The organism is Glycomyces sp. NPDC049804, assembly GCF_040674615.1.
Lineage (GTDB): Bacteria > Actinomycetota > Actinomycetes > Mycobacteriales > Micromonosporaceae > Glycomyces > Glycomyces niveus.
On record NZ_JBFAMQ010000013.1, the window covers coordinates 1 to 112,835 of the forward strand.

Annotated in this window: 103 protein-coding genes, 3 tRNA genes and 1 pseudogene (1 of these 107 running past the window's edge); 56 read left to right on the forward strand and 51 right to left on the reverse strand. The window is 70.5% G+C overall.

All coding sequences use genetic code 11. The features are described from left to right. Positions 1–817 precede the first annotated feature (817 nt). From AB0K52_RS19180 to AB0K52_RS19200, 5 genes are all read right to left on the reverse strand, one after another. The gene (locus AB0K52_RS19180; RefSeq protein ID WP_363533938.1) at positions 818–1,723 is read right to left on the reverse strand and encodes a hydroxymethylglutaryl-CoA lyase; all 906 of its coding nucleotides are present in this window, start codon (positions 1,721–1,723) and stop codon (positions 818–820) included. Between the two features lie 303 nt (positions 1,724–2,026). Beyond that, positions 2,027–2,614, reverse strand: a complete 588-nt coding sequence (locus AB0K52_RS19185; protein WP_208498005.1) for a TetR/AcrR family transcriptional regulator — start codon at positions 2,612–2,614, stop codon at positions 2,027–2,029. Positions 2,615–2,865: 251 nt separating this feature from the next. Then, the gene (locus tag AB0K52_RS19190; protein ID WP_363533941.1) at positions 2,866–3,741 is read right to left on the reverse strand and encodes a hypothetical protein; all 876 of its coding nucleotides are present in this window, start codon (positions 3,739–3,741) and stop codon (positions 2,866–2,868) included. A gap of 99 nt (positions 3,742–3,840) precedes the next feature. Further along, positions 3,841–4,416: a dCTP deaminase gene (gene dcd / locus AB0K52_RS19195; protein ID WP_363533944.1), complete on the reverse strand. Its 576-nt coding sequence runs from the start codon at positions 4,414–4,416 to the stop codon at positions 3,841–3,843. A 61-nt stretch (positions 4,417–4,477) separates the two neighbouring features. After that, positions 4,478–6,625 (reverse strand): hypothetical protein, encoded by a 2,148-nt coding sequence (locus AB0K52_RS19200; RefSeq protein ID WP_363533947.1) that lies wholly within the window; start codon positions 6,623–6,625, stop codon positions 4,478–4,480. Positions 6,626–6,720: 95 nt separating this feature from the next. Here AB0K52_RS19200 and AB0K52_RS19205 point away from each other — a divergent pair, with 95 nt between their 5' ends. Next, positions 6,721–7,416, forward strand: a complete 696-nt coding sequence (locus AB0K52_RS19205) for a glycosyltransferase family 2 protein (RefSeq protein ID WP_363533950.1) — start codon at positions 6,721–6,723, stop codon at positions 7,414–7,416. Between the two features lie 12 nt (positions 7,417–7,428). Here the strand turns inward: AB0K52_RS19205 and AB0K52_RS19210 are convergent, their stop codons facing one another. The 5 genes from AB0K52_RS19210 to AB0K52_RS19230 all read right to left on the reverse strand — a co-directional run bounded on the left by AB0K52_RS19210 (position 7,429) and on the right by AB0K52_RS19230 (position 12,726). After that, complete coding sequence (locus AB0K52_RS19210) at positions 7,429–9,081, reverse strand: protein kinase (protein WP_363533953.1); 1,653 nt, start codon at positions 9,079–9,081, stop codon at positions 7,429–7,431. Between the two features lie 76 nt (positions 9,082–9,157). Beyond that, positions 9,158–9,748, reverse strand: coding sequence for an LUD domain-containing protein (locus AB0K52_RS19215; protein ID WP_363533956.1), 591 nt, complete (start codon positions 9,746–9,748; stop codon positions 9,158–9,160). After that, entirely contained in the window at positions 9,745–11,172 is a 1,428-nt protein-coding gene (locus tag AB0K52_RS19220) for a LutB/LldF family L-lactate oxidation iron-sulfur protein (protein WP_363533959.1), read from the reverse strand. The genes AB0K52_RS19215 and AB0K52_RS19220 overlap by 4 nt, the downstream gene beginning before the upstream one ends. Further along, complete coding sequence (locus tag AB0K52_RS19225) at positions 11,169–11,864, reverse strand: (Fe-S)-binding protein (protein ID WP_363533962.1); 696 nt, start codon at positions 11,862–11,864, stop codon at positions 11,169–11,171. The genes AB0K52_RS19220 and AB0K52_RS19225 overlap by 4 nt, the downstream gene beginning before the upstream one ends. 52 nt (positions 11,865–11,916) lie before the next feature. Beyond that, the gene (locus tag AB0K52_RS19230) at positions 11,917–12,726 is read right to left on the reverse strand and encodes a GntR family transcriptional regulator (RefSeq protein WP_363533965.1); all 810 of its coding nucleotides are present in this window, start codon (positions 12,724–12,726) and stop codon (positions 11,917–11,919) included. An 87-nt stretch (positions 12,727–12,813) separates the two neighbouring features. Here AB0K52_RS19230 and AB0K52_RS19235 point away from each other — a divergent pair, with 87 nt between their 5' ends. The 6 genes from AB0K52_RS19235 to AB0K52_RS19260 all read left to right on the forward strand — a co-directional run bounded on the left by AB0K52_RS19235 (position 12,814) and on the right by AB0K52_RS19260 (position 18,254). Further along, complete coding sequence (locus tag AB0K52_RS19235) at positions 12,814–13,803, forward strand: aldo/keto reductase (RefSeq protein ID WP_363533968.1); 990 nt, start codon at positions 12,814–12,816, stop codon at positions 13,801–13,803. Next, positions 13,800–14,651: an amidohydrolase family protein gene (locus AB0K52_RS19240; protein ID WP_363533971.1), complete on the forward strand. Its 852-nt coding sequence runs from the start codon at positions 13,800–13,802 to the stop codon at positions 14,649–14,651. Before AB0K52_RS19235 ends, AB0K52_RS19240 begins: the two co-directional genes overlap by 4 nt. Continuing rightward, positions 14,648–15,478 (forward strand): fumarylacetoacetate hydrolase family protein, encoded by an 831-nt coding sequence (locus AB0K52_RS19245; RefSeq protein WP_363533974.1) that lies wholly within the window; start codon positions 14,648–14,650, stop codon positions 15,476–15,478. The genes AB0K52_RS19240 and AB0K52_RS19245 overlap by 4 nt, the downstream gene beginning before the upstream one ends. An 82-nt stretch (positions 15,479–15,560) precedes the next feature. Continuing rightward, positions 15,561–16,835, forward strand: a complete 1,275-nt coding sequence (locus AB0K52_RS19250; RefSeq protein WP_363533977.1) for an enolase C-terminal domain-like protein — start codon at positions 15,561–15,563, stop codon at positions 16,833–16,835. Continuing rightward, a complete protein-coding gene (locus tag AB0K52_RS19255; RefSeq protein WP_363533980.1) occupies positions 16,835–17,572 on the forward strand; it encodes an SDR family oxidoreductase in 738 nt (245 codons plus the stop codon). Before AB0K52_RS19250 ends, AB0K52_RS19255 begins: the two co-directional genes overlap by 1 nt. Positions 17,573–17,801: 229 nt before the next feature. After that, on the forward strand, positions 17,802–18,254 hold the full coding sequence (locus AB0K52_RS19260; protein WP_363533983.1) for a peptidase inhibitor family I36 protein: 453 nt from the start codon (positions 17,802–17,804) through the stop codon (positions 18,252–18,254). A 74-nt stretch (positions 18,255–18,328) separates the two neighbouring features. Here AB0K52_RS19260 and AB0K52_RS19265 read toward each other — a convergent pair whose 3' ends face one another. After that, complete coding sequence (locus AB0K52_RS19265) at positions 18,329–18,706, reverse strand: low affinity iron permease family protein (RefSeq protein ID WP_363533985.1); 378 nt, start codon at positions 18,704–18,706, stop codon at positions 18,329–18,331. A 100-nt stretch (positions 18,707–18,806) separates the two neighbouring features. Beyond that, positions 18,807–19,799, reverse strand: coding sequence for an SMI1/KNR4 family protein (locus AB0K52_RS19270; RefSeq protein ID WP_363533988.1), 993 nt, complete (start codon positions 19,797–19,799; stop codon positions 18,807–18,809). 281 nt (positions 19,800–20,080) lie between these two features. Here AB0K52_RS19270 and AB0K52_RS19275 point away from each other — a divergent pair, with 281 nt between their 5' ends. Next, the gene (locus AB0K52_RS19275) at positions 20,081–20,674 is read left to right on the forward strand and encodes a class I SAM-dependent methyltransferase (RefSeq protein WP_363533990.1); all 594 of its coding nucleotides are present in this window, start codon (positions 20,081–20,083) and stop codon (positions 20,672–20,674) included. Positions 20,675–20,696: 22 nt separating this feature from the next. After that, positions 20,697–21,185 carry an AAA family ATPase gene (locus AB0K52_RS19280; protein WP_363533993.1) on the forward strand — a complete coding sequence of 163 codons (489 nt, stop codon included), beginning with the start codon at positions 20,697–20,699 and terminating at the stop codon, positions 21,183–21,185. A 174-nt stretch (positions 21,186–21,359) separates the two neighbouring features. On the opposite strand, the gene AB0K52_RS19285 is transcribed toward AB0K52_RS19280, so the two are convergent. Continuing rightward, positions 21,360–21,884, reverse strand: a complete 525-nt coding sequence (locus AB0K52_RS19285; RefSeq protein WP_363533996.1) for a hypothetical protein — start codon at positions 21,882–21,884, stop codon at positions 21,360–21,362. 102 nt (positions 21,885–21,986) lie between these two features. Here AB0K52_RS19285 and AB0K52_RS19290 point away from each other — a divergent pair, with 102 nt between their 5' ends. Together AB0K52_RS19290 and AB0K52_RS19295 are read left to right on the forward strand one after the other, a co-directional pair. Then, complete coding sequence (locus AB0K52_RS19290; RefSeq protein WP_363533999.1) at positions 21,987–22,787, forward strand: nuclear transport factor 2 family protein; 801 nt, start codon at positions 21,987–21,989, stop codon at positions 22,785–22,787. Then, positions 22,751–23,326 (forward strand): maleylpyruvate isomerase family mycothiol-dependent enzyme, encoded by a 576-nt coding sequence (locus tag AB0K52_RS19295; RefSeq protein WP_208497784.1) that lies wholly within the window; start codon positions 22,751–22,753, stop codon positions 23,324–23,326. The genes AB0K52_RS19290 and AB0K52_RS19295 overlap by 37 nt, the downstream gene beginning before the upstream one ends. A gap of 91 nt (positions 23,327–23,417) precedes the next feature. On the opposite strand, the gene AB0K52_RS19300 is transcribed toward AB0K52_RS19295, so the two are convergent. After that, positions 23,418–23,783 carry a MerR family transcriptional regulator gene (locus tag AB0K52_RS19300; protein ID WP_363534002.1) on the reverse strand — a complete coding sequence of 122 codons (366 nt, stop codon included), beginning with the start codon at positions 23,781–23,783 and terminating at the stop codon, positions 23,418–23,420. 56 nt (positions 23,784–23,839) lie between these two features. On the opposite strand from AB0K52_RS19300, the gene AB0K52_RS19305 reads away from it, so the two are divergent. Beyond that, positions 23,840–24,991 carry an alkene reductase gene (locus AB0K52_RS19305; protein ID WP_363534005.1) on the forward strand — a complete coding sequence of 384 codons (1,152 nt, stop codon included), beginning with the start codon at positions 23,840–23,842 and terminating at the stop codon, positions 24,989–24,991. A gap of 255 nt (positions 24,992–25,246) precedes the next feature. Continuing rightward, positions 25,247–26,299, forward strand: coding sequence for a phosphatase PAP2 family protein (locus AB0K52_RS19310; RefSeq protein ID WP_363534008.1), 1,053 nt, complete (start codon positions 25,247–25,249; stop codon positions 26,297–26,299). On the opposite strand, the gene purM is transcribed toward AB0K52_RS19310, so the two are convergent. From purM to AB0K52_RS19325, 3 genes are all read right to left on the reverse strand, one after another. Beyond that, positions 26,265–27,344, reverse strand: coding sequence for a phosphoribosylformylglycinamidine cyclo-ligase (gene purM / locus AB0K52_RS19315; RefSeq protein ID WP_363534011.1), 1,080 nt, complete (start codon positions 27,342–27,344; stop codon positions 26,265–26,267). The two genes, AB0K52_RS19310 and purM, sit on opposite strands and share 35 nt — an antisense overlap. Next, positions 27,341–28,858, reverse strand: a complete 1,518-nt coding sequence (purF, locus tag AB0K52_RS19320; protein WP_363534014.1) for an amidophosphoribosyltransferase — start codon at positions 28,856–28,858, stop codon at positions 27,341–27,343. Before purF ends, purM begins: the two co-directional genes overlap by 4 nt. Positions 28,859–29,693: 835 nt before the next feature. Next, entirely contained in the window at positions 29,694–31,574 is a 1,881-nt protein-coding gene (locus AB0K52_RS19325; RefSeq protein ID WP_363534017.1) for a carboxypeptidase regulatory-like domain-containing protein, read from the reverse strand. A gap of 390 nt (positions 31,575–31,964) precedes the next feature. On the opposite strand from AB0K52_RS19325, the gene AB0K52_RS19330 reads away from it, so the two are divergent. Continuing rightward, positions 31,965–32,306, forward strand: a complete 342-nt coding sequence (locus tag AB0K52_RS19330; RefSeq protein ID WP_363534294.1) for a sterol carrier family protein — start codon at positions 31,965–31,967, stop codon at positions 32,304–32,306. Between the two features lie 131 nt (positions 32,307–32,437). Here AB0K52_RS19330 and purL read toward each other — a convergent pair whose 3' ends face one another. The 4 genes from purL to purB form a co-directional block, all read right to left on the reverse strand. Further along, entirely contained in the window at positions 32,438–34,714 is a 2,277-nt protein-coding gene (purL, locus tag AB0K52_RS19335) for a phosphoribosylformylglycinamidine synthase subunit PurL (RefSeq protein ID WP_363534020.1), read from the reverse strand. Next, complete coding sequence (purQ, locus tag AB0K52_RS19340) at positions 34,711–35,409, reverse strand: phosphoribosylformylglycinamidine synthase subunit PurQ (protein WP_363534023.1); 699 nt, start codon at positions 35,407–35,409, stop codon at positions 34,711–34,713. Before purQ ends, purL begins: the two co-directional genes overlap by 4 nt. After that, the gene (gene purS / locus AB0K52_RS19345) at positions 35,406–35,666 is read right to left on the reverse strand and encodes a phosphoribosylformylglycinamidine synthase subunit PurS (protein WP_208497774.1); all 261 of its coding nucleotides are present in this window, start codon (positions 35,664–35,666) and stop codon (positions 35,406–35,408) included. Before purS ends, purQ begins: the two co-directional genes overlap by 4 nt. 107 nt (positions 35,667–35,773) lie before the next feature. After that, positions 35,774–37,192: an adenylosuccinate lyase gene (gene purB / locus AB0K52_RS19350; RefSeq protein WP_363534026.1), complete on the reverse strand. Its 1,419-nt coding sequence runs from the start codon at positions 37,190–37,192 to the stop codon at positions 35,774–35,776. 324 nt (positions 37,193–37,516) lie between these two features. Here purB and purD point away from each other — a divergent pair, with 324 nt between their 5' ends. After that, positions 37,517–38,737, forward strand: a complete 1,221-nt coding sequence (gene purD, locus AB0K52_RS19355) for a phosphoribosylamine--glycine ligase (protein WP_363534029.1) — start codon at positions 37,517–37,519, stop codon at positions 38,735–38,737. A gap of 53 nt (positions 38,738–38,790) precedes the next feature. On the opposite strand, the gene AB0K52_RS19360 is transcribed toward purD, so the two are convergent. From AB0K52_RS19360 to AB0K52_RS19380, 5 genes are all read right to left on the reverse strand, one after another. Continuing rightward, on the reverse strand, positions 38,791–39,459 hold the full coding sequence (locus AB0K52_RS19360; RefSeq protein ID WP_363534032.1) for an ABC transporter ATP-binding protein: 669 nt from the start codon (positions 39,457–39,459) through the stop codon (positions 38,791–38,793). A gap of 4 nt (positions 39,460–39,463) precedes the next feature. Next, positions 39,464–41,530, reverse strand: coding sequence for a hypothetical protein (locus tag AB0K52_RS19365; RefSeq protein WP_363534035.1), 2,067 nt, complete (start codon positions 41,528–41,530; stop codon positions 39,464–39,466). Positions 41,531–41,619: 89 nt separating this feature from the next. Further along, the gene (locus AB0K52_RS19370; protein ID WP_363534038.1) at positions 41,620–41,901 is read right to left on the reverse strand and encodes a lactococcin 972 family bacteriocin; all 282 of its coding nucleotides are present in this window, start codon (positions 41,899–41,901) and stop codon (positions 41,620–41,622) included. Between the two features lie 229 nt (positions 41,902–42,130). After that, the gene (locus AB0K52_RS19375; protein ID WP_363534041.1) at positions 42,131–42,451 is read right to left on the reverse strand and encodes a helix-turn-helix transcriptional regulator; all 321 of its coding nucleotides are present in this window, start codon (positions 42,449–42,451) and stop codon (positions 42,131–42,133) included. A 224-nt stretch (positions 42,452–42,675) separates the two neighbouring features. Beyond that, positions 42,676–43,896 (reverse strand): arginine deiminase, encoded by a 1,221-nt coding sequence (locus tag AB0K52_RS19380; RefSeq protein ID WP_363534044.1) that lies wholly within the window; start codon positions 43,894–43,896, stop codon positions 42,676–42,678. A gap of 93 nt (positions 43,897–43,989) precedes the next feature. On the opposite strand from AB0K52_RS19380, the gene AB0K52_RS19385 reads away from it, so the two are divergent. Beyond that, positions 43,990–44,451, forward strand: a complete 462-nt coding sequence (locus AB0K52_RS19385; RefSeq protein WP_363534047.1) for a hypothetical protein — start codon at positions 43,990–43,992, stop codon at positions 44,449–44,451. A gap of 45 nt (positions 44,452–44,496) precedes the next feature. Here the strand turns inward: AB0K52_RS19385 and AB0K52_RS19390 are convergent, their stop codons facing one another. The 3 genes from AB0K52_RS19390 to AB0K52_RS19400 all read right to left on the reverse strand — a co-directional run bounded on the left by AB0K52_RS19390 (position 44,497) and on the right by AB0K52_RS19400 (position 47,501). Then, positions 44,497–44,916, reverse strand: a complete 420-nt coding sequence (locus tag AB0K52_RS19390; RefSeq protein ID WP_363534050.1) for an RNHCP domain-containing protein — start codon at positions 44,914–44,916, stop codon at positions 44,497–44,499. Positions 44,917–44,927: 11 nt separating this feature from the next. After that, positions 44,928–45,287: an RNHCP domain-containing protein gene (locus AB0K52_RS19395; RefSeq protein WP_363534054.1), complete on the reverse strand. Its 360-nt coding sequence runs from the start codon at positions 45,285–45,287 to the stop codon at positions 44,928–44,930. 318 nt (positions 45,288–45,605) lie between these two features. Next, positions 45,606–47,501 carry a hypothetical protein gene (locus AB0K52_RS19400; RefSeq protein WP_363534057.1) on the reverse strand — a complete coding sequence of 632 codons (1,896 nt, stop codon included), beginning with the start codon at positions 47,499–47,501 and terminating at the stop codon, positions 45,606–45,608. 222 nt (positions 47,502–47,723) lie between these two features. Here AB0K52_RS19400 and AB0K52_RS19405 point away from each other — a divergent pair, with 222 nt between their 5' ends. The 3 genes from AB0K52_RS19405 (at position 47,724) to AB0K52_RS19415 (ending at position 51,913) form a co-directional block, all read left to right on the forward strand. Beyond that, a complete protein-coding gene (locus AB0K52_RS19405) occupies positions 47,724–48,647 on the forward strand; it encodes a hypothetical protein (protein ID WP_363534060.1) in 924 nt (307 codons plus the stop codon). A gap of 565 nt (positions 48,648–49,212) precedes the next feature. Further along, positions 49,213–50,184, forward strand: coding sequence for a hypothetical protein (locus AB0K52_RS19410; RefSeq protein WP_363534063.1), 972 nt, complete (start codon positions 49,213–49,215; stop codon positions 50,182–50,184). Between the two features lie 367 nt (positions 50,185–50,551). Then, positions 50,552–51,913: an FAD-linked oxidase C-terminal domain-containing protein gene (locus AB0K52_RS19415; RefSeq protein ID WP_363534066.1), complete on the forward strand. Its 1,362-nt coding sequence runs from the start codon at positions 50,552–50,554 to the stop codon at positions 51,911–51,913. Positions 51,914–52,233: 320 nt separating this feature from the next. Here AB0K52_RS19415 and AB0K52_RS19420 read toward each other — a convergent pair whose 3' ends face one another. Beyond that, the gene (locus AB0K52_RS19420; protein ID WP_363534069.1) at positions 52,234–53,088 is read right to left on the reverse strand and encodes an aminotransferase class IV; all 855 of its coding nucleotides are present in this window, start codon (positions 53,086–53,088) and stop codon (positions 52,234–52,236) included. 204 nt (positions 53,089–53,292) lie between these two features. Here AB0K52_RS19420 and AB0K52_RS19425 point away from each other — a divergent pair, with 204 nt between their 5' ends. The 6 genes from AB0K52_RS19425 (at position 53,293) to AB0K52_RS19450 (ending at position 57,682) form a co-directional block, all read left to right on the forward strand. Beyond that, positions 53,293–53,733 carry a transcriptional repressor gene (locus tag AB0K52_RS19425; RefSeq protein WP_208497759.1) on the forward strand — a complete coding sequence of 147 codons (441 nt, stop codon included), beginning with the start codon at positions 53,293–53,295 and terminating at the stop codon, positions 53,731–53,733. Then, positions 53,730–54,800 (forward strand): folate-binding protein, encoded by a 1,071-nt coding sequence (locus AB0K52_RS19430; RefSeq protein WP_363534072.1) that lies wholly within the window; start codon positions 53,730–53,732, stop codon positions 54,798–54,800. Before AB0K52_RS19425 ends, AB0K52_RS19430 begins: the two co-directional genes overlap by 4 nt. Before the next feature lie 21 nt (positions 54,801–54,821). Then, entirely contained in the window at positions 54,822–55,799 is a 978-nt protein-coding gene (locus AB0K52_RS19435) for an asparaginase (RefSeq protein ID WP_363534075.1), read from the forward strand. A gap of 129 nt (positions 55,800–55,928) precedes the next feature. Beyond that, positions 55,929–56,011, forward strand: a tRNA-Leu gene (locus AB0K52_RS19440). A 200-nt stretch (positions 56,012–56,211) separates the two neighbouring features. Then, positions 56,212–56,829: a bacterial proteasome activator family protein gene (locus AB0K52_RS19445; protein WP_363534078.1), complete on the forward strand. Its 618-nt coding sequence runs from the start codon at positions 56,212–56,214 to the stop codon at positions 56,827–56,829. A 169-nt stretch (positions 56,830–56,998) separates the two neighbouring features. Continuing rightward, a complete protein-coding gene (locus tag AB0K52_RS19450; protein ID WP_208497755.1) occupies positions 56,999–57,682 on the forward strand; it encodes a lysophospholipid acyltransferase family protein in 684 nt (227 codons plus the stop codon). Here the strand turns inward: AB0K52_RS19450 and AB0K52_RS19455 are convergent. The 4 genes from AB0K52_RS19455 to AB0K52_RS19470 form a co-directional block, all read right to left on the reverse strand. After that, a complete protein-coding gene (locus AB0K52_RS19455) occupies positions 57,679–58,671 on the reverse strand; it encodes a peptidylprolyl isomerase (protein WP_363534082.1) in 993 nt (330 codons plus the stop codon). The genes AB0K52_RS19450 and AB0K52_RS19455 overlap by 4 nt on opposite strands. Beyond that, positions 58,626–59,975: an MFS transporter gene (locus tag AB0K52_RS19460; protein WP_363534085.1), complete on the reverse strand. Its 1,350-nt coding sequence runs from the start codon at positions 59,973–59,975 to the stop codon at positions 58,626–58,628. The genes AB0K52_RS19455 and AB0K52_RS19460 overlap by 46 nt, the downstream gene beginning before the upstream one ends. Positions 59,976–60,066: 91 nt before the next feature. Continuing rightward, positions 60,067–61,137, reverse strand: a complete 1,071-nt coding sequence (locus AB0K52_RS19465; RefSeq protein ID WP_363534088.1) for an inositol-3-phosphate synthase — start codon at positions 61,135–61,137, stop codon at positions 60,067–60,069. Continuing rightward, entirely contained in the window at positions 61,130–61,813 is a 684-nt protein-coding gene (locus AB0K52_RS19470) for a PadR family transcriptional regulator (RefSeq protein ID WP_208497751.1), read from the reverse strand. Before AB0K52_RS19470 ends, AB0K52_RS19465 begins: the two co-directional genes overlap by 8 nt. 344 nt (positions 61,814–62,157) lie before the next feature. On the opposite strand from AB0K52_RS19470, the gene AB0K52_RS19475 reads away from it, so the two are divergent. After that, positions 62,158–65,478 carry a transglycosylase domain-containing protein gene (locus AB0K52_RS19475; protein WP_363534092.1) on the forward strand — a complete coding sequence of 1,107 codons (3,321 nt, stop codon included), beginning with the start codon at positions 62,158–62,160 and terminating at the stop codon, positions 65,476–65,478. Between the two features lie 66 nt (positions 65,479–65,544). Then, a complete protein-coding gene (locus AB0K52_RS19480) occupies positions 65,545–67,116 on the forward strand; it encodes a glycosyltransferase 87 family protein (protein WP_363534095.1) in 1,572 nt (523 codons plus the stop codon). On the opposite strand, the gene AB0K52_RS19485 is transcribed toward AB0K52_RS19480, so the two are convergent. Further along, on the reverse strand, positions 67,007–68,431 hold the full coding sequence (locus tag AB0K52_RS19485) for a CCA tRNA nucleotidyltransferase (RefSeq protein ID WP_363534098.1): 1,425 nt from the start codon (positions 68,429–68,431) through the stop codon (positions 67,007–67,009). The genes AB0K52_RS19480 and AB0K52_RS19485 overlap by 110 nt on opposite strands. Positions 68,432–68,461: 30 nt before the next feature. Here AB0K52_RS19485 and murJ point away from each other — a divergent pair, with 30 nt between their 5' ends. The 6 genes from murJ to trxA all read left to right on the forward strand — a co-directional run bounded on the left by murJ (position 68,462) and on the right by trxA (position 74,981). Further along, a complete protein-coding gene (gene murJ / locus AB0K52_RS19490; RefSeq protein ID WP_363534101.1) occupies positions 68,462–70,297 on the forward strand; it encodes a murein biosynthesis integral membrane protein MurJ in 1,836 nt (611 codons plus the stop codon). Positions 70,298–70,442: 145 nt separating this feature from the next. Next, entirely contained in the window at positions 70,443–71,957 is a 1,515-nt protein-coding gene (locus AB0K52_RS19495) for a protein kinase family protein (protein ID WP_363534104.1), read from the forward strand. Positions 71,958–71,964: 7 nt separating this feature from the next. Beyond that, the gene (gene sigM, locus AB0K52_RS19500; protein ID WP_363534107.1) at positions 71,965–72,723 is read left to right on the forward strand and encodes an RNA polymerase sigma factor SigM; all 759 of its coding nucleotides are present in this window, start codon (positions 71,965–71,967) and stop codon (positions 72,721–72,723) included. Continuing rightward, complete coding sequence (locus AB0K52_RS19505; protein WP_363534110.1) at positions 72,720–73,505, forward strand: hypothetical protein; 786 nt, start codon at positions 72,720–72,722, stop codon at positions 73,503–73,505. Before sigM ends, AB0K52_RS19505 begins: the two co-directional genes overlap by 4 nt. A gap of 191 nt (positions 73,506–73,696) precedes the next feature. Continuing rightward, positions 73,697–74,629, forward strand: coding sequence for a thioredoxin-disulfide reductase (trxB, locus tag AB0K52_RS19510; protein WP_363534113.1), 933 nt, complete (start codon positions 73,697–73,699; stop codon positions 74,627–74,629). 34 nt (positions 74,630–74,663) lie between these two features. After that, positions 74,664–74,981 carry a thioredoxin gene (gene trxA, locus AB0K52_RS19515; RefSeq protein ID WP_205324616.1) on the forward strand — a complete coding sequence of 106 codons (318 nt, stop codon included), beginning with the start codon at positions 74,664–74,666 and terminating at the stop codon, positions 74,979–74,981. Between the two features lie 173 nt (positions 74,982–75,154). Here the strand turns inward: trxA and AB0K52_RS19520 are convergent, their stop codons facing one another. Continuing rightward, entirely contained in the window at positions 75,155–75,856 is a 702-nt protein-coding gene (locus tag AB0K52_RS19520) for a GNAT family N-acetyltransferase (protein ID WP_363534117.1), read from the reverse strand. Between the two features lie 347 nt (positions 75,857–76,203). Between AB0K52_RS19520 and AB0K52_RS19525 the strand changes: the two genes are divergently transcribed. Both AB0K52_RS19525 and AB0K52_RS19530 read left to right on the forward strand, forming a co-directional pair. Next, positions 76,204–77,451: a PLP-dependent aminotransferase family protein gene (locus tag AB0K52_RS19525; protein WP_363534119.1), complete on the forward strand. Its 1,248-nt coding sequence runs from the start codon at positions 76,204–76,206 to the stop codon at positions 77,449–77,451. Next, positions 77,448–78,413, forward strand: a complete 966-nt coding sequence (locus AB0K52_RS19530) for a D-alanine--D-alanine ligase (RefSeq protein WP_363534122.1) — start codon at positions 77,448–77,450, stop codon at positions 78,411–78,413. Before AB0K52_RS19525 ends, AB0K52_RS19530 begins: the two co-directional genes overlap by 4 nt. A gap of 66 nt (positions 78,414–78,479) precedes the next feature. On the opposite strand, the gene AB0K52_RS19535 is transcribed toward AB0K52_RS19530, so the two are convergent. Continuing rightward, positions 78,480–79,040 (reverse strand): hypothetical protein, encoded by a 561-nt coding sequence (locus tag AB0K52_RS19535; RefSeq protein WP_363534125.1) that lies wholly within the window; start codon positions 79,038–79,040, stop codon positions 78,480–78,482. 334 nt (positions 79,041–79,374) lie between these two features. On the opposite strand from AB0K52_RS19535, the gene AB0K52_RS19540 reads away from it, so the two are divergent. Next, positions 79,375–79,950 (forward strand): GNAT family N-acetyltransferase, encoded by a 576-nt coding sequence (locus tag AB0K52_RS19540; RefSeq protein WP_208497738.1) that lies wholly within the window; start codon positions 79,375–79,377, stop codon positions 79,948–79,950. A gap of 100 nt (positions 79,951–80,050) precedes the next feature. Here the strand turns inward: AB0K52_RS19540 and AB0K52_RS19545 are convergent, their stop codons facing one another. The 8 genes from AB0K52_RS19545 to rpmH all read right to left on the reverse strand — a co-directional run bounded on the left by AB0K52_RS19545 (position 80,051) and on the right by rpmH (position 85,968). Continuing rightward, positions 80,051–81,133: a ParB/RepB/Spo0J family partition protein gene (locus AB0K52_RS19545; protein ID WP_363534128.1), complete on the reverse strand. Its 1,083-nt coding sequence runs from the start codon at positions 81,131–81,133 to the stop codon at positions 80,051–80,053. Positions 81,134–81,136: 3 nt separating this feature from the next. After that, on the reverse strand, positions 81,137–82,132 hold the full coding sequence (locus AB0K52_RS19550; protein ID WP_363534131.1) for a ParA family protein: 996 nt from the start codon (positions 82,130–82,132) through the stop codon (positions 81,137–81,139). A 502-nt stretch (positions 82,133–82,634) separates the two neighbouring features. Then, positions 82,635–83,252 (reverse strand): 16S rRNA (guanine(527)-N(7))-methyltransferase RsmG, encoded by a 618-nt coding sequence (gene rsmG / locus AB0K52_RS19555; RefSeq protein ID WP_363534134.1) that lies wholly within the window; start codon positions 83,250–83,252, stop codon positions 82,635–82,637. Positions 83,253–83,330: 78 nt separating this feature from the next. Continuing rightward, entirely contained in the window at positions 83,331–83,825 is a 495-nt protein-coding gene (locus AB0K52_RS19560) for a R3H domain-containing nucleic acid-binding protein (protein ID WP_208497734.1), read from the reverse strand. Positions 83,826–83,915: 90 nt separating this feature from the next. Continuing rightward, entirely contained in the window at positions 83,916–85,016 is a 1,101-nt protein-coding gene (gene yidC / locus AB0K52_RS19565) for a membrane protein insertase YidC (protein WP_363534138.1), read from the reverse strand. Next, positions 85,016–85,270 carry a membrane protein insertion efficiency factor YidD gene (gene yidD, locus AB0K52_RS19570; protein WP_363534297.1) on the reverse strand — a complete coding sequence of 85 codons (255 nt, stop codon included), beginning with the start codon at positions 85,268–85,270 and terminating at the stop codon, positions 85,016–85,018. The genes yidC and yidD overlap by 1 nt, the downstream gene beginning before the upstream one ends. Before the next feature lie 74 nt (positions 85,271–85,344). Then, complete coding sequence (rnpA, locus tag AB0K52_RS19575) at positions 85,345–85,773, reverse strand: ribonuclease P protein component (RefSeq protein WP_363534141.1); 429 nt, start codon at positions 85,771–85,773, stop codon at positions 85,345–85,347. Positions 85,774–85,830: 57 nt separating this feature from the next. Next, positions 85,831–85,968 carry a 50S ribosomal protein L34 gene (gene rpmH, locus AB0K52_RS19580; protein ID WP_091053947.1) on the reverse strand — a complete coding sequence of 46 codons (138 nt, stop codon included), beginning with the start codon at positions 85,966–85,968 and terminating at the stop codon, positions 85,831–85,833. Between the two features lie 599 nt (positions 85,969–86,567). Here rpmH and dnaA point away from each other — a divergent pair. From dnaA to AB0K52_RS19645, 13 genes and pseudogenes are all read left to right on the forward strand, one after another. Then, entirely contained in the window at positions 86,568–88,379 is a 1,812-nt protein-coding gene (gene dnaA, locus AB0K52_RS19585; protein ID WP_363534144.1) for a chromosomal replication initiator protein DnaA, read from the forward strand. A gap of 392 nt (positions 88,380–88,771) precedes the next feature. Continuing rightward, positions 88,772–89,920, forward strand: a complete 1,149-nt coding sequence (dnaN, locus tag AB0K52_RS19590; protein ID WP_208497730.1) for a DNA polymerase III subunit beta — start codon at positions 88,772–88,774, stop codon at positions 89,918–89,920. 76 nt (positions 89,921–89,996) lie between these two features. Beyond that, the gene (gnd, locus tag AB0K52_RS19595) at positions 89,997–90,872 is read left to right on the forward strand and encodes a phosphogluconate dehydrogenase (NAD(+)-dependent, decarboxylating) (RefSeq protein WP_363534148.1); all 876 of its coding nucleotides are present in this window, start codon (positions 89,997–89,999) and stop codon (positions 90,870–90,872) included. Positions 90,873–91,067: 195 nt separating this feature from the next. Next, positions 91,068–92,204: a DNA replication/repair protein RecF gene (gene recF, locus AB0K52_RS19600; protein WP_363534151.1), complete on the forward strand. Its 1,137-nt coding sequence runs from the start codon at positions 91,068–91,070 to the stop codon at positions 92,202–92,204. Beyond that, positions 92,194–92,658, forward strand: a complete 465-nt coding sequence (locus tag AB0K52_RS19605) for a DciA family protein (RefSeq protein ID WP_208497727.1) — start codon at positions 92,194–92,196, stop codon at positions 92,656–92,658. The genes recF and AB0K52_RS19605 overlap by 11 nt, the downstream gene beginning before the upstream one ends. 286 nt (positions 92,659–92,944) lie before the next feature. Then, entirely contained in the window at positions 92,945–94,909 is a 1,965-nt protein-coding gene (gyrB, locus tag AB0K52_RS19610) for a DNA topoisomerase (ATP-hydrolyzing) subunit B (protein ID WP_363534154.1), read from the forward strand. A gap of 45 nt (positions 94,910–94,954) precedes the next feature. Continuing rightward, entirely contained in the window at positions 94,955–97,459 is a 2,505-nt protein-coding gene (gene gyrA, locus AB0K52_RS19615) for a DNA gyrase subunit A (RefSeq protein WP_363534157.1), read from the forward strand. Between the two features lie 249 nt (positions 97,460–97,708). Next, positions 97,709–98,161, forward strand: a pseudogene (locus AB0K52_RS19620) (DUF3566 domain-containing protein); the annotation flags it as partial. A gap of 159 nt (positions 98,162–98,320) precedes the next feature. Continuing rightward, positions 98,321–98,397: transfer RNA gene (locus AB0K52_RS19625), tRNA-Ile, on the forward strand. A 136-nt stretch (positions 98,398–98,533) separates the two neighbouring features. Then, positions 98,534–99,115 (forward strand): NAD(P)H-dependent oxidoreductase, encoded by a 582-nt coding sequence (locus AB0K52_RS19630; RefSeq protein ID WP_363534160.1) that lies wholly within the window; start codon positions 98,534–98,536, stop codon positions 99,113–99,115. Positions 99,116–99,230: 115 nt separating this feature from the next. Next, positions 99,231–99,362 (forward strand): DLW-39 family protein, encoded by a 132-nt coding sequence (locus tag AB0K52_RS19635; RefSeq protein WP_218125197.1) that lies wholly within the window; start codon positions 99,231–99,233, stop codon positions 99,360–99,362. A 113-nt stretch (positions 99,363–99,475) separates the two neighbouring features. Beyond that, positions 99,476–99,548 (forward strand) — tRNA-Ala (locus AB0K52_RS19640). Between the two features lie 87 nt (positions 99,549–99,635). After that, entirely contained in the window at positions 99,636–100,397 is a 762-nt protein-coding gene (locus AB0K52_RS19645; RefSeq protein ID WP_363534163.1) for a DinB family protein, read from the forward strand. Between the two features lie 275 nt (positions 100,398–100,672). Here the strand turns inward: AB0K52_RS19645 and AB0K52_RS19650 are convergent, their stop codons facing one another. Together AB0K52_RS19650 and AB0K52_RS19655 are read right to left on the reverse strand one after the other, a co-directional pair. Continuing rightward, on the reverse strand, positions 100,673–100,924 hold the full coding sequence (locus AB0K52_RS19650; RefSeq protein ID WP_363534166.1) for a hypothetical protein: 252 nt from the start codon (positions 100,922–100,924) through the stop codon (positions 100,673–100,675). Then, complete coding sequence (locus tag AB0K52_RS19655) at positions 100,914–101,465, reverse strand: RNA polymerase sigma factor (protein ID WP_363534168.1); 552 nt, start codon at positions 101,463–101,465, stop codon at positions 100,914–100,916. The genes AB0K52_RS19650 and AB0K52_RS19655 overlap by 11 nt, the downstream gene beginning before the upstream one ends. 244 nt (positions 101,466–101,709) lie before the next feature. On the opposite strand from AB0K52_RS19655, the gene AB0K52_RS19660 reads away from it, so the two are divergent. Next, a complete protein-coding gene (locus AB0K52_RS19660) occupies positions 101,710–104,823 on the forward strand; it encodes a BTAD domain-containing putative transcriptional regulator (RefSeq protein WP_363534171.1) in 3,114 nt (1,037 codons plus the stop codon). A 287-nt stretch (positions 104,824–105,110) separates the two neighbouring features. Here AB0K52_RS19660 and AB0K52_RS19665 read toward each other — a convergent pair whose 3' ends face one another. Then, positions 105,111–105,941: a DUF4097 family beta strand repeat-containing protein gene (locus AB0K52_RS19665; RefSeq protein ID WP_363534174.1), complete on the reverse strand. Its 831-nt coding sequence runs from the start codon at positions 105,939–105,941 to the stop codon at positions 105,111–105,113. A gap of 125 nt (positions 105,942–106,066) precedes the next feature. Then, positions 106,067–106,840 carry an NAD(P)-binding domain-containing protein gene (locus AB0K52_RS19670; protein WP_363534177.1) on the reverse strand — a complete coding sequence of 258 codons (774 nt, stop codon included), beginning with the start codon at positions 106,838–106,840 and terminating at the stop codon, positions 106,067–106,069. A 199-nt stretch (positions 106,841–107,039) separates the two neighbouring features. On the opposite strand from AB0K52_RS19670, the gene AB0K52_RS19675 reads away from it, so the two are divergent. Continuing rightward, positions 107,040–108,317, forward strand: a complete 1,278-nt coding sequence (locus AB0K52_RS19675) for a glycoside hydrolase family 30 beta sandwich domain-containing protein (RefSeq protein ID WP_363534180.1) — start codon at positions 107,040–107,042, stop codon at positions 108,315–108,317. Positions 108,318–108,399: 82 nt separating this feature from the next. Further along, entirely contained in the window at positions 108,400–108,756 is a 357-nt protein-coding gene (locus AB0K52_RS19680) for a GNAT family N-acetyltransferase (RefSeq protein WP_363534183.1), read from the forward strand. 22 nt (positions 108,757–108,778) lie between these two features. Here AB0K52_RS19680 and AB0K52_RS19685 read toward each other — a convergent pair whose 3' ends face one another. After that, a complete protein-coding gene (locus tag AB0K52_RS19685; protein ID WP_363534186.1) occupies positions 108,779–110,104 on the reverse strand; it encodes a replication-associated recombination protein A in 1,326 nt (441 codons plus the stop codon). A gap of 78 nt (positions 110,105–110,182) precedes the next feature. Here AB0K52_RS19685 and cutA point away from each other — a divergent pair, with 78 nt between their 5' ends. Further along, on the forward strand, positions 110,183–110,512 hold the full coding sequence (cutA, locus tag AB0K52_RS19690) for a divalent-cation tolerance protein CutA (RefSeq protein ID WP_363534189.1): 330 nt from the start codon (positions 110,183–110,185) through the stop codon (positions 110,510–110,512). 39 nt (positions 110,513–110,551) lie between these two features. On the opposite strand, the gene AB0K52_RS19695 is transcribed toward cutA, so the two are convergent. After that, positions 110,552–110,950 carry a nuclear transport factor 2 family protein gene (locus AB0K52_RS19695; protein ID WP_363534192.1) on the reverse strand — a complete coding sequence of 133 codons (399 nt, stop codon included), beginning with the start codon at positions 110,948–110,950 and terminating at the stop codon, positions 110,552–110,554. 123 nt (positions 110,951–111,073) lie between these two features. On the opposite strand from AB0K52_RS19695, the gene AB0K52_RS19700 reads away from it, so the two are divergent. The 3 genes from AB0K52_RS19700 to AB0K52_RS19710 all read left to right on the forward strand — a co-directional run. Then, positions 111,074–111,442 carry a helix-turn-helix domain-containing protein gene (locus tag AB0K52_RS19700; RefSeq protein ID WP_363534195.1) on the forward strand — a complete coding sequence of 123 codons (369 nt, stop codon included), beginning with the start codon at positions 111,074–111,076 and terminating at the stop codon, positions 111,440–111,442. Between the two features lie 233 nt (positions 111,443–111,675). Further along, positions 111,676–112,260, forward strand: coding sequence for an AAA family ATPase (locus AB0K52_RS19705; protein WP_363534198.1), 585 nt, complete (start codon positions 111,676–111,678; stop codon positions 112,258–112,260). A 118-nt stretch (positions 112,261–112,378) separates the two neighbouring features. Further along, positions 112,379–112,835: the 5' portion of a haloacid dehalogenase type II gene (locus tag AB0K52_RS19710; RefSeq protein ID WP_363534201.1), read on the forward strand. It continues 230 nt past the right edge of the window; only the first 457 of its 687 coding nucleotides appear in the window; its start codon is at positions 112,379–112,381; its stop codon lies off the right edge, out of view.

The following is a 112,835-nucleotide window of genomic DNA, read 5'->3' on the forward strand; positions in this document are numbered from 1 at the left end:
CCACCCCAAGACACGACAACCCGCGCTTGACAAACATAGAAACGTCCTGAACCGCGCGCATCACCAGACCGGGCAGTCGATGGCCCGCCCCGAGACGCTCAGGCCTCGTTGTCGCTGCCCGCTCGAACCGCAATCCATTCCCGGCGGGGAGCCGAGGTCCGGCCGAAGCGCCATGGGACCTCGTTGCCGTTGCCCGCTTGAACTGCAATCGGACCCAGCCTGGGAGCCGAGGTCCGGCCCGAGCGCCATGGGACCTCGTTGTCGCCGCCCGCCTGAACCGCAGGCACCGCCCCACCAGGCAGCCGATGGTCCTCCCCGAAAACGCTCAGGTCCCTTTGTCGCTGCCCGCTTGAACCACAACCTGATCGAACCGCAAGGCAGCAGGTGACCTCAGCCCTGCCCCACCTCACCATCGCTGCCAGGTTGAACCCCAGCCCGACCACACCGCGAAGTCACATAGGGACCCCGCCCCACACCCGCCCTGTTGTCGCCGCCCGATCGAACCCCCACTGACACGAACCGCAGGCCGCACAGCGGCCCCAGCCTGACCAGGCCTCGTTGTCGCTGCCCGATTGAACGCCGACCCGACCAGACCGGGAAGCCAAGGATGACCCGATCCCCGCTCCAGCCGGAGAGCCGAGGAAGCCGAGGAAACAGCGGCCGGATCTACGCCCGCGCCGAGCGTGGACTGCACTTGAACCGGTGTGCGAGACGCGCAGGCTCGCAGGCGAAAGCGTCTTCCAGCGGCAAGTTCTCGATGCCGCTGACACCGAGGACCGCCCCGAGCGAGAGGGGACCGGCACTCACGGCTTGCGGCTCACGGCTTCGGGCTCAGGGTGGTTCGGGGTCCGGCGCGGAGGACGCCGGACTCGAGTGGACGGCCCACGATCTCCTGGGCGAGTTCGGCAGTGCGGATGAGGGCCTCGAGGTCCACGCCGGTCTCCACACCCATGTCGTGGAGCATGTGGACCACTTCCTCGGTCGCCACATTGCCGGAGGCGCCCGGAGCGAACGGGCATCCGCCGATCCCGCCCACGCTGGCGTCGAACTCTGTGACGCCGCGATCGAGCGCAGTGAGGAGGTTGGCCAGAGCGGTCCCGCGGGTGTCGTGGAAGTGCATCAGCATCGGCAGCGCGGTGTCGACCGCGTCGAGCAGTTCCGTGACGCGGCGAGGGGTCCCCATGCCGGTGGTGTCGCCGAACGCGACTCGGCCGGCCCCTGCGGCCTCGGCCGCCTCCACGATCCGGGCGACCTTCGCGGGCGCGATGTCGCCTTCGAAGGGGCAGCCGAAGCTCGTGGCGATGATGACCTCGACCGAGGCCAGGTGCTCGCGCGCCAGGCCGCAGATGTCGGGCAGCTCGGCGAGCGACTCGGCCACGCTGCGCCCGATGTTGGCGCGGTTGTGGGTCTCCGAGGCGGAGACGACCACCTCGACGGCGGAGAACCCCGCGCTGAGGGCGCGCTCCACCCCGCGGCGGTTGGGGGCGAGGGCGCTGTAGCGGATGCCGGAGTGCTTCTCGACGGCCTCCCACACCTCGGCGGCGTCGGCCATCTGGGGCACGGCCTTCGGGCTGACGAAGCTGACCGCCTCGATGCGCGCCAGGCCCGTGCGCGACAGCGCATCGATCAGCCGGATCTTGTCGGCGGTCGGTACGGGAGGCTCGTTCTGCAGGCCGTCGCGAGGGGCCACCTCGCGCAGTGAGACCCGATCGGGCTGGTGCATGCTCCGCCTCCCCGGACCGCGACCCGTTGCGGCCCATCAGCCCATGCTAACCCCGATCCCGCAATGCGGGACGGTCGCCAACACGAAAGGAGGTCAGAGCGGTGCTCGCGCCGGAGCTCGCCGCAGCAACCCGTTACCCGGGGCCGGGGGCTCGGAGGGCCGCTGCTTGGAGGAGAGCTGCCGTTTCGTCCGAAAGCGGCGCTCGCCGCAGCAATCCGCTGGCCGGGGTCGAGAGCTCGGACGGCCGCCGCTCGGAAGAGGGCCGCCGTTTCGTCCGAAAGCGGCGCTCGCCGCAGCAACCCGTTACCCGGGGTCGAGAGCACGGAGGGCCGCCGCTCGGAGGAGAGCTGCCGTTTCGTCGGCGCTGACCTCTTCGCCGAGGGAGAGGTACGGGGTCGAGTTCATGAGGCCGAAGGCGCCGTGGGCGAGGACGCGCGCCTGTTCGGGCTGGAGGCCGGGACGGAGGCGGCACAGGACGCCGACCCACTCCTCGACGTAGACGCGCTGGAGCTTGCGCACCTGCCGGCGCGGCTCCTCCGGGAGCCGGTCGAGCTCGTGGAGGTGCAGGATGACGATCTCCGGCGAGTCGATGACGACCTCGAGGTGGAAGTCCACGAGCGCCTCGAGCGCGGCCTGCGGGTCCTCGGAGTGCAGCGACGCCCAGTGCCGCCCGCCCGCCAGGAGCCTCTCCGAGACCGGGATGAGGGCGTCGGCGAGCATCTGCTCCTTGCCGCCCTTGAAGTGGTGGTACAGCGCGGGCCCGGTGATGGAGGCGGCCGCGCCGATGTCGTCCATCGATACGCCGTGGTACCCGTGCTTGGCAAGCAGTCTGACGGCCACGTCGAGGATCTCGCGGCGGCGCTTCGAACCGCCTCGGCTATCGGCATTCATCTCCACCTCGATGAGGCTACTCGCGCGTACACCCCCGAGCAGGGAGCAAAAGCCCACTTTTACACACGGCGCAAGTAGTGAATCGAGCCGGGACGCGGGCCGGCCGCACCCCGTCTCCGGAGTGCGGCCGGCGTGTCGAGCAGTGCCCGCCGGGGCCTCCCCCGCCGGGGACCCCGATTCGCGGCGTGTCACCTTGCCGCGCTTGCGGAACCGCTACGGGAGGCCAGACACATCGCCTCCCGGTGCGGCGCCTAAGGCTCGTTCGGCGGCATCGGGCGCTCGGTCTCGAGGCCCGCGCCCGCGCTCGTCCCGCGCGGCCGCGCGCCCTCGGGCATCGCGCCGCCCGTCTCACCCGCTCCGCCCATGGCGCCCGCCGCCGGGGCCTGGGTGTCGGTGGTAGTCCCGTACCGCTCGGAGCGGTACTTCCTCGACATCGACGACGTGGCGTCACCGCGCATGCCGCCGCTCTCGGTCATCTTCGACGCCTCGTGCTCGGCGCTGTCGAGCATCCGCTCCCAGCGGGCCCGCATCGGGCCGACGAGTCCGCCGCCGACGCCGACGATGACGACGCCCGCGACCATCGCGAGCACGGCCCACATGATCGGCGTGGTCACGGTCGTGGCGATGCCGACCTGCCCGAGCGCGGCGACCGCGCCGAAGAAGACGATCGCGACCTGGCAGATCCGCGCCACGACGTTGCCGTAGCTCGTCTCGTTCAGGGTGCCGCTCACGAGGCCGTGCACGGCGTTGGCGATCGCGAACGCGACCACGACGATGACGAGCGCGACGAACAGCTGCGGCAGCCAGCCCACCAGCTGGTTGAGCAGGGTCGACACCGGGTTGTTCCCGAACGCCCCGAACGCGAGCTGCAGTGTGAACAGCAGCAACGCGAAGTACACGAGTTTGCCGAGCAGGTCGCTCAGCTCGAATTTGCCGGTGAACCGGCGCAGACCGGAGCGGTCGCCGACCTTGTCGAGTCCGACCTTGTGGAGCAGCTTGCCGACGAGTCTGCCGATCCATTTGCTGACGATCCAACCGACGATGAGGATCGCCAGGAATGCCAGCGCGCGCGGCAGGAACGCTACGACGCTGTCCATCATGTTCTGGAAGCTCTGCGTGAAGTCCATCTCCGCAGGCTAGGCCGGTTAACAACCGCATTCGGGCGGTTTGCGCGAGAAAGACCCGACACCGGTGTAACTCGAATCGGGCGCCGCGGACATCGGGGGCTAGGTGGGCCAAGTGCGCCAGTGCATCCACGACTTCGAGGGGGTCGGGCCGCGCTGGTCCTGGTAGCGGGAGAAGTTCGCGCCGGCGCCGTACGGGTTCTCGGCGGGGCTGGTGAGCCGGAAGACGCACAGCTGGCCGATCTTCATGCCCGGCCACAGGGTGATGGGCAGGTTGGCGACGTTGGAGAGCTCGAGGGTGACGTGCCCGGAGAAGCCGGGGTCGATGAACCCGGCGGTGGAGTGGGTGAGCAGGCCGAGGCGGCCGAGGCTCGACTTGCCTTCGAGGCGGGCGGCGAGGTCGGCGGGGAGGGTGATGACCTCGAGGGTGGAGGCGAGCACGAATTCGCCGGGGTGGAGGACGAAGGGCTCGTCGTCGGCGACCTCGACGGCGGAGGTGAGGTCGTCCTGCTGCTTCGACGGGTCGATGTGGGTGTACTTCTGGTTGTTGAAGACCCGGAAGCGCCGGTCGAGGCGGACGTCGATGCTGGAGGGCTGCACGAGTTCGTCGTCGAACGGCTGGATGCCGAGGCGGTCGTTCTTGACGGCATCGAGGATGTCGCGGTCGCTAAGCAGCATGGCCCCAGCCTACGGACAGCCCGTCTAGGCAGGTCAAGGGGTCCTGGCGTGTGTGTCGTGTTCACGATCCGGCGGGCGGGATCGCGTATGCGACGGTGCCGAGTTCGTGGTACTCCCAGTCGTCGGGGACGAGCATCCGGCATTCGTCGAGGTCTTCGGCGCAGACGATGGCGTCCATGGTCGCGGGGTCGGGCGGGGTCTGGCCGGGGACGATCGACTGGAGCGCGAAGATCTCGGTGTCGGCCGGGAGGAGGATCCACCACGGGTACTCCCACGAGTCGTTGCCCTGGACGAGGCCCACGCGGTCGGGGTCGGTCGCGGCGACGGCCGCGGCGGCCTCCTCATATTGGGGCATCCACTCGCGGCGGCGCATGAACCGCTCTTCGATGTCGGTGACGCTGAAGACGCTCCAGGTCCCGGCGAGGCGCCGCGGGTACCCGTACGCGACGGTGAGGAACCCGGCGAGGGAGGCGACGACGGCGATCACGGTGACGAGGGCGCATGCGGCGCGGCGGCGGCCCCGTTCGCGGGCGGTCTTGACGAAGCCTTTCGCGATCCCGGCGGCGAGGAGGCCCGCGGCGGGAGCGCCGAGGACGACGAGGAAGACGACGAGCCGGTTCACCCAGGGCTGCCAGGAGACGGTGCAGGCGACGCCGATGAAGGCGGCGGCGAGGACGGCGGCGTAGGCGCGGCGCAGGCGGGGGCCTTTGACCGCGAACCAGACGAGCCCGGCGAGGGCGGCGACGCCGGTGACGGGGAACGCGGCGCGGTCCTCGTCCGGGTACCAGGCGGGCACCGGGAAGCGGGTGGAGCCGAAGGTGATGCGGGGGTCGTTGGGGTCGACGCCCATGAGGTTCGCGAGGCCGTTGACCGCGGCGGCGAACGCGTCGGAGAGGAAGAACAGGGGCGTGTCGAGGTTGGTCTGGGCGATGCGCAGGCCGTTGACGAGGAGCAGGCGCGGGTCGGCGGTCTGGACGCCGATGGAATCGCGCAGCACGTCGGGGCCGAGCGGGTGCCCGAAGGCCTGCTGCATGCGGAGCAGGAAGGGCCCCACCAGGATCAGGGCGATGGCGAGGATGGCGAGGGACGCGGCGACGGTGGCGGCGCGGGCGGTCGCGGCGCGCGAGGCGTCGGCGCGGGAGCACCGCTGGGGGCTGCGGCCGCACAGGCAGGGGCGGCGGCGGTGGCCGTCGCGCACGAGCCGTCCGACGCCCCACACGAGCAGGAGCGGCGCGGCGGCGAGGAGCCCGGTGCTCTTGGTGACGGCGATGAGCCCGAGGGCGAGCCCGAGGTAGAGCGCGTCGGAGCGGGGCGCGGTGATCCGCAGCAGCGCACCGTCCCCGGGCCGGGTGAATTCGTCGAGGACGATCGTGGCGAGGCACGCGACCCAGGCAGCGGCGACGAGGTCGACCTGGGTGCTGGAGGCCTGGAGCAGGATCTCGGGGGTGGTGGCGAGGAGGAAGACGGTGGCGAGCTGGGCGACGGGGCCGCCGCCGAGCTGCGCGGCGATCCGGGAGGCGGCGAGGGCCGCGCCGATTCCGGCGAGGAACTGCAGGAGGTTGTACGCGGCATCGCCGCCGGAGAGGATCCGCAGGTGGGTGAGGAGGTATTCGGAGCCGGGACCGATGTCGACCTGCCGGTGGATGTCCGTGGGGTAGACGGCGACGCTGGCGTTCTGGACCCAGTGCTCGATGCGCGGCAGGTGGTAGGTCTGGGAGTCGAAGTTGTTGGGGGACGAGGCGATCGCGAGCACGGCGACGCTGATCGCGAGGATCGCGATGACGCACCCGAGCGCCCACTGCCAGGCGGGGGCGGCCGCGGCGGCGGACTTGGTGCGCCGCCACGTGCGGCGGGTGGCGCCGCGGCGGGAGCGCAGTTCCTCGCGGAGGGCGTCGAGGGGCTGGCCGCGGCCGGTGAGGCGCGCGAGCGGCCCGCCGCCGCCGTCATCAGGGGCCACGTCTCGCACGGAGCGCACGAGCACGGCCGCGATCACCGCGGCGGTCGCGGCGAGCCACGCGGTGAGGACCGCCGGCGCGGTGAGCGCGGTGAACGCGGAGGCGACTTCGACCACGCCGATCGCATACGCCCCCAAGAGGACCGATGCCCGCACGACGGCGAGCCGGGCGGGGGCGAGGACGGCCCCGTCGCCGGGGCGGACGGCGTAGGCGAGCGCCGGAAGCAGGAGCAGTAGCCACAGGACGAGCAGCACGGCTTCATTCAACACGACCCGTCCGGCCGATGCCGTCCTGGCATGAGCGCGTTATGGTTGTGCAATCTTGTTCGATCCGCGGGGATGGAGCAGCAATGCTGTTGTCGATTCTCGTTCCGGTCTTCAACGAGGAACGCCTCGCTGCCGGAACGCTGAAAGAGCTGCTCGCAGTGGAGTTCCCCTGCGAGACCGAGATCGTTGCCGTCGACGACGGCTCCCGCGATCGCTCCTGGGAGGTCCTGCAGACCTTTGAGGACAATCCACGGGTGCGGTTGATCCGCCACGACCGCAACAAGGGCAAGGGCGCGGCGATCCGCACGGCCGCCAAGTCCGCGGTCGGCGACCACGTCGTCGTGTTCGACGCGGACGGCGAGTACGACGCCGCCGACCTGCCCCGGCTCCTCACCCCGGTCCTCGACGGCAAGGCCGAGGTCGTGTACGGGTCGCGCTCGTTCGGCTCCCACTCGGCGTACTCGTTCTGGTACGTCATGGGCAACAAGGGCATCACCCTCGCCGCGAACATCCTCTTCAACTCCTACATCTCGGACCTGGAGACCTGCTACAAGCTGCTCCCGCGCCAGATGTACCTGGACTTGAACATCCGCTCCGGCGGCTTCGGCATGGAGGCCGAGCTGACCGCGAAGCTCCTCAAACGCGGCATCCGCCCCTATGAGGTGCCGATCTCCTACACCGCGCGCAGCCGCGAAGAGGGCAAGAAGATCACCTGGACCGACGGGGTCCAGGCGCTCTGGCTGCTCGGCCGCGAGCGCGTGCGCCGCACCCGCCGCTAGCCGCGCCGGCCCTCAGAGGGCGGCGGTCCTCCACTGCTGCCCTGTGTCGTCCGAGGTGCACGGGTTGAGGACCGGGAAGGCGAAGCCGTCGTCGTTCGCCTCGTCGGAGACGTCCAGGCAGTAGTTGCCGTCGCCCGCGGCCCGGATCTGCCAGAAGTCGGCGTCCTCGGCCTCATCGGTGCTCAGGTGGGTGAACTGCCAGGCCATCACGTCGCAATGCTCGTCGAAACCGAGTTCGGCGCCGTCCCACCACATGCAGCGCGTCGTGGGACCCCCGCCGGTCTCGGACCGGTGGGTGATCCGCACGTCGCTCGCGGCGTCGGACTCGTACCCGAACTCGTAGTCGCCCGCGCTGCCGTCGTGGCAGGCGTCCAGCCACGTGGTCGAGGCCTCGTCGGTGCTGTCGTACTCGCCGATCAGGCACTCGCCGGTCTCGGCGTTCACCAGGACGGAGAGTTCCGGCAGCGGAGGTGCGTCGTCCTCGGGCGGTTCCGCCGAGGCCGTCTCGGTCGCGGCGTCGGCGCTCTCGGCCGTCGCGTCGGCGGCGGTCGGGCCGCCGCTCGGGTCCTCGCCGGCGCTGCGCCCGTCCGGCTCGTCCTCGTCGAGGAACTGCATGACGCCGATGGTCAGGCCGACGGCGCCGACCACGGCCGCGAGGCCGAGCAGCACGCCGCGGCCGCGTTTCCGGCTGGGCCGCTCCGCATTCGCGGCGCCGTGCACGGCCCCGGGCGGCATGGCGCCCGCCGCCCCCGCCGCCGACGGCGGCGGGGGCGACGACGACACCAGCAGGTCCACTGTGGTCCGGTTGGGTTCGCGGACGACCGGCCTCGCCTGGGCCACCGCCACCCGGCACTCCCGCGCGAACATCCCCGCCGAGGCCGGGCGGTCCGCCGGGTCCTTCGCCATCGCCCAGTCCACCAGATCGGCCGCCGCCTGCGGCACGCTCGGCGGCAGCGGCGGCGGCGTCTCGTGCAGGTGCCCGGTGATCACGGCCGCCGGCGAGTTCCGGTCGAACGGGATCGCGCCGCTGAGGCACTCGTACGCGATGACCCCGAGCGAGTACAGGTCCGAGGCCCCGGTCAGCTCCTCGCCGCGCAGCTGCTCGGGCGAGGCGTACCCGACGGTGCCCAGCACCGTGCCCGTGGCGGTCAGCGCGGTCTGGTCGCGCCGGAGCGCGATCCCGAAGTCCAGGATCGTCGGCAGTCCTTTGGCGTCCACCATGATGTTGGCGGGCTTGATGTCCCGGTGCACGATCCCGGCCGAGTGCGCCGCCTCCAACGCGTCCGCGATCTGCGCGAGCAGCGGCAGCACCCGCTGCGCGGGCAGCGGCGCCTGCCGGTCGACGACCTCGTGCAGCGAGCGGCCTTCCAGGAACTGCATGACCAGGTAGGTCATGACCTCGCCGCTCTCGTCGCGCTCGGCGCGGATGTCGTAGATCTCGACCACGCCGCGCGCACGGAGGGCCGCCACGGTGCGGGCCTCTTCGACGAAGCGCCGCCGGAAGCCCTCGTCGTCGGAGAGGGAGGGGTGCAGGACCTTCAGGGCGACAGGCCGGCGCAGCATCGTGTCTTCCGCCCGCCACACCTCCCCCATGCCGCCCGAACCGATCCGTTGATGGAGGAGGTAGCGACTGCCCAGCAGCACACCGGGTCTCGTGAGGAGCATGACGGCGATTATGACCGGGTGCGACCACTACGGGGCGTTCGCTCCGTATGAGCAGAGGGTGGCCGACCAGGCCGGTTCAGAGGAGCACGACCTCGAGGCGCCGCGGTCCGTGCACGCCTTCGACGCGCTGCAGCTCGATGTCGCTCGTCGCCGACGGACCCGAGATCCACGTCTGCGGGGCCGTCCGGTCGAGCATCGGCAGCGCCTGGGCCAGATGCCCCACTATCTGCTCGGCGCGCACGACCACCACATGGTGGTCCGGCACCAGCGTGATCGCCCGCCTGCCCTGGGCCGCACCGGTGTCGAGCATGATCGTGCCCGAGACCGCCACGGCCGCCGCGCAACCGGTGAGCACCGCGTCCATCCCGTCGAGTTCCGCCGTCGAAAGGCCCTCGTCCGCCACGAACTCGGCACCGCCCAGCCGCCACTCCGACGGCAGGTCGGCGGGCACCACGACGCGCTTCGCGCCCGCGAGGGCCGCGGGGATCGAGGCCAGGCCGTGGTGCACGTTCGCCTTGTAGTCCACGAGCCGGTCGATGAGCATCGCCGTGATGTCAACGCCCGCATCCAGAGCGCGGCGGTACTCGCGCGGCGGCACCGGCGCCTCGCCGGCGCCTTCCAGCGCGCGGCGCATCCGCGCCAGGATCTCTTCGCGCGCACCGCTCATCGCTGCCGCTCCTTCCACCAGTCCCGGAAGTCCTCCTTCGGCGGCACCGGCAGGTCCCGGCTCACCGTCCACCGGCTGCCCGGCCACGGCAGTCGCCGCAGGAACCCCTTGCGGCGCCACGGCATCGAGCCGAACCTCGCCGCCTTGAGGGCTGCCCGCCAGAGCCGCGGCCTCGCCATCACGGCCTTCGCCGCGCTCATGGCGGCCCGCTCCCCCGCCTCGTGCGGGCCCTGCTGGCGCAGGTGGACGAGCACTTCGGGGATGTCGATCTTGACCGGGCAGACCTCGTAGCAGGCCCCGCACAGGCTCGAGGCGTACGGCAGGTCGTCGTGGCGGCCCGGCTCCAGCTGCGGCGCGAGGATCGCGCCGATCGGGCCCGGGTAGACGTGGCCGTACGCGTGCCCGCCCGTCCGCTCGTACACCGGGCACACGTTCAGGCAGGCCGAGCAGCGGATGCATGAGAGCGCCTGGCGCCCCACCTCGTCGGCGAGGACGCCGGTGCGGCCGTTGTCGAGCAGGATCACGTGCACGTCCTGCGGCCCGTCGCCCTCGCGGGACCCCGTCCACACGGAGGTGTACGGGTTCATCCGCTCCCCAGTGGACGACCGGGGCAGCAGCTGCATGAAGACCTCGAGGTCGCTGAAGCTCGGCAGCAGCTTCTCGATGCCGACGACGCTGATGAGCGTCTCGGGCATCGTGAGGCACATGCGGCCGTTGCCCTCCGACTCGACCACGACCAGCGATCCGGTCTCGGCCACCGCGAAGTTCGCGCCCGAGACCGCGACCTTCGCCGAGAGGAACCGCCGCCGCAGGTGCAGCCGCGCGGCCTCCGCCAGTGCGGCCGGCTCGTCCGTCAACCCGGCGGGCGCATCGCCCATGCTCTGGTTGAAGATGTCCCGGATCTGGTTGCGGTTGTAGTGGATCGCGGGCACGAGGATGTGGCTCGGCCTGTCCTCGGCGAGCTGCACGATGAGCTCGGCCAGGTCGGTCTCGAAGGCCTTGAGCCCGTTGGCCTCGAAGTGCTCGTTGAGCTCGATCTCCTGGGTGGCCATGGACTTGACCTTGACGACCTCGCCGGCCCCGGCCTCGCGCACGATCCGGGCGGCGATCTCGTTGGCCTCCTTGGCGTCCCGCGCCCAGTGCACGCTCGCGCCGGCGGCGGTCGCGTTGCGTTCGAACTCGATCGCGAGCTCGGGGAGGCGGTGCTGCACGTCGGCCTTGACGGCGGCCGCGGTGTCGCGCAGCCGCTCCCAGTCGTCGAGCTCCCCGGCGACGTTGGCGCGCTTGGCGCGGATGGTGCCGGTGGCGTGGGCGAGGTTCTTGCGCAGTTGCGGCATGCCGAGGGCGACCTTGGCGGCCTTGGGGAACGGCGCGTCGGCGGGGATGAGCGAGGCGGCCGGGACCAGCGGTGCGTCGGTGCTCATGCTCTGCTCGCAAGGATCTCGGCGTAGTGGATCGGGCGGGGGCCGCCGGAACGGGAGATGCCGCCGCCGATGTGGGTGAGGCAGGAGTTGTCGGCGGCCGCGAGGTATTCGGCGCCGGTGCCGGCGGCGTGGCGGCACTTGTCGGCGAGCATCGCGGAGGAGACCTCGCTGTTCTTCAGGGCGAAGGTGCCGCCGAAGCCGCAGCACTGGTCGGCGGCGGGGAGGTCGACGAGGTCGATGTCGCGCACGGCGCGCAGGAGGCGGAGGGGCTTGTCGCCCAGGCCGAGTGCGCGGGTGCCGTGGCAGGTGGGGTGGTAGGTGACGGTGTGTGGGAAGCGGGCGCCGACGTCTTCGACGCCGGCGACGTCGATGAGGAACTCGGAGAGCTCGTAGACGCGCCGGCCGATGGTGCTGCCGGTGAGGTGGGGGTACTGGTCGCGGGTCATGGCGGCGCAGGAGCCGGAGGGGGTGACGACGGCGTCGTAGGGCTCGAAGACCCGTTCGAAGGCGCGGGCGAGCCGGGTCGCGTCGGCTCTGTAGCCGGAGTTGGCGTGCATCTGGCCGCAGCAGGTCTGGGCGGCGGGGAAGTCGACCTCGTAGCCGAGGCGTTCGAGGACGGTGACGACGGCTTTGGGGGTCTCGGGGAAGAGCGCGTCGTTGACGCAGGTGATGAACAGTCCTACGCGGGGCATGGCGGTCGCACCTCTGCTTCCGGGTGGAGCGGGCCGGTGGCCTGGGAGTGATTCATCGGGTCGCCTTGGCGCGCCTGGGTTTCGAGGTCGGCTGGGTGGTGCGGGCCGCTTCGAAGGCGGCGCGGTGCCGGATTCGGGAGCGTTCGAGGTGGCGGCGCATGGCCTCCTCGGCGGCAAGCGGTTGCTGAGCAATGATAGCGTCCGCGACCGCGAGGTGCTCCACCTCGGTCTCCCCGATCGAGTCGGGCTCGATGTAGGCGCGGTGGAGGTGCAGGTGCGCGTCGAGGCGGCGGATGGCCTTGGCGAGCTGGGCGCTGCCGCTCAGTTCGGCGACGGAGTTGTGGAAGCGCGCGTCGGCCTCGGTGAACACCAGCTTGTCGGCCCCGGCGTCAGGCGTGCGCGCGCAGGCGAGCAGCGCATCCGCCTGGGCCGCGGTGAGTCCCTCGATCGAGGCGGGGCCCGGGGAGGCCGCGCCGGCGCGGCCGGACTCCGGGTCGCCCGCCGCGAGCCCGGTCGCCGTTCCGGCCCCCGCGAGGTCGCGAGCGCCGCGCTCGGCGGCCCTTCTCGCCGCCCTCGGCTCGAGCATCATGCGGATCTCGAAGAGATCGTCGAACTCGGCGGCGGAGAGCAGGGGCTCGACGGTGTAGCCGCTCAACGGGCGCCGCGCCAGCAGGCCTTCGGACTCCAGGCGCGCCAAGGCCTCCCGGATCGGCGTCTGCGAGAACGCGAGCTGCTTCGCCAGGCCGTCGATGCTCAGCTTCGCCCCCGGGACCAGGGCCGAGCGCATGATCCGGGACTTGAGCTCGATGTAGGCCTCGTCCGCGAGCGTGCGCCTCTCCGGGGTCGCTGATGTAGCCGTCATGCGCACAATCCTATAGGATAATGTCGCGACGGCGCGGCTAGCTCGATTCGGGCCGCCGCAGCGCCCCTGCTCCCATTGGAGGCTCCCGTGGTCGGAGACCGGCAACCACTCCCCTCTCGCACCCTCGGCGACACCGACGTGTCCGTGAGCGCCGTCGGGCTCGGCTGCGCGCCGCTCGCCGGACTCTTCGAGCCCGTCGATCCGGCCGTCGCCGCCGCCACGGTCGACGCCGCCTGGGAAGGCGGCATCCGGCACTTCGACACCGCCCCGCATTACGGCGCCGGGCTCTCCGAAGAGCGGCTCGGGAGCGCGCTCGCCGACCGGCCGCGCGGCGAGTTCACCCTGTCCACCAAGATGGGCCGCGTCCTGGTCGACCACGAAGGCCCCTGGGACATCTGGGGCGAGCCCAACGGCAAGGCCGCCGTCTTCGACTTCTCCTACCGCGGCGCGCACGAGGCCTACCACGGCAGCCTCGAACGCCTCGGCACCGACCGCGTCGAGATCGGCCTCATCCACGACGCCGACGACCACCAGGCCGACGCCCTCGCCGGGACCCACCGGGCCCTCGCCGAGCTCAAGGCCGCCGGGCGCGTCGGCGCCATCGGCGTCGGCATGAACTCGACCGAGGCCGCCGCCGACATGCTCGCGAGCGCCGACTTCGACGTGGCCCTCATCGCGGGCCGCTACACCCTCCTCGACCAGTCCGCCCTGGACCGGCTCTACCCCCTCTGCCTCGCGCGCGGCGTCTCCGTGATCGCCGCCGGCGTCTTCAACTCCGGCATCCTCGCGGACCCCAAGCCCGGAGCGCACTTCAACTACGCGGAGGCGGACCGGCGACTCCTCGCCCGAGCGCAGGCCATCGCCGCGATCTGCGAGCGGTACGACACGCCCCTGCGGGCGGCCGCGCTGCAGTTCCCCGCCGCCCACCCCGCCGTCGCGTCGATCCTCGTCGGCGCGCGCACCCCCGCCGAGGTCGACGACGCCCTCGCCATGTACGCCCACCCCATCCCCGGCGCGCTGTGGCACGACCTCAAGAGCGCCGGGCTGCTGGCCGAGGAGGCTCCCGTCCCGTCATGACCGCACCGCCTGTGATCGACGCCCATCACCACCTCTGGACCGCCGACTACCCTTGGCTCGCCAGCGAACCCGAGCTCGAGCCGATCCGCCGCGACTACGGCGTGGACGACCTCCGCGCGAACCTCAAGGCCGCCGGGGTCGACAAGACGGTCCTGGTCGAGGCCGACTGGGGCCACCCCTCCGAGACCGTCGAGTTCCTGCACCTCGCCGGGGCCGTGGACGAGATCGCCGGGGTCGTCGGCTTCATCGACCTCCTCGACCCGCAGCTGGCGAACACGCTGTCGCGCTACGCGAACCACCCCCGCGCCCGCTACCTCGTGGGCCTGCGCGACCAGGTGCAGGGCCGTCCCGAAGCGGACTTCCTGGCCCGGCCCGAGGTCGTCTCGGCACTCAAGGCCATCGCGGGCGCCGTGCCGACCTACGACCTGATCGTGCGCGTCGACCAGCTCCCTGCCGCCGCGAAGGCCGCCGCCGCCGTGCCCGAACTCGTGTTCGTCCTCGACCACCTCGGCAAGCCCCAGGTCCGGGACGGCGAAGCGGGACTCAAGGCCTGGCGCGAAGCGGTCACGCCGCTCGCCAAGCAGCCCAACGTGACCGCGAAGCTCTCCGGCCTCGTCACCGAAGCCGACTGGCGGCACTGGACCCCCGCCGACCTGCGGCCCTTCGTCCAGACCGCCCTCGAGCTGTTCGGCCCCGACCGCCTCATGTTCGGCTCCGACTGGCCCGTCTGCGAACTCGCCTCGACCTACACCCGCGTCAAGGACGCCCTCACCGAGATCCTCGGCCGCACCGACCCCGACGTCTTCGGCGGCACCGCCGCCCGGACCTACCAGCTAGGAGAGCAATGAAGTACCTGCGCATCGGCCGACCCGGCTTCGAGACCCCCGTGGCGCTCGCGGACGGCAAGTACTACGACCTCTCGGGACCGATCGGCGACATCGACGGCGAGTTCCTGCAGCGCGGCGGCATCGCCACCACCGCGGGCTTCCCCGAGATCGACATCGCGGGCCAGCGCATCGCCCCGCCGATCGCCAAGCCCTCCGCGATCGTGTGCATCGGCATGAACTACGCCGCGCACTGCGCCGAGTCCGGCGCCGAGCCGCCCGTCGAGCCCGTGGTGTTCTACAAGCACCCCAACACGATCGTCGGCCCGAACGACGAGGTCGAGATCCCCCGGGCCTCGACCCGCACCGACTGGGAGGTGGAGCTCGGCGTCGTCTTCAAGAAGCGGGCGTCCTATCTGGAGTCCGAGGAGGCCGCGCTCGACTGCGTCGCCGGCTTCCTCGTCGCCAACGACCTCTCCGAGCGCGAGTTCCAGATCGAGCGCTCCGGCGGCCAGTTCTCCAAGGGCAAGGCCTGCCCCACCTTCACCCCGCTCGGCCCCTACCTCGTCACCCCCGACGAGATCGCGGACGTGCAGGGACTGCGCATGTGGTCCAAGGTGAACGGCGAGATCCGCCAGGACTCGAACACCAAGGACATGATCTTCCCGGTGGCGCGCATCATCCACCACATGTCCCAGTTCATGGCCTTCGACCCGGGCGACCTGCTGCTCACCGGCACCCCCGAGGGCGTCGCGCTCTCCGGCCGCTTCCCCTACCTCAAGGCCGGTGACACGGTCGAGGTCGGCGCCGACGGCCTGGGGCACACCTCGAACCCGACGGTGCAGGCGTGAGCCGCATCCGTCGCCCCGCCCGTCCGGCTCGCTTCGCTCGCCTTTCCCCGAACCGGAGTGAACACTGAGCATCATCACCGCAGTGGACGTCACCGACGTCCGCTTCCCGACCTCGCGCAGCCTCGACGGCTCCGACGCGATGAACCCCGACCCGGACTACTCCGCCGCCTATGTCGTGCTCCATGCCGACGACGGCCGCGAGGGGCACGGGTTCACGTTCACCATCGGGCGCGGCAACGACATCTGCTGCGCCGCCGTCGAGACCCTCGCGGACTACGTGATCGGGACCGATGTGGACGGTCCGGCGGCGCTGGGCGAGCTGTACAAGCGGCTCACGCACGACTCGCAGATCCGCTGGCTCGGCCCCGAGAAGGGCGTCATGCACCTCGCGGCCGCCGCCCTCGTCAACGCCGCGTGGGACCTCGCCGCCCGCCGCGCCGGGCTGCCGCTGTGGCGGTACCTCTCGCAGCTCACCCCTGAGGAGGTCGTCGGCTGCATCGACTGGCGGTACCTCACCGACGCCCTCACTCCCGAAGAGGCCCTTGCGATCCTTCGCGAGGCCGAGACGGGCAAGACCGAGCGGACGGCCGCGATCGAGCGCGACGGCTACCCCGCCTACACGACCTCGCCCGGCTGGCTCGGGTACGACGACGAGAAGGTCGTGCGCCTCGCCCGCGAGGCCGTCGCGGCGGGCTACACGCAGATCAAGCTGAAGGTCGGCGCCGACCTCGAGGACGACCGCCGCCGCTTCGCCGCCGCGCGCTCGGCCGTCGGGCCGGGCGTCCGCATCGCGATCGACGCGAACCAGCGCTGGGACGTCGACCAGGCGGTCGAGTGGACCAAGGCCCTCGCCGAGTTCGACCCGTGGTGGATCGAGGAGCCCACGAGCCCCGACGACGTGCTCGGCCACGCCGCGATCCGCAGGAGACTGGCCCCCATCAAGGTCGCCACCGGCGAGCACGTCCAGAACCGGATCGTGTTCAAGCAGCTCCTGCAGGCCGGCGCGATCGACTTCCTGCAGCTGGACGCCGCGCGCGTCGCGGGCGTCAACGAGAACCTGGCGATCCTCTTGCTGGCGAAGAAGTTCGGGGTGCCGGTCTGCCCGCACGCGGGCGGCGTCGGCCTCTGCGAGCTCGTCTGCCACCTCTCCATGTTCGACTACACCTCGGTGAGCGCGACCATGGAGGACCGCGTGATCGAGTACGTCGACCACCTCCACGAGCACTTCACCGCCCCTACAGTGATCAAGGACGGCCGCTACCAGGCCCCGACCGCACCGGGCTTCTCCGCGGAGATCAAGCGCGACAGCCTGGTCCGGTACTCCTACCCGCACGGTCCCGAATGGAGAAGCAACTGATGACCGGTTTCGCAGGCCTCACCGCCGTGGTCTCCGGCGGCGCCTCAGGGATAGGCGCCGCCGCCGCCGACGCCTTCGCCGCCCGCGGCGCGAACGTCGCCGTGCTCGACCTCAACGCGAGCGAGCGGCACTGGTCCCACAAGTGCGACGTCGCCGACGACAACCAGGTGCGCCTGGCCGTCGCCGCCGCGAAGGAGCGGTTCGGGGGCATCGACATCGTCGTCAACAACGCCGGTATCGGCGCGGTCGGCACCGTCGAGGAGAACTCCGACAAGCAGTGGTTCCGCGTCCTCGACGTCAACCTCCTCGGCATGGTCCGCCTCTCCCGGGCGTGCCTGCCGCACCTGCGCGAGTCCGCGGCCCCCGCGATCGTGAACACCACCTCGATCGCGGCCCTCACCGGGCTGGTCAACCGGGCCCTGTACTCGGCGTCGAAGGGCGCGGTCCACTCGCTCACCCTCGCCATGGCCGCCGACCATGTGGCCGAAGGCATCCGCGTCAACTGCGTCAGCCCCGGCACCGCCGACACCCCGTGGGTGCAGCGCCTCCTCGAGCAGGCCGAAGACCCGGCCGCCGAACGCGCCCGCCTCGAGCAGCGCCAGCCGACCGGCCGCCTCGTCAGTCCCGAGGAGGTCGCGGCCGCGATCGTCTACCTCGCCGACCCGGCCAACAAGTCCCTCACCGGCACCAGCCTCGCGGTGGACGGCGGCCTCTCGGGCCTGCGGATCGTCCGCTAGCCTTTCGCTCAGGAGCCTCCCCAGTTCGATTGCGGCGCAGGGTAATGCATGTCCCGTCGCGCCGCAATCGGTTGTCCGCGAGGGCGAAAAGGGAGCATTTTCACCGCCGACATCCGACGCCCCGCCGCTGCGCGTCTTCTCTGTGCACGGATCGCGGCAAACCAGTTGCAACCGTGCCGAACATGCGAGATCGCGGCGCAACGGGCGCCGCTCGGCGAAAGGTGCTCACATGGGCAGCGAGAAGATCGAATCGATGCAGCGCCGTCTGAAGGGTCGCATCAAGGCCGGCGCGGCCATGGCGGGCGTCGCGGTGGTCGCGGGCCTGACCCTGACCGCCGGTTCGGCGCAGGCCGAGACGAACACCGACGCCGAGATCCTGGCGGGCGGCTGCGCCTCCGGCTACGTCTGCGGCTGGGAGAACGCCGGCTACAGCGGCGACAAGTGGGTCAACTGGCGCGTGGGCGGCGTCGGTTCCACCTACGAGATCGACTGGTGGAACGGCGACAACGAGATCTCCTCGATCTCGAACGAGTCGAACAAGATCCTCCGGCTCTACGCGAACGACGGCGCGACCGGCGCCTACTTCTGCCTCGGCCCGGGCGTCGACATCCGCAACCTGAGCGACCTCGAACCCGACCGCAACGACTGGATCGAGAGCATCCGCGTCGTCTCGGCCTGCTAAGACCCGCGCAGACCCCGATCCCCCTGAGCTGAACCGGCCGGGTCGCCGCGGCAAGGCGCCGCCGCGGCCCGGTCTCACGCGCTCTCCTCGTCCTCGAGGCCCACCGCCTTGCGCAGCTGGCGGACCTCCTCCTTCATCTCCTCGGACTCGCTGTGCGAGGCCTCCATGAGCCCGGCCAGCGCGTCGGCGATCGCGTTGAGCTTCTGCTGCACCGCGTCGTTCGCGCGGGTCTCGGTGTTCTGCAGCAGCGCGACCAGCAGGAACGTCACGATCGTGGTGGCCGTGTTGATGATGAGCTGCCAGGTCGACAGGTCGAACAGCACGATCGAGGGCGCCCAGATGATGACGACCCCGACGCAGATGCTGAAGAACCACGCGCGGGCGGTGAATCCGGCCACGCGCGACGCCATGCGGTCGAAGAACCCCACATGGGCGGTGACGTCATTCGGCATCGTGGCGTCATCGCGCCTGGCTTTCTCCGCTTTCGAACTCATGCCCGAGCGTTACCCGCTCACCGCCGGCGGTAAACGCTGACCAGGATGAATCCCCAGGTCAGCTCCAGATTCGCGTCAGTGCTCTGTAGATTGCCCCGACCCGGGCCGGGTCGTGGCCGTAGCCCGAGACGCCGGCGGCGAGCAGCGACCGGGGCACGGCGTCCGCGGCGAGCAGCGCCTCCCACTCGTCGGGCCCGATCTCCAGGTATTCGAGGCCTTTCAGGCAGCCGATGACGCCCGGGTCGGCGATCTTGCCCGGATGCGCGATCAAGGTGCGCAGGCGCGGCAGACCCACGAGCGGGGTGAGGTCGGACGGCTCCGCGTCCCAGACGCCGATCCGCAGCACCTCGAGCTCGGCGGTCGCGACCGCGGCGACGCAGTGGCCCTGCTTGCTGTCGACCATGACCGCGTAGGGCGGCGCTTCGCCCGGGTTGTCCTCGTAGTCCTCGATGCCGCCGTCGAGGACGAGCGCGGTGAAGGACTCGGCGAGCAGCTGGGCCCCGATCTCCTCTTCATGCGAGACGACCACCAGCTGTCCGACGTGGCCGGCCGGACCCGGCATCAGGTCGACCGCGACCCAGTCGCCGCTGCCGCCGCCGTGGTCGCCGACGACGATCCAGCAGGGCGGGTCGACGAGGCCTTGGACGGCGGCGTCGGGTCCGGTCACCGCTGCCTTCGCCGCGAGGAAGGGGAACGGGATGCCTTTGCGCACATCAGCTTCGGAGGCCCGCTCGATCCCGTCGAGCCCGAAGAGCTCGACGCCGCCGAGGGCTTCGATGTCGCGCTGCTCGCTCCACTCGGCGCGCGTGACCCGGAGGACGGCCCGGAGCTCGGCGGGCAGCGGCACGCCGAGCCGGGCCTCGACCGCGGCAAGCTCGTCCTCGCCGGCGCCCACGGCGTTCGGCATCCGCTCGCGCAGGACCCGTTCCAGCCGTTCGGGATCGGCCGAGGGCGCGAGCCCCCGGCCCGGGTACGTCCGCGGCTCGCGCCTGGCGGGCTCGGGCACGGCTCCGGCGACCAGGACCAGCGGTTCGGTGACGTTCGAGGGCATGGGGTTCCTCCTCAGGGGTGTGCTGGGCGCTGCTGCTCTGCCCTCTCACCGCGGGACTTCCGGGGCGGTGAGGGCGCGACGATCATGAGTCTGGCCTAGGCGGCTCAGGTGACCGGTGCCGCCTCAGTCACGGGGCTTTCGGACCCGCGCAGATTCGGGGCATGAGCGAGCTGTACGACCCGGCCGTAGCGATCGGCCGGAGGGCGGCCGCGTCGCACCGCGGCCTCCACCCTCACGGGACCGGCCTCTAGCCTGGGTGCTCGACCCGAAAGGCGGCGCCGATGTCCTTCAAGGGAACCGAAAGCTACGCGGGCGCGCGCGACCTCCCCGCGATCGTCTCGGCCGCAGTCGCACTCGCCGAGGAGCTCGGCTTCCCTTCCTCTTGCCGTCTGGAGCAGGGCCGCCTCCTGCACGCGCTCGCGGCGGGCGCAGGCCTCATCGGCGAGACCGGCACCGGCTGCGGTGTGGGACTCGCCTGGCTCGTCGCCGGGCGGCGCGCGGGCGTGCCGGTGGTCAGTGTGGAACATGACGCGGAGCGGGCCGCGCGCGTCGCGGAACTGTTCGCCGCCGTCCCCGATGTCGAGATCCTGCAAGGCGATTGGACGCTCATCAACGACCGGGGCCCGTTCGACCTGCTCGTGGTCGACGGCGGCGGCAACGGCAAGCGCGGCGCGGCCGTCGACCCCGAACGGCTGCTCCGACCGGGCGGTGCGCTCGTCATCGACGACTTCACGCCGATGACCGCATGGCCGCCCGTGCACGACGGCCGGCCCGACAGCGCCCGGCTCGACTGGCTCGAACATCCGGCGCTGCTGGGCGCCGAAGTGCGGCTCGCGCCCGACCTCGCCACGATCGTGGCGACCCGCCGCCCGTAGCGGCACCCGATAGCCTGCAAGGATGCTGCGCGTACTGCTCACCGGCGTCTCCGGTGTCGGCAAGTCCACGGTCGTCGCCCGCCTCGCCGGCCTCGGCCACCGGGCCGTCGACACCGACTACGACGGCTGGTGCGCGCCCGAGCCCGACATGGTGCCGCCCAAGCCCACGGCCGAACCCGACTGGGTCTGGCGCGAGGACCGAATGCGCCGCCTCCTCGACACCGCCGAATCGCACGCGCTCTTCGTCAGCGGCTGCGTCCCCAACCAGTGGAAGTTCTACCGCGACTTCGACCATGTCATCCTGCTCAGCGCGCCGCTCGAGGTGATCCGCCGGCGCTTGGAGTCCCGCACCGGCAACACCTACGGCAAGACCCCTGCCGAAATGGCCGCCGCCCTGACGGACTGGAAGGAGATCGAGCCGCTCCTCCGCGCCGGCGCCACTGCCGAGATCGACACGACCCCGCCTCTCGACGAGGTCATGGAACGGCTCCTCGCGCACGTCGGCCTCTAGGGTCTTCGACGATCAGACACGCCAGCCGGAGACGGGCGCGCGAGGTCAGGGCCGCGTTGGCGTGGGACTCCTGGTCGTGAAGCAGTGCATTCGCCAGCTCCACTTCACAACCGGAGGCTCCACCTGTCAGACGAATCCGCTACAACCACGGAACAACCTCCCCGAACATCACACCTAGACCCTCTCGGACCCGCTGCGACCATCGGCCGCCGCCGGCGCGGTATCCCTCGGAGCGGTGTCCTTGGCCGCGATGGCGGCCTCGACTCCCGTTATGGCACTGCGGATCAGGTCGCCGTACGGCCCCTCGGGAAGGGCCGGGGCGGCCTGTTCCGCCTGTCGCACATGGTCTTCGGCCGCGTCGTAGGAGCCGAGGCGGCGGTAGTCGTCGGAGAGGTTGAGGTGGAGCGACGGGTAGAAGCCCGCGAGCTCAAGCCCCGCGTGGTGGGCCCGCACGCGTTCGTCGGTCGCCGCATCGGCGGCGTCGAGGGCGCGCACATCCCAGGCGAGGGCTTGCGCGGCGTCGTCGTAGAGGTCGGCCATCGAATGGGCGAGGGTGCAGCGGTGCAGGGGGTCGCCGGTGACGCCGAGGCGGGTCCAAAGGTCGAGCAGTGCCGTTCGGGCGGCGGCGGTGTCGCCGTTCTGGCCCTGCATCACGGCTCGGCCGATCGCTTCCATGATCGGATCGGGTGTGTCGGTCATGGCGACCATCTTCCGTGACGGCTGCGACAGTTTCCTCCCATCGGTCACACTTCGCGCTCCTATTCCGTCTGGGAGGTAGCACCACGAGGAAGGAACCGCGAAATGACCGACTTCCAAGCGATCGCCGACCGCGTCGAGATCGAGGCGCTGCGCGCCGAGTTCTCCGACTGCGCGATGATGCGCGACTATCCGCGCCTCGCCTCGCTGTTCGCCGAGGACGGCGCACTGCGAATGCCGAACATCCCCGTGAGACTGGAAGGCCGCGAGCAGATCCGCGCGTGGGGGCTGCGGGCACCGGCCATGTGGCGCTATTTCATCCAGACCTCGCACCCGGGCGTGATCGTGCTCGAAGGCGACACCGCGACCGGGCGCGCCTACATGCAGGAGCTCATCGAGCTCAACAACGGGAGCTCGCACCAGAACATCGCGATCTACCACGACGAATACGTGCGCACCGCGGACGGATGGAAGTTCCGCGAGCGCGTATACGAAGTCCGCTACGAGGACTCGGCGCCGGTCACCGGCAAGGGCGCCATCGTTCCCGTTCCTGCGCAACCGGGCTCGCATCGAGAGGAGGGCGCCTCTGGCCGGTTATCGATGCAGGTCAATGCGCCGGGGTGTCGGTCGCGCCCCGCCGCGCAACTCCGGATCCGCTCCGATCCCCGCTGGCGGGGAAGTCGGACGGGACCTGGAGGGAGCGCCGCGTCACAGTCGCGGATAGGCTGGGGAGCATGGATGCTGCGTCGTTTCTCCGCCATTTCCGGCGCGAGCTCGACGCGTTCGGCGCCTGCCTGGCCGGCGGTGACCTGGACGCGCCGATCGAGCACGGAGACGAGGTCCGGACCCTCGCCGAACTCGCCGCGCATGTGGGCACCGCGAACCTGTTCGCCGCCGCCGCGGTGACGGACTGGGACGGTCAGGCCGAGCCTCCCGACGGGACCCCGCCGAAGGTCCCGGAGGACCGGTACGAGCTCACCCGCTGGGTGGACGGCACCGGCGAGGTCCTGCTCATGGCGCTCGACATCGACCCCGAGGCGCCCGCGTGGGGCTACTACACGCCGCCGACCGCGGGCTACTGGCAGCGCTCGCGCGCGGTGTCGATGATGCTGCACCGCTGGGATGCCGAACGGGCCGTCGGCGAGGCGGGTCCGCTCGACGGCGAGCTGGCCTGCGAGGGCATCTCCGAGGTCTTCGACGTGCTGGCCCCTAGGCAGATCGGCCGCGGCAAGGCCTGGCCGCCGGATGTGTGCATCCGCTTGCGCGCCACCGACTCCGACGACTGGTGGGTCTTCGGCCCCGGCGAACCGGTGGCCGACATCGAAGGCACCGCGGGCGACCTCCTGCTCCTGCTGCGCGGCAGGCGGACTCCGGCGGACGACGTCTTCCGCTGGTCCGGCGACAGGAACGCAGCACTCGCGGTCCTCAAGGGCCCCTTGACGTGACAGGCAACCTGGGAGCCTGGCGCCGACGACGACCGGGCGGCTGGGCGCGAAGGCCGCACGCGCGGGCGGAGCGGCGGCTCGTTCGTCGCGGCTAGGCCTTGGTGAGGGCCGCTGCGTCGATGACCTCGTCGAGGATTTCGCGGGTGCGCTGGAGGTCGGCGATGGCGCGGTCGATGCGTTCGCGTTCGGCCGTGAGGTCGGCGGCGAGGGCGGCGGTGGCCGCTTCGTTCGGGCCGCCGTCGTGGTCGCGCATGCAGGGGAGGATGCTGTCGATGGTGCGGCTGTTGAGCCCGGCCGCGTAGAGCACCTGGATCCGGATCACCCGGTCGACCGCGCGCTCGGGGTACTCTCGGTGGCCGCCCGGGGTGCGGTCGGAGTGCAGGAGGCCCTGCTGCTCGTAGTAGCGCAGGGACCGCACGCTCACGCCCGTCCTGCGGGCGAGTTCACCGATTCGCATGGCGTGCCTCACATTCCCTTGAACCTGACATTGGTGTCAGGTTCTACGGTACCGGCATGACGAACGAAACCGCGACCTCCGCGTCCGAAAACCCTGTTCAGCGCCTATTCGAACCCGCCCGGCTGGGTTCACTCGACCTGCCGAACCGCTTGGTCATGCCCCCCATGAGCCGCAACCGCGCGGCCGCCGGCGGCGTGCCCACGCCGCTCATGGCCGAGTACTACGCCCAGCGCGCCTCCGCCGGGCTCATCGTCGCCGAAGCCAGCTCTCCCAACCAGGTCGGCTACACCTACCCCGACATCCCCGGCCTCTTCACCGACTCCCAAGTGGACGGTTGGAGGCTGGTCGCCGACGCCGTGCACGCCGCCGGCGGCCGGATCTTCCTCCAGGTCGAGCACGGCGGCCGCATCGGCCACCCCGACACGAGCGGGCTGATCCCTCTGGCGCCCTCCGCGATCCCGCTCCCCGGCTACATCCACACCCCGAACGGGCACGGCACGCCGCCGGTCCCGCGCGAGATGACCGCCGCCGACCTGCGGGACACCCGCGAGGACTTCATCGCCGCCGCCCGCAACGCCATCCGGGCCGGAGCCGACGGCGTCGAAGTGCACGCCGCCAACGGCTACCTGCTCAACCAGTTCCTCGCCACCAGCACCAACCACCGCGCCGACGAGTACGGAGGCTCGGTCGCCGGGCGCATCAAGTTCGTCGTCGAAGTCGTGCGGGCCGTGGCCGCCGAGATCGGCCCCGAGCGCACCGGCCTGCGGATCTCACCCGGCAACCCGCACAACGGGATCGAGGTCGCCGACGCCGACGAGCTGTTCCCGGCCCTGCTCGACGCGCTCGCGCCGCTCGGCCTCGCCTACCTGCACCTCGCCTACGCCTCCCCCACGCCGCTCTTCGCTGCACTGCGGCGGCGCTGGGACGGCGTGCTCATCGCCAACCCCTCGAATCCCGAGGCGCCCGAAGCGGATCCGATCCCCGCCGACGGCGGGCTCGCCGCCGCCGCGCGCATCCTCGACGCGGGCGCGGACCTGGTCGCGATCGGCCGCCCGTTCATCGCCAACCCGGACCTGCCCGAGCGGCTGCGCACCGGCGCGCCCCTCAATCCACTCCGCACGGACCTGCCGCTCTACGGCGGCGGCGCGGCAGGCTACACCGACTACCCGGTGATCGGCGCCTCCGACACGCAGCCCGTGCCGGCCTGAGCCGCAGGCGATGCCGGTCACGTCCGCGGTCTCGCCGGGGTCTCGGTGGAACGTGACCGGTATCGCGGAGTATCGGCGCAGCTCAATCCTGCTGCGTCCCAAACCACACCATATATACCGACCTGATAACAAATTCGGTCCAGTTCGGGTGTGGCGGCATCAAAATTCACTTTCGCAGGCGAACATCCATCTATGCCTTCTGAATCGAACCGGTCGACGACCGCGCGCAGGAGCGCGGGGATCACGGACCGAGGTGTGACTGTCCGTGACGACGCGTTCGTCGGTCAGATCATCACGCCGCTGCGCCGCTACATCCCCGTGGGCTGGTTCGACTGGGAACCGTACGGGAAGCGCCCCAAGAGCTGGTGGCCCGACCTCTTCATGTTCCTGGGGTTCCTCGCCCTCGCGTTCTTCGTGAGCTACCCGTCGTGGCTCGTGCGCCTCGACATCGAGGTGCGCCTGTGGGCCGTGGACGCGAACGACGTGGAGTGGCTGGCGAACATCGCGAGGGGCGGGGCCGAGTTCGGCCAGGCCCGCACGGTCGCGTCGGTCACGCTGCTCATCGCGATCTGGTGCGCGCTCCGCTCGCGGTCGATCCGGCCGCTGCTGATGTACGTCATCTCGTTCATCACGCTCGCGAGCATCCTCGGCATGAAGCACCTGCTGGGCCGCCCGCTCTCGCAGCACCCGTTCGCGCTGTTCAAGGTCTCCCCGGAAGGGCCGCTGCTCTTCACGTACCACCCTGAAGGCGGCGGCCCCAACATCGTCGACGCCACGGCGTTCCCCTCCGGGCACGCCGTGAACTCGATCCTGCTGTTCGGCCTCATCGTGATGCTCATCGGCCACGTGATCCCCGCGTGGGCGCGCTGGGCGCTGCTCATCGCCCCGCCGGTGATCGTGTTCTGCTCGCAGGTGTTCCTCGGCCAGCACTGGCTCTCCGACGAGCCCGCCGGGTTCCTGCTGGGCCTCATCATCATCCGCATGGCCAAGCGCGTGCCGTGGCACACGATCCCGCTCGGCCCGCTCTCGGTGTTCGACCCCGCGACGCGGCGCACGATCCTGATCTCGGTGCTGCTCATCCTCGGCGTCATGCTCACGCCGACCCTGCACCTGGTGCCGGCGCTCATCGCCGCCGCGGTGCTGCCCACGCTCGGCCTGATCTGGCTGTGGCTCAGCACGAAGGCGAAGCAGCACCGGGACGCGCTCGAAGCGGCCGAGGCGGAGGCCGCCGGCCTGGACGGGCGGGAGGCCGGGTCCGAGGACCCGGGGATCCCTAGCCAGCCGTCAGATACTCACCCGCGAGCGTGACGCCGCCGGCGCCTGCGGTGACCTCGCCGATGGTCCAGGCCTCGACGTGGCGGGCGGTGAGCACCGCCAGCGAGCGGTCCACCTGGTCGGGCGCGACGATGGCGACCATGCCGACGCCCATGTTGAAGGTGCGCTCCATCTCCTCGCCGCCGATGCCGCCGACGCGCTGCACGACGTCGAACACCGGGTTCGGCGTCCACGTGCCGCGGTCGACCTCGATCTGGAGGCCTTCGGGGACGGACCGGATGAGGTTGCCGGCGAGCCCGCCGCCGGTGATGTGCGCGAAGGCGTGCACGTCGCACTCCTTGGCGAGCTCGAGGCAGTCCTTGGCGTAGATGTGGGTCGGGGTCAGCAGTTCCTCGCCGAGGGTCCGCTGGTTGCCGAACTCGGGCACGACCGTGTCGAGCTCCATCTTGCCCACGCCGAACAGGGCCTCGCGCACGAGCGAGAAGCCGTTGGAGTGGACGCCGGAGGCGCGCATGGCGATCGCGACGTCGCCGGGCTTGACACGCTCGGGGCCGAGCAGCTGGTCGGCCTCGACGACGCCCACGCCGGTGGCGGAGATGTCGTAGTCGTCGGGCTTCATGACGCCCGGGTGCTCGGCGATCTCGCCGCCGATGAGCGCGCAGCCGGCCCAGCGGCAGCCGTCGGCGATGCCGCCGCCGATCGCGGCGATCTTCTCCGGCACGACCTGGCCGGTGGCGATGTAGTCGAGGAGGAACAGCGGCTCGGCGCCGCACACGACGAGGTCGTCGACGACCATCGCGACGAGGTCGATGCCGACCGTGTCGTGGATGTCCATCTTCTGGGCGATGACGAGCTTGGTGCCCACGCCGTCGGTCGAGGAGGCCAGCAGCGGCTTCTTGTACTTCTCGGTGTCGAGCGCGAACAGCCCGGCGAACCCGCCGATCCCGCCGACCACCTCGGGCCGGACGGTCTTCTTGATCAGGGGCTTCAGGGCGTCGACCGCCCGGTCGCCGGCGTCGATGTCGACACCCGCGGACTGGTAGGAGATGGTCCTCGGAGTGGTGGTGCCGCTGCTCACGCTGTGGTCCCTTCCCGCACTTGCGTGCTCGCTTCGGTCGATCGCTGGACGCCGGGCTTCGATGCCTGGGGCGCTTCCATGAGGTGCTTGCCGATCAGATCGGAAGCGGGCAGTTCGATGGGGTACTGGCCGTCGAAGCAGGCCATGCAGAGCCGGGACGCGGGCTGCTCGGTGGCGCGCACGAGGCCTTCCATCGAGACGTAGCCGAGGGAGTCCGCGCCGATCTGGGCGCGGATGCCGTCGGTGTCGAGCGATCCGGCGATGAGCTCGGCGCGGGTGGCGAAGTCGATGCCGTAGAAGCACGGCCACTTCACCGGCGGCGCGGAGATGCGGATGTGGACCTCGACCGCGCCCGCTTCGCGGAGCATCCGGACGAGGGCGCGCTGGGTGTTGCCGCGCACGATCGTGTCGTCGACGATCACGAGGCGCTTGCCCTTGATCTGGTCGACGAGCGGGTTGAGCTTCAGGCGGATGCCCAGCTGCCGCAGCGACTGCGAGGGCTGGATGAAGGTCCGGCCGACGTACTGGTTCTTGGTGAAGCCCTGGCCGTAGGGGATCCCGGACTCTTCGGCGAAGCCGATCGCGGCCGGGATGCCCGACTCGGGCACGCCGATGACGAGGTCGGCGTCGGCCGGGTACTCGCGGGCGAGGGTGCGGCCGACCTCGACGCGGGTGGCGTAGACGTTGCGCCCGGCCAGCTTCGTGTCGGGGCGGGCGAGGTAGACGTACTCGAACAGGCAGCCCTTGGGCTCGGGGTTCGCGAAGCGGGTCGAGCGCAGGCCGTGCTCGTCGATGGTGAGCAGCTCGCCCGGCTCGACCTCGCGCACGAAATGCGCGCCGATCGTGTCGAGCGCGGCGGTCTCGGACGCGACGGCCCAGCCGGAGGCGAGGCGGCCGAGGACGAGCGGGTGCACGCCCTGCGGGTCGCGGGCGGCGTACAGCGTGTTCTCGTCCATGAAGACGAGGCAGAACGCACCGCGCAGCTGCGGGAGCACGCGCTCGGCGGCGGCCTCGACGGACTCGTCCGGGTGCGCGGCCAGGAGCGCGGTGATGAGGTGCGTGTCGGAGGTGGTGGTGCCCATGTCGATGCCGAGGCGGTCGACCTCCTTGAGGAGGTCGGCGGTGTTCACCAGGTTGCCGTTGTGCGCCAAGGCGATCGCGGTGCCCGTCGAGGTCGACCGGATGGTCGGCTGGGCGTTCTCCCAGGTGGAGGCGCCGGTGGTGGAGTAGCGGGCGTGGCCGATGGCCAAGTGGCCCTGGAGGGGCGCGAGGGTGGACTCGTCGAAGACCTGGGCGACGAGGCCGAGGTCCTTGTAGACGACGGTGCGCGCGCCGTCCGAGACGGCGATGCCCGCGGCTTCCTGGCCGCGGTGCTGCAGCGCGTAGAGCCCGAAGTAAGTGAGTTTCGAGACCTCTTCCCCGGGGGCCCAGATGCCGACGACGCCGCAGGCGTCGCGGGGGCCGGGACTGTCGGGATCGAGTTCCGTGGTGAGTCGACCGTCACCTCGGGCCACTGCAACTCCTCAGTTTGCTGGGCTGAGTCGATGGCTCACGAGCCCCGCCGCGGCATCCATCGATGCTGCACGCGAGCTTCGCCATCTGGCGGAACCGCCATTCACAGTCTATCGGACCTGCGGGAAGTCGCCACCGTCCAACAACGGCCGTTGTGGGCCGGACCCCTCGCTGAAGAGGTGAAACTCATCGCATAACGGCCTACGGGGGCCGGTTTCACCCGTCCGTGAAAGCGATCACGCCGGGCAGCGCTCGCAGCGCCGGCCCCACCGGAGGCCGGCCACCGCCGCTTCGAACACCTCGATGTCGCACCCGCATGCCACCCTCGGTATCGGGGGCGCTTCGGAACGCGCACCCTAGAGATGCGGCGCGCCCGAAATCCGCCCGCACCAGCCGCGGATCAGGCGCTGTCACACCCGCATGCCACCCTCGGTATCAGGGGCGCTTCGGAACGCGCACCCTAGAGATGCGGCGCGCCCGCGAACCGCCCGCACCAGCCGCGGATCACGAGCTGTCACACCCGCATGCCACCCTCGGTATCAGGGGCGCTTCGGAACGCGCACCCTAGAGATGCGGCGCGCCCGCGAACCGCCCGCACCGGCCGCGGATCACGAGCTGTCACACCCGCATGCCACCCTCGGTATCAGGGGCGCTTCGGAATCCGCACCCTAGAGATGCGGCGCGCCCGCGAACCGCCGCCTCCGCCCGCCGCCGGTATTCGAACACCGGAATGTCGTACCCCGATGCGACTCTTGAACCAGCCGCCAGACCACCCCTCGAAGGGAAACGCCGTGCCGGGCATTGCCCGGCACGGCGTTTCAGTAGTCGCTGCGGCCGCTACCAGGAGCGGGGGCGGTCGTCCCACTCACCCCAGTTGCGGCGCTCGCCGCGCTGGTCCTGGTCGTCGCCCTCGCGGTTCGGCTCGCCGCCGTAGGGCGCGGCCGGAGGCTGGGGCTGGTCGCCGTACTGCGGCATGGGCCGGGTCGCCCCGAAGTCACCTGCGGGCGGCTGTTCTTGCGGCGCATAGGGATCGCGGCGCGGCGCGCTCGAGTACGAGTCGCCGCGCGGCGCGCTCGGCGCGCCGTAGCCCTGCTGGCCGCCCTGGGCGCCGTAGGCCTGCGAGCCCGGACCGTACTGGGGCGCGCTCGGCGAGCCCTGCGGGCCGTAGCTCTGGTCGCGGGGCGCGCTCGGCGCGCCGTAACCGGAGTCCTGCGGGGCGCTCGGCGCGCTGTAACCCGAGTCGCGGGGCGCGCTGCCCGGCTGCTGCGGGTCGAACATCGAACCGGTCGCGGGCGGCGGCGTGGGCGCCGGGTGCGGGCGGGTCGAACCAAGGTCGCCGTACGGGCTCGGCGAGCCGGCCGGCGACGGCCCCGGGTGCGGCCGGGTCGCGCCCGGGTCGGAGAAGGCGCTCGGCGGGGCCGAGTGGCGCGCGTCGCCGTACGGGCTCGGCGGTGCGGCCGGCGGCTGCGACAGGTTGGCCTGCGGCATGATCTGCGTCGCGTCGGAGGCGCCGGGCCCGCCCGGCGTCTTGACGACCGGGAGGATCGTGGTCCCGTCGGGGCCGACCTGGCCGCCCGGCATGCCCGGCGCGGCGCCGAAGCCGCCCTGCGGCATGACCTGCGTCGAGTCCGAGCCGCCGCCGTAGGCGGGGCCGAACTGGGTCGGCGCGGCGCCCGCCCCGTCGACGAGGCCGCCGGGGTGGATCATCGTCGGCGCGTCAGAACCGGGCGCGGGCCCGGCCTGGTACACGCCGGGCGTCCCGACCTGGGCCGCGGTCGGCGTGTGGTCCGGCGGGGTGTCGGGCGCGAAGCTCTCCCCGTCGTCGTCCTTGTCGTCCTTGCCGCCGCGCAGCAGGAAGAAGATGCCGACGATGCCGCCGACGACCAGGAGCGCGCCGATGATGATGAGGAAGACGAGGGTCCCGGACATGCCGCCCTCATCGGCGGGAGGCGGCGGCGAGGACTCCTCGCTCGTCTCCACGACCGGCGACTCCGCTGCGGCCGTGGTCTCCTCCGCCGTCGCGGAGAGCGTGATGTTCAGCGTGTACTCGTTGTTGCCTTCGCGGACGGTGAGGTCTTCCTCTTTGTCCTCGAACCCTTCCGCGGTGATCTTCAGCGTCATCTCGCCGGGCGCGATCGGGTTCGACGAGTCGCCGGTGAACTCGTACATGCCGTCGTCGTCGGTGGTGGTCTCGTGCGTCTCGCCCTCGCCGTCGGTGAGCTCGAGCTCCGCGTCAGGCACCGGTTCGGCGTTCGAGGTGACCTCGCCCTTGATCGACGAGACGTTGGCGACCGTGGCGGTGCCGACGATGCTGAGGCCGCTCGACTGGGTCTGGCCCTCGAAATTGACCGTGAAGTTCCCCGAGACCTGCTCGCCGCTCGGCAGGTCCGACTCGGTCGCGGTGATCACCGAGAACGAGACGGTCCGCTGCCCGCCCGGCTCGACCGCCGCGCACTTGACCTTGTCGGCGTCCTCGCGGATGCAGGCGCCCCCGCCGCCGTCGTTGTCGACCGCGGAGACGTAGTCGTTCAACCCGTCGAGGCTCGCCTTCAGGGTGATGTCCTTGGGCTGCACCGGGTTGTTGTTCATGACCGTGAAGGTGACGACCGCGGCCTGGCCGCCGATCGAGACCGGGTTCGGGTTGAACGCCCCGTTGAACCATCCGGCGACGTCCTGCGCGGCCGCCGCCTGCGGGAACGCCAGGATGCCGAGGAGCACACCGCCCGCCGCGGCGAGGCCGGCCAGGCGCGCGCGCAGGCCACCCCGTCTTCCGCGCCGGGACCGCGGGACGTTAGTCTGGGTCCCGCTCGGTTCGGCCGCTACGGTCATCTACATCCCCTCCTGGGCATGTGCCATCCAGCGCCACTCGCGGCGATCTGCCACGGGCAGGCACGACGAACCCACGGAAGCGGGCCGTCGTCGCCACTATGCCTGGTCTCATTTCGGTCACGGGACCGGGGTGCAGGCACGGCGGCGTTCATTCGACACTCACAAGTCGAGTGCTGTTCACCAACGGCACGATATGAAAAGCACGCCCGTTCGGCGACGTGCCGTAACGGCAGTCTAACGTGGTTCGGAGGTCTCCCCGTGGACGCTGTGGTCGATGCCATGGCCGCGATCGACAACGACGAAGCGCCCGAGCGCGAGACGCTCAAGGGCGCGGTGCGGGAGCTGCTGCAGGCGCTCGCCGCCAAAGCCCCAGGTCATTCCGTGGAAGTGCGGGTCCCCCCGTACGGCGCGGTGCAGTGCGTCGAGGGCCCCCGGCACCGCCGCGGCACGCCCCCGAACGTCGTGGAATGCCAACCCCTCGTGTTCCTGCTCCTCGCCACCGGCCGCACCGGATGGCAGGAGGCGCTCGCCTCCGGCAAGGTCTCGGCCTCGGGCCAGCGCGCCGACCTCAGCGACCTGCTGCCGCTCGCGGCCCCCACCGGCGAGCCGCTCGACGGCTAGGCGCCTTACATGCCGACCTCAGCGACCTGCTGCCGCTCGCGGCCCCCACCGGCGAGCCGCTCCACGGCTAGGCGCCTTATATACAGTGAACCGCCCCGGGGCCGAAAGCCCCGGGGCGGTTCGTGTACCGCCTACTCGCCGAGGACGGCGCCGATGCGGCCCTTCCAGGACGCTTCGAGCTCGGCGAGGCTGATGTCGAACAGGTCCCGCAGGTGCAGGCCGTCGGTGTTCGCGTCGGTCACGCCCAGCGGGGTGATCGGCAGGCTCCGCTGCTCGCACGCGGTGCGCACGGCCAGCTCCTGGCCGCGCGGGATCACCACGAGCACCCGCCCGGACGACTCCGAGAACAGGTACGTGAACGGGTCCGCGCCCTCCGGCAGGAGGATCTGCGCGCCGAGCCCGGTGTGGCAGATCGCCTCAACGAGCGCCTGCGCGAGCCCGCCCTCGGAGAGGTCGTGCGCGGCGGCCAGCTGCTCGGTCTCGGCCAGGCGCGAGAGGAGCTCGGCGAGCTTCATCTCGTGGTCGAGGTCGACGACCGGCGGGACCCCGCCGAGGTGGCCGTGCTTCACCGAGGCCCACTCCGAGCCAGAGAGCTCTTCGCGGGTCTCGCCGATGAGCGCGATCGTGTCGCCGGTCTTGCCCAGGCCGAGCGGGATGCGGCGGTGCACGTCGTCGAGCAGGCCGAGCACGCCGATGACGGGCGTCGGGTGGATCGCGTCGCGGCCGGTCTGGTTGTAGAACGAGACGTTGCCGCCGGTGACCGGGATGCCGAGCTTCTGGCAGCCGTCGGCGATGCCGGTGACGGCCCGCTCGAACTGCCACATGACGTGCGGGTCCTCCGGCGAGCCGAAGTTGAGGCAGTCGGAGACGGCGATCGGGGTCGCGCCGGTGACGGCGACGTTCCGGTAGGCCTCGGCGAGCGCCAGCTGCGCGCCCGTGTACGGGTCGAGCCGCGCGAAGCGGCCGTTGCCGTCCAGGGAGATCGCGATGCCCACGCCGGTGCGCTCGTCCAGGCGGACCACGCCGGCGTCGTGCGGGGTGCCGAGGACGGTGTTGCCGAAGACCGACGAGTCGTACTGCTCGGTGATCCAGGACTTGTCGCACAGGTTGGGGCTGGCGGCCATGTCGAGGACGGTCTGGCGGATCTCCTCGGGGGTCGTCGGCCGCGGCAGCGTCTCGGCCCGGTCGACCGCGATGAGCTGCAGGTCGTTCGGCTCGGCGAGCGGCCGGTTGTAGACCGGGCCCTCGTCGGCGAGCGACTTCGGCGGGACGTCGACGACGGTCTGGCCGTGGAAGTCGATGACCAGGCGGCCCGAGTCGGTGACGGTGCCGATCTCGGTGGCGAGCAGGCCCCAGCGGCGCGAGCGGGCGAGGACTTCCTCGGCCTTGGCGGGGTCGACGATGAGGAGCATCCGCTCCTGCGACTCCGAGGCGAGGATGTCCTGCGGCTCCATACCCTTGGCGCGCAAGGGGACCAGCTCGAGGTCGACGTGCATGCCGCCGTCGCCGGCGGCCGCGGTCTCGCTCAGGGCGCAGGTCAGGCCCGCGCCGCCCAGGTCCTGGACGCCCACGACGAGCCCGGCGTCGAACAGCTCCAGGCACACCTCGATGAGCAGCTTCTCGGTGAACGGGTCGCCGACCTGCACGCTCGGGCGCGCGTCGTCCTCGCCGGACTCCGAGAAGGTCGCCGAGGCGAGCACGGACACGCCGCCGATGCCGTCGCGGCCGGTCTTCGCGCCGAGCAGGATCACCGTGTTGCCCACGCCGCTGGCCTGCATCGACTGCAGGCGCGAGCGGGGCAGGACGCCGACGCTGAGCGCGTTGACGAGCGGGTTGCCCTGGTAGCACGGGTCGAAGTAGGTCTCGCCGCCGATGTTCGGCAGGCCCACGCAGTTGCCGTAGTGGCCGACGCCGTCGACGACGCCCGGGAGGACCCGGGCGGTGTCGGGGTGGTCGATGGCGCCGAAGCGGAGCGAGTCCATGACCGCGATCGGGCGGGCGCCCATCGCGATGATGTCGCGGATGATGCCGCCGACGCCGGTCGCCGCGCCCTGCTTGGGCTCGACGTACGACGGGTGGTTGTGGGACTCGACCTTGAAGGTCACCGCCAGGTTCTCGTCGATCGCGACGACGCCGGCGTTCTCCCCGATGCCCGCGAGCAGGCGCGGGGTCTTCGGGTTCTTCTGCCCGAACTGGCGCAGGTGCACCTTGCTCGACTTGTACGAGCAGTGCTCCGACCACATGATCGAGTACATGGCGAGCTCGGACTGGGTGGGGCGGCGGCCCAGGATCTCGCGGATCCGCTGGTACTCGTCCTCTTTGAGGCCCAGTTCGGCCCACGGCTGCTTCTCGTCGGGAGTCGCGTCGGCGACGCCGACGGTGTCGACCGCGACGTTGAGGTGGCTCATCGGCTGACTCCACTGGTGTCGGCGGCCCCGGTGAGGTGGGCCAGGACGGAGGCGACGATCCCGAGGCCGTCGTTCGACGGGCCGGTGAGCTCGTCGACGGCGTGCTCGGGGTGGGGCATGAGGCCCACGACGTTCCCGGCCTCGTTCGTGACGCCGGCAATGTCGCGCATCGACCCGTTCGGGTTGTCGAGGTACCGGAAGACCACGCGGCCCTCCGCCTCGAGCCGGTCGAGGACGGCCTCGTCGGCGACGTACCGGCCCTCGCCGTGCTTGGCGGGGAAGACCACTTCGGCGCCCGGCTCGTAGAGGCGGGTCCACGCGGTGCGGGAGGTCTCGACGCGCAGGCGCGCGGGACGGTTGCGGTAGCGCAGGTGGGCGTTGCGCACGAGCGCGCCGGGCAGCAGGTGCGACTCGCACAGCACCTGGAAGCCGTTGCACACCCCGAGGACGGGCATCCCCTGGGCGGCGGCGGCCTTCACGGTGTCCATCACCTGCGAGAAGCGGGCGATCGCGCCGCAGCGCAGCGCGTCCCCGTAGGAGAACCCGCCCGGCAGGAACACGGCGTCGACCTGCCCGAGGGCGGCGTCGTCGTGCCACAGGCCCACCGCTTCGCCCCCGGCCAGGCGCACCGCGCGGGCGGCGTCCCGGTCGTCGAGCGAGCCGGGGAAGGTCACGACCCCGACGCGCGCGCTCATGCGCCCTCGATCGGGCTGCGCTCTACGGTCACCGAGAAGTTCTCGATGACCGGGTTGGCCAGGAGCTGGTCGGCGATCACGCGCGACTGCTCCTCGACGTTCTGGGCGTTCTCGTCGAACTCGATCTCGACGCGCTTGCCGATCCGCACCGACGACACGTCGTTCACGCCGAGGCGCGGCAGCGCCCCGAGGACGGCCTCGCCCTGGGGGTCGAGGATTTCGGACTTCAGCATCACGTCGACCACTACACGGGCCACGGGCGCACTCCTGTCGGTCACATGGACGGGACAACAGGGCAAGCATATTCACCGGCCCTGACCAGGGCCAGCGCCGAGCTACGAGGACGGTGCCAGGTCACAGCGAGTCATAGGATGTTTCCCGGCCGGTAGGACGCGGCCTCAGGGTGCGATTTCGCCGCCAAAGCCACCCTTTCGGCGACGCGGTCCACCTGATCGCCTGCGGCGCCGATGAATTCACCCGGATTCGCGACGAGCGCGTCGAGCCCGGCCCGGTCGAGGGGCAGACGCGGGTCGGCGGCGAGCCGGTCGAACAGGTCGTTCTCGCGCTGGCCGGACTCGCGCATGGCGCGGGCGACGGCGACGGCGTGCTCTTTGATGGCCTCGTGCGCGTCTTCGCGGCCCCCGCCCTGCTTGACGGCCGCCATGAGGACCTTTGTGGACGTCAGGAAGGGCAGGTAGCGGTCGAGTTCGGCGCCGATGACGGCCGGGTACGCCCCGAAGTTGTCGAGGATCGTGAGGAAGGTCTCAAACAATCCGTCGACGGCGTAGAAGAGGTCGGGGAGGGCGACGCGCCTCACCACCGAGCAGGAGACGTCCCCTTCGTTCCACTGGTCGCCGGCGAGCTCGCCGAGCATCGCGGCGTACCCGCGCACGACCACGGCGAGGCCGTTGACGCGCTCGGAGGAGCGGGTGTTCATCTTGTGCGGCATCGCGGACGAGCCGACCTGGCCGGGCATGAACCCCTCGGTGGCGAGCTCGGCCCCGGCCATGAGCCGGATGGTGAGCGCGGCGGAGGAGGGGCCGGCCACGGCCTGGACGAGCGCGGAGCCGACCTCGTAGTCGAGCGAGCGCGGGTAGACCTGGCCGACTGAGTCCATGACGCGCTCGAACCCGAGGTGGGCGGCGACGCGGGTCTCGAGCTCGGCGAGTTTCGCGGTGTCGCCGTCGAAGAGGTCCAGCATGTCCTGCGCGGTGCCCACGGGGCCCTTGATGCCGCGCAGGGGGTAGCGCTTGAGCAGGTCCTCGATGCGGTCGAGCGCGGCGAGGAGCTCTTCGGCCCAGGTCGCGAACCGCTTCCCGAGGGTGGTGGCCTGGGCGGGCACGTTGTGGCTGCGCCCGGCCATGACGAGATCGCGGTGCTGCGCGGCGCGGGCGGCGAGGCGCACGAGCGCGGCCACGAGCCGGTCGCGCACGAGTTCGAGCGACTGGCGGACCTGCATCTGCTCGACGTTCTCGGTGAGGTCGCGGCTGGTCATGCCCTTGTGGATGTGCTGGTGCCCTGCGAGGTCGGAGAACTCCTCGATGCGGGCCTTCACGTCGTGCTTGGTGACGCGCTCGCGGTCGGCGATCGAGGCGAGGTCGACCTGGTCGAGGACGCGCTCGTAGGCGGCGACCACGCCGTCGGGGACGGTCACGCCGAGGTCGTGCTGGGCCTGGAGGACGGCCAGCCACAGGCGCCGCTCGGCCTTGATCTTGCCGACGGGGTCCCAGATATCGCGCATCGGGGCGGAGGCATAACGCTCGGCGAGCACATTCGCAGTCACGCGCCCATCATGGCATTGCGCGCGCCTGCGCGCCCACGACCGGCGGCGGGGCGTGACCCGCACGGCGCGGCGGCGGCCGCTGCGCACTACCCGCCCGGTACGGGTGGGTCACTGTCAGCGCCCATCCCGAACCCCCACCCACCCAGGGGACCGTAGTGCCGACATTGCCCCGCGGGTACGACAAGAACCGGCCTCCCGGGCGCCCGTGTCACCCGAAAGAGACCGCGCTCGCGGGCGCGTCGGCCGCGCCCGGCCGGTCCCGAGTTGCGGGAACCACTCGGCGTGGCGGTTAACCTGCACGTATCCGCCACGTAAACTGGGCTTGTGCGAGTACTCCTGATCGGCTCCGGCGGCCGCGAGCACGCCCTCGCGGCGTCGCTGGCCGAGGACGAATCCGTCACCAAGCTCATCTGCGCCCCCGGGAACCCCGGCATGGCCGCCCTCGGCGACTGCGTGCCGGTGAACCAGACCGACCCGGCCGCCGTGGCCTCCCTGGCGGTGACCTCCGCGGCCGACCTCGTCATCGTCGGCCCCGAGGCCCCGCTGGTCGCGGGCGTCGCCGACGCGGTCCGCGCGAAGGGCATCCCGGTCTACGGACCCAGCGGCGAGGCCGCCCTCATCGAGGGCTCGAAGGCCTTCGCGAAGGAGGTCATGGCCGCCGCCGGCGTCCCGACCGCCGCCGCGCGCGTCTGCAAGACCCGTGAGGAGGCCGAGGCCGCGCTCGACGAGTTCGGCGCGCCCTACGTCGTCAAGGACGACGGCCTCGCCGCCGGCAAGGGCGTCGTCGTCACCGACGACCGCGCCCAGGCCCTCGCCCACGCCCTCGAATGCGAGCGCGTGGTCATCGAGGAGTACCTGGACGGCCCCGAGGTCTCCCTCTTCGTCGTCAGCGACGGCACGCACGCCAAGGCGCTGCTGCCCGCGCAGGACTTCAAGCGCATCGGCGACGGCGGCACCGGCCCCAACACCGGCGGCATGGGCGCGTACACGCCGCTGCCGTGGGCCCCTGACGACCTCGTGGCCGAGATCATGGAGCGCGTCGCCGAGCCGACCCTGGCCGAGCTCGCCGGGCGCGGCATCCCGTTCGTCGGCACCCTCTACTGCGGTCTGGCCCTGACCTCGAAGGGCCTCAAGGTCGTCGAGTTCAACGCCCGCTTCGGCGACCCGGAGATCCAGGCGGTCCTCGCCCTCCTGGAGTCCCCCCTCGGCAAGCTGCTGCACGCGGCGGCCACCGGCAGGCTCGATGACTTCGGCAGCCTGTGGTGGCGCGAAGGCGCGGCCGTGTGCGTCGTCGTCTCCAACGAGGGCTACCCCGGCACCACGGTGACGGGCCGCCCGCTCTACGGCGCCGACGAGGCGGGCGTCTTCCACGCCGGCACCGCGCTCGACGCCTCCGGGCAGCTCATCGCCACCGGCGGCCGCGTCCTCAACTGCGTCGGCACGGGCGCCTCGGTCGCCCAGGCCCGCCAGGAGGCCTACGCCCTCGCCGAGGGCGTCAAGCTCGAGGGCGGCTACTACCGCAAGGACATCGCCGCGAACATCTAGCGCGGCAAGCAGAACGGAGGGCCGGACGCATCGCGTCCGGCCCTCCGCGCCGTTCAGCCCGTGTAAGCGTCCACGGCGACGACCTCGTCGCACTGGTCGCGCACCCAGTCGTCGTGGGTGGCGATCACGACGCACGCTCCGTCGTCGGCCATCTCGCGAAGCAGCCGCACCACGGTCTCGGTGTTGCCGTGGTCCAGAGCCCCGGTCGGCTCATCGGCGAGCACCAGCTTGGGCCGCTTAACCAGCAGGCGGGCCAAGGCCACCCGCTGCTGCTCGCCGCCGGACAGCCGGCTCACCCGCTCGCCGCCGCGCCCCGCCAGCCCCACTCGTTCGAGCGCATCGGCGGCGACGCTCCGCGCCTTGCCGCCTCGCACTCGGCGGACGCGGAGCGCCACGTCGAGGTTCTGTGCGATGGTCGCGTTCTCGACCAGTGCGTAGTTCTGGAACAGGTAGCCGAGGACGTCGCGCCGGAACCGCCGCGTCGCGCCCGGGCCGAGCCGGGTGAGGTCCCGTTCGCCGTAGCGGATCTCGCCGCCGGTCGGCTTCTCGAGCAGGCCGAAGCAGTTCAGCAGCGTGGACTTCCCCGACCCGCTGGGGCCGGTCAGCGCGGTCATCCGCGCCGGTTTCAGGTGCAGGTCGAGGCCGCTCCAGAGCTTTCGCTCACCGAAGGCCATCTCCAGGGTCCGTGTCTCCAGCACTGCGGTGCCTCCATCGGTAGTCATGCTGCTATGCCTCGCTCGCGCCGTCGCGGACCACGCGGCGATGGGTGAACGCCAATGCGGCGATCACGCCGCCGACCGCCACGAGCCCGAGCAGGCCCATCGACGTCCACTCGGGGACGCCGAGCGTCGGCGTCGCGAACGGGGGCCGCTCGCCGTACATCCGGTGGATCTCGCGGTTCTGCGACCAGACCTGGTACGGCAGCCAGGCGAGCAGCACCAGGAGGACGCCGAGTTCGAAGGACATGAGCAGTCGGTGCACCGCCGTGTACCGCCAGCCGTTGACATGGCGGGCGAAGATCCACTGCGCGTGCTGCCGGGTGTGCACGAGCACGGTCCCGATGCCGGTGACGACCAGCACGAGGGCCGCCGCGAAGGCGCTGAACAGATTGAGTCTGAACTCGCGCAGCAGGTCCTGGTGTTCGGCCGCGACGCCCGCGGCCACCGGTGTCGCCGACATGATGAACCTGGCGAGTTCCGGGTCCTGCTCCAGCGCCGCCTCGACGGCCGCGGGGTCCGGGAAGAGCGCGCTCCTGCCGGTGGCGAACTGCAGGTACCCGTCGTCGTTGAGCAGGCCGGACGCCGCCGGGACGACGACGATCACGGGATCGGTCGCGTACGTCTCGTCCTGCTGGAGCTGCCCGTGGGCACGCCCTGCGCCGCCCGTCGTGTTGTAGGTGAAGACCGCTTGGCCGCCTCGGGTCTGCACGGGCCGCACCGCGGCCAGCGTGTCCGGATCGGACCAGATGACGTCCGCGGCCAGGGCTCCGACGACCTCGTCGCCCCGGTCCCAGAGCCCGGCGGGCACGAGCACGCGGGGCGTCGCGCCGCCGGGGGCGGCGGTGCCGCCGTCGGCCAGCTCGATCCGCTGCTCCTCGAGGAACAGGTCGTTGACGTAGAGGACCGGCTGCGCCGCCAGAGCGGGATCGGCGGACGGCAGCACCCGCTCACCGGCGAGGAGCAGGCGCCCCGCCTGGTCCTCCCTCCGCAGCCAGGAGCCGACGACGCGCACCATCGCCTCCTCTTCCTCGATCGACCCCAGCCCGACGGTGATCGAGGCCGTGTCCCCCAGTCGCGCGTAGTCGTCGAAGACGCGGTCGCGTTGCGCGAGATCGCTTCCGAGGGCGAACGCCTGGGAGACCAGGGCGAGCGCGATCACGACGGTGACCAGGCGCAGCGTGTACGCGACGCCGGCGGCGGTCCTGCCGGGGAGTTCCCCTTTGACGGAGGCCAGGATCCGCACCTGCATCGTCAGCAGCAGCATCACCGCGTGCGCGGCGACGGCCGCCGACGTCAGCACGAGGACGAGGCACAGGACCACGGCGACATACCGGCCGATGCCGACGAGCCCGTTGTAGAAGGCCAGCGCGGCGAGTGCGGTCGCGAGGGTCGCGGCCCCCGCCGTCACCCACACCTTCGCCACTCGGCGCAGGTCGCCGAGCAGCAGGCTCCCGAACGGCAGCCCTTGCAGGCGGCCGATGCCGTAGGCGCGGGTCCCCAGCAGGACGCCCGCGCCGACGATCGCGGCGGCGACCAGGAGCATCATCGACAGCGCTGAGCTCATCGAGCGGTCGACCAGTTCGAGCACCGTTTCCCAAGCGGTCGTTTCGAACCGATCGGTCCGCAGTCCCTGGGATTCCAGGAAGTCGGCCAGCTCGCGGGCCTTCTCCGGCGCTCCGAAAACAGCGTAGTTCCCGGCCGCGTCGCCGTCCAGGGCGTCGTACGGCCGCACCTGCGTGTCGACGGACCGCGAGAAGTCGTCGAAACCGCCGGCGAGCCAGTCGGCGCCGGGAACGGCCGGGTCGCCGTCGACGAGGTAGAGGACCCTGCCGCCCTGCCAGTCGTCGAAATCGCGCCGCTCTTCGGCGAAGGTGATCTGATGCTCGAGGGCGAATGCGGCGATCGCCGGCCGAAGGGACTCCGACGGCTCCGTCGATTCCCCTTCGGAGACCGTTATTCCGGAAGCGACCGTGAGCGGAACCTGTTCGTCCCAATGAATCGTGAACAGGAAACCGAGAATCGCGGCGAACGCCCAATTGGCCGCGTGGACGAATCCGATGCTTCGGTGTGCCAAGCTTCGTTGCCTTTGCCGATAGGAGCCGTGGAGGGACGGCGGGGCCGCCCCTCCACAGCTAGGTGCTCACAGGTCTCTTGTGGACCGGATCAGCAGCGGTTGTTCCAGTACGCCTCGTCGACCCAGATGGTGTCCGGGGCGTCGGCCCGCGCCCAGATGCCGGCGTTGGCGGTGGCCCGCTCGAAGTAGGCGCCGTTCACGCTGGCCGTGTGGCAGCTGGAACCGTGGTAGTAGTCCGACCAGACCTCGCCGCCGCCGACACCGTGGTACCAGGTGCCGCCGCCGACGCTCTCGGCCAATGCGGGCGCCGCCGCACCGATGACGAAGGTGGCCGCAACGGCCCCGGTGGTGAGAATTCGCTTGAGCTTCAAGGCTCTTGCTCCGTTTCTGTTTCGGAGCAGCACGACAGCGTCTATCGCTCTGATATCTTTGTCGCGGCAGCTCCGTATTGCGGTTGGTTGCCTCGGCTTGGCGTGACGGTTGGGAAGCTGCTGCGCCAAGCCTCGTCCATATGAATCCCGGACTGGCTCCAGTCTTTCAGGTGCATTCGCGAGTGGCAAGTGCGCCAAGGCATGTTGGCGGTGCACCGCCAGTCTCACATCACCGTTGCCGATCGGTGCGTCTCTTTGCGCCTCCGGCGCAGTCGCAATGCTCGTCATTCTTGTGCGATTCGGCATGGACTTGCAAATCCTCGCTGGTGATCACGCGGCGGTCGAAGGCGAGCAGGAGCATCACCTCGCGGTTCTTCGCCTTCAATGCCCTGCGCGCGCTCGCGATCTCGCGCTCGACCGAGCGCTGCGAGAGGTGGAGGCGTGCCGCGATCTCCGAATTGGTCATCCCTTTCGCGATGCAGACCAGTACCTGGCGTTGCCTCTCGGTGAGGCGGTCAGCTTGATGCAGTCCGGGGTCAGACTTACTCATGTGCCCTTCCGCGTTGCCGGCTCCCCCGAGGGGAGGAAGAAGCGTTCAGCGACTCAGCGTAACAGCATCCGCCTTCGCGATTGGTACACAATATTCGCAAGCCACATGAAAGGGCTGCGCCTCAAGGGGACTGACACGGCGGCCGGGGCGGCCCCGGCAGCGGCCGCGCAAGCGAGACGGAGGGCCGGACGCATCGCGTCCGGCCCTCCGCTGCGTCCAGACGCCTACGCGCCCAGGGGGTCCCGGGAGACCGGGCAGGACATGCAGCGCGGGCCGCCGCGGCCCGAGCCGAGTTCGGAGCCGGCGATGGTCATGACCTTGATGTCGGCGCGTTCGAGACGCGCGTTCGTGACCGTGTTGCGCTCGTAGGCGACCGCGAGGCCGGGTGCGAGGGCGAGGGTGTTGTTCCCGTCATCCCACTGCTCCCGCTCGGCGGTGACCACGTCGCGCGCGCCGGTGTGGATGATCTCGATCCGGTCGACGCCGATGGCCTCGGCCGCCGCGTCCAGGAACCGCTTCGGGCCCTGGATGTCCAGGGTCTCACCGCCGTCGGCGCTGGTGAGCGTGTACGCCTCCAGGCGCTGCTCGGCCGGGGCGTACATGACCATGCGGTCGCGGTCGACCATGGTGCACACCGTGTCGAGGTGCATCGTGGCGCGGCGCTGCGCGATCGGGACGACCAGCACCGTGCGGATGCGGCCGTGCGCGAACGCCTTGCGCGCCAGGCGCTCCGCGCCCGCCGGGGTGGTGCGCTCGCCGACGCCGACGGCCAGGACGCCCGGCGCGAGGGCGAGTACGTCGCCGCCTTCCAGGTGCTCCAGCGACGGGTCGTACAGCTTCGGCACCGCGGCGAAGCGCGGGTGGTGGTGGTAGATCAGGCCGGTCAGGGTGGTCTCGCGCCGCCGCGCGGGCATCGCGAGGCTGGTCACGGCCACCGCGTCGCCGATCCAGACGGCCGAGTCCCGCGTGAACATCATGTTCGGCAGCGGGTCGATCACGAACTCGGTGGGCCGCATCATCTTGTGCCGCAGCGAGGTCGAGGAGCCGAACTCCTCCTTCGTCAAGCCCTCCACGAGGACCGCCGCGAGCCGTTCGGGCTCGAGGTCGGCCAGGTACGCCGCGAGCTCGCGCCCGAGCGTCTGCCCCAGTCGCGGGTCGGCGGTGACCGACACGCTCACGGCCGCGCGGGCCTCGGGGATCTCGAGGCTCTCGGCGAGCAGCGCGCCGATGTACAGGACCTCGACGCCGTGCTCGAGGAGCGTCCCGGCGAACCGGTCGTGCTCGGCCTGGGCCCGTTCGACCCAGGGGATCCCGTCGAACAGCAGCGCGCCGTTGTTGCGGGGGGTCAAGCGGCGCAGTTCGCCTCCGGGGCGGTGGAGCACGACACTGCGAAGGCGCCCCACCTCGGAATCGACACCGAAAGCGGGCGCGTCATCAGCACTCATGATCTGAGGGTAGACGCGCGGGGGACGAAGATCAACTTATCTCTGTTAACGTGGACAGACTGAGCGTTACGAACTACCCCCGGGACGCCCACATTGACACAACTCGAACTCGTCATCCCGCTGCGGCACTCCGGTCCCGGACCCGACGGCAGGAGGCTCGACCCGGCCCTGGCCACCTGGCGCACCGCCGTGGCCGCCAGCGCCGACGCCTGCCTGCTCCTCGCGGCCGACACCCGGATCGTCGCCACCTCCCGGGCCGCCCGCCGAGTGCTCGGCTTCGGCCCCGAGGTCGACGTCGAGATGCCGCGCTTCCTGGACGCCGGCATCAGGTTCCTCGACTTCACGGCCGGCGCCCACCCGCTCGTCGACGCCGAGCTCGCCCGCCTCGCGCCGGTCCAGACCCTCCAGACCGACGCGCTCGAACGCAGCCTCATGCGCATCGAGCAGCGCGGCGTGCACCGCACCTTCGACGTCACCTCGTCGCCGCTGCACTCGCCGCCGCGCCTCGACGCGGTCGGCTCTCTGACGTTCCTCACCCCGATGGGGCCGTCGTAGGCCGCCGCGCAACGCGAAGCGCCACGCGGCGGCCGGATCGGGCGTTCAGAGGGCGAGCAGCGTCCGGCTCGCCCGCTCGGTGTCCTGCAGCGGCTTGAGCGCCAACCGCATCAAGGCCACGACACTGTCGTCGCCCGCGATGCGGTTCGTGCTCAGCTCGCCGCACGAGCGGCACTGGTGGACGATCATCCACTCGCCGTCGGGGCGGGCGAAGATCGCCACCGCCTCCATCCGCCCGCGGCACGCCGCGTCCCGGTCGCCCGGGATGCGGCGGTCCACGTGCAGACTCGCCAGGCAGTTCGGGCAGTGGTTGCGGTGCGCGGTCCCCGGGGCGACCACCGGAACGGTCAGACGGCAACCGACGCAGCGGAAATCGTTCGCCCGGTGGCCGCCGCCGGCGTGCAGGACCTCCTTGTGGCGCTGCCGCCGCTGCGCGTCGTCGCGCGGCCTGGTGCGTCGTGGCATCGTCGCACCTCCTACAGGCTGCCGAGCGCTTCGAGCGGGAACGGGGGCTGCGCGAGCGGTCGCACCGCCATGCGCATGAGCATGAGCTGGTTGTCGTCCGCGCACACGGGATTGGAGGTGAGCTCGTCGCACCGCACGCAGCGGTGGACGAGCATCCAGTCGCCGGTCCGCAGGACGGCGATGGCGATCGGGGTCATCCGGCCCTCGCAGTCGCTCGGCCCGCCCTCGACGTGGTCGGTGACGTGCCGCGAGTGCAGGCAGGACGGACAGTGGTTGCGCACCGAATCGTCGGCGGCGCTCCTGGTGACGGTGAGACCGCACCAAGCGCAGGTGAACGTGTGGATCTTGAGCGTGTTGCCGGTGTTCGACACCTCGGGGCTCCTTGCTGGAGGAAATCGGGAATGACAGCAAGAGAGGCCGAGCGGCCTTCGGTGGGCGCGCGCGTCCGGCGCCTGCGGCGCAGGCGTTCACGGAGCGAGGCGACGCTGCGGCACCGCGCCCGGTCACCGCACCGGAGATGCGGCGGACAGGGTCTTACGCGGTGCGGGGAGGCGCACTCGGCGCATACCGGGACATCAACACTGCTTTCTAGGGCCGCAAGGGACCCGAACACCGGTCCGCGAACTGCGGATCCGCGATCACGGTAGGACGGACGCGAAAACCCTGTCAACGGGTTTTCGCGCCGGCGGTCAGTCGGCGTTGAGGTCGTAGATCACGGCGGTCTCCGTGCGCTCCACCTCGACCCCGTACGGGTCGATGGCCGTGTCGAGGCCGTCCCAGTCGCTGCCCGGGAGCGAGCCCGGCACGACCACGACGGTCTCGATCCCCGCCTCGCGCAGGGACGTGATCGCGTCCTCCCCCGGGAAGCCCGTCGACATCGACTTGAGGCCCGCCTGCTCGTCCGGCGTGAACGCCGCGACCCCGTTGGCGACCTCCGGGAAGCCGTCGATCGACCAGTACTGGACCTTCGTGTCGCCCCCGCCCGCGGGCAGGAACAGCACGGGCCCTTCGAGTTCGGACATGTCGACCGGCGCCTGCGGCACCTCGGTGTACGGCGCCACCGTCATCCCCTCCCACAGGACGAGGAAGGCCGGCAGGAACAGCAGCGCGTGGATCCGCTTGGGCGCCTTCACCTTCAGGCGCTTGTCGATACGGGCGCGGTGCGCCAGCTCGTCGGCGTCGTCGGCGATGCGCGTGAGCGTCCCCGCCGCCAGCACCGCCAGGATCAGCGTCAGGTAGATCGCCAGCCGGCCCGGCGTGCGGATCGCGTCCCAGCCCGGCGCGTACTCGTACAGCAGCACCCACGCCCATGACCCGTCGTCGAGGAAGTTGGGGCCCATGGCGATCGCGAACACGACCGCGCCGCCCAGGGCGAGCCACACCCGCTGCCGGCCCGTCCAGCACGACCACACCAGGCCCGCCATCGCCAGCGCGAACAGCGTGAAGCCCACCAAAAGCGCCTGCTCGGGCGCCCACGTCAGCTCGGCGCGGGCGGCCTCGTGCGCCTCGCCCCACACGCGGGACTCCTGGGGCGCGATGATGAAGCTCTGCCAGGTGGGGGCGAACCACTTGATGTAGGCGATGTCGCGGATCGCCTCGGGGTAGTTCTCGGCGACCACGGCGTGCTTGTCGGCGATCCACAGCACGCCGAGGCTGAACACGGAGCCGCCGACGCCGTTGGCGGCCAGGGTCTGCCAGCGCAGGCGCGGGCGCTTGGCGAGCCAGTGGAGGCCGACGACGACGCCGATGCCGAGGAGCAGGTAGACGAAGGGGATGCCGAGTCCGGCGCCGATCGCGAACTGCCACAGGGCGGTGAGCCACCCGGCGATGATCCAGCCGGGCCGCTGCCGCTCAGGCTTGAAGCCTCCTCTGAGGGAGTAGCCGTGGCCGCGGGCGAGCATGGCGAGGGCGAGGGCGATGCCGCCGCTGGAGAGGACCTGGAGGTGCCCGGCCTGTCCGAGTTTCCAAGGGGCGTAGGCGAAGGCCGCGGCGGCGACGGCGGAGCCGGCGACGCGGGCGCCGAGCTGGCGCAGGAGGGCGTACGCGCCGAGGAACGCGAGGGCGAACGTGCCGATGTAGAGGAGGTTGTAGACGACGAGCGCGCTGGTGGGGCTGGTGATGAAGAGCGCGGCGGGCGCGTAGCCCATGAGGGTGTCGGTGAAGAGGTAGGCGTCGTCGAGGGGCCAGAAGCTGTTGGTGTCCCAGATCCCTGCGGGGTTCTCGCGGAGGGCGTGGCCGACCCAGCCGAGGATGTAGGTGAGCAGCAGCGGGTCGCCGGTGTCGTGGGGGATGCGGTCGGTGAGGTGCCGGGCGAGGGGCCAGGTCATGGCGAGGGCGAGGAGGACGCTGCAGAGTCCGGCGAGGGTCCATTCGCTGCGGGCGGCGCGGCGCAGGGCGCGGCCGAAGGCCCGCCAGCGGCCGGGCCGGAGCGTCTCGGGCGGGTGCTCGCCGCCGGCGAAGCGCTGCCAGCGCTCGGATTCGTGGATGGTGGTGTCGCCGGTGCCGGTCCGGGGGCCTTCGCCGGGGGGCGTGGGCTCGGGCTCGCGGGTCGCGGCGGGCTCGGTGTCGGGCGCAGGTGTGGCCATGGGGTTCTCGCGGTCCCTCGCTCGGTGCTGTCACGGACATCCTACGGACGGGTGCGCCGCTCGATACGGGCGCATGAGGACGGATCGCGGCGGGCGCGGCGGATTCGGGGGGAGCGCGGCCGTCACCTTTCGCGCGCCCGCTCGTTGAACGCTCTTGAGACCTGATTCCCGCTAACGATCAGGTCGTGATCCGGTCGAAGACGCAGTTGGAGAGCCGCAGGTATGGGAAGTCACACCACGAAGCCCGGTAAGCAGTCCCGGGCCCAGACGCGTCCTCCGCTGCCGTACCCGGTGAACGACGGCCGGGTCGCGCCCGCGATCCAGGAGGCCATGGACCGGCGCGCGCACCGGCGGAAGTCGCGCCTGGCGGCGATCTCGGCCGCCTCGATGCTGGCGATCGGCGGTGCGGCCGGGGTGAGCATCGCGACCGCGGACGAGCCGGAGTCGGGCAGCGGCAGCGAGGTCGTGTTCAGCGGCGACTGCGGCACGCTCGGCCTGGTGTCGGCGACCTCCTCCCCCGACGCGTCGGAGCTGACGGTGGAGCAGGGCTCGCAGGTGCGGTACAGCAACGACCTGGGCACCGACGCGAAGCTGCACGTGGGCGACGAAGTGTACGACATCGGCTCGGGGGCGAGCCAGGTGTTCGAGATGAACCGCTCGGCCGAGGTGGCGATGGTCCCGAACTGCCACGGTCTGTTCGCCGAGTACGAGTCGGCGCAGGTCCGCGTGGTCGAGGCGCAGGCCGATGAGCAGCCGAACGAGGACGAGGCGGGCGAGGACATCGCGCTGCCGCCGACGGACGGCGGCGATGACGATGCGCCCGAAGACGACTCGCAGGGCGAGGGCGACGCGGCCGCGGACGGCGGCGAGGCCCAGCAGGGCGAGGTCGCCGAGGACCCGGCCGCCGCGGAAGAGGAGCCCGCGGTGGAGGACGAAGAGGTCAACGCGTTCGGCCCGCCGCCTTCGGCGCAGGACTCCGGCGCGGGCGGCGACAGCCCGGCCGTCGATGTCGAGGTCGTCGCGGTCGACCCGAAGGCCGTGGCCGACGGCGCGAACGGCCTCTTGGCGCTGGTCGCGATCATCTGCCTGGTCGGCATGGCCGCCGCGGTGACGCGCACCCTTCTCAAGCAGCGGGCGGCGGCGTGACGCCGGTGCCCGTCCCGAGCCCGGCGCCGCAGGCCGCCGCGACCGCTCCCGTTCCCGCCTCCCCGACCGTCGGCGCGCAGCCCGCGCCGCGGGCGCACTCGCACGGCGCGCAGGCGTCGGCGTGGGTGCCGGGGGGCAGGGTGCGGAACCGGCGCGACCGGCAGCGCGCGGCCCGGTGCCTCACCGGCCCCGACCAGGCCCGCGCTTCGCGGGCCTCCCGGTTGCGGCGCGGTGCGGTGGAGTCTCCGTGAGGCACTGCGGTTCGGGCGGTCGTTGATGGTCATTTCCTCCCCAGGTCCCATTTCGAGCGCCCGTCCCAGTGCCTCACGGCCCGCCGATACAGAGCTTTGAGCGAAGCGCCCGCCCTCGGCGGGCGCTTCGGCGTTCCGGGGCCGCCGGCAGGCGGGCGACCGCGGCGAGAGCGGGATCACCAGGGTGATCCAGGCGGTGTTGCGCAACCGTTACGGAACTCTCAATCACCCCTGCTTGTGGTCGCTTCGATGACTGCTTTAGCGTGGGCCGCAGCATTTCGTTCGCGCCCCCGCACTGAAGCAAGGTTCCTGTTGTGACCTCCCCGCCCAAGCACGCCCCATCGCGACGGCTCTGGCCCTTCCTGGTCGTCCCTGCCATCGCCGTGCTCATCGCGGCCGTGATCTACGTCGTGGACCTCTCCGGCGACGACGGCGGTGCCGGCGGCTCGGCGGCCGGGACCCTGCCCGGCTCCCAGCAGTCCGCCGACGAGGACTCCACGCTGCAGCCCTCGGAGGAGGAGCTGCGCCTGGCCGCGCAGAGCCGCCTGCAGGACGACCTCGACGCCGCCGTCGGCGAGTACGTGGCGGGGCTCGAGGACGAGAACTTCTACGCCTCGGTCGCGGTGGACGACGCGGAGTTCCAGCTCGCGTACGAGGGCGACGTGCAGCACGACACGGCGTCGATCGTGAAGGTCGAGATCCTGACGATGGTGCTGGAGGCGTACGGGACGCTCGACGAGGTGCCGGACTGGCTGCTGGCGGCGGCAGAGTCGATGATCAAGGACTCGAGCAACGACGCCACGAACCAGATGCTGTACGGCGGCACGTTCGACGACGGGCACGACGCGATCCGGCAGGCGCACATCGACTACGGGCTCGCGAACACGAACCCGAACGAGACCGAGCAGTGGGGCAAGACGCAGACGACCGCGGTGGACCAGCTGCGGATGCTGGAACTGGCGCTGTACGAGGGCGTGCTCGACGCCGAGCAGGTGGACTACGCGCGTTCGCTCATGGGCGACCTGGCGGACTCGCAGCAGTGGGGCGTCTCGGCCGCGGCGGCCGAGGACGAGACCGTGTGGATGAAGAACGGCTGGGACACGCGCGACGCGATGGGCGGCGAGTGGGTGGTGAACTCGATCGGCGTGATCGAGGGCGAGTCCGAGGCGCCGATCAAGATCGCGATCCTCACCGGCGGCTCGGCCACCGACGACGAGGGCATCGAGCGGGTCGAGGCGCTCGCGGAGATCATCCGCGAGGTCGTCGACACCGACCCGTACGCCTAGGCGGTAGACCGCCCTTCCCGCTGCGCCGAGGGCATCGGCCGCCGCGCGTGGCCGGCTCGCCGTCTCGTAGCCGCCGTGACTCGATCGCACTCCGCGCGTGGGCGCTCGTTCGAGTCGCCGTCGTGTGGTCGCCATGACTCGATCGCACTACGCGCGTAGGCGCTCTTTCGAGTCGCCGTCGGGTGGTCGCCATGACTCGATCGCGCTCCGCGCGTAGTCACTCTTTCGGGTGACATTGCCGCCGCCAGTGGCGTTTTCGGCGGTTTCCTGTCGGACCCGGGCTGGAGGCTTGCGGCGGACCCTTCTTTCCCCTCGAGTGGTGGGTGGGGGTTGGTGGACGGCCGATCGCGGGCTCTACCCTCGCGGGATGAGCGATCTGATCTCCGCGCTGCGCGGGGCCGGGCTGTCGCCCGTGACCGATGCCGATGTCCTGGCCGCGCATTCGGTGGACCACGCCGGGCTCGTGCCGCCCGGCCGGGCGGCGGCGCTCGTCCGTGCGGCGTCGACGGCGGAGGTCAGCGCCACCCTGCAGGTCGCCGCCGAACTCGGGGTTCCCGTGGTGCCGCAAGGGGCCCGCACCGGTCTCGCCGGAGCGGCGACCGCGGTGGACGGGGCGGTCCTCCTCGACGTCTCCCCCATGGACGAGATCCTCTCGATCGACCCGGTCAACCGCCTCGCGGTGGTGCAGCCCGGCGTGCTCAACGCCGCGATCAGCAGCGCCGCAAGCGAACACGGGCTGCGCTACAGCCCCGACCCGGGCTCGTGGCAGATCTCCACGATCGGCGGGAACATCGCCACCGCGGCGGGCGGCATGTGCTGCGTCAAGTACGGGACCACCCCGGAGTACGTGCTGGGCCTCGAGGTCGTGCTCGCCTCGGGCGAGGTCATGCGCTGCGGCCGCGAGACCGCGAAGGGCGTCGCCGGGTACGACCTGGTGCGGCTGTTCTGCGGATCCGAAGGGACCCTGGGGGTCATCACCGAGGCCACCGTGAAGCTCTCGCCGATCCCGGCCGGGCGGCTCACCCTCGCGGCGGTCTTCGGCACCACCGCTGACGCCGGGCGCGCCGTCACCGCGATCATGGCCGCGGGCGCGCAGCCGAGCCTGCTCGAGCTCATCGACAACGTGCACCTGCGGGCGCTGGAAGCCCTGCGCCCCATGGGGTTGCCGGTCGAGGCCGCCGCGATGCTGCTCGTGGCCGCCGACGCGAATCCGGCCGAGGAGCTGGCGGCGATCGAAGCGCTCTGCACCGAGGCCGGCGCCTCAGAGGTCTACCGCGCCACCGACGCCGAGGAGGCCGACGCGCTCCTCGAATCGCGGCGCAGCGCCTACCACGCGATGGAGCGGTTGGGCACGGTCCTGGTCGACGACATCGCGGTGCCGCGCTCGCGCCTGGCCGAAGCGCTCGACGGCGTGCAGGCCGCGGCCGCGAAGCACGGCGTGGTCATCGGCGTCATCGCCCATGCGGGGGACGGGAACCTGCACCCGAACATCATCGTGCACCCGGAGGAGCCGGGCTCGCTCGAAGCCGGGCGGGCCGCGTTCGACGAGATCCTGGAGATGGCACTCGCCATGGGCGGCACCATCACCGGTGAGCACGGCGTGGGAATGCTCAAACGCGATTGGCTCGCAAAGGAACTCGACCCGGTGAATCTGGCAGTGCAGCGGCGGATCAAAAACGCGCTCGACCCGCTCGGCATCCTCAACCCCGGCAAAGTCCTCGCAGGTTGAGTGCCGCGGACTCACGGTTTCGATGCGGCCGAGATGGTTTCGTGTCGTTCCTGTTACACGTTAATGGGGCCGCAGCGCTTGCCCATTCGCTGCGGCCCCGATAAAGTGGAGGAGCTCCACTTTTCATTGGCACCAGTAGGGCTGTGCCCGATTGCCCTTACTGGTTTTGTGCCCCCGGATTGTTCCGTGCCTCCCGGAAGACTGCCCATGTCCGTCCGTTTGGCTTGTCGGCGTGACCGGAACACTCATTACTATGAGGACCGTCTCTGGGCGTGGCCTGTGCTGAGCCTGAGAAGAACCTGGGAAACGATGTCAAACCGTTACTCGGGAACCTCGAAGCCCGCGAGTTTGTCCAGCTCAGCCGTGATGTCAGGGCGCAGCTCCACCGGCACGTCATCGATCTGGGTGATGAAGGCCACACCGCGCACGGAGGAGCTCAGCCACGCCGCCTCGGCGTTCTTCAAGTCCTCCACCGAGATCAGCTTCTCCGCGGTCTTCAAGCCCGCCTTAGGGGCCTGCTCCAGCAGGTACGCACTCGTCGTGCCCGGCAGGATGCCCGTCGAGGTCGGCGTGGTGCAGAGGGTCTCGCCCTCGAGCCACAGCAGCGACGAGGTCGGGCCCTCCAGGGCGAAGCCGTCGGCCGAGACCCACAGGGCGTCGTCCGCGCCCTGCGTCTTCGCCCAGCGGGTCACCGCCATCATCGTCGCGTACGACAGGGCTTTGACGCCGCCTAGAAGCCACGGGGCTTCACCCCGCGCATCGGCATTCACCCCCAAGGTCGCCGTGGCGATCTTCAGGCCGTCCCGGCGCGGCAGGATGCGCTCGCGCGGCACCGGGTCGACGGTGGCGTAGACCGTGGGCGGCCCGCCGTGCTCGCGGCCGCGGGTGGCGACCAGGCGCAGCGCGCCCTCGCCCTCGGCCCGCTCGCGCCAAGCGGCGAGCGCCTGCTCGGCGAGCTCGGCCATGTCCGCCTTCGCGGGCAGCTCGAACTCCATGCGGCGCGCGGAGTTCGCCATGCGGTCGAGGTGCTCCGAGAGCAGGAAGGCCTGCCCGGCGCGGACGTTGATGGTCTCGAAGACGCCGTCGCCCCGAAGGACTCCGAGGTCGTCGGCGCACAGGAGCGGCGCGTCGGAGTCGACGACGCCGCGGTGCAGTACTGCGGTCACTAGTGCCATGTGCTCATTCTGCCCCCGGTCACCGCCCGCAGCACCCCACCCACCACCCCCCGCCCACCACTGGAGGGGAGAATACTGTGCCAGCGTGGCCGAGGGGTACGACAAGAACCGGCCCCCGCGCCCCCCATGTCACCCGAACGAGTGAGCCCCGGGGCGGCGGCAGCGCAGGCGTCCGCTCGGCGGCCGGCGCAGTACGATGCACGTATGCCCACCGAAGCCGAGGCCGAGACCGAACTGGCGGCGGTGCTGCGCTCCAAGGGACTGCGCATGACCGCGCAGCGCCAGCTCGTCCTGGAAGCCGTCCGCGCGCTCGGACACGCGACCCCCGAGCAGATCCACGAGCGCATCCGCGGCCAGGTCGAAGGCGTGAACATCACCACTGTCTACCGCACCCTCGACCTGCTCGAAGAGCTCCAGCTCGTCTCGCACACCCACCTCTCCCACGGCGCCCCGACGTACCATCTGTCAGGCGACCGCGGCCACGCGCACCTCGTGTGCCACCGCTGCGGCCGGATCACCGAGGTCGACCCCTCCCTGTTCGCGAACGCGCGGGAGGAAGTCGCCGACACCTGCGGGTTCGTCATGGACATCGGCCACGTCGCCGTGTTCGGGACCTGCGCCGAATGCCTGGAGAAGCACGCATGAACACCTCGTTCAGCAACACCGCCGCGCCCTCGCCGCTCCTGAACCTGCCCGGCGCCGTCGCCACCGACGCCGGCCGCACCGCCTGGCACTACGGCGGCCCGCTCACCGAGCAGCGCAAGGCGATGGAGACCGGCGCGCTGTTCGACCGCTCCGACCGCGACCTCGTCTCCGTCACCGGCCCGGCCCGCCTCGAATGGCTGCACTCGCTCACCACCCAGCACCTGACGAGCCTCAAGCCGCACGAAGGCACCGAAGCGCTCGTCCTCTCCCCCACCGGCCGCGTCGAGCACCACATGAACGTCTTCGACGACGGCACCACCACCTGGCTCGACACCGAGCCCGGCCGCGGCGAAGCGCTCCTGAAGTACCTGGAGCTCATGAAGTTCCGCACCGAGGTCGACATCCGCGACGAGAACGCCGCGTGGGCGCTGTTCACCTACACGTTCAAGGACGCCGACGAGGCCGCGCCGACCGTGCAGCCCGTCCCCGCCGCGAAGTTCGTGCAGCGCGACATCCCCCTGAACCCCACCGCGGTCTACCCCGGCGACGCGCTCGACTCCGCCGACGGCTGGATCCGCCGCACCGACGCGCTCGGCGTCCCCACCTTCGACCTGTGCGTCCGTCGCGCGGACGTCGAGACGTTCCTGCTCGGCGGCGACGCGGTCCCCGCCGGCACCTGGGCCTGGGACGCCGTCCGCGTCGCCGCGGGCCTGCCCGCCTTCGGGACCGACACCGACGAGAAGACCGTCCCGCACGAGGTCCCGCGCTGGATCGAACGCGCCGTCCACTTCAACAAGGGCTGCTACCGCGGCCAGGAGACCGTCGCGAAGGTCCACCACCTGGGCCAGCCGCCGCGCCGACTCGTCATGCTCCACCTCGACGGCACGAGCGAGCAGCCGCCCGCCAACGGCACCCCGATCCTCATGGGCGACAAGCAGATCGGCCTCATCGGCACCGCCGTGCAGCATTACGAGCTGGGCCAGATCGCGCTCGCCCTCGTGAAACGCGCCGTTGCCGCCGACTCGGACGTGCGTCTCATCGTGGGCGATCAGGCAGCGAGTCTCTAGCCGCGCGACTAGCCTCGCGGTATGAGTGCTACCTACCGCGGCGGTGAACCCGTCGCCGAGATCGTCCGGTCCGGATTCGCCGAGAGCCTCCACCGGGGCAGCGTCGCCGTCATCGACCCCTCCGGGAACCTCCTCGCCTCGATCGGCGACACCGGCTCCCCCGTCTTCCCCCGTTCCTCCAACAAGCCCATGCAGGCCCTCGCCATGCTCCGCGCCGGCTGGACGCCCGGCACCGAGGCCGACCTCGCCATCGCCTCCGCGAGCCACCGCGGCGAGCCGTTCCACCTCGCCCAGGTCGCCTCCGTGCTCGGCGGCGCCGGACTCGGCGAGGCCGACCTCCAGTGCCCGCCCGACCTGCCCAGCGACCCCACCGCCCGCAACGCGGTGGTCGCCGCGGGCATTGGCGCCCGCCGCGTCTACATGAACTGCTCCGGCAAGCACGCCGGGATGCTCGCGGCCTGCGCCGCGAACGGCTGGGACCTCGCGACCTACCGCGACCCCGAGCACCCGTTCCAGCGGCTCGTGATCGCCACCGTCGAAGAGCTCACCGGCGACGCCGTCGAAGCCATCGGCGTCGACGGCTGCGGCGCTCCCGTCCTGGCCGTCACCCTCGCCGGGCTCGCCCGCGCCTTCGCGCGCCTCGTCGAGGCACCGGCCGGCTCGAACGAGCGCCGCGTCGCGGACGCCATGCGCGCCAACGCGAAGCTCATCGACGGAACCCGCGGCCCCGACCACCGCATGATGACCGCCCTGCCCGGCCTCCTCGCCAAGGGCGGCGCCGAAGGCGTCCACGTGCTCGCCGCCCCCGGCGTCGGCGCGGTCGCCGTCAAGATCGACGACGGCGCGGGCCGGGCCTCCACGCCCGTCGCCCTGCGCGCGCTCACCAAGCTCGCCGGCTACGAGGTCCCCGCGGACGCCAAGCCCGAGGTCGACTCGCTCACATGGCCGGAAGTCACCGGCGGCGAGCAGCAGGTCGGGCGGCTCCGGCCGCTCCTGTGAGTGGCCCGCGACTCAACCAAGGCAATACCCGGTGGTGACCTGAAGCGAGCGCAGGATAGTATCGTTCCCGTCGGCTTCGCCGACAACTCACGCGAGTGGCGACTGTGCTTTGGATTCCGCCACTCGCTGGCGCGAGTGGCGGAATGGCAGACGCGCTGGCTTCAGGTGCCAGTGTCCGTAAGGACGTGGGGGTTCAAGTCCCCCCTCGCGCACGGATAGAGCCCGATGGTTTCGACCATCGGGCTTTTTCGCGCCTTCAGCACGCGACCGACGGCCCGGGTTCCGGGGCCGCAGCCAAGTGTCGCCGAGTCCTCGGGCCGCTCCAGCGCACCGCCTACGGGAACACCCCGCGGACCTTCCGCGTTAGGCTCGGGAAGGAACGGACACCGAGACGAGTGGGGCCACACCGACCATGACTGAAGCGAACAGCAAGCCGGAGCAGGGCGGCTACGAGGAGCGCGGGTCGGAGGACCAGCCGCTCATCGTCGACGCCGACGGCAACCCCGTGACCGCCGAGGCTGAGGCGAAGGACGTCGACGCCGAGGACCGGTACGAGTCGGACCCGACCAAGCTCGTCCCCGAACCGGCCAAGGTCATGCGCGTCGGCTCGATGATCAAGCAGCTCCTCGAGGAGGTGCGCGCCGCCGACCTCGACGACAAGGGCCGCCAGCGCCTGCGCGATATCCACGCCCGGTCGATCGCCGAGCTCGAGTCCGGGCTGGCCCCGGAGCTGCGGGACGAGCTGGAGCGGCTGTCGCTGCCGTTCAGCGCCGACGAGATCCCGACCGAGGCGGAGCTGCGGATCGCTCAGGCCCAGCTCGTGGGCTGGTTGGAAGGGCTGTTCCATGGCATCCAGGCGGCGCTGGTGGCGCAGCAGATGGCGGCCCGCCTGCAGCTGGACCAGATGCGCTCGGGCGAGTTGAAGGCCCTGCCGGCGGGTGAGGACGTTCCGCCGCAGCTCCGGGCCGTGATGGCCGAGCGGGCGGCGCGCGGTGACGATCGCGACCACCATCCCGGGCAGTACCTGTAGGGCTGTCACATGCCTTAGACTTTGGCCTGCCTTCCCGGCGGGGCCCGGCCGCGCCCGCGGCGGGGGCCAGAGTGGCTCGAGGGTGTCGCCCGGTGCGGTCCGCGAGCCATAATTGGTCCCACCCGACCTTTCCCGCAGCCGGGGTGAGACCACTGGAGAGCTGAACACGGTGCTGTACAAGACGTTGCAATGGACGGCCGCGCCGACCATCAAGCTCATCTACAGGCCTTGGATCGACGGGAAAGAGAACATCCCGGAGGACGGGCCGGTCATCCTGGCGTCGAACCACCTCTCCGTGGCCGACCACTACTTCCTGGGTCTGACGACCAAGCGCCACATCGCGACGATGGCGAAGATCGAGTACTTCACCGGCGCGGGCCTGAAGGGGAAGATCATCTCCTCGACGGTGAAGGCGCTGGGGCAGGTCGCGGTGGACCGCTCGGGCGGGCGCAAGAGCGCCGCGTCGCTGGAGCCGTCGCTGGAGGTGCTTGAGGAGGGCCGCGTGTTCGCGATCTTCCCGGAGGGCACGCGCTCCCCCGACGGCCGCCTGTACCGGGGCAAGCCGGGTGTGGCGCGGTTGGCGCTCACGTCGGGTGCGCCGGTGATCCCGGTGGGGTTGATCGGGACGGAGAAGGTGCTGCCGATCGGCGAGTCGCGGCCGCGTGTGGCGCCGGTGGGCGTGCGGGTGGGCAAGCCGCTCGATTTCACGCGGTACAAGGGCATGGAGAACGACCGGGTGGTGATCCGGGCGGTCACCGACGAGGTGATGGACGCGATCCGGCGCCTCACGGGCCAGGAGTACGTGGACAAGTACGCGAAGCGCAACGGCTCCGGTTCCGAGAGCTCGGATTAGCGGGTCGTGCTGGTGGCGGCGCCGGTGGGCGTCGCCGTTCCCGTCGGGGTGGCGGTGCCGGTCGGCGTTCCGGCGGGCGCCGTGGGCGTGGCGGTGCCCGACGGGGTGAGGCCGCCGAGCGGCGGGGTCGCGGTGCCGGTGGGCAGCGGGGGCGTCCCGGTGCCGAGTCCGGGCTGGGACTGCATGCCGTCGACGGGGCTGATGACGACGCCCCAGATCTCGACGGGCACCGGCGGCGCGCCGTCGTATTCGACGGTCTCGGTGAGGGCCGCGATCTGGTCGAGCACTTCGTAGCCGTCGACGATGCCGCCGATGACGCTGACGCCGGCGGTGGGGACGGCCGCGCCGCGGATGAGCGCGAAGGCGCTGCCCGCGCGGCCCTTGTCGTCGGTGATGAGGGCGAGCACGTCGGCGACGTCGTTGCCGGCCATGCCGGTCTCGGCCTGGAAGCGCCAGCCGGGGCCGTACGTGTCCTCGGTGTCCTCTTCGGCGGCGCCGGCGAGGCCGGGGCTGCCGCAGCGGAGGATCGCGGTCGGGTCGACGGCCTGCGTGGTGAGCCGGTCGCATTCGTGCGAGGCGTAGAACGGGGTCTGCGCGAGGTGTGTGAAGGCCTCGACGCCGCAGGGGGCGAGGTCGCCCCACAGGAGCACGACGATCTCGCCGTAGCTGGTCTGGATCGTGGCGAGGGAGCGTTCTTCGGGGGCGCCGGGCTGCATGGGGTCGGCGCCGTTCCCGGTGTCGTCCGCTTCGGTGACGGTGCACTGCTCGGTGATGACCTCGCCGGCCTCTTCGGCGGCTTCGCCGTCGTCGCGGAAGGCGAGCCAGGCGACCGCGGCGATCGAGCCGGCGGTGAGGAGGACCGCGCCGAGCCCGGCGAGTCCGCGCTTCAAGCTGCCGGTGCCCTCGCGCTGCCAGGGGGCCGTCCCGCGGAAGGGGTTCGACGCTACGGGCTCGTGGTCGGTCTCGCTTCGGTCGTGGCGGGGCTCCATGTCTGTGCATCGTACGGGGCCTCGTCTCGGGCGAGGTAGGCGTATCCGACGCAGATCAGACCGTAGGCGAGGGCGACGCCGACGAGGGTGCCGGGCGCGTAGCCGTTCTCGGGGACGACGAACGCGGCCGCGAAGAGCCCGGCGAGGTAGCCGACGTTGTAGACGGTGTCGTTGACGCTGAAGACGCGGCCGCGGTAGGCGTCCTCGACGCCCCGCTGGATGCTCGTGTCCACAGTGATCTTGAGGCCTTGGGAGGCGATGTTCACCAGGAGGACCGCGACGGCGAACATGACCGGCAGCAGCACTCCCGAGAGCGTCCCGGCGACGACCGCGCACAGCGCCATGAGGGCCACGATCCAGTTCTTCGGCCCCCACACGCGGGTCGCGCGCGGGGTGGCGATGGCCGCGGCCAGCACGCCGACGTTGCCGAGGACGGCGAGCACCAGCAGCCACGCGATCGTGGTCTTGCGGGTCGGATCGGACTCGATGTCCCAGAAGAACCCCATGAACAGGGCGATCGAGATGATGAACACGATCCCGTACAGGAACCGGTGCAGCCCCTGCACGGCCATGACCAGGGCCGGGCCCTTGCGGCGGCCGAGGTGCTTGAACCCCTCCCACATGCCCGAGCTGGTCTGCGCGATCCCGCGCCACAGCCCGCTCGGCGCCTCTTCGTCCGCCTCCGGGCCGAGGTCGTGGCGGCGGAACGACATCCCCACGATGCACGCCGACGCGAGGTAGCCGCAGCCCGCCGCGAGCGCGAGCATCGAGTACGACACCCCCGAGTCCATGAGCTTCGCGATGCCGGTGGTGGCCAGGCCGAGCCCGTACGCGAGCGCGCCGAGCGTCGACGCGAGCGAGTTCGCGGTCACGAGGTCCTTCGCGGGCACCACCTGCGGGTGCGCGGCCCCGAGGCCGGCGAGCACGAACCGGTTGGCGGCCAGCACGATCATGGCGCACAGCACCCACGACCAGTTGAACCCGCCGGGCAGCGTCAGGCAGATGACGATCATCAGCGCCGCCCGCCCCAGGTTCGCCCCGCCGATGAGGTTGCGGCGGCTGAACCGGTCGAGCACCGTGCCCACATACGGCCCGAGCAGGGAGTACGGGCCGAGGAGGATCGCGACGGCGGCGGCGTACCGGAACGGGTCGCTCGCCTCGCCCAGCGCGGGGTTGAAGAACACCGAGAGCGCCAGCGAGGCCTGGAACATGCCGTCGGCGGCCTGGGACGTCAGCCGCACCGCCAGCAGGTGCCTGAATCGGCGGTTGCTCGCGAGGTTCCGAACGTGGCCGTCGGTGCGCATTGTCCGAGGATAACTCCGGTGAAAGCCAAGGGGGACCCCTCTTCGAAGCTCGCGCTCCGGAACGGGGTCCCCCTGTGGAAGAACGGTCGGGCTACCGGCCCGCGATGAAGTCCTCGACGGAGATGCGAGCCTCTTCGTCGGAGAACTGCTTGGCCGGCGACTTCATGAAGTACGAGGAGGCCGACTCGACCGGGCCGCCGTGGCCGCGGTCCAGGGCGATCTTCGCCGCGCGCACCGCGTCGATGATGACGCCCGCGGAGTTCGGCGAGTCCCACACCTCGAGCTTCAGCTCCGCGTTCAGCGGCACGTCGCCGAAGGTGGTGCCCTCCAGGCGGATGTACGCCCACTTGCGGTCGGTCAGCCACGGCACGTGGTCCGACGGGCCGATGTGAACGTCCGCGCCCTGCATCTCGTGCGGGATCTGCGAGGTCACGGCCTGGGTCTTGGAGATCTTCTTGCTCTTGAGGCGCGAGCGCTCGAGCATGTTCATGAAGTCCATGTTGCCGCCGAAGTTCAGCTGGTACGTGCGGTCCAGGCGCACGCCGCGGTCTTCGAACAGCTTCGCCAGCACGCGGTGCACGATGGTGGCGCCGACCTGCGACTTGATGTCGTCGCCCACGATCGGAATGCCCGCGTCGGTGAACTTCTTGGCCCATTCGGGGTCGGAGGCGATGAACACGGGGAGGGCGTTCACGAACGCGGCGCCCGCGTCGATCGCGGCCTGCGCGTAGAACTTCGCGGCCTTCTCGGAACCGACCGGCAGGTAGCACACGACGACGTCGGTCTTCGCGGCCTTGAGGGCGGCGACCACGTCGACGGGCTCTTCAGAGGACTCGGTGACCATCTCGGTGTAGTACTCGCCCAGGCCGTCGTGGGTCGGGCCGCGCAGCACCGGGACCCCGGTCGGAGGCACGTCGGCGAACTTAATGGTGTTGTTCTCCGAGGCGAAGATCGCGCTCGCGAGGTCCTGGCCGACCTTCTTGGCGTCCACGTCGAACGCGGCGACGAACTCGATGTCGTTGACGTGGTAGTCGCCGAACTGGACGTGCATGAGGCCGGGCACCCGGTCCTCGGGCTTGGCGTCGCGGTAGTACTCGACGCCTTGGACCAGCGAGTTGGCGCAGTTGCCAACGCCGACAATGGCTACGCGCAGCTTACCCATCGCGCATGCCTCCTTTGCCTTGTTTATTTGGGTCTCCGGCGCTCGCAGCCGGATCGGGTGTTCCCTGATCCAGGACGGCCTGGTGCCGTCCCGGTTCGGCGAAGGGCTCGCCGAAGTCGTTGCGCTGCTCGGGGCGGCGGCTCTCCTCGGAGGCGATGAGCTCGTTGAGCCAGCGCACCTCCCGCTCGGCGGTCTCGAGCCCGTGCCGCTGGAGCTCGAGCCCGTAGGCGTCGAGCCGCTCGGCGGTGCGGGCGAGGGCTTCGCGGATGCGTTCACGGCGCTCCTCGACGCGGCGGCGGCGGGCCTCGAGGATCCGCAGGCGCGTGGCCGGGTCGGTGCGCGAGAAGAACGCGAAGTGCACCCCGAACAGGGCCTCGTCGGCGGATTCGGGGCCGGCGTCGGCCATGAGCTGAGCGAAGTGCTCCTTGCCTTCGGGTGTGAGCCGGTAGACCTTGCGGGCCCGGCGCCCGGTGAGCAGCGGGGTCTCTGCCGCACCCTCTCGTGGGGTCTCCTCGGCGATGAGTCCACGCTGACGCATGCGCTTGAGGGTGGGGTAGAGGGAGCCGTAGCTGAACGCGGCCCTGATCGCCCCGAGCAGGGCCAGCAGGCGTTTGCGCAGCTCGTAGCCGTGCATGGGGGTCTCGTGCAGGAGTCCCAGAATGGCCAGCTCGAGCATCGCACCCCTCCTCTCACACGGCGATCTAACGTTGTGATGTATCGGCTCGATACATCAGGGACAACCATAGCGGCAGGCGCAAATCACGTCAAGGCGAGCGTCCGCGCCCTGTTCAGAGGGGCTGCCATCCGATAGGCTGGCCCACCAAGCGATCTAGCAGAGTCCTCTCAATTTCGGTATGCGAAACTGCGAGACGACCGGCCACCCCCCATGCCGGGAGTAGACCTTTGCAACCGCCGGTCCGCCGGGCGCGTTCCTCTCGGGATGCCGCGCGCCGGGTGCACCGGGCCGACCGGCAAAACCCGGAACTTCGCCCGGGTTACAAAGCACGTGGATGGTTGAGCATGAGCGACTACGGTTATCGTCCCGCCCCGCCCCCCGAGGACGGCAGTCCCCAGGGCCGCGGCGGACGACCCGACGGCCGCGCCTCCTACGGGAACGGCGGCGGCTCCGGCGACCGCCAAGGCGACTACGGCTGGGGCGGGCAGCAGCAGGGCCAAGGCCACCAAGGCCAGGCCCCGCGACCGCGCCAGCAGCCCTACGGCACCCCCGCCTCCGGCAGCGCGGCGGTCGGCCGCGGCGCCGTCCCGCCCGGACGCGGCTCCGCGTCCGTGGGCGGACGCCCTACCGGTTCGGCGTCCGTGGGATCGGCCTCAGTGGGCTCGGCCTCGGTCGGCGGCCCGGGACGCACCGGCCGCGCGAGCGTCGGCTCCGCGTCCGTCGGCAGCGCCTCTGTCGGTTCCGCTTCGGTCGGCTCCGCCTCGGTGGGCTCGGCCTCGGTCCGCCCCGTGAGCCCCGGCGCACCGGGCGAGCGGACCGGGCGCGCCAGCGTCACCGGCACCCGCCGCGCCGGGCCCAAGAACAAGAGCGACCTCGAAGGCGAAGGCGGCAAGAAGAAGCGCAAGCGCATCGGCCGCAAGATGCTCGCCGCGATGATCGCGATGGGCGTCATCGGCATCGCCTCGATCACCGTCGTCGGCGTCTACTACTTCCAGGACACGCCGCCGCTCACCGGTCTCGCCCGCGACGGCGAGTCCTCGAACTTCTACCTCGCCGACGGCGAGACCCAGGTCGGCGCGTACGGCGACACCCTCCGCATGCAGGCCAAAGAAGAGGACATCCCCGAAACGGTCACCGACGCGCTGGTGGCGCTCGAAGACCGCAAGTTCTGGGAGCACGGCGGCGTCAACTACGTCCGCACCGCCGGCGCGCTCATCAACAACCTCACCGGCGGCGAGACGCAGGGCGCCTCCACGATCACCCAGCAGTACGCCGGCATCTACCTCGACGCCCGCGACGAGATCACCTACGACCGCAAGGCCCGCGAAGCGGCCCTGGCGATCCAGATGGAGAACAAGTACACGAAGAAGGAGATCATCACCGCCTACCTCAACGCGGCCTACTTCGGCCGCGGCGCCTACGGCATCGAGGCGGCGGCGAAGAACTACTTCGACGTCCCCCTGACGGACCTCACCTACGACCAGGCGGCGTTCATCGTCATGCAGGTCAAGTCCCCCAACGGCTACTACGACCCGTACTTCGGCCCCGAGAACGGCGACATCTACGACGAAGAGGCATCGAAGGACCGCTGGAACTTCACCATGAACGCCCTCGTCGAGACCGACCAGCTCTCCCAGGCCGAGCGCGACAAGCTCGAGTACCCGACGCCGGTCGACGACTTCAAGGCCGGTTCGTGGGGCGGCAACACCCCCCTCGGCTTCCTCATCAACGAGCAGGACGGCTACGTCTTCGCCGAACTCGAGGAGCGGTACGGCATCTCGAAGGCGGACCTCGGCGGCGAGCTCGAGGGCGAGAACAAGGGCGGCGGCTACAGTGTCGAGCTCACCATCGACCCCGAGATCCAGAACGCGCTCGTCACCACCGGGTCGCGCGGCGGCATCGTGAAGAAGCAGGACGGCGACGGCAACTGGCTCGACGCCGAGGGCAACATCGTCGACTCCGAGGCCGCAGCGGCCCCTGACGAGACCGACGAGGGCTACGCACACTTCAAGAACGACAACCCCGACGCCGCGCTCGAGGACTACAAGGACTACATGATGACGGCCATGGTCGCCATCGACCCCGCCACCGGCGGCGTCATCGGCTACTACGGCGGCGACGACGGCTTCGGCGTCGACAAGGCCGGTGCCGAGTCCCCGCACCCGCCGTCCTCGACCATGAAGATGATCACCGCGGCCACGGCCCTCGAGAACGGCGACTCGGTCGAATCGTGGTTCAACGCCGGTTCGCCCCGCGCGTTCGACTCCCTCGAGCTCGAGGACAGCGAGTCCTGCATCGGTGGCGGCGACTACCCGAACTGCACCCTGCGCAACGGCGGACAGACCGACACCAAGCTCGAGCTCGAGCTCACCGAAGCGGTCCGGAAGTCGAAGAACACCCCGATGTACGCCATCGCCGAGGAGTACGGGGCGGACGAGATCCTGCAGAACGCCGCTCGAATGGGCCTCACCCAGATGAGCCAGACGCGCTCGATCCCCGACGACAACGGCGAGTTCCACGACGTCGTGATCAACTACTCGATCACCCCTGAACCGGACCTGACCTACACGCTGCACGGCAAGGCCGTGAACGCCAAGGGCGAGCCGGTCACCAACGTCTCGGGCAACTGGGACGACTGGGCGCTCATCGAGGTCGACGAGAACTGCAACCCGTCGATCAACCTCGACGGCGCGTTCATCGAGGACACCGACGGCGAGCCGAACTCGTGCAAGATCGGCAACAACGGCGAGACCGACCCGTTCTACTACCACCTGTCCTTCGGTCAGTACCCGACCAGCGTCCGCGACATGGCGGCCATGTACGCCACCATCGCCAACAACGGCTTCTACCACGAGACCCACTACGTGGCCAGGGTCTTCAACAAGGACGGCACGGAGGTCGAGGCGAAGCGCGACCTCAACCAGGGCCAGTACATCAAGGAGGACACCGCGAAGGACCTCCAGTGGATCGGCTCGGAGATCACCGGTGAGAGCACCGTCGGCGAAGACATCGAGGACCGCGACATCTTCGGCAAGACCGGAACGTGGGAGGCCGCCGGCAAGGACGAGGACGGCAACGACTACCCGTCCGGCTGGAACGCCCACGCCTGGTATGTCGGCGCGATCAAGCAGCTGGCTGTGGCCACCTGGGTCGGCAACGTGACCTCGGAGTCGGACCCGATCGCCGGCCCGGACGGCAGTTTCGACGGCGTCGTCGGCGGTACCACCGCCTATCCGGTGTGGCTCAAGGCGATGCACCGCGTCCTCGACGCCAAGGAAGGCCAGGAGGGCTGGGAGCCGATCGACTGGGACGACCCGCCGAAAGCCGGTGCCGACAGCACCTGGGACCTCGACAACGCCGGCTTCAACCCGGACGGCGCTTACTGCGCCGCCAACCCCGAGGACGCCAAGTGCGGTGTGCCCGAGGAAGAGGAAGACGCCGAGGCCTGCGAGGACGGCAACAACGGCGGCGGGAACAACCAGGAGTGCGAGACCACGCCGGGCGAAGGCGAGACGACCTCGGAGGATCCTGGCGAGGGCGAGACCACGAGCGAAGACCCGTGCGACAGCTGGATCCCGCCGGCGGGCTGCGACACTTCCGAATCCCCTTCAGAGGAGTCGTCCTCGGAACCTGAGAACAATGGCGGCGGTGGCGGAGGCAACTGACCCGCCGCGTTAACGCGGCGAACCGCAGATAGCGCGGCGACGGCGGCATGGGCCACAATAGGCCCCATGCCGCCGTCTTCCATTGAGCAGCCGCCGCCGACCGAGCGCCCCTCAGCGCGTCCCACGGTCGCACCCACCCTCACCGACCGCTTGGCCCGCATAGCTTCCGGCCTCATCGGCGGCCCCTTCGGCGACCACGCCGTCGACCCGCCGAGCCGCCGCTATTGGACGCCGGTCCGAGTCATCCTCCTCACCGGACTCATCGCGTTCGCGATCAACTGGCTCCAGAAGTACCCGTGCGCGGCGGGCGGCTGGACCGACTGGTCCCAGTACACCCAGGCCTGCTACACCGACATCCGCGCGCTGTGGGGGGCCGAACGGCTCAACGAGGGCTTCGTCCCCTACCGTGACCACCCGGTCGAATACCCGGTACTGACCGGCTGGTTCATGGGCATCCTCGGGCAGATCGCCTACCGCCTCGGCAACGTCCTCGGCACCGACGGCGGCCCGATCTTCTGGCACCTCAACGCGATCGTGCTGTTCATCTGCGGCGCGGCCGCCATCGCGATCCTGCACAAGATCCGCGAGGACAACCGCCGCACCGACCTCCCCGGCCCCAACCCCGACCCGGCGCTCGTCTACTCCCGGCCCTCACGGCCCTGGGACGCGATGATGCTCGCCGCCGCGCCCGTAGTCCTCGTCACGGCCACGGTGAACTGGGACCTGTTCGCCATCGCGCTGTCGATGCCGTTCTTCCTGTACTGGCAGCGCAGCCGCCCGATCATGGCCGGCCTGTTCCTCGGCCTCGCCGTCGCCGCGAAGTTCTACGCGCTCCTGTTCATCGGCCCGCTCCTCGTCCTCGCGCTGCGCCAGCGCAAGCTCCTGCCCGCGCTCCAGGCGACCGCGACCGCCGCGGTCGTGTGGGCGGTCATCAACGCGCCCGTCGCCTACCTGTGGCGGGACTCGTGGATGCGGTTCTTCGAACTCAACTCCGAACGCCCCGTGGACTGGGGCACCGGCTGGTACGTCCTGCGCGGCGTCACCGGCTGGGAGCGGCTGTGGGACTCCGAGTACGTCAACGACCTGTACCTCGTGTGCTTCGCCGTGGCCTGCCTCGGGATCGCCGCCCTCGGGTTCTTCGCGGGCGGGGCACGCGACCGCGTGCAGCGGGGCCTGGCGTGGCCGGTCCCGGGGGCCGGGCGGCTCGCCTCGGCGGACGACGTCGTCCCGCGCCTCGCGCAGCTGTGCTTCCTCGTGGTCGCCGCGTTCCTGCTCTTCGGCAAGGTCTGGTCGCAGCAGTACGTGCTGTGGCTGGTGCCGCTCGCCGTGCTCGCCCGCCCCAAGTGGGGGGCGTTCCTGCTCTGGCAGGCCGCCGAGCTGTTCTACTTCTTCTCGTTCTACGGCAAGATGCTGCAGGTCTCGGCCGAGGAGGAGGGCCGCGGGATCCCCGAGTGGCTGTTCCTCACCGCGGCCGGGTCGCGCTGGATCATGGTCGCCGTGATGTGCGCCCTGGTGGTGCAGGAGATCCTTATTCCGCGTCTGGACCCGGTGCGAGGCCTTCGCTCGCGGCCCAAGCGCGAAGCTGCGATTCCGCCTCCTCGCGCGACATCGGACCCCGCTCCAGCCGAAGCTCCTTGAGATAGGCCCACGCCCGGCCCACCAGCGGGCCGGGCGGCAGGCCCAGCAGCTCCATGATCGCGTTGCCGTCGAGGTCGGGGCGCACCGCGCGGAGGTCCTCCTCGGCGCGGATGCGGGCGATGCGCTCCTCGAACGCGTCGTAGTCGCGGCGCAGCCGCTCGGCCTTGCGGCGGTTGCGGGTGGTGCAGTCCGAGCGCACCAGCAGGTGCAGCCGGTCGAGCTGCGGACCGGCGTCGGTCACATAGCGGCGCACCGCCGAATCGGTCCAACCGGCCTCGCCGTAGCCGTAGAAGCGCAGGTGGAGGCTGATGAGAAGCGAGACGGCCTGCACGTCGGACTTGGGGAAGCGCAACTCGCGCATCCGCCTGCGCGCCAAGCGGGCGCCCGCCACGTCGTGGTGGTGGAAGGTGACGCCGCCGCCGGGCACCACGTCCTTGGTCTCGGGCTTGCCGATGTCGTGGAGGAGCGCGGCGAGGCGCAGCAGCAGGTCGGGACCGCCCTGCTCGAGGGCGATCGCGTTGCGCAGCACCTGGAGCGAGTGCTCGTAGACGTCCTTGTGCTGGGCGTGCTCGTCGATCTCCATGCGCAGCGCGGGCAGCTCGGGCAGGAACTGCTCGGCCAGGCCCGTGTCGACCAGGATGCGCAGGCCCACCACGGGATCGGGGGCCATGAGGAGCTTCACGAACTCGTCCCTGATCCGCTCGGCGGTGATGCGCGCGAGTTCAGGCGCCATGCGGCGCATGGCGTCCAGGGTCTCGGGGTCGATGCCGAAGCCAAGCTGCGCGGCGAAGCGCGCGGCGCGGAGCATCCGCAGCGGGTCGTCGGCGAAGGACGACTCGGGGGACGCGGGAGTGCGGATGGTCTGGCGCGCGATGTCCGCGAGACCGCCGAACGGGTCGGCGAAGTCGTGCGCGGGCAGCGAGACCGCCATGGCGTTCACGGTGAAGTCGCGGCGCTCAAGGTCGCCGACGAGGCTGTCCCCGTACCGCACGATCGGGTTGCGGCTGACGCGGTCGTAGGCGTCCGCGCGGAACGTGGTCACCTCGACCTGCTCGCCCCGGAACATCCCCCCGATCGTCCCGAAGTCGGCCCCGGTGGTCCACACCGCCGAGCAGTGCGCCCGCAGGATCGCCTCCGTCGACTCCGGACGCGCGTCCGTCGTGAAATCGAGGTCGCTCACGGGCCGGCGCAGCACCGCGTCCCGGACCGGGCCGCCGACCAGGTGCAGCTCGTGCCCGGCGTCGGCGAACACCCGACCCAGTTCATCGGCTATGGGCGGGACCGTGATTTCCTTACCGCTACTGTTGTCAGACATCGCCGGGCAAGCTTAGCGGAGAGTGCGAGTATGGCCGAACCTAGCGCGAGACCGGGCGGCCCCGGGCACTCGCCGTCTGGGCCCGTCCGAGGCCCCCAGGGCAACCCCCACCGAACCCCTCCGAACGCGTACCCCCCGCCCGGACCCCAGACCGGCAACGGCTACGCCCCCATCGGGAACCCCGTCCCCCCGCCCGCCGCGCCGCAGCCGGCCCCGCAGGGCAAGAACGTGGTCCGCTCCAGCCTCCTCATGGGCGCGGGCTCCCTCGTCTCGCGCGTCACCGGCTTCGGCCGCACCGTCGTCATCTCCGCCGCGATCGGCGCCGGACTCCTCGGCAACTCGTACACGACCGCGCAGTACTTCCCGCAGATGATCTACGAACTCGTCCTCGGCGGCGTGTTCGCGAGCATCATCATGCCGCTGTTCGTCAAGGCCCACAAGAACGACGCCGACGGCGGCGACGCCTTCGCCCAGCGCCTCCTCACCCTCGCCGCCCTCGTCCTCGGCGGCGCCGCGCTCATCGTCACCCTCTGCGCGCCCCTCATCTCCCTGTTCATGGCGAACCCGGCCCAGCGCGACCTCGTCACCGAGTTCTCCTACTACATGCTCCCGGCCCTGCTCCTGTACGGGCTGTTCGCGATCCTCTCCGGCGTCCTCAACTCCCGCGAGCACTTCGGCGCCCCCATGTGGGTGCCGATCATCAACAACCTGGTGGTCATCACCGTCGGCGCGGTCTTCTACGTCGTCTACACCCGCGACGCCGTGCCGGACGCGAACGGCGACATCTTCAACAGCGCCGACCAGGTGACGAACGGCATGATCCTGCTGCTCGGCGCGGGCACCACGCTCGGCGTCGTCATCCAGGTGCTGTGCCTCGCTCCCGCCCTGCGCCGGGCCGGGTTCCACTGGCGGCTGCGGTTCGACTTCAAGGGGCTCCCGCTCGCCGACATCCGCCGCCTCGCCGCGTGGACCCTGCTGTTCGTGGTCGCCAACCAGATCGCGGTCATGGCCGTCATCAAGGTCGCCAACCTCGCGGTCGAGGGCCAGACCGATGACGGGCCGTTCGTGCCCGGTGTCACGGTCTACAACAACGCGTACCTGATGATGATGATGGCGCACGGCATCGTCGCGGTCTCGGTCATCACCGCGCTCATGCCCCGCATGACCCGCGCCGCGGACGACCGGCGCTGGCCCGAGCTGGCCGACCACCTCTCGAACGGCATCCGGCTCGCCTCGTTCCTGCTGGTGCCGATCGCGGCGGCGTTCATCGCGCTGCACGAGCCGATCGCGCTGATGATCTTCCAGTGGGGCGCCTACGAGCCCGAGCAGGCGGTCGCGACCGGGCAGGTGCTGCTCATGGCCGGGATCGTGCTGCTGCCGTTCTCGATCAGCCAGCTGCAGATCTACGCCTTCTACGCGCAGACGGACACGCGCACCGTGGCGGTGTTCAACTTCCCGGTGATCGCGATCCGCATCGGCGGGTACCTGCTCGCGTTCGCGTTCCTGCCCGCCCAGTGGGTCGTGGTGGGCCTCTTCGCCGCCAACGGCGTCTCGTACCTCGTCAGCCTCCTGCTCTCGATGGGCTTGCTGCGCAAGCGGATCGGCCTACTCGGGATGCGCAAGACGATGAGCGGCCTGGTGCGCACCACGACGGCGGCCGCGGTCGCGGGCGCGGTCGCGTACGGCGGGTGGCTGCTGTGGCCGGACCTGCCGGCAGAGGGCGGCATGGCGAAACTGGGGCAGTTCGCCGCCTCGATCGTGCTCGGGATCGTCCTGCTCGGCGTGTACTTCGCGGCCTGTCTGGTATTGCGCGTCACTGAAACGGCGTCGCTCCAGGCAACGGTGCGCGCAAAGCTGCGACGATGAGGCAAGTACGATCCATACGTGCACTCTGGCCGGATCCCGCAGAGCCACTTGGACCGCAACATGACCGAACCGGCCCACTAAGCGAAGGCCGCCGGCCGGGGCCCCCTCGCGGGGTCGTCGCATTGAGAGGGGAGGACCCCGCATCATGACCACCGCCGAAGTGCCGTCCGTGGGCGACCTGCTCGCCGAACGGTACCGCCTCGAAGAGCACGTCGGAGGCGCGAACGGCTACCGCCAGCTGTGGCGGGGCGTCGACGTCCTGCTGCACCGCTCCGTAGCGGTCGTGCTCCGCTCCCCCGGCGGCGAGGACGCCGCCCCCACCATGACCGCCGCCGTCGCCGCCTCGCGCGCCCATGTGGACTCGATGGTCGACGTGTACGACGCGGTCGACGAAGGGCGCTTCGCCTACGTCGTGCGCGAATGGGTCAACGGCTCGTCGCTGCGCGGCGTGCTCGAGCAGCAGCACCTCGACCCCGCGCACGCGCTCGAACTGGTCGCCTCGGTCGCCGACGCGGTCGCCGCCCTCCACGAAGGGGGCGTCACCCACGCCGACCTGCACCCGGGCACGATCCTCCTCTCCGAGGACGACCGCGTCATGGTCACCGAGCCGCGCAACGAGCCCGGGAACACGCAGGTCGAAGACGTGCGCGCGCTCGGTGCGACCCTCTACGCCTGCCTGACCGGCACCTGGCCACGCGTCGTGCCCGCCGAGAACACCGGGCTCGCCGACGCCGCGACCGACGAATGGGGCCGCGTCCTCGACGCGGACAAGGTCGTCCCGGGCCTGCCCGCCGCGCTCTCCAAGCTCACCGCGGACCTGCTCGACCACACGCAGACGCCGCCGTCGGCGGCCGAGCTCGCGGTCGACCTGCGCCGCCTCGCCGAGACCGGCGGGGCCGGGCCGGCCGCCGCCGCCACCGAGTCGGCGCCGACGAGCGTCCTCGGCGCGATCAGCTTCGGCCGCCGCTCGGGCGGCGCCGCCGCCGACTCGCCTCCCGCGGGCATGAAGCGCCTCGCGGTCGTCGCGGCCGTCATCGCCGCGGTCATCTTCGCGGGCGTGGTCACCAGCGCCGTCGTCTTCGGCGGCGGCGAGGACCCGGCCGGGGCCGAGGACCAGGTCACCGGCGAGGACACCGGGGCCGAGCCGTCCGACACCGAGGGCGAGAGCACCGAGAGCGTCGCGCCGACCGAGGTCGCGCTCACCGCCGACTCGGTGCGCGTGGTCGACCCGCCGGAAGGCGACCGGAACCAGAACGAGGGCGTCGAGAACGTCATCGACGACAACGCCTCGACCGGCTGGACCACCAACACCTACCGCGGCGACCCGAACTTCGGGAACCTGAAGCCCGGCATGGGCATCCTCATCGACCTCGGCGAGGCCCGCGAGGTCTCGTCGGTGCGGGTCCAGATGACCAGCGCCGGGGCGACCGTGGGCCTGCTCGGCGGGGCCGAGGACCCGGGCGACTCGAGCGAGGGCGACCAGGCGATCGTGGACGGCTTCTCGGTCCTGGCCGAGCAGGTCGAGGACGCGGACACGAACATCGAGCTGAAGACCGGCGGCGAGGCGACCCGCTTCATCGTCGTGTGGGTGACCGAGCTGCCGCAGGTCTCCGACGGGTACAAGCTCACCATCAGCGACATCAACGTCTTCGCGCGGTAGACCCGCCATGCCCGCCCCTCTCCCGCCCGGCCCCGCAGGCGGGCTGGACGACGCGACCGACGCCGAGCTGCTGCGCCGCCATGCGGGCGGCGAGCGGGAGGCGTTCGGGGAGCTGTTCCGGCGCCACCGCGGGCGGCTGTGGGCCGTCGCGGTGCGCACGCTCGGCGACCCGGAGGACGCCGCCGAGGCGGTGCAGGACGCGATGATCAAGGCCTACCAGGGCGCCGGGGGCTTCCGGGGCGGCTCGGCGGTGACGACGTGGCTGCACCGGATCGTCGTGAACGCCTGCCTCGACCGCATCCGCGCTTCAGGGCGGCGGCCGACGGTGCCGCTCGCGGACGACGACGCGCTCGCCCTGCCGGCCGCGGACGCTTCGGCGGACCCGCAGCAGGCGGCGATGCGGTTGAGCGTGCACCGGGCGCTCGCCGAGCTGCCGTTCGACCAGCGGGCGGTGCTCGTCTACGTCGACATGCTCGGCTACCCGGTCGAAGAGGTGGCCGCGATCCTCAAGGTGCGGCCCGGGACCGTGAAGTCGCGGGCGTCGCGGGCGCGCAAGCGCATCGCCGCGCTGCTGCCCGAGTTCGACCCCGCCGTGGACCAATTGGTGCGCGAGGACACGCCGCCGGTCGGCGGCGCCGGGGCCGGAGCGGGGAACCCTCCGGTCCAGCCGGGCGTCGAACCAGGTGCAGGGGTCCGCAACGGCACGCTTGACAGTGCTCCTGAACGACACAGCGCTCCTGAACGCAGAGGGGAGGGGAGCCGATGAGCCAGCAGCGTCCGAACGACGCCGAAGCCGAGGTCAGCCGCGTCCTGTGGCAGGCCTCTCACGGCTACGGCGACCTTCCCGAGGAGGTCGGGGACCGCCTCGACCGCGTCCTCGACTCGCTGCCCCCGGCCGACACGCTGCACGCGGGCGAGCGCGGCGGCGCGTTCGGCTCCTGGACCGAGCGGTGGGCGGAGCGCCTGCGCCCCAAGCGGGTGCGGTACGCGATCCTGAGCGCGGCCGCGGCCGTGCTGGTCACCGTCGGCGGTGTCGCGACCGCGATCCAGCTGACGACCGGCGGGAGCGAAGGCGCCGGCGACACGGCCGAGGTCCTCGCCGACAGCGAGAACGAGCGCGACCACGAAGAGGGCGCGCCCGGCGCGACCGAGGCCTCCCCCGAGGACGGGGCGGACACCCAGGACGAGTCCGGGGAGGAGCCGGAGACCACCGGCGGCCTCATGGAGATCGCGACCTTCGCCACCGGCAGCGACTACGGCGCGGACACCGACCTCGTCGCGGTCCTGCGCGAGCTCGGCGCGGACAGCGCATCCGGTGAGGTCCCGCCCGAACTGGCTGATCTGGCGGCGGGCGGCGACTTCTGGCGTGACTGCGAAGCGGCGATCACCGCGCAGTACCAGGCCCTGCTCGTGGCGGTCGACTTCGCCCGCTACGATTCCGAGCCCGCGATCATGGCGCTCATGGTCGGCGCCGACGGCGACATGGCCGTGGCCCTCACCCCGGCGTGCGCCGACGGCGTGATCGAGCCGCTCGCCGAGCAGCCCTGACCGCGGCCAGCCCCTGATTCGGCCCTGTTCGCGGCGGGCGGAGGGGTGAGGTTGCCCACGATCGGGATATTCGCCTGTCACAAGCCCGCCACAGCCCCCGGAGCCGGAATTTCGGGTCAATAAGATGGCGTTGAAGCAGTCAGTTCAGGGAGCCGTCCCTGGAGCGCCGAACCATCTCAGGAGCGAACCCGGTGAGCGAAATCCGCGACGTCATCATCATCGGCTCGGGCCCCGCCGGCTACACCGCCGCGCTGTACACCGCCCGCGCCAACATGAAGCCGCTCGTGTTCGAGGGCTTCCAGTTCGGCGGCGCGCTGATGCAGACCACCGAGGTCGAGAACTACCCCGGGTTCCCCGAAGGCATCATGGGCCCCGAGCTCATGGACCAGTGGCGCAAGCAGGCCGAGCGCTTCGGCGCCGAGCTCGTCTCGGACGACGTGACCCGCGTCGACCTGGCCGGGGAGATCAAGAAGGTCTGGGTCGGCGACGACGAGTACCAGGCCAAGGCCGTGATCCTCGCGACCGGCTCGGCGTTCCGCCCGCTCAACGTGCCGGGCGAGAACGAGCTCATGGGACGCGGTGTCTCCGCGTGCGCCACCTGCGACGGCTTCTTCTTCCGCGACCAGCACATCGCGGTGGTCGGCGGCGGCGACACGGCGATGGAGGAGGCCACGTTCCTCACCAAGTTCGCCTCGAAGGTCACCATCGTGCACCGCCGCGACGAGTTCCGCGCCTCCAAGGTCATGGCCGAGCGCGCCCTGGCGAACCCGAAGATCGAGGTCGCCTGGAACTCCGCGGTCAAGGAGATCAACGGCACCGACGGCAAGGTCTCGAGCGTCGAGCTGGTCGACACCGTGACCGGCGAGACGCGCGAGCTGCCCGCGACGGGCCTGTTCATCGCGATCGGCCACGACCCGCGCTCGGAGCTGTTCAAGGGCCAGGTCGAGCTCGACGAGTCCGGCTACGTGAAGGTGGCCTCGCCGTCGACCCGCACGAACCTCGAAGGCGTGTTCGCCGCCGGCGACCTGGTCGACCACACCTACCAGCAGGCGGTCACCGCGGCCGGCACCGGCTGCGCGGCCGCGCTCGACGCCGAGCGCTACATCGCCTCGCTCTCCGATTGACCCACCGCTCTCATCGACACACAGGAGGATGCCCATGGGCGCCATCAAAGCAGTTAACGGCCAGGCCGAGTTCCAGGCCGAGGTGCTGGAGTCCGACAAGCCCGTGCTCGTCGACTTCTGGGCCGAGTGGTGCGGGCCGTGCAAGAAGGTCGCCCCGGTGCTCGAAGAGCTCGCCGCGGAGACCGACGACTTCGTGATCCGCAAGCTCGACACGGACGCGAACCCCGAGATCACCCGCGAGTACCAGGTCATGAGCGTCCCCACGATGATCCTGTTCAAGGACGGCAAGCCCGCCCAGCAGCTCATCGGAGCCCAGCCCAAGGCCGCGATCCGCAAGTTCCTCGGCCAGTAGGCTGCACCGCTTCAAGACACGAGCGTTTTTCAGCGATCGGGGGACGGAACTGCGGTTCTGTCCCCCGATTTCTGTCGTACCCGAGCGTTAGGTTTAAAACAAGGGGTCCCCCGGCGGGACAAATCGGGAATATCCCGTTTCATCTTTGTGGTCACTCGAGATCGCGTTGGAGCTCAGTCGAAAAGCTCGCCGCCGCGCTGCTGGCCGGGACGGTCGATGCGGGAGTGGCCGCCGGTCGTGGGCTCGCCGAGGAACTGCTCGAGTTCGAGGTCGTCGAGTTTGAACCACTCCACCGAGTCGTCAAAGACCGACGCCTCCTCCGCCTCCACGCTCCGGTCGAGCGCGGTGCGGAGCTCGAGGCGCAGCCGCGGGTAGCGCGGGTCCTGGCGGACCGTCTTGAACCCCACCGAGCGGTAGAAGTCCGCCGGCACCAGGCACGCGCGCGTCTCGCCGCGGGCGTCGCCGAACGTCTCGATCGCGTAGATCCCCCGCCGCGCCACATCGGCCGCGACCGTCTGCACCAGCTGCCGGCCCAGCCCCGTGCCCGCGTAGTTCGGGTTCACGTAGGCGGTCATCAGGAGCGCCGCGTCCGGTGAGACCGGACCCGAGGGGAACTCCATCGAGCGCGGCACGAACTTCGGCGACGCGTAGGTGACGTACCCGGCCACTTCCTCGCCCTCGTAGGCGATCCGGCCGCAGCCGCCCCACTCCAGCAGCGTGTGCGACAGCCACGCCTCCTTCTCGAGGGCGGGCTCGCCCACGTCGCGGGCCGCCTCCGCGCACAGGGGCGAGAGCTCCCAGAACACGCAGGCGCGGCAACTCCCCGGAAGGTCTTCCAGGGAGTCGAGTGTGAGGTTCACCATGCGCCGATGCACCCGTCCAGCCTACGTCGAGCAGGCGTCCACATGACGGAAAACACGCGGGGCCTTCGCTCCTCGTGCTAGTAGAGTGGTCCGATCGCACGTCACGTGCCGCGAAGCTTGCGAGCGGCTCCCGCGGCTCCGGCGTAGTCTGGTCGGAACACGGTTTTCAGACCGTTCGGCCCGGCGGGTCAACCGCGAACGGCGGCCGGACGTGTCCATACGAGATCCCGCGCGAGCTGCGCCGTTCACGACCTGCGCTCATGAGCACAGCATCTGGACGACAGCCTCTGGACGACGCCGCCGCACCGACCCGCGACCACGGAGCGCGGGCGACGAGGACCATCAGAGGAGGTCTCCGCGTGTCCGGTACAACACTCGACGATTACACCGGTCGCTACGCATCCCGGGTTCACGGGATGGCACAGTCGGAGATCCGCGCACTGTTCTCGGTCGCATCGCGACCCGAGGTCGTCTCCCTCGCCGGAGGGAACCCCTACACCGCCGCGCTCCCCATGGACGAGCTCGGCGAGATGTTCACCCGCCTCCTCTCCCAGGTCGGCGCCGAAGCGCTCGGCTACTGCCCCGGCCAGGGCAGCATCGCGCTCCGCGAAGCGCTGTGCGGGGTCCTGGAGCTCTCGGGCATCCGCGCCTCGGCGGACGACCTCGTCCTCACCACCGGCGCGCAGCAGGGCCTCGACCTGCTCGCCCGCACCTTCCTCGACCCCGGCGACATCGTGCTCGCCGAGGGTCCCACCTACGTCGGCGCGCTCGGGGCCTTCCAGGCCGCGCAGGCCGACGTCCGGCACCTCCCGATGGACGACGACGGGCTCATCCCCGCCGGCCTCGAAGAGGGCCTCGCCGCGCTCGAGCGCGAGGGCCGCCGCGCGAAGTTCCTGTACACGATCCCGACCTACCAGAACCCGGCCGGCGTCACCCTCACCGAGGAGCGCCGCGAGGAGATCCTGGCGATCGCGGAGCGGCACGGCCTCCTCGTCATCGAGGACGACCCGTACTCGATGATCAGCTTCGAGGGCGCCCCGCCCGCGCCGCTGCGCGCCCGCGCCGAGCGCGGCGTCATCTACCTCGGCACGGTCTCCAAGATCTTCGCCGCGGGCCTGCGCCTCGGCTGGGTCCTCGCCCCGCCTGCGGTGCGCGACAAGCTGCTCCTGGCGATCGAGGCGTCGATCCTGTGCCCGTCCGGGCTCACCCAGGAGGCCACGCTCCGCTTCCTCACCGAGATGGAGTGGCGCCAGCAGGTGAAGGTCTTCAACACGCTCTACCGGGACCGGCGCGACGCGCTGCTCGGCGCGCTCGGCGACTACATGCCCGAGGGCATGACCTGGACGGTCCCGGGCGGCGGCCTGTTCATCTGGGCCACGCTGCCCGAAGGGCTCGACTCGAAGGCGATGCTGCCGCGCGCGCTGCAGGAGCGCGTCGCCTACGTCCCGGGCACCGGTTTCTACGCTGACGGCAACGGCCGCAGGGAGATGCGCTTGAACTTCTCGACCCAGACCTCCGAGACCATCCGCGAGGGCGTGCGCCGCCTGGCGGGCGTGGTCGCCGGCGACATCGACCTGCGCGACACGTTCGCGGGAGGCGCCGCATGAAGGAGCGCGCCGCAGCCTCGGACATCCGGGTCCTCATCCTCGCCGGAGGCATGTCCTACGAGCACGAGGTCTCGCTGAAGTCGGGCCGCCGGGCCGCCGACGCCCTGCAGCGCCAGGGCATGGCGTGCGACGTGCGCGACCTGGACGGCGAGCTGCTGCCCGCGCTGCAGGAGTTCCCGCCGGACGTGGTGCTGCCGCTCGTGCATGGCTCCCCCGGCGAGGACGGCTCGCTGCAGGCGGTGCTGGAGCTCTCGGACATCCCGATCGTGGGCACCGGCTCGGTCGGCGCGCGGCGCGCCTGGAACAAGATCACGGCCAAGGACCTGCTCCGCACGGCCGGTATTCCGACACCCGACTGGACCGTCATGCCGCGCCAGGCGTTCTCGGACTTCGGCGCGCGCAAGCTCCTGGACCGGATCGCCGCGAAGATGGGCCTGCCGCTGGTCGTCAAGCCCAACTCGGGCGGCTCCGGTCTCGGCGTGCACGCGGTGCACAAGGAGGACGACTTCCCGTCGGCGATGATGGGCTGCTTCTCGTACAGCGACGAGGCGCTCATCGAGACGTTCATCGACGGCCGGGACATCGCGGTCGGCGTGGTCGACCTCGGCGACGGCCCGACGGCGCTGCCGCCGGTGGAGATCGCGCCGCTGCACGGCGACTACGACTACGCCGCCCGCTACAACCCGGGCGCCACGCGGTGGACCGTGCCGGCCGCGATGAGCGAGCCGGTCGCCTCCCGCGTGGCCGAGCTGGCGATCCAGGTCCACCGGACCCTCGGCCTCGGCGACATGTCCCGCATCGACATGATCGTGGACGACGCGGGCGGCATCCAGGTGCTCGAGGCGAACGTCGCCCCCGGCACCACCGAGACCTCGCTGCTGCCCATGGCGATCGAGGCGGCCGGCCTCGACTTCGGCGAGACGCTGGCGACGATGGTGCGCCGGGCGATCGCCCGTTCCTGAACCGAGCAAAGACCGAGGGCGTCGATGTTTCACGTGAAACATTGACGCCCTTGGTCTTTGCGTCGGTCAGTCGTCGGCGAGCCAGGCGGCGATGTACTCCAGGTTCATCTGCCACTCGTGCTCTTCGACCGGCGGCAGTATCTCGTCCCACATCGTCATGAACGGCCCTCGCAGTTGGAGGTAGCCGTGCGGGCGGGCCAGGAACCACTGCTGCAGATGCGCGGTGCCGTCCCCCCAGCGGTTCACGTGGACCTGCGCGACGGATTCGAGGGAGCGGATGGCCCGCTCCAGCCGCACCGTCAGCACCCCGAGCTCCGCCGCGTGCATCGTCGAGAGGTCGCCGAGGTCGAGGTGCGCACGCGGCTCCAGGATCACCACCACGGGCAGCCCGCTGGGCGCAGGAGGGCTCTTGAGCCGCCACCGCTCATTGGACCAGAGGTAGGCGGAGTCGGGAGTGTGGCAGGCCGCGCACTGCTCCTGGCGGTCGCCGCGGCGCGGGGGTTCAGCGTCCACAGGCTCCTGCAGGGGCTTGATGCGCAGGTCGCCTTCGAACGGAAAAGCGGGCCAGTCGACGAAGGGCGGCAGGGTCGGGCGCACGCCGTTCACACGCACGCTGTTTGCAGGCACGCTATTTGTAGGCACGCTATTTGTAGGCGGAGTCGGGTGCTGTCGGCTCTGGTTCAGGTCGGTCGGGGAATTCGGGCCGGGGGTACTCGCAGATGCCACTATCGAAAAATACCGCATGGATGCGAGACTGGAAACAGCCGGAATCGACCTTTTGGCAGATTTCCACGAGGTTACGCGGCGCGGCGCAGGATCGACACCCGATAGTGGACTGACATCTACTGCGCGAACAGGGCGATCATCGCCAGATGGCGAGTTTCGGGGCCGATAGTGACGTGCGCCCATATGGCGGGAAGGGACTGTCGGCAAGGCCGGTCCGTAGGGCAAGCTGGAAGGCGTGCAAGCAACAGTTACTGACAGCTCCACGCCGGAGGCGTCGCCCGTTTCGGGCGGCGACATCGCCGTGCTCGTGGACCCGCCTGTGACTGCCGCGCTCGTTGACGAACTCAGCCATCTCTGGGTGAGAGTGACGAACGCCGGCGGTTCCGTCGGGTTCGTCCCGCCGGTCAACATCGAAGAGGTTCGCCCTCACACCGTTTCCATTCTCGCGCGAGTGATCGACCGGACTGACACGCTGGTCGCTCTAAAGGAAGGAGCCGCCATTGTCGCTTGGTGTGTTCTCACATCAAACGACAGCCCGCCGCGGCAGGGCTGGCGGACCATCCGCCACGTCCAGGTCGACCCCGCCAAGCAAGGCGGCGGTCTCGGCGGCAAGCTCCTGGCGGCAGTCGACCAAGTCGCTCGCGAAGAACTCAAGCTCGGCGCGCTGACCCTCAAGGTCCGCTCGGGCACCGGTGCCGACGCCTTCTACCGGCGGCACGGATTCAGTGAAGTCGGCCGGCTGCCGCGCGCCGTGCGCATGGCGGACGACGACTACCGGGACGACATCATCATGTGGCGGGAGCTCTCCTAGCCAAGGCACTAGCAGAGCAACGGATACCAAGAAACCGGGGCGATGTTTCACGTGAAACATCGCCCCGGTTTTCTGTCTTCGAGCGCCTTGGCGCTTGCTCCTACTCGACGCCGATCTGCTCGACGATTCGGTCGAGGTCGGCGAGCGAGCCGAACTCGATCGTGATCTTGCCCTTCTTGCGGCCCCAGGAGATCGCCACCTGCGTCTCGAAATGATCCGACAGGCGCTCCTTCAACTCCTCGAGACCGGGCGCCTTGATGCGGTCCTTCGCGTTGCGCGCGGAGGCGCTGCGGGGCTCGTCGAGCTCCGGCTTCTCCTCCAAGCGATTCGCCGTCACGAGTTCCTCGGTGCTTCGCACCGACAGGCCCTCGCTGATGATCCGCTCGGCGATGTGCTCCTGCGAGTCCGGGCTGTCGAGGCCGAGGAGGGCCCGCGCGTGCCCGGCGGTGAGGACGCCCGCGGCGACCTTCGTCTGGACGGTCGGCGGGAGGCTGAGGAGACGGATCATGTTGGCGATCGTCGGGCGGCTGCGCCCGATCTTCTTGGCCAGCTCCTCCTGCGTCACATTGAACTCTTCGAGGAGTTGCTGATACGCCGCGCCCTCTTCGAGCGGGTTCAGCTGCACGCGGTGGATGTTCTCGAGCAGCGCCTCGCGGAGCAGTTCCTCGTCGGCGGTGCGGCGCACGATCGCCGGGACCGCGTCCCAGCCGAGGGCCGTCGCGGCGCGGAGCCGCCGCTCCCCCATGACGAGTTCGAACCGGGCGCCGTCCTCGCGCGGCTCGTCCGGAGTCCGCTCGCGCACCGCGATCGGCTGGAGCATCCCGACCTCGGTGAGGGAGGTCTGGAGTTCGGCGAGGTGTTCGTCGTCGAAGATCTGACGGGGTTGCTTCGGGTTCGTGCCGATGTCCGTGATCGGGATCAGCTGGAAACTCGCGCCGGGCACCGGCACGAGATCCGGCCCGTCCGATGTTTCACGTGAAACATCGGCCTCGGCGGGAGTCGCTGTTTCACGTGAAACATCGCGCTTCTTCGGAGCCGCCTGCCGGGGCGTCGCGACCGGAGCGGGAGCCGCTTCCGGCTCCTCAGTGCCATTCGCAACCGTGGTCGTCGTGGTCTCGGCCAGACCAGTCGGGATGAGCGCCCCCAGCCCGCGACCGAGCCCTCCGCGTTTCGCCGCAGCCATCGACTAGTTCCCGCCCTTCTGGTTCTTGCCGCGTCGGGAGAGCTTCGCGCCGCGGCGCGCGATCTCCTCGGCCGCTTCGAAATAGCTCGTCGCACCCCGCGAGCCGGGGTCGTACGTCATGATCGACTGCCCGTACCCGGGAGCCTCAGAGACGCGCACGCTGCGCGGCACGACCGCGTCGAGCACGATCTCGCTGAAGTGACCGCGCACCTCCTGCTCCACCTGGTCGGCGAGCTTGGTCCGCTTGTCGTACATGGTGAGCAGGATCGTGGAGACCCGCAGGCGCGCGTTCAGGTGCGCCTTGATGAGCTCGATGTTCCGCAGGAGCTGGCCGAGGCCTTCGAGCGCGTAGTACTCGCACTGGATCGGGATCAGCACCTCCTCGGCGGCCACGAGCGCGTTCACCGTGAGCAGGCCGAGGGACGGCGGGCAGTCGATGAAGATGTAGTCGAGTTCGCTGCTGAAGGTGTCGATGCTCTTCTCGAGCCGGCCTTCGCGGGCGACCACGTTGACGAGTTCGACTTCGGCGCCGGCGAGGTCGATGGTGGCCGGGACGCAGTAGAGCGAGGGGATGCCGTCGACGGGCACCGCGATCTCGTCGAGCGGCATGCCTTCGACGACCGCCTCGTACACGCTCGGCGTGCCCGCCCCGTGCTCGACGCCGAGCCCGGTGGAGGCGTTCCCCTGCGGGTCGAGGTCGATGATCATCACGCGGTTCCCGTGCAGCGCCAAGGCGACCGCGAGGTTCACGGTGCTGGTGGTCTTGCCGACGCCGCCCTTCTGGTTGGCGACGGCGAAGACGCGGCGGCGCGGCGGCCGCGGCATCGTCACGCTGCCCGAAGGGTTGAGCACCCGCACGGCCCGCTGCGCCTCGCGCGCGAGCGGCAGGTCGTCGTCAAGGGGCGGTTCGGGTTGGTGCGGCACCGGCGCCTCGGTCTTCGTCTTCGCCGCTGCTTCCGGTGCCAGATGCCGGCCTCGCTGCGATGTGGATCTCCGCATCCCGTCCCCCCCGTTGTCAGTCCGTCCTGCGGGCGACGTGCCGCCGTTCGCACTGGACTCCATCGTCACCGATTCTGACCCAACTTGGCCGAAGCCCGGGGCTGCGCCACCCGGCGCCGGTGAAGTTTCTCGATAGCGGTGGCGCCGAGTCGGGGGCGCCTCCTCGCTCACCGCGGCGTCGAGGAGGTTCCTGATGCGCCGTTCGGCAGGGGTATCGCCGCCGAGGGAGTTCTGGTGCTCACGATCTTCATGGTCTTCAGAAGGAGAGGGAAGGGGGTCGCGCACGTTCACCGCCACAGACTACGGGCCGGATGTTTCACGTGAAACATGACCCTGCTCGGAGAAGCTTACGAGCCATACACTATCCGAACGCAACGCAGTCCGCCGAGCGCAAAGCGTAGAAGCCACAACGACGGATGCCGCGATGAGCGTCTCATCGCGGCATCCGTTGCAGTACAGGGTAATTCGAGTGTGTCAGGCCTGAGGTCGTTGGGGGCCTTGGTCAGCGCACCCGCTCGATCTTCACTACCGTTGCGGGGACGGTGAAGTCGGGGTCCGAGAGTTTGGACTCGCCGCAGGTGAGGATCGCGGCCTTGCCGCCGCCCGCGCGCTTGATGAGCCCCGCGCTCTCGGTGACCTCGAGCGAAGCGCCCTGACCCTTGATCGCCAGCATCGAACCGCCCACCCGGGCGAGGGGCAGGCACCAGCCGACGAGCTTCGCGAGCGGCGCGACCGCCCGCGAGACCACCACATCGGCCTGACCCTTCGGGTCGACCTCGTTGGCGCGGGCGCGCAGCACCTCGACGTTGCTCACGCCGAGCGCCTCGATCACCTCGGTCAGGAAGTCCACGCGGCGCTGCATCGGCTCCACGAGGGTGACCCACAGGTCCGGGCGCGCGATGGCGAGCGGGATGCCCGGCAGTCCCCCGCCGGAGCCGACGTCGATCACGTCGGCCTTCTCGGGGATGAGTTCCTCGACCACGGCACTGCCCAGCACGTGCCGGCCCCACAGCCGCGGCACCTCGCGCGGCCCGATGAGACCACGCTCGATCCCGATGGTCGACAAGAGGCCGACATAGGCCTCGGCCAGGGCGATGCGGTCGTCGTCTGCTCCGAACACAGAGGCCAATGTTTCACGTGAAACATTGGCCTCGGCGGATTCGGAGCCCGTCGGCTCCTCAGTCATATGCGCTTGTTCCTACTCCGGCTTCACGACGACCCGGCGGCGCGGCTCGGCGCCCTCCGACTCGCTCTGGACGCCGTCCGTGGCGTTGATGACGTCGTGGACGCACTTGCGCTCGAAGGCGCTCATCGGGTCCAGCTTCACCACTTCGCCGCTGTCGATGACCTTCTGCGCGGTCTTCTCGGCCAGCTCCGCGAGCTTCTTGCGACGCCCGGCGCGGTAGCCCCCGATGTCGAGCATCAGGCGCGAGTGGTCGCCGGTCTTGCGGTACACCGCGAGGCGGCAGAGCTCCTGCAGCGCCTCGAGGGTCTGGCCCTTGGGGCCGACGAGGCCGCCGAGGTCTTCACCGACGATCTCGACCTGAGGACGGTCGCCGACCACCAGTTCGTCGATGTCCCCGTCGAGGTCGAGGATGTCCAGGAGGCCTTCCATGTAGTCGGCCGCCACTTCGCTCTGCTCAAACAGGTCGTCTTCGGAGGCCACCTCGTCCTCCCGCACCGTTGCTCCCATAATTGCCAACTCGTCCTATCGCTAGTTATAAGCCTAGTTTGCACCATTGTGGCTGATCCTGCGGCGACTGCGCGTCCGCGGACCGTCCCCCTAGCCTTTTTTCTTCTTGGAGGCCTGCTGCGCGCCGCTGACCTTCTTGGCCCGTGCGATGCGCTCCGCCCGTGAGAGGTTCTTGCCCGAACCGGGCCCGCCCTTGACCTCGCCGGTCGAGGAGTCGGAGCCGTTCGCGTTCGTGGTCGCCGCCGGCTTCTTCGGGGCCTGCTTCGGCTTCGCGCCCGGCTTCGGGGCGAGCTCCTTGCGGCGCTGCTCGGCCTCGCGCTGCTCCTGGAGCATCTGCTCGTGGGCCTTCGAGCCGGGCTTCGGCGGCTTGGTCGCCGCGTTCTGCGCGGGCGGCGGGTACTTGTGCAGCACGTACTGCTGCTGACCGAGCGAGAACAGGTTGTTCACGGTCCAGTAGATGACCACGCCGATCGGGAAGGCGCCGGCGGAGAAGATCATGATGACGGGGATGCCGTACAGCATCACCTTCTGGATCATCCGCTGGTTCGGGTCCTCGTTCCAGCCGGTCTTCAGGATCATCTGACGCGTGGTCAGGAAGGTCGTGAGGATCATCGTGGCGCCCAGGATGCCGGCCACGAGCTTGACCGTCAGCGCCGAGGCGTCCACGTCCGCGAGCTGGTCGCCCGGGGTGAGGAAGGTGCTCCAGAAGGGGGCGCCGAACAGCTTGGCGTGGACGTAGGAGTTCCAGTCCGAGAGCGGGCCCGCGTCGATGCCGGTCCAGCCGTACAGGGTGGTGTTCTTCTCCTGGCCGGGGTCGGGGCGGCGCAGGATGTGGAACAGCGCCAGGAAGACCGGCATCTGGATGAGGATGGGAAGGCAGCCCATGAGCGGGTTCGCCTTCTCCTTCCGGTACAGCTCCATCATCTCTTTCTGGAGCGTTTCCCGGTCGCCCTTGTAGCGCTCCTGGAGCGCCTTGATCTCGGGGGCGAGCTTCTGCATCGCGCGCTGCGACTGGATCTGCTTCACGAAGAGCGGGAAGAGGATGATGCGCAGGGTGATGACGACGCCGACGATGGCGAGGACCCAGGCCCAGTCGGTGGCCAGGAAGCCGTTGTCGCTGCCGAAGACCTTCGTCCAGAGGTCATGCCATCGCAGCAGTACCCAGGACACGCCGTCGTAGGCCCACTCCATCACTTGCGGACTCCAGTCTGCTCAGTCTTCGAATGCAAATCGCGGTCATGCCGTGGGGGTACGGGGTCATGACCCCCCGGATGAAAGGGGTGGCACCGGCCCAGCCGTCGCAGGCTCAACCATATGCCACGTACGGCTCCGTGCTCGGACAGCGCCTCAAGGGTATATGCGCTGCAACTGGGGTAGAAGCGGCAGCGGGCGGGTAGCGCGGGGCTTATCCACCGACGGTACGCGATGACGGGGGCCGCGACCACTCGCACCACGACGCTTCCGCCGGTGCGCGAAGGGGTCTCGGCCGAGAGCGGGGCGGTCTCGGCCGCGGCGTGCGTCATGGCGCGCTCCGGCGCTCGTCGGGGCGGCGGCCGCCCTTGCCGGTGCGGGCCGCCTGGACGGCCTCGGCGAGGTCCCGCTGCAGCTGGGCGAAGTCGCGTTCGGCTGCGCGCGGGGTGGCGCGGACGACGACGTCGGTCCCGGGGGGCCAGTGCGGCAGTTCGGCGGCGACGGCGTGCCGGAGGCGGCGCTTCACCTTGTTGCGCTTGACGGCGTTGCCGACGGCTTTGGACACGACAAAACCCGCCCGCGCCGTGCGGTTCGCATCGGCGGCGGGCGGTGTCGGCGGCTGGGCCGCAATGTCTTCGCTTGAGGCGGTCGCAGGTGCCCAATGCACGACGACGCCGCCGCGGGCGGCGCGGCGGCCTCGCTTGAGCGCCGAACCGAAGTCCCGGCTGCTGCGAATGCGCGCGTCGGCTGGAAGCACTTGGATCACGTCCTCGTCGAGGCCCCTAGAGGCTGCAAGGGACCGGGAGGCAAGCGCTCAGACGGTCAGCTGCTTGCGACCCTTGTTGCGGCGCGCGTTGACGATGGCGCGGCCGGCACGGGTCCGCATGCGCAGCCGGAAGCCGTGGGTGCGCTTGCGACGGCGGTTGTTCGGCTGGTAGGTGCGCTTGCTCACGACGGATGTCTCCCATTACGAATAAGTTGCTGCTGCGCCGGGCCTCGGGCCCAGCCCCGGTTCGGGGCTACGGGGACGCGGAGAACAGCCTAGCAGGGCATTCATGTGCGGCCCGCGCCGCGCGCGGCGGGTGTGGCATGCCCCTCTGATTCGACAGGGCAACTCGCTCATGTTACTCGCCGCGTCCGGGCCGTCGCCACCGCGGGTGGCCCCTCGCGGACCCGTGCCGGGCCGCGGCCGCCGTTCATGTCCACAGGCCCCGCACGCGGACGATCCGGGCCTGTGCAGGAGCGCCGCGACCGCTGCGAGCTGCCTGTGGATAACTTCGCCCCGATCGTGGACGACTTCGCTGCCACCTGAACGGCATCGTCGCGAGGTTCACAAGAAAACGCTGGTCATGACCGTGATTCAGGAAACATTGTCACAAGGCGCGCATGTGCACAGGCCAGCTGAAGGCCTGTGGATAACCTGTGGAAAACTTGCTGGAGCGCACTGGGGATAACCGGGTGCGGCGGTGCGGATCGCCTGTATCGGAGCCTACCTGGTGCGGCCTCTGAACTTCGCGAAACGGCCCGTTCATGGACATGCAGAAGCGAGGGATGGCGAAGGTGACCGACCAAGATCTGTCGGCAGTCTGGTCGGCGGTGTCCGCCGAGCTGGCTGACGCGTCGGCGCTCACCCGCCAGCAGTCGGCCTGGATGCGGCTCTCGCAGCCGGTGCTGTCGATGCCCGGCACGTTCATCGTCGCCGCCCCCGACAAGTTCGCCCGCTCGGCCTTCGAGTCGAAGCTGCGCGTCCCGATCAGCGAGGCCCTCTCCCGGCACCTGGGCCAGCCCACGCAGATCGCGGTCACCTTGCAGGAGAAGCAGGTCGAGCCCGCGAGCGAGGAGCCGCCCGCCCCCGAGGAGCCCGCGAACGGGTCTGCGGCCGCGGACGCCACGATCATCTTCGAGCGGCCGTCGTTCGACAAGTCCCCGGTCGTGCAGCCGCCCGCGGTCGAACCGCGCGGAGAAGAGCCGGTCGAGCCGCCCGCGCCGCGCAAACCGATGCAGGCGCAGAACCCGCCGAGCCTGTTCGACACCACTGACGTGATCGGCCTCCCCGAGACCCCTGAGCCGGCCGATCGGACCGCCGCGATCCCGCACCAGCCGGTGCGCCCGGCCGAGGCCGAGCACCGCTGGGAGGAGCGCACGCCCGAACCGCCCGGTGAGGAGCTGGAGCGGGTCCTCTCGGAGTCGGCCGCGCGCCAGGGCGGCAAGGACCACGGGGCGATGCCCCCGGTCGCTCCCCCGCCGTCGGACGATCCGGACCCGGCCCGCCGCGGCGGGGTCACGAAGGCGCACAAGGACACCGCGCCGGTGAAGGCGGTCGACGGGGTGGGCCGGCTCAACCCGCGCTACAACTTCGACACCTTCGTCATCGGCTCCTCGAACCGCTTCGCGCACGCGGCGGCGTTCGCCGTGGCCGAGGCGCCCGCGAAGGCCTACAACCCGCTGTTCCTCTACGGCGGCTCCGGGCTGGGCAAGACCCACCTGCTCCACGCGGTGGGCCACTACGCGCACGACCTGGGCACCGCCCACTCGGTGCGGTACGTGACCACCGAGGAGTTCACGAACGACTTCATCAACTCGCTCTCCGACCGGCGGCAGCAGGCGTTCCAGCGCCGCTACCGGGACGTCGACATCCTCCTCATCGACGACATCCAGTTCCTCATGGACCGCGAGCGCACGCAGGAGGAGTTCTTCCACACCTTCAACGCGCTCCACAACGCCAACAAGCAGCTGGTGATCTCCTCCGACCGCTCGCCGAAGCAGCTGCAGACCCTCGAGGACCGGCTGCGCACCCGCTTCGAGTGGGGCCTGCTCGCGGACATCCAGCCGCCGGACCTGGAGACGAGGATCGCGATCCTGCGCAAGAAGGCGGTGCAGGACGACCTCAACATCCCCACGGACGCGGTCGAGTTCATCGCCACGCAGATCCACCACTCGATCCGCGAGCTCGAGGGCGCGCTCATCCGCGTCACCGCGTACGCCAGCCTCAACCGCAAGCCGGTGGACCTCGGCCTCGCCGAGGAGGTCCTGCACGACATCATCCCCGAGAGCGGCAAGAACACCGAGGTCACGGTCGAGCAGGTCATGCAGGCCACCGCCGACTACTTCGGCGTGCAGGCCGCCGACCTCAAGGGCAACTCCCGCTCGCGGGCGCTCGTGAACGCCCGCCAGGTCGCGATGTACCTGTGCCGGGAGCTCACCGACCTGTCGCTGCCGCGCATCGGCCAGGCGTTCGGCGGCCGCGACCACACCACCGTCATGCACGCGAACAAGAAGATCCGCAAGCAGATGGCGGAGCGCCGGGCGCTGTACACGCAGATCGCCGAATTGACGAACCGTTTGAAACACACCGACGAATGAGCGGGCCTGTGGACAACTCTGTGGAAAAGCTGTGGATAACCCCGCATTTCTGTGGAAAGCCTGTGGACGGAGTGTGGAAAACACGCGGGACTGCGATTTCGATTCGCGATTCTCCTGTGGGTAACCCTGTGCATAACCTGTGGAAAAGCTGTGGACAGACCTGTGGATGAGATGTGGAAAACTCGGCGATTGTCGGGGGCTGTGGATAAGCTCCTGATTCATCCACAGGTTATGCACATGTCGTCCACAGCCCTGAACCCGGGAAGACCTGCGAAAAGGCGGGTTTTCCACAGTTTCCACAGCACCGACGACTACGACGACAGTTATATCTATAGAGAGTTCATTAGTAATAGCGCTGTGAACAACCGAGCTTCAGCACCAAGGAGCGAACCATGAAGTTCCAAGTTGACCGAGACACCTTCGCCGACGCGGTCTCGTGGACCGCCAAGAGCCTCCCGGCCCGCCCGTCGGTGCCCGTCCTCGCCGGCGCCCGCCTGTCCGTGGACGAGGGCAAGCTGACGATCTCCGGTTTCGACTACGAGATCTCCACCCGCGTCACCGTCGACGTCACCGGCGAGTCCGCCGGCACCGCCCTGGTCTCCGGCAAGCTGCTCGCCGAGATCGTGAAGGCCCTCCCGAACAAGCCCGTCGACTTCGTCGTCGACGGCCCCCACGCCGAACTCACCTGCGGCTCGGCGCGATTCACCCTGCCGACCATGCCGCTCGAGGACTACCCCAGCCTTCCCCAGATGCCGGAAGCCATCGGCACCATCGACGCCGACGAGTTCGCGAAGGCCGTCGCCCAGACCGCCGTCGCCGCCGGCAAGGACGAGACCCTGCCGACGATGACCGGCGTCCAGGTCGAGATGAGCGGCGGCGGCATCGGCATGCTCGCCACCGACCGGTACCGCATGGCCATCCGCGACTCCTCCTGGGAGCCGGGCGACTCCAGCGTCTCGGTGACGGTCCTCGTGCCCGCCAAGGCCCTCGCCGACACCGCCCGCACCTTCGGGTCCTTCTCCGGCCCCGTGACCATCGCCGTGCCCACCGGCACCGAGGGCGCCCCGGGCATGATCGGTTTCATCGCCGGCGGCCGCCAGACCACCTCGCGCGTCCTGGACGGCCAGCTGCCGCCCCTGCGCAGCCTCCTCGCCACCTCGTACGCCACCACCCTGCGGGTCAAGACCTCCGAGCTCATCGAGGTCGCGCGGCGCGTCGCGCTCGTCGGCGACCGCAACTCCCCGATCCGCCTCTCCTTCGACGAGGACGGCCTCGTGGTCGAGGCCGGCGGCGCCGAGGACGCGAAGGCATCCGAGGCGATGGACTGCACCCTCGAGGGCGACGCCGGGAAGATCGCGTTCAACCCGACCTACCTGCTCGACGGCCTGTCCGCTGTGGACGCCCCCTACACCGCGTTCAAGATGAACGAGCTGGGGAAGCCCGTCGTGATGACCGGGCAGCCCGCGCCCGAAGATGAGGAGTCCGACACAAACCACGACGCGTACCTGTACATGCTGCAACCATTGCGTTGGGACGCCTGACCGCACAACGACGTGAGTGACCCCGGCGCCAACCGCGGAACACCTTCCTGAACTCATTTTTGAAGGGGGGCGCGACATGCAACTCGGCATGATCGGGCTCGGCAAGATGGGCGGCAACATGAAGTTGCGGCTCGAGAAGGCTGGACACCAGGTAGTCGGCTACGACCGCAACCCCGACGTGGCCGACGTCGGCTCGCTCGCCGAGCTCGTCGCCGCCCTCGAGGGCCCGCGGGCCGTCTGGGTCATGGTCCCCGCCGGGGACCCCACCACGTCCACGGTGAGGGCACTCGCCGAGCTGCTGTCCGAGGGCGACATCGTCGTCGACGGCGGCAACTCGCGCTTCACCGACGACGCCGTGAACGCCGCGCTCCTGGCCGAGCGCGGCATCGGCTACGTCGACGTCGGCGTCTCCGGCGGCGTCTGGGGCATCACCGAGGGGTACGCCCTCATGGTCGGCGGCGCCGAGGGCGACGTGGAGCGGCTCATGCCGGTCTTCAACGCGCTCAAGCCCGAAGGCGAGTTCGGCTTCGTGCACGCGGGCGGGGTCGGCGCGGGCCACTACGCCAAGATGGTGCACAACGGCATCGAGTACGCCATGATGCAGGCCTACGCCGAGGGCTACGAGCTGCTCGAGGCCTCCGAGTACGTCGACAACGTGCCGGAGATCTTCAAGTCCTGGCGCTCGGGCACCGTCATCCGCTCCTGGCTCCTCGACCTCATGGACCGCGCGCTCGACGCCGACCCGGAGCTCGACCGGGTCAAGGGCTACGTCGAGGACTCCGGCGAGGGCCGCTGGACCGTGGACGAGGGCATCCGCCTGCGCGTCCCGCTCCCGGCGATCACCGAGTCGCTCTTCGCGCGCTTCACCTCCCGCCAGGAGGACTCCCCGGCGATGAAGGCCGTCGCGGCCCTGCGCAACCAGTTCGGCGGACACGCCGTCAAATCCGAGTAGCGCAGTGGCGGACACGCGCCGCGAAGCGGCCGGTGTCGGGACGAAGCTCCGGCACCGCGCCGAGTCGGCGTAGCCGAAGCGGCCCCCGCCGCAGAACGTGAGTGCCGGGACGCAGTCTCGGCACTCGGCGCGTTCCGACTGAGCCAATGGGGGGCTAGCGAGCGTCGCCCCCTCGCGAGCGGGCATCATAGAGGCGTGCGTGTACGACAGCTGCAATTGACGGACTTCAGGTCCTACGCGCACGCCCAAGTCCTGTTCGACGAGGGGCCCTCGATCCTGGTGGGCCCCAACGGACACGGCAAGACCAACCTGGTCGAGTCCCTGGTCTACCTGGCCAACCTCCGCTCCCACCGCGTCTCCTCCGACGCCCCCCTGGTCCGCCAGGGCTGCGAGCAGGCCGTGATCCGGGCCGAGATCCTGCACGACTCCCGCCGCCTCCTCGCCGAGCTGGCGATCGTCCCCGGCAAGTCGAACAAGGCCCGGCTGAACAAGACCGCCCTCTCCCGCCCCCGCGAGATCATCGGGGCGCTCAAGGCCATCGCGTTCGCCCCCGAGGACCTGGCGCTCGTGCGCGGCGAGCCGTCCGCCCGCCGCCGCTACCTCGACGAGCTCCTGTGCGCGCGCTTCCCGCGCTACGCCGGGGTCCGCGCCGACTACGAGCGGGTCCTCAAGCAGCGCAACACCCTCCTGCGCACCGCGTACCTGGCGAAGAAGACCGGCGGCCGCGGCCCCGGCGGCGCCGAGATGGCCACCCTCGACGCCTGGGACGCCCACCTCGCGCGCCACGGCGCCGAGCTCATGGCCGGGCGGCTCGCGCTCCTGGAGGACCTGACCGAACCCATCGCCAAGGCCCACTCGAAGATCGCGGACGGTCGCGCCGAAGTGCACCTGGCCTACGAGTCGGAACTCGGCGACGACCTCACCGCAGACCAGGACGTGCTCACCGCGCGCCTGGGCGCCGCCCTCGCCGCGGCCCGCGGCAAGGAGGTCGAGCGCGGCTCGACCCTCGTCGGCCCGCACCGCGACGACCTCGACCTCATGCTCGGCTCGCTGCCGGTCAAGGGCTACGCCTCGCACGGCGAGACCTGGTCGGTGGCGCTGGCACTGCGCTTGGGCGCCTTCGAACTCCTGCGCGCCGACGGCACGGCCCCCATACTCATCCTCGACGACGTGTTCGCCGAGCTCGACGCCACGCGCCGCGAGCGCCTGGCCGAGTACGCCGAGGCCGCGCCGCAGACGCTCATCACCTGCGCGGTCGCCGGTGACGTCCCCGAGCGGCTGACCGGCGCCCGCTACGACGTGTGGGAAGGGGAGATCAAACGTGTCCTTTAACGGCTCGGGAGGCGGCTACGACTACCGCCCCCGCCCTCGTCGCCGCGGCAAGTCCGACGACCCGCGCTTCCGCAAGGAGTGGTCCGGCCCGGGGCCGGACAAGCGCGACCCCGAGACGCTGGGGAGCCTGCTCCCCCAGGTCGTGCGCAAGAACGGCTGGACGCGCAAAGTGGCCGACGCCTCCGTGTTCGGCCGCTGGGAGGCCATCGTCGGCCCCGAGATCGCGGGCCACTGCTCGCCCAAGAGCCTGGAGAACGGCGAGCTGCTGGTCGTGGCCGAGTCGACGGCCTGGGCCACGCAGCTGCGGCTGTTCTCGCGCCAGATCCACGGCAAGCTCGCCGCGGCCCTCGGCCCGAGCGTCGTGAAGCGACTGAAGATCGTGGGCCCGCAACAGCCGACTCGTTCCTTCGGCCCGCGGCGCGTACGGTTTAATGGCTCCCGTGACACGTTCTGAAGCCGCACACCCCTAAGTCCGTAGGGGGGTTCATGTCCCCGCCCCTCGGTGCGACTGTGACGACAACGAGGCGCACGGAAGCGGTTACAGAAGCTCAGGCCAAGTAGACTTGACGGATGCGGTCCGGCCGGCGCCCTCGGCGCCCGGCCGCCTCCATGGCCGGCCCGGCTCCGGGCCCCTCTGGACCAGACAATCAGGCAGGTCCGAGGCCAGATGACTGAAAAGTGTCACAGCCATGGACTAACTTTTCACTACTGACCGTGAACGACGACAGAAGGAGTTGCCGGTGGCGGCGAAGCAGCAGGACGAGTACAGCGCCAGTTCGCTGCAGGTCCTCGAAGGCCTCGAGGCCGTCAGGAAGCGCCCGGGCATGTACATCGGCTCGACCGGCGAGCGCGGCCTGCACCACCTCATCCAGGAGGTCGTCGACAACTCGGTGGACGAGGCCATGGCCGGCTACGCCACCGAGATCCTGGTGACCCTCACCGAGGACGGCGGCGTCAGCGTCAAGGACGACGGCCGCGGCTTCCCGGTCGACATCCACCCCAAGCTCGGCAAGCCCGGCGTCGAGGTGGCCCTCACGGTCCTCCACGCGGGCGGCAAGTTCGACTCGCAGACCTACGCGGTCTCCGGTGGTCTCCACGGCGTCGGCGTCTCGGTCGTGAACGCGCTCTCCACCCGCGTCTCGGTGGAGATCCAGCGCGACGGCTACTTCTGGCGCCAGGACTACAAGCACGCCCAGCCGGGCCCGCTCGAGAAGGGCGAGGCGACCGACGCGACCGGCACGGTGGTGACCTTCTGGCCGGACGGGGACATCTTCGAGACCCTCGAGTTCGACTACAAGACGATCTACCGCCGCCTCCAGGAGATGGCGTTCCTCAACAAGGGCCTGTCGATCACGCTGCGGGACGAGCGCCCCGAGCACTTCGACGAAGAGGGCAACGTCCGGCAGGTGCGCTTCCAGTACGAGGAGGGCATCGCCGACTTCGTGCGCCACCTGAACGCCTCGAAGAACGCGATCCACCCGACGGTGGTGCAGTTCACGGCGGAGGACGACAAGGAGTTCCACACGGTCGAAGTCGCGATGCAGTGGAACGAGTCCTATGGCGAGTCGGTCTACACGTTCGCGAACACGATCAACACGCACGAGGGCGGCACCCACGAGGAGGGCTTCCGCTCGGCGCTCACCAACGCGGTCAACAAGTACGGGCTCGAGAAGAAGATCATCAAGTCCGAGAAGGACCGCCTCTCCGGCGAGGACATCCGCGAGGGCCTGGCCGCGATCATCTCCGTGAAGCTGCGCGAGCCGCAGTTCGAGGGCCAGACCAAGACGAAGCTCGGCAACACCGAGATCAAGGGCTTCGTGCAGAAGGTCTGCAACGAGCACATCCCGGACTGGCTCGACCGCCACCCGAAGGAAGCCCGGATGATCGTCCAGAAGGCTTCCTCGGCGGCGAACGCCCGCAAGGCCGCGGCGCAGGCGCGCAAGCTGGCCCGCCGCAAGAGCCTCCTGGAGACCTCCTCGATGCCGGGCAAGCTGGCGGACTGCCAGTCGACGAACCCGGAGGAGTGCGAGATCTTCGTCGTCGAGGGCGACTCGGCCGGCGGCTCGGCCAAGCAGGGCCGCAACCCGCGCACGCAGGCGATCATGCCCATCCGCGGCAAGATCCTCAACGTGGAGAAGGCCCGCCTCGACAAGATCCTCAAGAACAACGAGGTCCAGGGCATGATCACGGCCCTCGGCACGGGCATCCACGAGGAGTTCGAGGCCGAGAAGCTGCGCTACCACAAGGTCATCCTGATGTCGGACGCCGACGTCGACGGCCACCACATCAACACCCTGCTGCTGACGCTCCTGTTCCGCTTCATGCGCCCGCTCATCGAGCTCGGCCACGTGTACATGAGCCAGCCGCCGCTGTACAAGATCAAGTGGAACAAGAAGGGCGACCTGGTCGACTACGCCTACTCGGACGCCGAGCGCGACCGGATCATCGAGGCGGGCGTCGCCTCGGGCAAGTCCGACCCGCGCCGCTCCGACGGCGTCCAGCGCTACAAGGGTCTCGGTGAGATGAACTACACCGAGCTGTGGGAGACGACCATGGACCCCGCGCAGCGCAACCTCCTCCAGGTTCAGCTCGACGATGCGGCAACCGCCGACGAGCTCTTCAGCGTCCTGATGGGTGAGGACGTGGAGAGCCGCCGCCGCTTCATCCAGGAGAACGCCAAGGACGTCAGGTTCCTCGATATCTAAAGCGGCCCGCCGACCACGTTCCGACTGACAAGCAAGGAAGCACTGGTGCCTGAGAACAACCAAGACCAGCTTGAGATCCCGGAGGGCCACGGCCGCATCGAGCCGGTCGGCATCGAGGTGGAGATGTCGCGCTCCTACCTCGACTACGCGATGAGCGTCATCGTCGGGCGCGCGCTGCCCGACGTGCGCGACGGCCTCAAGCCCGTCCACCGCAAGATCCTGTACGCGATGTACGACGGCGGCTACCGCCCCGACCGCGGGTACGTCAAGTGCTCGCGCGTCATCGGCGACGTCATGGGCCAGTTCCACCCCCACGGCGACTCGGCGATCTACGACTCGCTGGTGCGCATGGCGCAGCCGTGGAGCCTGCGGTACCCGCTCATCGACGGCCAGGGGAACTTCGGCTCCCCCGGCAACGACCCCGCGGCCGCCCACCGCTACACCGAGTCGCGCCTCGAGCCGCTCGCGATGGAGATGCTGCGGGACATCGACGAGGAGTCGGTCGACTTCGAGCCGAACTACGACGGCAAGACCACCGAGCCCACGATCCTGCCCTCGCGCATCCCGAACCTGCTGGTGAACGGCTCCGAGGGCATCGCGGTCGGCATGGCCACGAAGATCCCGCCTCACAACCTGCGCGAGGTCGCGGCGGCCGTCGACTGGTGCCTGGACAACCCGGAGGCCACCGAGGAGGAGGCCCTCGAGGCGATCCTCGGGATCATCACCGGCCCCGACTTCCCCACCGGCGCCACGATCCTGGGGCGCGCGGCGATCGAGGACGCGTACCGCACCGGCCGCGGCTCGATCAAGATGCGCGCCGTCATCGAGGTCGAGGAGGACTCGAAGGGTCGGGCCTGCCTGGTCGTCACCGAGCTCCCCTACCAGGTGAACCCGGACAACCTCGCCGAGCGCATCGCCGACCTCGTCAAGGAGGGCAAGCTCGGCGGCATCGCCGACATCCGCGACGAGTCCTCGGGCCGCACCGGCATGCGGATCGTGATCGTGCTCAAGCGCGACGCGGTGCCCAAAGTGGTGCTCAACAACCTGTACAAGCACACGCAGCTGCAGGACACGTTCGGCGCGAACATGCTCGCGCTCGTCGACGGCGTCCCGCGCACGCTGAACATCGCCCAGATGGTCCGCTACTACGTGGCGCACCAGATCGAAGTGATCGTGCGGCGCACCCAGTACCGGATGCGCAAGGCCGAGGAGCGCGCCCACATCCTGCGCGGCCTCGCCAAGGCCCTCGACCTGCTCGACGAGACGATCGCGCTCATCCGCCGCTCGCCTTCGGCCGAGGAGTCGAAGCAGGGCCTGATGAGCCTGCTCGACGTCGACGAGGTCCAGGCCGTCGCGATCCTCGACATGCAGCTGCGCCGCCTCGCGGCGTTGGAGCGGCAGCGGATCGTCGACGAGCTCGCCGAGATCGAGTCGAAGATCGCCGACTTCGCGGACATCCTCGCCAAGCCCGAGCGGCAGCGCATGATCGTGCGCGAGGAGCTCGGCGCGGTCGTGGCCCGCTGGGGCGACGAGCGCCGGACCGTGATCATGCCCGACGCCGGCGAGGTGTCCATGGAGGACCTCATCGCCCGCGAGGACATCGTGGTCACGATCACCCGCGGCGGCTACGTCAAGCGCACCAAGACCGACTCGTTCCGCTCGCAGAAGCGCGGCGGGAAGGGCGTCCAGGGCGCGCAGCTCAAGCAGGACGACATCGTCAGCCACTTCTTCGTGTGCACCACGCACGACTGGATCCTGTTCTTCACCAACAAGGGCCGCGTCTACCGGGCGAAGGCCTACGAGCTGCCGGAGGCGAGCCGCACGGCCCGCGGGCAGCATGTGGCGAACATCCTGGCGTTCGGCCCGGACGAGCACATCGCGCAGGTCATCCAGCTGGCCCACTACGAGGTCACGCCGTACCTGGTGCTCGCGACCCGCAACGGCCTGGTGAAGAAGTCCAAGCTCACCGACTTCGACTCGCCCCGCACGGGCGGCATCGTCGGCATCAACCTGCGCGACGGCGACGAACTGGTCGGCGCCGCGCTCATCCAGCAGGAGGACGACCTGCTGCTGGTCTCGCGCAAGGCGCAGTCGATCCGCTTCCAGGCGACCGACGAGGCGCTGCGGCCCATGGGCCGCGCGACCAGCGGTGTGATCGGGATGCGGTTCGTCGGGGACGACGAACTGCTCACCATGATCGTTCTGCGCGATAATATGGACATCCTCGTGGCCACCAGCCGCGGCTACGCGAAGCGGACTCCGGTCGACGCGTACCCGCAGCAGGGCCGCGGCGGCAAGGGCGTCCTGACCGCGAAGATCACGGAACGGCGCGGCGACTTGGTTGGGGCGCTGTCGGTGACGCCGGACGACGAGCTGTTCGCGATCACCTCGGAGGGAGGCGTCATCAGGACTCCGGTGCAGCCGGTCCGTCAGACTTCGGACCGCAACACTATGGGCGTCAAGCTGATCGACCTGCCCGAAGAGGTCTCGCTGCTCGCGATCACCCAGAGCGCCGAGGAACCGGAACCCGATGAGGGGCAGGACGAGTAGATGACCGACGCGAAGGCCACCGCAGCGGAGACCGAGCGCGACGACGACGTCCCGGAGTTCAGCTCCGACGCGTCCGAGCCGGCCGAGCAGGCGAAATCCGATGACCCCGTGTCGTCGGTGTCGTCGCCGCCCGCTCCCGCCCAGGACCAGACGCTGACGCTGCGCCGCCCGCCGGGCATGACGCCGCCGCCGGTCACGCCGGAGTCGATCACGTCGCCCACGGGCAACACCGCCGCCAACCAGGCCGCGGGCGTGGCCTCCTCGGCCCGCGTCGCCGACGCGGTCCGCGCCGCGCGTGCCGCGGTGAGCCAGGCGGCCGCGCGCGGCCCGCGCCGGGCCCGCCTGCGGCTCAAGCGGATCGACCCGTGGTCGGTGATGAAGTTCTCGTTCGCCGTCTCGATCGTGCTGTTCATCGTGATGGTCGTGGCGACCACGGTCCTGTACATCGCGCTCGACGCGATGGGCGTGTTCGACACGGTCAACGACATGCTGCAGATGCTCATGGGCACCAGCTCGGAGGACGCCTCGGGCGGCACCGCGGCCTTCCGGATCACCGCGAAGGGCGTCATCGGGGCCGCGGCCCTGCTCGGCGTGGTGAACATGGTGCTGTTCACGGCGCTGGCGACGCTCGGCTCGTTCATCTACAACGTGTGCGCCGACCTCGTGGGCGGCGTCGAGGTGACGCTCGCCGAACGCGACTAGCGACAAGCGAAGCGAATGCCCGCGGCCTGGTGGCCGCGGGCATTCGCCGTCCCCGGCCGGGCCAGTGACGGCCGTCCCTAAGGGCAGGGGCCCTGTTCGGCGTTTGGCGCGGGCATGAGGTAATCTTTCTCAGCGCCGCCGATAAGGCCGCGTTGACAAGGGCGTATAGCTCAGGTGGTTAGAGCGTCGAGCTGATAACTCGAAGGTCCCAAGTTCGAGTCTTGGTACGCCCACCAACAACCCGCCGTGAACCGGCGGGTTTTTTCATGCCCGCCCGCCGGGGCTGTGGCCTGGGCCGCGGTCCGGAATAGGGCGGCCGTCCCGCGGCCTTGCACCAGGTGACCCCGTCCCCCTCCGAGAAAGCAGCCCGCCATGTCCGACCGCTCCTTCCTGTTCCTCCTCGGCAGCTCCCGCACCGGCGGCAACACCGAGGCCCTGGCCCGCGCGGCCGCCGAGCACCTGGAGCCGGAGGCGGCGCAGCGGTGGATCCACCTCGGCGAGCTGGGGCTGCCGCCGTTCACCGACCGCCGGCACACCGGGGACGGGACGACGCCGCCCGCGCAGGGCGCGGAGCAGATCGTGCAGGACGCGACCCTCGCGGCCACGGACATCGTGGTCGCCTCGCCGCTGTACTGGTACTCGGTGAGCGCTTCGGTGAAGAACTACATGGACTACTGGTCGGGCTGGCTGCGCGTGCCGGGCCTGGACTTCAAGGCCGACATGGCGGGCCGGCGGCTGTGGGCGGTCACCGCGTACGCCGACGGCGCCCCCGAGGCGGCGGCGCCGCTCGCCGGGATGCTGCGGCTGAGCGCCGGGTACTTCAAGATGGAGTGGCGGGGCGTGCTGCTCGGCTACGGTTCACGACCGGGTGATGTTGATCGCGACGCGCGGGCGCTCGCGGCCGCGAAGACGTTCTTCCGGGGCGACACCGAGACCGAAGACGTCCTTTACTGACAGGTACCGGCCCGGCGGCCGGGCGGGGCGCGGTTCGCTATGCTGAGGCGCATCGTGCAATGCCGAACACGGCGTTGCTGTACGCGGCAATCTCTGATATAGGGGGCCTGGGTCCATGTGGAAGAAGATCTTGATCGTCGCCGGAGTGGCCACGGTCGCGTTCGTCGTGGCCAAGAAGGTCAAGTCGATCAACGACGACCGCACCCTGTGGCACGAGGCCACCACCTCCGCGGAAGACGTGCGCTAGCGAATCGCGTTAGCCAGTTCACTGCGATCCGGGTATCCTCGCTGGTGCGGTTAGCGCTGCGGCGATACTTGGAGAGGTCCAGTCTCGTAGGGTGCAACCGCGCGGCTGACCGAGGGGCCTTAGCTCAATTGGCAGAGCACCTGCTTTGCAAGCAGGGGGTTAGGAGTTCGATTCTCCTAGGCTCCACAGCAAGACCAACCGCCCGCGACCTCGCTGAGGTCGCGGGCGGTTCGTTTTCCGCCCGATGTCGGTGGCGGCTGGCACCATGGGCCGATGAGTGCAACCTACGAGCGCGCCGACGGGTTCAAGGGCGCGCGGTTCGCGTCGGTGGACCTCTCCGGCGCGGTGTTCCGCGACTGCGACGTCAGCGACGTCAAGATCTCCGGGTCCGCCATCACCAACTTCCGGCTGAACGGCCACGCGGGCGAACTGGAGGGCGTGCGGGTCAACGACGTGGACGTCACCGAGTACGTCAACGCCGAGCTCGACCGCCGCCACCCCGAGCGGGTCACGCTCCGCTCCGTGCGGTCGCTGCAGGACCGGCGGGCGATGTGGACGCTCCTGGAGGGCCTGTGGGAGGGCACGATCGCCCGCGCCATGCGCCTGCCCGAAGCGGCGCTGCACGAACGCGTCGACGAGGAGTGGTCGTTCGCGGAGACCCTGCGGCACCTCGTCTTCGCCACCGACGTGTGGATCGGCCGGATGCTCCGCGGCGAGGAACTCCCCTACCACCCCCTCGGGCTCCCGACGGGCGACTACCCGGCCGAGCGCGCCGCCGCGATCGGCCTCGACACCGCGGCGCAGCCGTCCCTCGCCGAGATCCTGGCGATCCGCGACGACCGGACCGCCCAAGTGCGAGCCGCGCTGGCGGCCGCGACCGAGGAATCGATGGAGGAGACCCGGACCGGAGAGCCGGCGCCGGGCTGGGGGACCAAGACCGTGACCGCCGCGGCCTGCTTCCGGGTGGTGCTCAACGAGCACTGCGAGCACCGGCAGTACGCGCTGCGCGACCTCGCGGTCCTCGAAGCGCGCTGACACTCCAAGAACCGCAAAGGCAACCGGGCGCCGAAGCCGGCGTTGTTCACGAGGAGGTCGAGGCCGTCCCGGCAGTTCGGCGGCGTGGTCGATGCCGGAGTCGGTGGTCAGGTCGGTGGTGACGGTGGCAGTCTCGGCGCCGAGGGACGCTGCGAGGGCTTGCAGCCACCCGCGCGTCGCCGCGCCGGAGGACCGACCCGGCGCTGCGCAGCCCGCCACCGCCGCGGGACGCCGCTCCCATCGGCGGCGGCCTCGGGCCGCCGCCGAGGGGGCGTTCAGCGCAGGCGGCAGACGCCGTCGACGCAGTCGCTCTTGATCCGGCCCCGCGAGACCGTCTCGATGAGGCCGATGACCCAGCAGGCCGGGCAGCCGCGCAGCGCGAGCACCCCGACGGGGATCAGCAGCAGGCTCCACCACCCGAACACCGGGACGAGCGCGAACGCCGCGACCACGGACCCGAACCCGACCAGGCCGCGCGCCACATGCCGCGGCACCGACTTGCTCGCGAAACTCCCGTTACCGGCCATCGAAGCCCCCCGTCTCCATCGAACGCAGCCCCTCCTGGACGGCCGCGCGCGCCCGATGCAGCCTGGACTTCATCGCGGCCGTGGAGATCCCGAGCGCGTCCGCGGTCATGCGGCCGCTGTAGCCCTGCACGTCGCGCATGATGAGCACCCGCCGCTGATCCCCCGGCAGCCCCGCGATCACGTCCGCGACGATCCCGGCCTCCAGCAGCTGCAGCGCCTCCTCCTCAGCGGAGGGCACCGCCCGCTCCGGCACGGTCTCGAACTGCCGGAAGGCGCGCTTCGCCCGCCGCAGGCACTCGTTGCGCACGATCCGGAACATCCACGACGCGAGCGCCCCGGTCGCCCGCAGCATCCCGATCTTGCGGTACAGGATGATGAGCGCCTCCTGCGCCGCGTCCTCCGCGTCCTGCGGGGTCGTGCACAGCGAGTGCGCGAACCGGCGCACATGCGGGTGCGAGCCCGACACGAGCGCGGTGATCGCCCGGGCGTCCCCGTCCCGCGCCGCCTCGACGAGCGCCCCGTCGGGCCAGCCCTCAGCCACGCCGCGCCCTCCGGCGCAGCACCACGATGCTGCAGGTGACCATGAGCAGCACCAGGACTCCCGCGGCGATTCCGATGACCATTGACGACCTCCGTGCATCTTTCCGGCCCTTGCGGCCGGTATGGATATGAGAGGCGCGCGGCCTCCCGGAGGATTCGCGCCCGCGCGGGGAAAGACGCGGCCGCGCCTCGACTGTAGGCGATCGGCGTTGATGAGAGGTGTTCCGATGCGGCAAGATGACCCGGTGAGAATCGGATTGCTCGGTGCGTTTGAAGTCCAGGTCGACGGCACCCCCGTGAACCTCCCCGGCGCGCGCTCGCGGGCGCTGCTCGCCGCGCTGGCGCTGGAGGCGGGCAAGATCGTCCCCAAGACCCGGCTCGTGGACTGGGTGTGGGGCGAGGAGCCGCCCGCCGATGAGGCGAACGCCCTCCAGGTGCTCGTCTCCCGGCTGCGCAAGGCCCTGCCCAAGGGCGCGGTCGAGTCGAAGGCCGGCGGGTACGTGCTCGCGGTCGACCCCGCCTGCGTGGATGTGGTCCGCTTCGAGGAGCTCGTCGCGAAGGCCCGCACCGCCGACGACGCCGAGAAGGCCGACCTGCTCCGGGAGGCCCTCGGCCTGTGGCGCGGCGCCGCCATGGAGGGCATCGCCCTGTTGGGCAGCAAGGCGTTCGACGCCGTCGTCGTCGGCTTGAACGAACGCCACATCGCCGTCCTCGGCGACCGCGTGGACGCCGAGATCCGGCTCGGGCGCGGCGCGGACCTCATCACCGAGCTCACCGACCTCGTCGCGAAGTACCCGATGCGCGAAGGGTTCGTCGCCGCCCTCATGCGGGCCCTCGCCGAAGCCGGCCGCGGCGCCGAAGCGCTCACCGCCTACCAGCAGCTCGCCGAACGCCTCGGCGACGAGCTCGGCGTCGACCCCTCCGCGGAGCTCTCCGCGCTCAACATCGCGCTGCTGCGCGGCGAGATCGGCGGCCGCACCGAGAATCGCCGGACCAACCTCCGCTCGGAGCTCACCGCGTTCGTCGGCAAGGAGGACGACGTCGCCGCCGTCGCCGACCTGGCGTCCCGGCACCGCCTCGTCACCCTCCAGGGCCCCGGCGGCGCCGGCAAGACCCGTCTCGCCGTCGAGACCGCCCGCACCATGCTCGGCGACCTCCCCGACGGCGCGTGGCTCGTGGAGCTCGCGCCGCTGCACTCGGGCGGCGAACTGGCCCAAGCGGTCCTGACCGCGATCGGCCTGCGCGACCAGGAGACCGCCGCCGACGGCGACGCCACCGACCGGCTCGCCGCCGCCATCCGCGACCGCGTGATGCTCCTCGTCCTCGACAACTGCGAGCACGTCATCGAAGCGGCCTCGGCCCTCGCCGACCGGCTCCTCGGCGAATGCCGGAGCCTGCGCGTGATCGCCACCAGCCGCGAACCCCTCGGCATCACCGGCGAAGCGCTCTGGCAGGTCGAGCCGCTCGCGCTGCCCGCCGAGCACGCCACCCCGCAGGAGGCCGCCGCCTCCCCCGCCGTCCGGCTCCTGCGCGACCGCGCTGAAGCCGTGCGCCGCAACATCGGCGGCGACGAGGCCACCCTCGCCACGATGGCCCGCATCTGCCGCGCCCTCGACGGCATGCCCCTCGCCATCGAGCTCGCCGCGGCCCGCCTGCGCACCATGTCCGTCGACCAGCTCGCCGACCGCATCGACGACCGCTTCAAGCTGCTCACCGGCGGCTCCCGCACCGCCATGGCCCACCACCGCACCCTCCGCGCCGTCGTCGACTGGTCGTGGGACCTCCTGCCCGAAGCCGAGCGCGAACTCCTGCGGCGCCTCTCCGTCTTCACCGGAGGAGTGAGCCTCGAAGCGGCCGAACGGGTCTGCCCGCCAAACGAATACGCGTTCGACCTGCTCACCGCGCTCACCGAGAAGTCCCTGCTGCGCTCTGACGGCGAGGGCGAGCCCCGCTACCGGATGCTCAACACCATCCGCGAGTACGCCGCCCAGCGCCTCGAAGAGGCGGGCGGCACGGCCGAAGCCGAACGGGCGCTGCAGGACTACGTCACCGAACTGGTCGAGACCGCCGACCCGTACCTGCGCCGCGCCGAGCAGCTCGAATGGCTCGCGAGGCTCGAGGCCGACCACGACAACATCACCGCCGCGCTCCGCCGGACGATCGCCGACGGCCGCGCCCGCGAAGCGATGCGGATCGCCGCCGGCGCGGGGTGGTACTGGTACCTCAGCGGCCACCGCGCCGAAGGCACCGAACTGGCGATCGCGGCCGCCTCGCTCGAAGGCGACGTGCCCGACGAGACGCGCGCGCTCGCCTGCACCAACGTGGCGCACTTTGTGAGCGCCGGCTACGGCGGCGACCAGTACCAGGCCCAGGAGTGGATCGAGGAGGCCGACCGGCTCGCGCGGCGCAGCGGCTCGACCCACCCGCTGCTCGGGTTCGTGGCCCCGCTCGCGCGGATGCTCACCGACCCGCAGGACTTCTTGTCCGCGTTCGACCCGCTCATCGACCACGGCGAGCCTTGGGTGCGGGCGCAGGCCCGCCTCGCCCGGAGCCGGATGCGCCTGGCGATCTTCAGCGACGAGACCGATGTCGACGCCGACATCGAGGCCTCCCTCGCCGGGTTCCGCGAGGTCGGCGACCGCTGGGGGATCTCGAGCGCGCTCACCTTCCTTGCGGACCGCGTCGGGGCGAAAGGCGAGTTCGCGCGCGCCTGCGACTACTACGAGGAGGCCGCCGACGCCCTCGCCGACGTCGGTGCGCCCCATGAGGTCATCAGCGCGCGCGCCAGGCAGGCCCAACTCCGGTGGCTGCTCGGCGACGACGCGGCGAGCCGCGCCGCCATGGCCGAGGCCGACCGGCTCGCCGACGGCATCACCTGGCCGAGCACGATCCTCGAGCTGGCGTTCGCGAAGGCCCACCTCGCGAGGCTCAAGGGCGACAAGGCGGAAGCGCGCGCGATCGTGGCGCGGCTCGACACCGGCGTCACCCGCGACGGCAGCGCGATCGTCGCCGCGGGGCACGACCTGCGCGCCTACCTCGTCGACGATCTCGAGGCGGTTCGCGACCACCGCGCCAAGGCGCTCGAAGCGGTGGTCGCGCTCGCGTACCCGCCGATGATCGCGGACATCCTCGTCGGCATCGCCGATCTCGCACTGCTGCAGGGGAAGGACGCCGAGGCGGCGCAGCTCGTCGCGGCGGCTGAAGGGGTGCGCGGCGCGCCCGACCTCACCAAGCCGGACGTGGCCCGCATCGGCGAGGAGGCGCGGGAGCGCCTCGGCGACGACGGGTTCGAGGAGGCGATCCGTCAAGGGCGGGAACGGGACTGGAAGGAACTGGCCGAGTCGGCGCTGGCCGCCTGACCGCAGGGCGCCGACGACGAAGTGGTCGCCGAGCAGGCCTCGAAGCTCGAGGACGGGCAATGCCTCGCCGCGAGCTCGGCGTGCTCATCGGCGGCGAGGCGGTCGTCGGCTCGACCCCGCCTGCCCGTCCGCCCGCCACGACTACGTCGGCGTGCCCGGCGTCGGCTCGGAACCGACGGTGAGGCCGCGCGGCGCCCCGGCCTCCGGTCGCATGTGCAGTGGCCGGGTTCCTGTCGGATTCCGGCCGCCGTGTTCGTTCCGGATCAAAACCCTTGCGCCGCTTCGGTTTAGGCCTGCCGGATGGTGATGTTGCCGCCGCTGGTGCGGGCGCGGACCTTGACGGTGCGCTCGGGCACGCCGGGGACGTTCACGTGGTTGTGCACGCGTCCGGTGGGGGTCTTGGCGTCGAGCTCGACGGCCGTCCCGGCGGGGACGCCCACTTCGAGTCTGCCTGCGGCCGTGGTGATCTCGACGGGACCGGTGCCGATGCGGCCGATGCGGATGTCGCCGACGGCGGTCTTGGCCTCGACGGCGGCGTGCGCGGTCTCGACGGTGACGGGTCCGTTGGCGGCGCCGGCGCGGAGGTCCCCTTGGACTTCGCCGATCCAGGTGGTGCCGCCGATGTTCTTCACCGCGGCGTCGCCGCCGATGCGGTTGACGCGGATGTCGCCGCTGCCGCTGACGTCGGCCTTGCCGGCGACCTGGTCGACGGTGACGCGGCCGCCGCTGGTCTTGAGGCGGACCTCGGCGGCGCGGGCCACCTTGATGTCGCCGACGGCGTTCTTGAGGCGGCAGGCGCCCACCTGACCGGTGACGACGTATTCGCCGTCGGCGGTGTCGCCCTGGACGTCCGAGCCGGTCGGGAGCTGGACGCTGATGCGCACCGAACCGTATTTGCGGGCGAAGGCGGTGCGCAGCTTGGGCTGCCAGACGCGGAGCCTCCCGGCCTCGAATTCGACGTTGACCTGGGCGGCGGCGTCGGTGTCGAGCTTGCGGGTGGGGTCGATCGGCTCGACGGTGACGACGGTGTCGGCGCGGTCGGCGGCGGCGAAGCGGATGTCGCCGAGGACGATGTCGACGACGGCGGTGATGGGCGCGGGGGTGGCGAAGGTCTGCATCTCGGTGCCTCTTTCGGTGCGGGTCGCTGGCTTGATGCCGTAACGATCGCCCTTCGCGCTGTCGCCGCCCTTGCCTCGACCTGTCACCGCCCCTGTCAGCCGTCAGGTGCCGACAGATGCCCAGTTCAGTGCGGCTGCTCGAGGTCGGCGAGGAGCCCGTCGAGGGTCGCGCCCAAGGCCTCGGCGTTGGCCTGGTCGAACCAGGTGGTGCGGATGCGCTCGTTGCTGCCGCCGGGGGTCTCGTGCTCGGAGGCGATGGCCTGGAGCGGCTTGGACTCCTCGCCGAGGGACCGGCCGACGCCTTGGAAGAGGCTGCGCACGTACCGGTCGGCGGCCTCCTGCGGCACACCGTTCCGCGCGGCCCAGTCGGCGAGGGCGCCGAGGTAGGCGAGGTAGGTGCTCACGGTGCTGGAGAGCGCGGAGACCACGTTGTAGGCGGTGGCGTCGGCGACGGGCTGGGCGCCGCCGAGCCGGTCGAAGAACGCCTCGGCCGCGGGGTGGGCGGGGTAGACGACGGTGACGGAGGCGCGTTCGCGCACGGTGGGCAGGGGGATGGCGGCCACGATGTCCGCTTCGGTGCCGAGGAGGCCGCGCAGTTCGTCGGCCGAGACGCCGGGGATGACGTTGACGATCGTCTGCCCGGCGCCGATGCGCAGGCCGGCGAGGGCGTCGTGCCGGTCGGCGCGGCGCACGGCGATGACGACGAGGTCCGAGTGGTCGGCGACCTCCTGGTTGCTCGCGCGCACCTGGACGTTCGCGTACTTCGCGGCGAGCGCCGCGCCCGTAGCCGCGCCGCGCGGCGAGAGGCTGATCGGCGGCGGGGCCGCGACGCCGTCGCTCAGCCCTTCGACCATCGCGCCGCTGATCTCCCCTACGCCGATGAACCCGATGCGTGCCATTGCGGCTCCCTTCTGTCGGGCTCGAGGCTAGTGCATCCCCCGGAGGCCGCCGAAACTTTCGGATCCGGCAATCGAGATACCTCGATGCGTATGCCCCGGTGAACAGGCATTGACACTCATCAATACGGCGACCTATGCTGATCCTGGCAAACGGTATCGCCTGAAAGTTTCGGTCTCACCCGCATCCTCAGGAGGAGCAATGCAGCGCCACCCTCACCAGTCCCGCGCGAACGAACCGAGTGCGAAGGCCAGGCTCAGCCGCCGTTCCCTCATCACCGCGGGCGCGGCCCTCCCGGTACTGGCCGCCGCCACCCCCGCCTCGGCGCAGACGACGATCAACGTCGAGCCGAACAACGTCCAGCAGACCATCCAGGGCTTCGGCGGCATGAACCACTCCGTGTGGATCGCCGACCTCACCGCCGCCCAGCGCGACACCGCGTTCGGCAACGGCACCGGCCAGCTCGGGTTCTCGATCCTGCGCATCCCCGTGCACGAGGACCGCGCCAACTGGAGCCGCGAGGTCGCCACCGCGCAGCGCGCGAGGGCGCTGGGCGCCAAGGTGTTCGCGTCCCCGTGGAACCCGCCGGCGAGCATGACCGAGTCGTTCTCGGGCGGCAAGCGCCTGCGCTACAGCATGTACGGGGCGTACGCCCAGCACCTCAACGACTTCGACCAGTTCATGGCGAACAACGGCGTCGACCTCTACGGCATCTCGATCCAGAACGAGCCCGACTACGCGCACGAGTGGACGGCCTGGACCCCGCAGGAGATGCTGAACTTCTGCCGCAACAACGCCGGCTCGATCGGCACCCGCGTGATCGCCCCCGAGTCGTTCCAGTACCGCAAGAACATGTCCGACCCGATCCTCAACGACCCGACCGCCCTCGCCAACGTCGACATCATCGGCGCCCACCTCTACGGCACCGCGAACGCCGACTTCCCCTACCCGCTGTTCCAGCAGAAGGGCGGCGGGAAGGAGCTGTGGATGACCGAGGTCTACCACCCCAACAGCACCGACTCGGCCGACCTGTGGCCCGGCGCGCTCGACACAGGCGAGCACATCCACCGCGCACTCGTCTACGGCCGCTTCCAGACCTACGTGTGGTGGTACATCCGCCGCAGCTACGGCCCGATGCGCGAGGACGGCCAGATCTCGAAGCGCGGCGCGAACATGGCGCACTTCTCCAAGTGGGTGCGCCCGGGCTTCCAGCGGATCACCGCGACGGCGAACCCGCAGGCGAACGTCTACATCACGGCGTTCAAGAGCGGGTCGCGGATCGTCATCGTCGCGATCAACAAGAACACGAGCGCCGTGTACTTCCCGTTCACGGTCCAGGGCGGCGGCAACGCGACCATCCCGACCTGGGTGACCGACGCGAACAACACGCTCGCGCCCTCTTCGGCCCCGGTGATGACGAACGGCTCGTTCGGTGCGCAACTGCCCGCTCGGAGCATCCGCACCTTCGTCATCAACTGAGTGAGAACCCGGGCTCGGGGGTACTCCTCTGGTTCGCAGCGGGCGCCCCGCGCGGGGCGCCCGCCCGTCAGAAGGAGGTCCGATGGCCGTGAAGGAGCGCACAGCGAAGGAGACGCCGGTCAAGGAGCACCTGACCGTGGACGTCACCGACGCGCCCGAGCTCGACCGGTACGAGGCGCGGGTCGACGGGAAACTGGTCGGGTACACCGAGTACCGCCGCAACGACGGCACGATCATGCTCTCCTGCACCGAAGTCCCCGAAGAGCTCCAGAACAAGGGCATCGGCGCGGCCCTCGCGCGGTTCGCGTTCGACCGGGCGCGCGAAGAGGGGAAGCGGATCGAACCGGTGGACCCGTTCATCGCGGGCTGGATCGAGCGGCACCCCGACTACGCCGACATGATCCACGAGAAGGCGATCCACCTGGGCGAGGAGACCTGACGCCTCTCGCTTCGGCAGCGGCTCAGCCCGAGCCGCCCTGTTCCGTGCGCCGCTGGGCGCGCAGCTCGGCCCAGCGTTCGAGGCGCTCTCCGACGCCCGCCTCGTACCCGTTGCGGGTGGGCCGGTAGTAGCGCTGCCGCTCCATGCCTTCGGGGAAGTACGCCGCGCCGGAGAAGCCTTCGGCGGTGTCGGGGTCGTACTGGTAGCCCTTGCCGTACCCCATGTCCTTCATCAACCTGGTGGGGGCGTTGAGGATGTGCGCGGGCGGGGCGAGCGAGCCGGTCTGCTTCGCGCTGCGCTGCGCCTCCCCGAACCCCCGGTAGACGGCGATCGACTTCGGCGCGGTCGCGAGGTAGACGACGGCCTGCGCGATGGCCAGCTCCCCTTCGGGCGAGCCGAGCCGCTCGTACACGTCCCATGCGGCGAGGGCCTGCTGCACGGCCTGCGGGTCGGCGATCCCTATGTCCTCGTTGGCGAACCGCGTGATGCGCCGCGCGATGAACAGCGGGTCTTCTCCCCCGTCGAGCATCCGCGCCAGCCAGTAGAGCGCCGCGTCGGGGTCGGAGCCGCGCATGGATTTGTGCAGCGCTGAGATCAGGTTGTAGTGGCTCTCCTGGGTCTTGTCGTACAGGGGCGCGCGCTTCTGCACGGTCTCGGCGAGCGCCGCCGTGTCGAGGGGCGGCGTGCCCTCGGGAAGCTCCTGCAGCTGCTCGACCATGTTGAGCAGGTACCGGCCGTCGCCGTCGGCCATCGCGATGAGCGACCCGCGCGCCTCGTCGTCGAGCGGGACGGGCCGCACCTCCTTCTCGGCGCGGGCGAGCAGCGTCTCGAGCGCGGCGGTGTCGAGCCGGTGGAGGACGAACACCTGGCAGCGCGAGAGCAGCGCGCCGTTGAGCTCGAAGCTCGGATTCTCCGTGGTGGCCCCGACGAGGATGATCGTGCCGTCCTCCACGTACGGCAGGAACGAGTCCTGCTGGGCGCGGTTGAACCGGTGGATCTCGTCCACGAACAGCATCGTGCCCTGGCCCATCTCGCGCCGCTGCCCGGCGGCGGCGAAGACCTTCCGCAGGTCCGCGACGCCGGAGAACGTGGCCGACAACGGCTCGAACGCGAGGTCGGTCTCCTCGGCGAGCAGCCGCGCGATCGTGGTCTTCCCGCACCCGGGAGGCCCCCACAGGACCGTCGAGACGGGTTTCCCGCGGGAGACCATGCGCCCCAACGGCGCGTCAGGGGCGAGCAGGTGGTCCTGGCCGACGACCTCGGCGAGTGTGCGCGGCCGCAGCCGGTCGGCGAGAGGCCGAGGCGGGTCCTCCCCGAACAGCGGCAGCGCGGGCGCCGGATCGGTCATGAATCGACCGTATCGCGGGGGTGCGACATCGCGGGCGAACGTGAGAAGATGCCGTCTGTGCATGCGATCTGTGAGGTAGTGATCACCGGCCCGGATGCGGGCTGGCTCCGCGAGTTCACGCGGAAACTCGTCGAGGAGCGCCTGGCCGCCTGCGGGCAGCAGGTCGCCGAGATCCGCTCGATCTACCGGTGGGAGGGGCGGATGCACGACGAGCCCGAGGCGCGGGTCATGCTGCACACCCGCCAGTCGCTGGTCCCCGAGATCATCCGGACCGTGCGACGCGAGCACCCCTACGACGTGCCGTGCGTGCTCGCCACCCTCATCACCCAGGCCAACCCGGACTACCGCGCCTGGGTCGTCGAATCGACCAAGGACCCGGACGAACAGGACTCCGGATCGAGTCGATGACCGGGCGAGCGGCCGGTGGCGGCCGCCCGCCCTCACTGCTCAGCCCTGGCCCCAGAACGCGTCCTCCGCGGTCTGGTCGGCCGAGAACAGCCACACCTCGGCGACCTTCCCGTCCACGACGCGCAGCAGGTCGATCCCGTCCATGGCCATCTCGGCCCCGTCCCGCTTGCCGGAGAAGCGGATCGGCACCGCGGCCATGTCGCCGTTGATCATCGGCGCGCCGCTCGCCGCGAGCGCGAAGGTGCCGTTGCTGAACGCCATCATCGCCCCGACCATCTCCCCGACCGCCGCGCCGCCGCGCTTGTCGCCGGAGAACTGGTTCGCCCCCGGCTGATGCCAGACGAGATCATCGGCGAACAGCGCGGCCAACTGGGCGGGCTCCCCCGAACCCATGGCGTCGACGTACTGCTGGGCGACGGCTGCGGTGGATTCGATCATCGTGACTCTCCCTCGAACGTGAAGTACCGGCAGGTTCATCCTCACCGGCGTTTCCGCATGACACCGCTATACTCACTTTTTGTAACCAGTTACTTCAACGTGACCATTGGGATCTGGTGTCGCATGTCACAAGAACCGGATTGGAATGTGCTGACGGCGACCTGCCCGTCCCGCACCTCCCTCGTCCGCATCGCCAACAAATGGACGGCGATGATCGTCATCGTCCTCGGGCGGGGCCGCACCCGCTTCCGCGACCTGCGCACCGCCGTCGACGGCATCAGCGGCAAGGTCCTCACCGACACACTCCGCGACCTCGAACGCGACGGCCTCGTTGCACGCCACGTCTTCGCCGAGGTCCCACCCCGCGTCGAATACGAGCTCACCGACCTCGGCCGGACCCTCCACGGGCCGCTGCGAGCCCTCGGCGACTGGGCCGAAGCGCACATCACCGAGGTCCTCGAGCACCGCGAACGCTACGACAGCAGTCATTGACCGCGCCGACGTTCGGGCCGAGGGCAAGCCGCCCCCGTTCGAGACGTAAGAAGACCTTGGCTCGCATGCGATCGCAAGAGCGTATGTCCGATGATGACCTGCCAAAAACTTACGTGTCAACTTACGACGCAAAGCGTCTAGAAGTATTTTCGAACCCCTTGCGATACAGGCGATCCGGTTCGATGGACGGAAATTCGCTGGCGGGGGGATCGCGTCGGGTGCAGGCTGTCGCGGTGACTGATGTCGGGACTTTGGCCGGAACGCTGCTGATCACCGGGACGCCCGGGGCGGGCAAGACCACGGTGACGCAGATGGTGGCCGAGCGGCTGCCGCGCGCGGCCCGGCTGGACGCGGACGTGTTCGGCATGATGCTCGTCAGCGGGTGGGCGAACATGCTCGACGCCGAAGGCAACTGGAACCCCGGCCCCGAAGGCCGGCAGCAGTTGCGGCTTCGCATGGTCAACGTCTGCTCGACCGCGGACAACTTCGCCGAGGCGGGCTACACCCCGGTCATCGACCAGGTCGTGGAAACCCGGCAGGAACTCGCCTTCATCGCGGGGCGGCTCCGAGTGCGGCCGCTGATGCTCGTCGTGCTGTGCCCGCCGTTGGAAGTGGCCCGGCACCGCAACGCGACCCGCTCGGTCGAAGCTCGAGTCGACTACGACTTCCCGCCGCTGGCAAGGAATCAGCAGCGCGAACTGGGCGATCTCGGCTGGTGGCTCGACTCGGGCGAGCTGACCGCGGAGGAGACCGCCGACTTGATCGTGGCCGAGGCCGCCAAGCGCGCCGTCGTCACCGAGGACCAGCTGCAGGCATAGACCGGTCGCCCTCGCCCATGCTGCCCGATCGCATGTTTCCCGCGACCCGCCGAGAGGCACCCGCTTGACCGATGCGTCGGCATGGCACGATCGGCCGTGCGAACGGATGGGGGCAGACATGGCAGGGATCCGCGACATCCAAGTGATCGTCTTCGACGTGCTGGGCACGCTGGTCGATGAACCGGGCGGCATAGCCGCAGCGATCCGAGAGGCGATGCCCGACACCGACGCCGACGTCGAGGAACTGGTCGACCTATGGCTCGGACACGTCGAGAAGGAGCAATCCCGCATTGTCAAAGGCGAACGCGCCTACGCCAATTCGCAGGTGATCGACGCCGAAGCAGCCCAAGCGGTCGCGGACCGGGCCGGCATCGAAGACCCGGCCGCGATCGCCCGCCTGGCGAAGGCCGAACAACGCCTCGCCCCCTGGGAGGACACGGTCGCCGGGCTCGAACGCCTCTCCTGGCACTTCCCGGTCATCGGCCTCTCCAACGCCAGCCGCGCAGCCCTCCTGCGCCTCAACGCCTTCGCGGGCCTGCGCTGGCACCAGGCGCTCTCGGCCGAATCCGCCGCGA

Bases quoted from the DNA above. Each gene is read 5' to 3' on its own strand.
- AB0K52_RS19700 (WP_363534195.1), top strand. From the start codon at position 111,074: ATGTCACAAGAACCGGATTGGAATGTGCTGACGGCGACCTGCCCGTCC.
- AB0K52_RS19435 (WP_363534075.1), top strand. From the start codon at position 54,822: ATGAGTGCTACCTACCGCGGCGGTGAACCCGTCGCCGAGATCGTCCGG.
- AB0K52_RS19665 (WP_363534174.1), bottom strand. From the start codon at position 105,941: ATGCAGACCTTCGCCACCCCCGCGCCCATCACCGCCGTCGTCGACATC.
- AB0K52_RS19670 (WP_363534177.1), bottom strand. From the start codon at position 106,840: ATGGCACGCATCGGGTTCATCGGCGTAGGGGAGATCAGCGGCGCGATG.
- yidC (WP_363534138.1), bottom strand. From the start codon at position 85,016: ATGGAGTGGGCCTACGACGGCGTGTCCTGGGTACTGCTGCGATGGCAT.
- AB0K52_RS19685 (WP_363534186.1), bottom strand. From the start codon at position 110,104: ATGACCGATCCGGCGCCCGCGCTGCCGCTGTTCGGGGAGGACCCGCCT.
- AB0K52_RS19190 (WP_363533941.1), bottom strand. From the start codon at position 3,741: ATGGACTTCACGCAGAGCTTCCAGAACATGATGGACAGCGTCGTAGCG.
- AB0K52_RS19430 (WP_363534072.1), top strand. From the start codon at position 53,730: ATGAACACCTCGTTCAGCAACACCGCCGCGCCCTCGCCGCTCCTGAAC.
- sigM (WP_363534107.1), top strand. From the start codon at position 71,965: ATGCCCGCCCCTCTCCCGCCCGGCCCCGCAGGCGGGCTGGACGACGCG.
- AB0K52_RS19375 (WP_363534041.1), bottom strand. From the start codon at position 42,451: ATGAGTAAGTCTGACCCCGGACTGCATCAAGCTGACCGCCTCACCGAG.
- AB0K52_RS19485 (WP_363534098.1), bottom strand. From the start codon at position 68,431: ATGTCTGACAACAGTAGCGGTAAGGAAATCACGGTCCCGCCCATAGCC.
- AB0K52_RS19465 (WP_363534088.1), bottom strand. From the start codon at position 61,137: ATGGGTAAGCTGCGCGTAGCCATTGTCGGCGTTGGCAACTGCGCCAAC.
- AB0K52_RS19530 (WP_363534122.1), top strand. From the start codon at position 77,448: ATGAAGGAGCGCGCCGCAGCCTCGGACATCCGGGTCCTCATCCTCGCC.
- AB0K52_RS19270 (WP_363533988.1), bottom strand. From the start codon at position 19,799: ATGCCCTCGAACGTCACCGAACCGCTGGTCCTGGTCGCCGGAGCCGTG.
- AB0K52_RS19650 (WP_363534166.1), bottom strand. From the start codon at position 100,924: ATGGCCGGTAACGGGAGTTTCGCGAGCAAGTCGGTGCCGCGGCATGTG.
- AB0K52_RS19230 (WP_363533965.1), bottom strand. From the start codon at position 12,726: ATGACGGCTACATCAGCGACCCCGGAGAGGCGCACGCTCGCGGACGAG.
- AB0K52_RS19630 (WP_363534160.1), top strand. From the start codon at position 98,534: ATGTCCGACCGCTCCTTCCTGTTCCTCCTCGGCAGCTCCCGCACCGGC.
- AB0K52_RS19475 (WP_363534092.1), top strand. From the start codon at position 62,158: ATGAGCGACTACGGTTATCGTCCCGCCCCGCCCCCCGAGGACGGCAGT.
- AB0K52_RS19460 (WP_363534085.1), bottom strand. From the start codon at position 59,975: ATGCGCACCGACGGCCACGTTCGGAACCTCGCGAGCAACCGCCGATTC.
- murJ (WP_363534101.1), top strand. From the start codon at position 68,462: ATGGCCGAACCTAGCGCGAGACCGGGCGGCCCCGGGCACTCGCCGTCT.
- AB0K52_RS19185 (WP_208498005.1), bottom strand. From the start codon at position 2,614: ATGAATGCCGATAGCCGAGGCGGTTCGAAGCGCCGCCGCGAGATCCTC.
- AB0K52_RS19560 (WP_208497734.1), bottom strand. From the start codon at position 83,825: ATGGGAGCAACGGTGCGGGAGGACGAGGTGGCCTCCGAAGACGACCTG.
- AB0K52_RS19260 (WP_363533983.1), top strand. From the start codon at position 17,802: ATGGGCAGCGAGAAGATCGAATCGATGCAGCGCCGTCTGAAGGGTCGC.
- AB0K52_RS19425 (WP_208497759.1), top strand. From the start codon at position 53,293: ATGCCCACCGAAGCCGAGGCCGAGACCGAACTGGCGGCGGTGCTGCGC.
- trxA (WP_205324616.1), top strand. From the start codon at position 74,664: ATGGGCGCCATCAAAGCAGTTAACGGCCAGGCCGAGTTCCAGGCCGAG.
- dnaA (WP_363534144.1), top strand. From the start codon at position 86,568: ATGGCGAAGGTGACCGACCAAGATCTGTCGGCAGTCTGGTCGGCGGTG.
- AB0K52_RS19220 (WP_363533959.1), bottom strand. From the start codon at position 11,172: ATGAGCACCGACGCACCGCTGGTCCCGGCCGCCTCGCTCATCCCCGCC.
- AB0K52_RS19280 (WP_363533993.1), top strand. From the start codon at position 20,697: ATGCTGCGCGTACTGCTCACCGGCGTCTCCGGTGTCGGCAAGTCCACG.
- AB0K52_RS19405 (WP_363534060.1), top strand. From the start codon at position 47,724: ATGGGAAGTCACACCACGAAGCCCGGTAAGCAGTCCCGGGCCCAGACG.
- AB0K52_RS19400 (WP_363534057.1), bottom strand. From the start codon at position 47,501: ATGGCCACACCTGCGCCCGACACCGAGCCCGCCGCGACCCGCGAGCCC.
- AB0K52_RS19205 (WP_363533950.1), top strand. From the start codon at position 6,721: ATGCTGTTGTCGATTCTCGTTCCGGTCTTCAACGAGGAACGCCTCGCT.
- AB0K52_RS19180 (WP_363533938.1), bottom strand. From the start codon at position 1,723: ATGCACCAGCCCGATCGGGTCTCACTGCGCGAGGTGGCCCCTCGCGAC.
- AB0K52_RS19675 (WP_363534180.1), top strand. From the start codon at position 107,040: ATGCAGCGCCACCCTCACCAGTCCCGCGCGAACGAACCGAGTGCGAAG.
- AB0K52_RS19470 (WP_208497751.1), bottom strand. From the start codon at position 61,813: ATGCTCGAGCTGGCCATTCTGGGACTCCTGCACGAGACCCCCATGCAC.
- AB0K52_RS19480 (WP_363534095.1), top strand. From the start codon at position 65,545: ATGCCGCCGTCTTCCATTGAGCAGCCGCCGCCGACCGAGCGCCCCTCA.
- AB0K52_RS19215 (WP_363533956.1), bottom strand. From the start codon at position 9,748: ATGAGCGGTGCGCGCGAAGAGATCCTGGCGCGGATGCGCCGCGCGCTG.
- AB0K52_RS19265 (WP_363533985.1), bottom strand. From the start codon at position 18,706: ATGCCGAATGACGTCACCGCCCATGTGGGGTTCTTCGACCGCATGGCG.
- AB0K52_RS19390 (WP_363534050.1), bottom strand. From the start codon at position 44,916: ATGCCACGACGCACCAGGCCGCGCGACGACGCGCAGCGGCGGCAGCGC.
- AB0K52_RS19305 (WP_363534005.1), top strand. From the start codon at position 23,840: ATGACGAACGAAACCGCGACCTCCGCGTCCGAAAACCCTGTTCAGCGC.
- AB0K52_RS19275 (WP_363533990.1), top strand. From the start codon at position 20,081: ATGTCCTTCAAGGGAACCGAAAGCTACGCGGGCGCGCGCGACCTCCCC.
- purQ (WP_363534023.1), bottom strand. From the start codon at position 35,409: ATGAGCGCGCGCGTCGGGGTCGTGACCTTCCCCGGCTCGCTCGACGAC.
- AB0K52_RS19210 (WP_363533953.1), bottom strand. From the start codon at position 9,081: ATGCTCCTCACGAGACCCGGTGTGCTGCTGGGCAGTCGCTACCTCCTC.
- AB0K52_RS19455 (WP_363534082.1), bottom strand. From the start codon at position 58,671: ATGGAGCCCCGCCACGACCGAAGCGAGACCGACCACGAGCCCGTAGCG.
- AB0K52_RS19695 (WP_363534192.1), bottom strand. From the start codon at position 110,950: ATGATCGAATCCACCGCAGCCGTCGCCCAGCAGTACGTCGACGCCATG.
- AB0K52_RS19240 (WP_363533971.1), top strand. From the start codon at position 13,800: ATGACCGCACCGCCTGTGATCGACGCCCATCACCACCTCTGGACCGCC.
- AB0K52_RS19420 (WP_363534069.1), bottom strand. From the start codon at position 53,088: ATGGCACTAGTGACCGCAGTACTGCACCGCGGCGTCGTCGACTCCGAC.
- AB0K52_RS19360 (WP_363534032.1), bottom strand. From the start codon at position 39,459: ATGACTACCGATGGAGGCACCGCAGTGCTGGAGACACGGACCCTGGAG.
- AB0K52_RS19300 (WP_363534002.1), bottom strand. From the start codon at position 23,783: ATGCGAATCGGTGAACTCGCCCGCAGGACGGGCGTGAGCGTGCGGTCC.
- AB0K52_RS19680 (WP_363534183.1), top strand. From the start codon at position 108,400: ATGGCCGTGAAGGAGCGCACAGCGAAGGAGACGCCGGTCAAGGAGCAC.
- AB0K52_RS19495 (WP_363534104.1), top strand. From the start codon at position 70,443: ATGACCACCGCCGAAGTGCCGTCCGTGGGCGACCTGCTCGCCGAACGG.
- AB0K52_RS19290 (WP_363533999.1), top strand. From the start codon at position 21,987: ATGACCGACTTCCAAGCGATCGCCGACCGCGTCGAGATCGAGGCGCTG.
- AB0K52_RS19380 (WP_363534044.1), bottom strand. From the start codon at position 43,896: ATGAGTGCTGATGACGCGCCCGCTTTCGGTGTCGATTCCGAGGTGGGG.
- AB0K52_RS19225 (WP_363533962.1), bottom strand. From the start codon at position 11,864: ATGCCCCGCGTAGGACTGTTCATCACCTGCGTCAACGACGCGCTCTTC.
- AB0K52_RS19245 (WP_363533974.1), top strand. From the start codon at position 14,648: ATGAAGTACCTGCGCATCGGCCGACCCGGCTTCGAGACCCCCGTGGCG.
- AB0K52_RS19550 (WP_363534131.1), bottom strand. From the start codon at position 82,132: ATGCGGAGATCCACATCGCAGCGAGGCCGGCATCTGGCACCGGAAGCA.
- dcd (WP_363533944.1), bottom strand. From the start codon at position 4,416: ATGCTGCTTAGCGACCGCGACATCCTCGATGCCGTCAAGAACGACCGC.
- AB0K52_RS19330 (WP_363534294.1), top strand. From the start codon at position 31,965: ATGGCCGCGATCGACAACGACGAAGCGCCCGAGCGCGAGACGCTCAAG.
- AB0K52_RS19445 (WP_363534078.1), top strand. From the start codon at position 56,212: ATGACTGAAGCGAACAGCAAGCCGGAGCAGGGCGGCTACGAGGAGCGC.
- AB0K52_RS19505 (WP_363534110.1), top strand. From the start codon at position 72,720: ATGAGCCAGCAGCGTCCGAACGACGCCGAAGCCGAGGTCAGCCGCGTC.
- AB0K52_RS19635 (WP_218125197.1), top strand. From the start codon at position 99,231: ATGTGGAAGAAGATCTTGATCGTCGCCGGAGTGGCCACGGTCGCGTTC.
- gnd (WP_363534148.1), top strand. From the start codon at position 89,997: ATGCAACTCGGCATGATCGGGCTCGGCAAGATGGGCGGCAACATGAAG.
- AB0K52_RS19255 (WP_363533980.1), top strand. From the start codon at position 16,835: ATGACCGGTTTCGCAGGCCTCACCGCCGTGGTCTCCGGCGGCGCCTCA.
- AB0K52_RS19285 (WP_363533996.1), bottom strand. From the start codon at position 21,884: ATGACCGACACACCCGATCCGATCATGGAAGCGATCGGCCGAGCCGTG.
- dnaN (WP_208497730.1), top strand. From the start codon at position 88,772: ATGAAGTTCCAAGTTGACCGAGACACCTTCGCCGACGCGGTCTCGTGG.
- purL (WP_363534020.1), bottom strand. From the start codon at position 34,714: ATGAGCCACCTCAACGTCGCGGTCGACACCGTCGGCGTCGCCGACGCG.
- AB0K52_RS19645 (WP_363534163.1), top strand. From the start codon at position 99,636: ATGAGTGCAACCTACGAGCGCGCCGACGGGTTCAAGGGCGCGCGGTTC.
- AB0K52_RS19545 (WP_363534128.1), bottom strand. From the start codon at position 81,133: ATGGCTGCGGCGAAACGCGGAGGGCTCGGTCGCGGGCTGGGGGCGCTC.
- AB0K52_RS19415 (WP_363534066.1), top strand. From the start codon at position 50,552: ATGAGCGATCTGATCTCCGCGCTGCGCGGGGCCGGGCTGTCGCCCGTG.